This window comes from Botryobacter ruber, assembly GCF_003347595.2.
Classification (GTDB): Bacteria; Bacteroidota; Bacteroidia; order Cytophagales; family Hymenobacteraceae; genus Pontibacter; species Pontibacter ruber_A.
This window is the reverse complement of record NZ_QCZK02000035.1, coordinates 173,015-269,589: the sequence shown is the minus strand read 5'-3', so window position 1 is coordinate 269,589 and position 96,575 is coordinate 173,015. Positions and strand designations below refer to the sequence as shown.

The window sequence follows — 96,575 nt, the reverse complement described above, 5'->3', positions numbered from 1 at the left end:
CTCTATCTCTGCTTTTGAAAAAACACCTCTTAATCAACTACTTAACAACACACAAATACAAATGCCGGAAAATAACATTTGTAACCAATTGAAAATCTTTTAATTATACTTGGACACTAATGATAAATTACCTATGATGCTGGGTTAATTATCAATGTGTAGGTCGTGTAGTCAACTACTCAAGCAGCTCATACAACCAAACATTTGTAAGCCAAACGTACAACCATAACCACACTTACATAGGGGCCAGGAATACAAATGAAGGGGGGAAGCTTTCCAGCAGGCCCTTTGAATTTGTAATCCGTATTCAAAAAAGTAAATCCTGTGAAAAGCGCTCCACAGGATTTACCTCATTAATCAACCTCAACTTTTTCAGGAAAGGGCTGGTTTAGTTTCTGACAATTTTATAGTTACTCATCTCTCCGGACCCTCTTTTAACTTTTACAATATAGACACCAGATTCAAGCTTACTTAGATTAAGCTGATTGTGAGCCTCCGTCAATTGAACATCTATTAAAGTCCTGCCGGACAGGTCCATGATACTGACTTGTACTTTTTCCTTATTAAAGCTATTGAAGTTAATGTTCAGGACGTCACTTGCAGGATTCGGATAAATGTTGATGCCTTCCGAATCCTGTATAGCTATCGCACTGGTTGTACTTGCAGAAGGATTCGTACAGGTAATCTGGTTAGCCGCAGCGTCATACGTCAGTGAGGCATGGGTAACATTATCTACACAGAAATCAACAGTAGAAACAATTTTTGCCGTTGCTGTTGTTTGCAATGTTACCTTACCATCTGTGCCGGTCACCCCGGATACCGTTTCATTAAACGTTCCGCTGAAAGTACCTGCCACGGTTGCTCCAGCAGCAGCACTACCCAGGTTATCCTGGATAGCTACCTGAACCGTACCATACTTCGCACCTTTAGGCGCAGCTGCGGTTCCTGTCGTAATAGAGGCAACATGAGCAGACGAAGCTATTACTGCTGCCAGCTGCGCAACTTCGGTTGCTGACAAGGCATAGTTGTACACCCTGAAATCGTCGATACGGCCATTCAACAGCGGGTCAGGATATTGGCTGCGGCCGATGTAGTTCAGCACCGGTTTGAAGTCCAGGGGGCTGATGGTAACAGTATTAGACTCCGCTACCAATGTGCCATTTACATACAGGCGTCCACCGAATGCCCCCAGTGTTACCGCCACGTGCGACCATTGCCCTGTAGGCAATGCGGGAGCGTCCAGCATTTGTTCCCCGCCACCATTCTTAATGGCAAACCGCAAGGTTCCTGCTCCTGAGCCAGGGGTTAAAAACATGTTTTCGGCCGTGCTGTTGCCAAAATCGAAGATGCGTTGCCAGGCCCCACCCCCGTTCCAGTAAACCCACGTGGCAATTGTAATCTCCTGCTGGTTGGCTACATCGGCCGGCAGCTGTACGAAGGCATCCGTGCCGTTGAGCGCTATTGCTTTGGGACCAACCTTGCCTGCAACATATGATGTGCCGCCCAGCTTGGCGCTGTGGTTCAGGTTGACGGAGCCGTCCAGGAGGTTGTCCTCGAACTGGTAGTGGGCTACCAGCGCATTGGCACCAGTAGGTGTTGCCGATACTTCAGAGGAGTAAGCCGAGCGGTTCAGGGAGCCGTCCACTGCTTTGATTTTGTAAAAATACTGCACCCCTAACGTAGCCGAGTTGTCCACAAAAGAGGTGGTAGTTACATTGCGGGCGATGGTGTTGTACTCTCCTGAGGCTGACTCTTTACGGAAAATAGTGTAGCCTGCTACGTCCGCTTCCGGACTGGCAGTCCACTCCAGCCGTACAGACTCCGCATTCGCTGTGGCCACCAGGTTACCCGGTGCACTGGGCGCGGTAAACTCTATAGGCGCTCCTACAGGAAGCAGACGCCATTGCTGGTTCGGACTGCCATTCTTTTCCCACTGTATTACATTTCCGCTTCCATCGGCATTAACACAATAAGAGCTTTCCCTGCTTCGGATATAGAACCAGCCGTCCCCGGCATAGTCCAGGTACCACTGCTGATTACCGCCCCACCCACCTAAGGTCCACAGGCCGATGTTGGCCCCATTGTCCAGGGAGTAGTTATTCAGGTCTAATGACATCGTACTACTGAAGGCAGGCTTGATGCGGTAATAGCTGAAGTCACCTCCAACGCGTGCGTCAACAGGCGTCACATCCCATTGCTGGGTACTTGCGCCCGCGTAGCTGCCGAGCAGGGCATTGGCGCCGTCACCGGTTCCGTCCACCTGCAGTACCTGGCCGCTCACGCGATTTACTAATTTGTAGCGCCCGCTGATGGCGGGTTGAATGTCTTCGCCCCAGGTGATGTTGATTACCCTTTCGGCATTGGTCTGCCCGCTCTGGTAACCGGTACCGCCCGGCATTTCCAGTACAAACTCCCGCTGCGGACCGATTCCGTCGTAGTACACCACCCGGTCTTTGGATATGTAATTATAAGTGGTGGTGACCGCCTGCCGCTCGGAGGTGCCGCCGAAAGCCTGAATCTTCCCCTCAGGGGTACGGTAAACCGCTGCTGCCGTCCAGTTTGGCCGGTGCTCAGCATAGCCTAATCGCTGCCCGTCAAAGGCCTTCACCATCTCGCCCCGTGCCAGCTCTGCTGGTCCCCACCAGATACCGGTCTGCATCCCGTATTCATAGCCTACCAGGCCTTCCACTACATTATGCAGTTCATCGTCGGTAGCATGGTGGCCATTGGCCCTGACGGTTTGGAAGAAATTAGCAAAGCTATCAAAACTGCCTGCCAGTTGGTGGGTATTTCCCTCGTTCACTCCGGCAGGTTTAAGGAAGTTGTACCAATCCAATGCGGCATCGCAGTTCAGGGTATTGCCTCCGGAGAGGCGTATGTTGCTGAAAAACGGGTTGTTCTTCAGCAGGGCTGTAATATTATACATATCCTGCTGGGACCCCTGCCCCCATCCATAATCGGGCTCATTAAAGGCACCCACTGTTATCACACTGTGCCCGGCATCCAGATACCGTTGAGCCGATACCTGGATCAGCTTCTCCCAGCGATCAGGGTAACCCACGTACCAGGGATCCACCGAGGGGTGATCACAGTTCAGGGCCAGTTTTGTATTGGGGCCAACATAGGTATTAATCAGGTGGAGCCGCCAGTTGAGGTCGTTCAGCTGCTCCTGGGTCAGGTCCTGGCCGTTAACCAGCGGATAGGTGGGCTGAAAGGAAGCTCGTACAATATCTACCTGGTTGAGCCCCATGAAGCGGATGGCCCGCCGGAAATTCTGTTCGTCAGGCCAGGCAAGGTCTGCTCCGAAGCTTATTGTTTTGGATATACCGGGGGCTGTCAGGCTGAAAGGCACCACACGGTGCGGAATAGGATGGGCAACTATGGTGCTGCTCGTGCTGGTTGTTTGTGCATTAATTTTGGTGGTTCCAAATCCAAACAACAGCAACATTACTAAGGTAATATTTTTTCTCATTGAACTTTTTAGTTATACTGTGAAAAGTTGTTTTAGCAGCTACTTATTAAAATAGCTGTAACAGGCTAAAAGTCATGGGATGTCACACCCAAAGCAATAGAGAGAATTCCTTAAGCAATAGGTAAAGGTAAGTGAATAGTGTGTAGCCAGGCCTAACTACCAAACGTTTGTTAGACAAATTTATACTCTTGCTCTGATTCGTAAGGGGGGCCAGATTTCAAAAGACAGAGGGGTATTTTTTATTTATTAAAAACTGCTCCACTCCGGGCCCTCTGCAAACAGTAGACTTCCGCATACTGCGGCGTTACCTCAGAGCAGTGCTGGCAGTCATTGAGGGGAAGCAGGTTTAAAGGAGAGCTTACAAAGGTCTGCAACATCAACTCCTGCAAAAGAGCAGTGGCTTTGGTGGCGGGTGCAGAAGAACAAAACACCTTTAGCGGCCTTGCAGTGTAAGGCCGCTAAAGGTGTTTTGCAAAAAGTTGAGCAGAGAAGAGCCCACAATGCCGTCAACTAAAAAACAAAAAAACTGTCATTTCGACTGAAAGGAGAAATCTGTTGAAGCAAGATTAACCTATCAGATCTCTCACAACTACGCTGGCTCCCTTTGGCTCTCGCTTCGGGAAAAGTATCAATGACAACAAAAGAATTAAGTTGATGGTAGTGGGAGAAAACTTGTAGCGCTTCAGGTTAAATTACAACGGCCTACCCACTCTTAGCTTATCCCCTGAATCGTCCACTTCAAACAATGTCGGAATGCGGATGTAGCGCCCGTTCTTATCTTCTTTGTGGCTGTGCACCGACAGCAGCAGCTTACCTTTAAACGTACGGAACAACATGCCGTGTCCGTAATCGGGCGGTGTTATCGGGTCTTTTTCGTGTATCCAGGGACCATCGAGGGTGCCGCTCTCGGAATAGGCTATGCCTTGCGTGTATATGTTATGAATCCAGCTGGTCCACAGCATGCCGAGTTTCCCTGTTTTGGTGCGGAACAGCCAGGGCCCGTCGGTTACTTTATTCGGAATAATGTTACCGGCTTCGTCACGTTCCTTACTCCAGGGAGACTCGCTTGCCCGGAAAAGCAGTTTACCTTCGCCTACCGATCCGCTTAAGTCTGGTTTCAACTCTATTTTTTCGATGGTGCCGTCCCAGTTTTGCAGCCATTCGTAACAGTACACCATGTAAGGCTTTCCGTCTTTATCTACCCAAAAAGTACCATCTAAGGTAGGTTTGCCGGCAGGCAGGTAGGTTGGGTCCTGCATGGGCACATAAGGTCCGTCGGGTTTGTCACTGACCAAAATATGACTGGCCCGGCGCTCGATCACATTTCCCCGCACCGTATCAATTTTCACATCGCGGTTTGTGAAGGTAGCGAAATAGTAGTATTTGCCTTTGTACTGGTGCAGCTCTGCCGCCCAGATCATCGGGCTCTTCCCCATCCACGAGTCCGGGTCGGTCTTTACAACCTTGTAGGGGCCAGTCCATTTTTTCAGGTCCTTGCTTTTCCACAGCATTCCGCCTGTGCCGGTCATGTAGTACATACTTGTTTTTTTGTCAGCCAGGATTGCGGGGTCGCTCAGGCGGATAGAATCCAGGGGCACATCCGTTTTTAGCACCGGCTCCCGGTTTTGTGAAAATACGGGAGCCAGGCTGCTGGTGAAGAAGGCCAGTAGAAGTAAGACGCTTTTATAGCTCATAGTATGGTTAATAAGTCTGTAATAAGTACTTCCCATTCTGTATTAAATATGTTCGGAAGAAGAGGCTTAATGCTGTATCCCAAACCTCTCTTTCCGCTCGCTCCTTCCAAACTGTTCACGCCCGTTGCTGCTTACTTAACTGGTTTGGACACGTGCCACAATAGCAAGCTGTACCGCTGCCCATCAAGAGCAAGCACTAAATAAAGGAAAAGAAAAACAACAACAATTACAATTTATAATACAAAATTTCAAATCATAAAATGTGTAACTGCACCTGCCACCACAGCCTCTGCTGCCTCTACCTGGCACTCGTCATGTTGCCTTCTTTTTTATTCACTAGAACAACCCCGCCTTGCGGCTGGATGGTAATTTTCACTTCGCCCTTTTTATCTACTTTCAGCTTTTTCAGGTAACTTGTTCCACCGGGGTTGTCGCCATAGAACTGCAATTCCTTGCCTGCCAGCATCGGGAGTTTGACTTTTAACTGAACAGCTTCTTTCTGGGCATTGATGCCGGCCACGTACCACTCCCCCTCATGCTGCCTTGCCAACACACAATACTTTCCCGGATACCCGTCAATGAAAACTGTTTCGTCCCAGGTAGTAGGAACCTGTTTCATAAAATCAACGGCGAAACCAGGTGCATCCTGCAGGTTATTGGGCGTGAGGGCAAAAAACTGGACCGGGTTCTGGAAAAGCACGGCGGTTGCCAACTGAAAGGCATCCGTTGTTCTCCTGTGGTTACCCCCATCGTTGGTGCGGTTGTAGCGCTTGTTCAATACCACACCGCCAAACTCCATGCTGCCCACAGCATTCCGGATAAACGGATGTAGCGTGGCATGAAAAGCTTCCATGTCATTGGCACGCTGGGTGAACATCAGGTTTTCAGAAGCCAGCACGGCTTCGCTGCCTACATAGTTCGGGAACATACGCTCCCATCCTCTCGGCAGGGTTGTACCATGAAAAATTACCATCAGCTCATAATCATTTGCATCCGACAGAATATCTTCGTACAAGCGCATGGTTTCCTGCTTGTCGCCTCCAAAGAAATCCACCTTAATGCCTTTCACCCCGTTTTTCTTCATCCACTGCATTTCCTTTTTGCGGGCAATGGCGGTGTTCATTTTATTTTTCGGGGTTTGAGGCGCATCGTTGGCTACACCGTTGGAGTTGTACCAGAGGAAAACACCCACATCTTTTGACTTTGCATAGGCAATCAGTTCTTCCATGCGCTGGTAGCCAATCTGCTTGTCCCACAACGCATCTATCAAAATAAATTTATACTTGAGTTGCGCAGCCAGGTCAATGTATTTTACCTGGTCGTCGTAGTTCATGCTGTTGTCCTGCCACATGATCCAGCTCCAGGTGCCTTTGCCGTACGTATACTTGATGGAAGGCTCATACAACGGTTCTACCACATCAAAAGGAATGGTAGTTTCTACAACAGGCTTCAGGTTGTTGCCTACTGTAATGGTGCGCCAGGGGGTAGTGGCAGGAAGACCGATAGCGGCTCCGGTGCTTCCGAAGCCGTTGTTTTCCATTTCGTCCGGGAATGCGATGGTGTAAGTCCCGTCAGGAGTTGGGTCGCTTAAATGGGAGCCGCAATAAAGTCCCTGTACGCCTGTTTCCGAAATCAGTGCCCATTTTTCGCCAATCCGAAACAGACAGGGAAATGTATACCCCATCCCATCTGCAGAACGGGCAGCAATGTCCTGTTCAATCTGATACCCCTCCTCATAACTTGGCTTTGTCCGTGCATAACCAACCATGCTTTTCGACTGGGGTGTCAGGAATCCTTTAGCATGCTGCGGCAAATTAAAGCCGGTAGCTTCTTTTTCCACCACAAGTGCCAGCGGACCTTCAGACTCGGGAAGCTCATACCGGAAGGCGATATTGTTGTTACTAACCCGGAACTCAACTTTAAATAATTTGCCGTCTTTGTTCTTTAAGGAACAAACCAGTGTATTGGCCTGGTAACGGATTCTGGAACGCTTAATTTTTTCCAGGCTGTACTCCTGGTCGATGGCACCGCCCTCTGCGCCCACCCAGCTAAGCTCAGTGGCGTAATTCACCAGATTGGTGGTCAGACCAAGAGGAGAATTTTCCAGAACTGCCTCCCCGCCATAAGTCACATGATAGAATGGCTGACCATTTTGTACAAAAACATCAACTTGTAACTGCTTATTGGGGCTAGCAACATTTCCCTGCCGGGCCTGGGCCAGGACCGGAAGCATTATCAATAAGTTAAGAACGAACTTAAATAATCTGCTTGTGCTTTTAATTTTCATGAGTATGTTGTTGTACTACCTATGCCAAAGAACTGACTACAGCAAGTTTTAAATTTTTCCTGATATAAAATAGTAGTAATCTTTTATGCCGTGTAGCAGCCAGGCACTCCAGGTATGACCAGATGAACATATCAAACACTAAGTACTCTTACTTTTTTAAATGCACTGCACCTGCCACCACAGCCTCTGCTGCTCTTTTTTTGCTTTAAATATTTAGTCCCTAAACCCGCCGGGTTTTCATTTGTAACTCAAGCCTGTGGGAGATTTGCTTTTCCCGGTCCTGATGATGACCGTTTCTCGCTCCAAACCCGGCGAACTTACTTCCAGTCTGATCTCGCCGGCATTCTGCGTGCTTTTCAGGATAACCATGGCACGTCCTTTCCAGGCTTTGCGCTCGTTGCCTGCATAAGAATCGGCGTCTTTCAGATTGGCATTTCCAACTGCGGCAATCACGCCTTCTCCTGTCACGTTGAACTGGAGCAGGTTTTCGGCATTGGGTTCAATATTTCCTTCGGCATCGGTTACCTCAACCATTACATAAGCTAAATCCTGCCCGTCAGCCTGTAGTTCTGTCCGGTCGGCAACCAACTTTATCCTGCTTGCTTTTCCGGCGGTTTTTAATTTTCTCGACTCTACTTCCTTATCTCCGGCAACACCTACTGCTTTTAAAGTACCTGCCGCATAAGGCAACGTAAACACAGCTTTAAACTCCTGCTCTTTGGCCGTCTGCTTTTCCCCGATAAGTTTGTCGTTCAGGTAAAGTCTAACTTTCGGATGCCTGGAATATACTTCCACTTGTATCTCCTTGCCTTCGTGGCCGGGCCAGTTCCAGCTTTCCCAGGTGGGCCACACCGACCACATGGTTTCTTTTATTTCTCCAAAGTAACCGCTCGGCTCTTTTACAGCCATATACAGTTTTTTATCTTCATTGTACAGCAAATCCCGGTAGTGCGAAATTGGTTTTCGCCAGCCTATCAGGTCAATGTCGCCGCAGTATGCTCCATGCCACGGAAAGAAGTCCCCTTCCCAGTGTTGTCCTGCTTTTTCACCAGTATAATAGTAGCGGCCGATGCTTGATTCACCCAGGTAATCCATAGCCGTCCAGACGAAGTCGCCGATGATATACGGGTGCTCCTGCACCAGCTTCCAGTTAGCAAATGCATCTCTTGGGTACGATTCTGTCTGAACTATAATCCGGGCAGGCACACGCGCATGGTCGGAGGCAGCCCGGTGCAACTGGTAGTTATAGCCCCCGATATCATGTGCAGCAAATAATGGATCGAATATCTCCCAGTCATTGTCCCAGGTAGTCATGGCGGAGGTTACCGGGCGTGTCGGGTCAAGTTTGCGTACATGACTGGCCAGCATAGTAGCTGTTTCAACTGCTTCGGGCTTCTTTCGTTCGATAATCTCGTTGCCTGTGCTCCAGAAAACAATAGACGGATGGTTACGGTCGCGCAGGACCATCGCCTCAATGTCCTGCTGCCACCACTTATCAAAATGTTTGGCATAATCGTGTGGCGTTTTGCTTTCCCGCCAGCCGTCAAACGATTCGTCCATCACGATAAGTCCCAGCCTGTCGCAAGCGTCCAGAAATGCTTCCGATGGCGGATTGTGAGCAGTGCGAACAGCATTAAAACCTGCTGCTTTCAGCAGCTCCACTTTTTTATACTCTGCCCTGTCGTATGCAGCTGCTCCCAAAATGCCGTTGTCATGGTGCACACAGCCTCCGTTAAGAATGACCGTCTCCCCATTTAATTGAAAGCCCTTCTCGGTACTGAACGCAATGGAACGAATACCAAAAGAATTATTGACTTCGTCGAGCGTGGACCGGCCTTTCACCAGCTTTACCTGTGCCTCATACAGCACTGGCGTTTCAGGAGACCATAGCCCAGGCTTCTCTACTATGATGGACTGAACCACTTCTTTCTCGCCATTGGCTGGTACTGTAACTTCCGCATCCCCTTTGCCAGCACTTTTGCCACTTTTATCGGTCAGTTGTGTAGAGACAACAATGCGCTGCGACGATTTCTTATCATTTTTAACCAGCGTTTTTACCTGAACAGTTGCCTTCTCCCTGCTTACCCCGGGCGTTGAGATGGCTACGCCCCACTGGCCGATGTGAACAGGGTTGGTTACCGTAAGCCAAACATGGCGGTAAATACCGGAACCGCTGTACCACCTGCTATTCTTCTGCTGAGCATTATCAACACGGACAGCAATAACATTTTCCTTCCCGTACTGCAGGTATGGTGTAAGGTCGTAGAAGAAAGAGGAGTAGCCATAAGGACGCACCCCAAGTGATTTTCCGTTGATGAACACTTCGGAATTCATGTAAACGCCTTCGAAGTAAACCGAAACCTGCTTCCCCTTCCAGGCAGACGGGGCCTTGAACGTTTTGCGGTACCACCCGATCCCGGCCGGGAAATAACCGCCGTCGTTGCCCATCGGGTGCTTCGGGTCCAGCTTTCCTTCTATACTCCAGTCGTGTGGCAAATCGAGCGCCCGCCAGTTTTTATCGTCAAAAACCTTTTCACTTGCTTCGGGTTGGTCGCCCAGTGAGAATTTCCAGTTGTAGTCTAAAAGCTGTCGCCTGTTATTAGTGGCTAACTTCTGGGCACTCCCTTCGAAGCAGCAACACACCAGTAGCAGTGCAGCGGCGAGTAGTGTAAGATGTTTATTCATATCAGATATTTTGTTTCCTTTTCTATAGCCCGGATCTTTAGAACCAGCGGCAGTAAAAGCGCCTATGCAGCTATTTTAATTCTGCTGCACCTGCCACCATAGCCACTGCTGTTCACTCAGCCAGCACTTTTATGATTTTTTGTTTACTGATGTTACACAGAAGGTTATTCATCTCCCTTTTAAAAAACTAACTATTAAAAAAATGATCTGCTCATGCTACCATTGCCGTTACTCCTCAAAAAGAAAAAACTACTTTAGTTTCCCAGAAATGCTTCCGGACAGGTCAACTTGCACAGGTAGGCAAAACCGATCAACCACCCCGAATGCTTTCAGGGTGGTTGATCAGTTTTGCTACAGTTTAGCAAGCGAGGCCGTGTACAGGCAATCTCTGCACGCTACGCCTGCTCTTAATAAATCAGATGTGTGCATCAATTCACCCGCACCTTAAAGCTTCTTTACCTGGGTGTAATAGAATTCAGGCGATTTATCGGAACGAACTCCAATACGTGCAAATACAGTAGACAGACTGGCCAGGTTGGCAGGTAAGGTAGCACTAACCGTTACTTTCTCGCCGGAAGTTATGCCTGAGATATCGATGTTTTGTGCATAATCTTTAAAGTTTTCATCGAGCAGAACGCTCTTGTTTAGGTACAGTTTAACATCTCTCAGGGCAGCATCCTCAACTATTTTTTCAACTACAAACTCGGCAGTAACAGTATTGCCATTCCTCGTAATCGTTTCGTCCCGGATAATAAAATAGGGAGTCACCCCGATATTCTGAACTGTGTTTCCTTGTACATTTACCACAACAGTATCATTGGGCATATTTTGCCACGGGGCGCCGGCAAGCCGCACGAGTTTGTACTCTCCGTCGAACAAACGTGCTGAGAAAGTGCCGTCCTGCGCGACATGCACCGGTATCTTCTGGTTAAGTGCGTAACCATCCTGCCAAAGCTCCAGTTGCACTCCGTTTGTTCGAACACCTACCGGATTGCCATTGTAGGTGACTGTACCTGTCAGCATTGACTTTGGTGGTTCGTAGTTATCTTTTTCACAGCTGGTTAAAGCAAAGCTTACAAACGCTGCAAATAGTATCAATATTCTTTTCATTTTATATTCTGATTAATTTTTAGAATAGTACTTTATTTACTATCCGCAAATATCCATTCGTTCTTTTAAACAAGTATCTTATTTGCGAATAGTAAATTCAGCTACTTTATAATGCCTATTGGAAAGGGTTCGGTTTCAGCAAAGGATTGTTATCCAGTTCACCTTGTCCAATGGAAGAATAATAATTGGCTGGTCTAAAGAACCTGGCTTGCCGGAAACGGACAGGACGTACTCTTTCAAAGATAAATTTCCCATCGTCCGGATGCCCCTGCCTTACAATCTGGTAGGGGTACAGGCCATATACCACCGCATCGGGGTCATTCTGGCTTCCGTTCCAAACCTGGTCGGCAATTCTCCAGCGCTTCAGGTCCCAGTAACGGTGATCTTCAAAGGCCAGCTCCACACGGCGTTCGTGACGGATATCCTCCATTGTAAGCGATGTAAGGCTGTTGGCCGGAAATCCACCGTGTGCTTCTCTTACCTTGTTTATGTAATTTACGGCATCTGCATTACCCAGCTCAAAAGCGGCTTCCGCTGCATTCAGGTAAATTTCACCCAAACGAAATACAGGCCACCAGTTTTCGCCAAGTGTTGGCCGGATACCCGCATTGGGGTCCTCAGAAACAAATTTTCTAAGATAGAATCCGGTGTTACTTACAAACTGCGCATCGTTTATTGGTCCATCAAGACCAGTTAGTGTTCTGCCATTCTCCTGGCTTCCCAAGCCTCCGGTTCTTAGTTCGTACCCGTTACCATTCCAGACAGCAATTCCGGCCTGAATATCAACTTCTTCGCCACGGAATTCGCTACCCGGGTAAATTACGGTTGCCCGAAGGCGCTCATCCTTATTGGCAAAAATGTCTTCAGGCTTATTATAAACAATATAATTACCATTGGCATCTTTAACTCGCAGGGTTCCTTCACTTCCATCCAGGTACTCGAAACTTTCAACCAGATTGAGTGACGGCGAAACCATCGATGACCCTTCAATATCAGTTCGGAGGCTTCTGGTAACATTATCGTAGGTGAAAAAGTTAAGTTTTTCACCGCTTCTAGAAAAGTCTTTTGCAAATATTACCTCCGCTGAACTTTTGTCCATAAACAGGTTATAGAAGTCATTGCTAAGGCTATATTTTGTACTTTCTATAATTTCCTTCGAAGCAGCAAGAGACTTCTGGTAGTAATCGTTCGCTCTGCCGGCCGGGATGCCTACTTCCCCTCCCGGTAGGGTAACAGGCGCATTCATTAAGTTATTATACTTCGCCAGGGAACCTGCATAGAGCATTGCCCTGCTCTGAAGCGCCAGCGCAACATACTTGTTCGCACGAGTCTTACTATCCGCCGTCATTGTAAAATTATCCTTAATGGCCTGGAGCTCGTCGTATATAAAATCATATACCTCTGCTTCTTTTGCACGTGGCCTTTGCAGAGGAGTTGCATCACCACTACCGTCGTAAATCAACTGTTCGGTAATAATAGGTACGCCTCCCATTCGCTTAACCAGTTCAAAATACACCAGTGCTCTCATAAACCTGAGCTCTGCATTAAACTGCTTTTTCTGCTCTTCGGCTAAGGGCGATAATTTATCCAGGTTCTCGAGTGCCAGGTTAATATCCCGGATAAGGCGATAGTCCCAGTATCTGCCGTAATCATTTCCAAACTGGAAGTCGTTCAGCCAGTTCTGGTCCGTATGCCCCGACCACATGGCGTCGTCCAGCTGCGCCATTGCCTGGCTGTTAAACACGGCGCCAACCGGGATTCTGTCGTAATAATTGGAGAGCATACTTAAGATCAGGCCAGGGTCGCTCCAAAGCTGCTGATCGGTTATCCTGTTTTTGGGCTGTCGTTCCAGCCACTCATCGGTGTCGCAGCTTGCCAGCAGGATAAGAGCCGACAGCGCCAACCATGTTATTTTAGTGAATATCTTTGTTAACTTCATTGTGTTCATGTTTAGAATGTCAGATTGCAACCCACCATTACCGTTCTTTGCTGCGGATATACCACTGCGGCTTCAGCCTGTATCTCCGGATCTATTTGCAGGTGACTAACAGTGTCTATCGAAAATAAATTAGAGCCGCTTACATAAACCCGCGCATTGGATAACAGGGCTTTCTTAGCCCAGCTTGCAGGAATGTTGTAGCCAAACTCGGCATAATTCAAACGTACATACCGGATTGGATGCAACCAGAAATCAGAATTCCGGCCATTGTTCAGGCTGGTGTTGTTCCTGATGGCAGGATAGCGGCCGGGAATCCATTCGCTGTTCGGGTCATAAGGATCGGCGCGGTGCCACCTGTCTGTTAGCAGGTAAGCCGGGGAATTACCGCCTGCATGGAACGCGTTTCTAAGCTCATAATTCTGGAACCACGACTGCATACCCGCACCGGCAAAGTTCAGGTTTAAGTCGAATCCTTTCCACTTTAAGCTAATATTGGATCCAAAAGAAACCATAGGAGACCATCCACTAGGATACCCGATCGGAACTTCATCCAGCCAGTTGATAACGCCGTCTTCATTCACATCCTTATAGATGATATCGCCTGGAAGCTGCGTTCTGTTGTTTTGCCCGTCGTTGTCGATAGGGTGATTCCTGATTTGCTCTTCCGACTGAAACTGTCCATCAGATTGTAACCCCCACCAGATACCTCCCCAACGGTCCTGGCTCGAGGTGCGCCATTCGTTATAGGAGTTTCCAAAACGTGGTTTATACCTGTCCACCGTACGGAACCGGGAATAAGTAGCATTGGCGCTTATACTGTATTGTAGCTCACCAACATTATCCTGGAAAGTAATTATTCCATCAGCTCCCCGATACTCATCCTTATTCAGGTTTTCGGGTGGCAACGGATATCCTACTTCACTCGGAATAAGCACATCATAACGTCCTGCAGGACGGCCGGAAATCACTTTTCTGAAAATGTCGGCAGTTAAGGTCAGCTTGCTGTCGAAGAAGGCGGCATCAATACCAGCATTGTACATGGTGTGCTTTTCCCACGACAGGGTTGTTATAGGAGGATTGTTTGGCGACAGGCCGGTTACCAACGTTCCGTCCAGTACCGATCGTGGTACTACAGCATTGTTGTCAAACCTACCGAAGCTGTATCCGGCAAGGTACCCAAAAGGTGGAATACCGGCTTCCTGTCCTGTCTGGCCAACAGAAGCTCTTAATTTCAGATCGCTGACGGTATTTTTCAGCCCTTCAAAAAATCCTTCATCCGAAATTCGCCATCCTGCTGAAACCCCGGGAAAGAATCCCCAGCGGCTATCAGCGGGGAAAAGGTAAGAAGCATCGTAGCGCCCGAGCAGTTCGAGCATGTACTTATCCTTGTAAGAATAATTGATCCTGCCGAGGTAACCTGCCCGTGCCTGGTAAGTCCATTCGTCGCCATAGCCGGTAAGCAACTCCAAGGAGTTCAGGGGAATGTAGTTGTTTGTAGGAGCTGCTGCAAGCCAGGTCAGGTCTCTGTCCCAATCGTTTAATTCAAAACCTGCAACGGCAGAAAAATTATGATCCTGACCAACTGTTTTCGCATAATTTAACTGGAACTGATGATTGCGCGATTCCGATTTTGTCTTCGTCTGGAATCTCCATCTTGCGCTTTGTCCACCTGTTCTGAGGTAGGCGTTATTGGTTGCATCGTAATTGTAGAGATCGTAGGTGTACTGAAACCCGTTGAACAAGATATTCGTGTAGTTTTGCGAATAGGTGTATTTGGCAGTCAGGCCGAAGTCAAATACATATTCTGCAAACAGGTTCACATTTATGGCCTTCGAATGGCTGTCTTTATAACCTACAATATCACGGTCGAACAGTGCAGGGTTCAAATCAGGCCTGTTCGGTAAATTCCGGATATATTCCGGATTCCCATTGGCATAAGGCCCCACAGTCGGCCGGTTCGAAAACATGGCTAACATAGCGCTGAAATATCCGTCTCCGCCTTGCAAACCTACATCGCGCGTGTCCTCTAACTTAACAGAGGTTTGGGTGCCCAGGGTAAGTCCTTTGAAAATGTTACTCGACAGGTTAAGCTGGAGATTACTTCTGTCGTAATCAAAATCTTTCATCAGGGCTTCCTGTTTTAACCTGGAAAGCGAAAGGAAGTATTTTGTATTTTTTGAACCGCCGTCTACACTCGCATTGATATGATATTGCGGTACATTTTTCCTCGTAATCAGGTCATAATAATCATAGCTTTCGTATCCGGATTCAGCACCTGCACCTGCTTCCCACTTGGCAAGTTCTTCCCTGGTGTAAAGGGTACTCGGATCTATTCCTGCATTCTGCGCTGCTTCCACCTGGCCCCGCACATACTGCCCAGCATTTGCCAGCTCAGGGAAACGTGTCAGGTTTTGCCAGCCATAATAGCTATTGATATTTACCTTTGCTTTATCCTGATACTTCCCTTTTTTGGTGGTGATCAGTACAACGCCATTGGCAGCCCGTAAACCGTAAATGGCTGCTGACGCATCTTTCAGGATAGAAATGCTTTCGATGTTTTCCATGCCTATGGTATTAAAGACATCGTTTCCTGAAACCCTGGAAATACCCAGCCAGTCTCTGGATGCATCGCCACCATAAGGAATGCCGTCAACTACAAACAGGGGGTTACCCATATTGCGGACTTCCAGCTGGATACCCCGCCCCGGACGGGCATCCTTTGCTCTTGTGGTCACGCCGGGCACCTTACCGGTAAGTGCGGCGGCTGTGGTGGTAGCGGCTGTCTGGTTCAGCAACTCCGAGTCAATACTACTTACTGCAGCCGTTACCCTTCTTTTAGATTGCGTACCATAACCTACTACCACTACCTCATCGAGATTTCTGTTATCAGTACTCATGGACACATTAATTACGGTTTGTCCGCCCACTCTTTTTTGTTGGGTAAGCATACCTACAAATGAAAACACTAACGTATCGCTATCCTGAACTCCTGAAATCGTGTATTCCCCCTCGATACTGGTAACGGTTCCCTTAGAAGTTCCTTTTATAATAACACTTACACCCGGTAAAGACACTCCTGAATTATCTGTTACTGTTCCTGAAACAGATTTTTGCTGTTGATTTCCTGTTGTACCAGCTGTTCGGTTCCTGGTATAGGCGTGCGCCTCTGATAAAGACATCCCGAAAAAGGATATCATCAGGAGCATCACTGCAATTTTTTTGTCTTTATGCTTTTTTAGCAACCACGGACTAAATCCGAAGAGACATTTGTTGTTTTTCATAATGTTGTTTTAGACTAGAAAAATAGAAAATGTAACATTAATTAAATAAGAAGCACAAATCGTCTTTTCCTGCTACTTCTTCAGACGACAGGCCATAAAATTTTTAACTCATAGGCATTATATATTTATCTGTAAATTATACACTTATTTTTTCAACAAAAATTCCTCCTCCCTGCCAGCTGCACCCTCCAAAGTTTATTTACCTGCTTTCGAATGTTTGGAGCGAATGGCCATCCAATGTCACGTCCAGCAGCTACTTGGTGGCTATTTTAATTCTGCTGCACCTGCCACCATAGCCACTGCACATCACGAAGTGCTCTTATTCTTCGAGGTCAGCCTCGAGCTTTTTCACCTGTCCGGGCTTGAGTTGTAGGTCGATTATCTTATCGCCGTACCTTACTTTTGTCTCTGTGCCGTTTATGCTGCGGATTGTGGCTGAAACCAGTTTGTTCTCTTTCCACTCCATATCCACTTCTTGGAGCAGTAACTAGTTGTAACATATAGAAATAGTTGTTAAGTAGCTGTACTAAGATTCGTTCTCTGCTACAGGGGCATATTACTTAACTCCAGCTTACACTTGCTATCCATAACTGTATAGGCTGCTCCCCCTGCGTTTGTACAAACAACAGGTTTTTAATTTTACATTTTCTCATCCTCAGCCAAACCTAACGGAGGTTCAGCTGAGGATGAAAGATACTCTATCATGGTTATACTTCCCATATGCGCATTCCGCATCAGCGTGGCTACCCGCCGACAGAAAACCATAATTCCTTGTACACTTCATACAACAGCAATTCTGGGGCTACCCTAGCGACAGTTGCTCTTTACATCAGCTACTTCAGGAGATTTTAAAAACGACTGCAATATCATTAAAGGGAGCATCTTTAGGCAAAGCTATTTCCAGCGCATTTTCTTTTTGCTCGAACTCGACATCTCTTTTATGCCCCAGCATTTTCACTTTGCGAACACGCTTTGTTTTTCCGGCTTTTTTTGCCAGAGATTCAATGCTAATACTGTCCTTTTCCGGCTTGCCCATTACGATAGCATAAAGATCGTTCTTTTTAGTGGTGAACCTGATATCGTCGCTTGTAAAAGGCTTTCCTTTGCCCTCATTGAATCCTTGGGCATGCAGTACAGGTGCCTCTTTTTGTGCAGGTCCCTCACCGAACATATGCCAGGGCCTTGTTCCGATAATGGCTTCTCCGTTGGTCTCCATCCAGTCTGCTATTCCCTCCACCACTTTTCTTGCCTTGTCGTCTATCGACCCGTCGCCCCGCAAAGGAACGCTTAACAGCAGGTTCCCATTCTTGCTCACCACATCAGCTAACATATGTATTACTGTTTTAGCCGATTTATAGTGGTTTCTATCATAGACACGCCGGTCGTAGTGCCATGAACCAATACAGGTGCAGGTTTGCCACGGTTCAGGTTCAATTTTGTCACTTTGTCCTCTTTCAATATCCCACACCATGCACCTGCGCTGCTGCTCATCTAATATTTTGCCATTGATAACAGCCTCTAACTTTCCTTTATTCAGACTCATGCTGCGGTTATAGTAATCGGCGGCTATCTCCAGCCCCACATTGCTAATCGGCCATAGGGGTAACGCCGTATCATCGAAATAAACGATGTCCGGATTATAATTGGTAATGAGTTCCAGCGTCCTGTCGCGGAAGTTTTCGCAATAGGATTTTGAAGGAACACTAACACCCGTATCCACATCCCAGTGCCATTGCTGGTGTATCCTGTTATTATCTTCGCTGCCGCTGCTCAGCGGATGGTTTTGCGCATATAACTCCTGCGGGTCGTAACCTTCCCACCACTTTCCTGTACCATCCTCTTTTTTTAATTTCCCATCATATGGCACCCCCTTTTGCGGTCCGTTTTTATCGGAGCGCTGGGCTGTTTCGTACCAGGTCCAGGCATGGGCGGCATGAACGCTGACACCAAATCGCAACCCCCTTTTTTTAGCTGCTTTTTCCCATCCGGCAACAATATCTTTTTTGGGGCCTACATTCGTGCTGTTCCATTTTTGATGACTACTGGCATATAAATCCAGGTTATCATGATGGTTGGCCAATGCCATAAAATATTGCGCGCCTGTTCTTTTGTATAAATCCATCAGCGCCTCCGGATCCCACTTATCGGCTTTCCATTCGTGGATAACATCTTTAAAACCAAAGACAGACGGATGCCCATATTTCTCTACATGATATTTGTATTGGTCGGAGCCCTCCATATACATGCCGCGGGCATACCAATCGCCCCGTTCGGGTTGGCACTGGGGGCCCCAGTGCGCCCAGATGCCAAACTTGGCATCCCGAAACCACTGCGGCACCTTGTAGTTCTCCAAAGAAGACCAATCCGGCTTAAAAGTAACATCTTTGCGGTAATCAGCCCCCATTGCCAATTGGCTCAAATACATGGTAGGTATGGCTGCGCCCAAAACTTTAATTACTGTTCTTCTATCCATTATCGCTATACGTTCATTTATGAAAGTATTGATTTTTTGCTTTGCCTGAAACCTAGTTTAACCTGGTAATAAAAAATAATCCTGAGCGGCACGCCATTCTATAACCCTGCCCAAGCTGCTTTGCTTATTTACAGGATTACCGGTAGCCAATAGCAGGTGCGGCAAATAGGTGGCGGCTGCCCCTGCTGTCGCTAAAATTACCAGAAAGTTTCTCCTGGAGTCCTTGCGATGCTGCTTATTGTGATTCAACCGATATGTTTAAATGCATAAATAAGTTAATATAATTTCAACAACAATGGAAAAGTGGTAAGTAGTAAGCATCTCTGCACCTTGCTCACAAGTTCTTTCCAGGATGACAAAAAGAAAACAACTTAGACTAATCTAGTCCTGTTACTTAGCATCTTTCAATCTTTTGGTTGTTTTTGCCTTATGAGAAAATTACCGGAGTTCAAAAATCTTATTCATCAGCACCCACTTCTCCCCTGGCTTTGCCCAAGGCAAAGGCTGCTGAAACTTCCACATCAACTGCTCCCATTCCTGTACTGCTGTGTTGGCTGCATCCATGGCGGCTTTGCGCTCGAAACTGAAACGGTCGTCGGTTTCCATTATCATAAATAGACGGTTGCCAGTGCGGTAAATTTCCATGCCCGTAATGCCGCTGTCGAGAATACTCTTTCTGATTTCGGGCCAGCTGTTTTCGCTTTTGTGCCAGTGTTCGTATTCGGCTATCAGGTCCGGGTCGTCGATGAGGTCGAGGGCTAAACAATATTTATTCATGTGTAAAAGAAGCTAATTTCCAGGAGAAATGACTGCTGCACTCGTTGGTTAAAGACAGACGCTGTTACTTACAAAAAGAGCAATTAATCTGAACTCATCCGGTTGATGAACAATCGCACCTGCCACCATAGCCACTGCTGCTCTGTTTGACTGAGATCACCTCCGTCTACTACTATTTTATTTGCGCGACACTTTCATAGGCCTGGCATCAGTAGCAGGCTGCACCCCTTCTGACGTCATCAGGACACGTTTCATGCTGCCATCGGGGTTATAATAGAGGTAATCGATGCAAACGGAGCGCCTGTAACTACCACCGCCTGTCGGAATGCCGCCGTTGTGGTAGATGAAGTAGGACTTGCCTTTATAATCGATAATGGACTGGTGATTTGTGTTGGAGTTACCTGCTATTTCGTTCAGGATTCCCTTAAACTCCCAGGGGCCGTGGATGCTGCGGCTCATGGCATAGGCAATTTTTTCGGGGAACTGGTAGGCATACGACAGGTAATACCAGCCATTTCGCTTGTGTATCCAGGGGGCTTCTGTGTAATTGGGGAGCCCTTCAATCTTTTTGAAAGGACCGTCCATCTCAATCATGTTCTCTTTTAACTTCACATAATAAGGCACCGTGTTTCCCCAGAACATGTAGGCCTGCCCGTCATCATCAATAATAACAGAAGGGTCGATATCGTCCCAGTGTATTTGGGTATCTTTGGTCATATCGTTCGTTATTAAGGCTTTGCCAATAGCATCTTTAAAAGGACCTGTAGGTTTGTCTGCCACTGCTACACCAATTGATTTCCCGTGAATAGAACCGTGTTCCACGGTGGCAAACCAGTAAAACTTACCGTTTCGCTCAATCACCTGCGAAGCCCAGGCATCGCCTTTTGCCCAGGCAAAAGTTTTAGCCGTTAAGGGTACCGGGTGCTCCTTCCAGTTTACCATGTCGGTAGAAGAATACACCAGCCACTCATTCATATGGTAAAAATCACGGCCTTCATCGTGCCCCGCATATAGGTACACGGTGTCTTTATAAACCAGCGCCGCCGGGTCAGCTGTGTATTTATCCCAGATGATAGGATTGCCTGGTTTTTTGGCAGGGTCCGTAACTGGTGTGGTTACCTGCTGCTCTTCTGTTGCAACACTTCGGGCAGCCTGCGGTGCACAACCAGTAAGCAGGATACCCGACAACAAGCTGATTGCCGTACTTACGTTCGTTTTTACTTTGAAAAAATTATTTTTCATGTTCTTTAAAACTTAAAATACTTCATACATACAGAGCCAAAGCTTTTAAACAGGCGCTTCCCGCCGGTGTAGGTTGCTGAAGCCCGTTTAATTCACAACAACTGTCGTAACAGACCGTGGCGGAAGCCGAATGCCATCCTTTATTATCTGTACAGGCTGTGCCTTCAGGTTTTCGTCGGGTGCGGCAGTGGTAACGTAGCTGCTGAAAGTCTTTGCTTTGCTAAAACCCTGGCCATTCAGCTTCAGTTGCTGCTCCTGCGCCTGGTAATTGATGGCTACCACAACTGTTTTTCCATTGCCATCTGCAAAGGCCGAAACCATCAGCTTTTGTGCTGCTTCCTCAGCACCCAGGTTGTCGCTTCGCCGGATGTGGAGGCGGTGCATTCCGGGGCGGACAAACAAACTGTAATGGCCCAATGCCCAAAGGTTTTTAGTCGCGGCAAAATCCCCATCCGTAAAATCTTTATTAGGCTGAAGCGCAATCAGGTAGTAACGGGTATCAGATTCAGCCCTGCCCGGCTCGTAGGCATTCCAGAACTGCCAGGCAGCGGCATTGCCTGCCGTCAGGTCCTGGTGGATGAGTTTTGCAAGGAACAGCCCGCAATCCATAGCACTCCGCCTGCCCCTGGCTCGCTCCCGGAAGCCATCGCCTAACATCGAATACTCAGATTGCCAGAACTTAATGCCATGCTGCTGCACCGTTTCGGCCAGCTGCTTCCGCGTGGCAATAATGGCACTGTCTCCTGCGTCTGTAAAGTAGCTGTGCCCTGCCACTAGTTTAGGAACATGCTTCAGGTTACCCAGGTAGAGCTTGCTGCCGGCATCGTACAACGCCTGCACCTGCCGCGAAGCAGCGCCTGTATCGCCGTAGAGGTGTTTAAGTGTAGCGGCCTCCGTTGTGAGAATCCGGGACTTTAATTGCTTTTGCTCCAGCGACTTGTCCAGGGCAGTTATTACCTTGTAAATTTCCTCATTCTGCCAGGGAGTGCCCTCCTGCTTGGCTTCCCCAAACTTTCCGGTCCAGTCCCATTGCGGTTCATTTACAGGGCTGATGTAATTAAAGTGTATGCCTGTTTCATCAAAGTGTTTTATTACCTCTGTCAGGAAATCGGCATAAGCCTCGTATTTATCGGGCCGAAGGTTAGACCTGAAATCTTTAGTTGTTTTAAAACCCAGGCCGTTTTGTGTAAATTGAACCGGAGGGGTATTGGAGAAAGCAATCAGGTTTTCGACACCGTAGCTTTTTGCTTTTTGCAGAAACCACCTGTAGCCGGACTGCTTGCTCCAGTCGTAGGTGCCGTCGGGGTTCAGAAAGCATTCTACCCGGTGGTGTACACTTCTGATGCCGCTGCTGTCGCCCTGCTCGGCTGTGCCGCCGCCAATGTTAAACCGCCAGGCCGATAGCCCTATGCCTTTCGGATTGCCCTGCGCATCTGTCTCTTTACTGAAGAGCAGCTCCGCTATCCGTTCCTTCTTTTCCTGGGGCCAGTTTCTTCCTATAGCTTCTGAAAACCAGCAGCCTGCCGCGCCGAAATTATCTATTGCCTGTGCTCTGGCAGCAGCATCTATAGTTATTTCAACCGGCTTCAGGACCTTTTTATTTTCCTGGGCTTTGCCATTACCGATTACTCCCAAGAGTAAAAGCAAGCCAAGAATATTTATTTTTTTATAAAAAGCATTCATTGCCATTAAAACTTACTTACCCAACTTGTATAGCTTCTGAGGATGTAATTTCAGTAATCACGTTAACACCCTAACCGGTTTATTCAACAGTACCCGGTTGGGATAGCTACTGATGTTACAACATAAAACTAGCAGCCTCACAAACATCCATGTAATTTTTTGATTGAACCACTGTTCTACAAATGTACCCTTCTCCCAGGCATTACAGGGGGGGTGAGACAGCTAAAGAGGGGGGGGAAATTTCTAAAAAGCCTGCCTGGCACAAACTAATGTTTATTTCAGTGACAGCCGTTATCCCGGTAAATATCTGTTGGTAACGCTGATATTCAGCCACCTGCAGGCAAGTTGCCTACCTTGCTCCCGCTTCTGGCATAGTGAGAGGCAGTAAGAAAGACGGGAGTAAAAAAACGGAAGCGACTGTGGCAGCGCAGGCACGCTGCCGCCTTCTAAGAGAAGCAGTACAGCGGGCCTGTTGTGGGTGCCCGCAGAGCAGAGGCTGGCCGGATAACAGGTAGAGGCTGCACGCCGCCGGTACCGCAGCGCAGCCGATGGCAGGAAGGATGGATGACGTTGTTCAGTGGAAGTACTTCTTCCGTTTATCCGGGAGGGGGCTGCGGCATTAGGTGGCGGCAGTTACGGCGGGCCTGGTCTTTGGAGCAGGCTTAAAATTTCCACCTGGCAAACGCCTCTATCGCCTCGTACTCTGCCAGCCCCAGCTGGTTGTAGGCTTTTGCCATCTCGCTGGTACGGTCCTCGGCCCTTACCCAGAATTCCCTGGCATCATCTCCCGGGAAAACAGGCTTGTCCTTTTGCGACTGATGTTTAAAAATGGCCTGCCGCTTTCTTTCCACTTCCTGCGGCGAAAGCGGAACGGCCATGTCTATCTCGTGCATCTCAAACTCATACCAGGCGCCACGGTAGAGCCACAACCAGCAGTCGTTTATCCAATCTTCTGTGCTCCTGAGCCGCTGCAGGGCCTCCAGCACAATATCAAAGCAAACCTTGTGCGTGCCATGCGGGTCGGCAAAATCGCCTGCGGCAAACACCTGGTGGGGCTTTACCCTATTGAGCATGTCCATGGTCTGCTGAATGTCATCTTCAAAATCAAGCACTTTCTGCGTTTTAGCCCGGTCGTAGAACGGCAGGTCCAGGAAGTGAATGCGCTCATCGGGCAAACCGGCAAACCGCGCAGCCGCTCTTGCCTCTCCCTTCCTGATAAGCCCTTTTACTACCTGAACAGCTTTGATATCGGCCTGGTTGGGCAGCTTAACCGCCAGTGCATCCCGCATAACAGTATACAGTTCCTCCTGCGCGGTAGTATCCTGTTGCTGGTGCCTGGCAAAATCGATGCTGAACTCCACATAGCGCAACGCTTCTTCGTCCCACACGGCTGTGTTTCCGGATGTCTGGTAGGCCACGTGCACTTCATGCCCCTGGTCGGCTAAGCGAATAAAGGTACCGCCCATGGAAATAGCGTCATCATCGGGGTGTGGCGAAAACAATAATACCCTCTTCTTTTCCGGCAGCGCCCGCTCGGGCCGCTGGCAATCCGATGCGTTTGGTTTTCCGCCGGGCCAGCCGGTTATGGTATGCTGCAGCTTGTTAAACACCTGGATGTTGATGTTATAAACTGGACCTTGTTCTGTAGCCAGTTGCGCCATGCCATGGTTGTTGTAGTCTTCTTCGGTCAGCTTCAGAATTGGTTTTCTAACTGTCCGGGCCAGCCAGATCACAGCTTTCTTTACAAGTAACGGCGTCCACTGGCAGTCTTTCACCAGCCAGGGTGTATCGAAGCGGGTTAACTCTGAGGCCGCATCCGCATCCAGTACAAAATCCACGTTGTCCGACAGCTGCAGGTACGTGGCAGGTACCTCCGAAGTAATTTTGCCTTCCACTGCCTTTTTGATAATGGCAGCTTTCTTCTTATGCCAGGCCATCAGGATAATTTCCCGTGCTTTGAAGATTGTACCTACACCCATTGTTATAGCCTTTGCAGGCACATTGGCCTTTCCGCCAAAATCCCTGGAGGCATCCCGGCGGGTGAGGTCATTTAAGGTAACCAGGCGCGTGCCGGAGTTGGGAGCAGAACCAGGTTCGTTAAACCCGACGTGCCCCGTCCGGCCTATACCCAGGATTTGCAGGTCCAGCCCTCCGAAGGAGCTTATTTTCTGCTCGTATTCCAGGCAAAAAGCTTCAATCGCTTCCGGTACCAGTGTACCGTCCGGAATATGCACGTTGGTTTTATCAATATCGATGTGGTTAAACAGGTGCTCGTTCATGAAAGCCACATAGCTTTGCTCTGCCTCAGGTTGCATCGGGTAGTATTCATCCAGGTTAAACGTAACAACGTTCCGGAAACTCAGTTCTTCCTCCCGGTGCAGCCGTACCAGTTCCGCATACACCTGGATGGGGGTAACGCCCGTGGCAAGCCCCAACACGGCTGTTTCGTTTTTTGCCTGTTTTGTTCGGATCAGAGCGGCAATCCTGGCAGCCACAGCCCGGCTAGCGGTTGCTGCATCTTCGTACACGAGTACGGGTACCTTCTCAAACCTTGTTTCCTCTAACAAATTCAGCCTGGTTACATTCATAAGCTGCGGCTTTTATTTTTCTGTGTCGTCATTTGTAATGGTCTTCTGCACTTTCGGCGCTTTCTCCTTGAATTCCATTTTATTGAATCGGTAAGTCAGGCTTACGCGATATATGCGGTTATACGAGTAGCGCAAATTCGTGCTGGTAAACAGATCGGCATTGGTAATGTGCCGGGTCTGGTTACTCCTGCTCAGGAAATTCTCTATCGTAAAGCCCAGGGAGGTAGTCTTACCCCAGAAGTCTTTACGTAAGGATATGTTGTAACGGGGCAACATCGTGCTTTTTCCTTGTGCTTGTATACGAGGAGAACTGAAAGCGGTAGAAAACTGGGAAACAAGTTCTTTTGGAAACCGGTAGGTGCCATTCAGCTGCACATTGTACACCAGCCCACTCCTGGAAGTATGCTCGTTCTGTTTAAGAGACGAATTATAGGTAATGCCGTTAATCTGGCTGTAGTAGAGGCCAAGGGTACTTCCAATATTGCCGTTTTTGTTGATACGGCCCGAAAGACTCAGCGAAGTCCCGATTGTGTTGCTCCGCCCTACATTCATGAACGTGGTGGTTATGGCATCGATGGAGTCGTGTGGGGCTACCCGGCTCGGGCGCCTGTCGAAGGTTCTGTAACTGCTGATGTCGTTATTTGCCAGGCGCCAGTAAGCGGTGGCTCTGAGCGTGACGGTTTTAATGAACCTGCTGTAGCTGAGGGTGGTGCTGTGAGATACCTCCGGTGATAAGTCGGGGTTGCCAACGCGTATGTTACGTTCGTTTGTATCGTCGAAAAACGGATTGAGGTAGTTTATCTGCGGGCGCAGGATGCGGGTAGAATAGCTCAGCCCAAGCCGCTGCTCTTTCCTGAGTTTCAGGCTCAGGCTCAGGTTTGGCATAAAATTGCTGTACGGCTTGCTCAGCGTGGCTCCGCTCGAAACAAAGTCTGCAAAAATGGAGGTGTACTCATAGCGCCCGCCTGTCCGGAGGGTATACTTCTTCTTTACGGTTAGGGTGTGTGAAAAATAAGCCGAGTATATATTCTGGGTGTAGTTAAAGATGTTGGTGCGCCTGGCATCCGCTGTAAGCGGCTCCTCCCACGACGAAGCCGAAGAAACCAGGTAATTGCTGGTAGCATCCCGGAGCACGGCTTTTACCCCGGTTTCAACCCGTCCTATCTTTTTAAACGGATGTTCATAATCGGCCTGCAACGACAATTCACCGTTTTCACTGTTATTATTATTCTGTTGGATAAGGTTGATTACACTTGCGGCATTTTCGCGGGTGGTTAAATTGTCAAGCCGGCGGGTAGTGCCGCTGTACATCATCATCAGGCTGAGCGCCTGGTTTTTCTTTTTAAAATTGCGGGTATAATCCAGGTTTAGATCAATGCTGCCGTTTGCACTTTCTTTGCCGGTTAAGCGGCGGTTCCGGTCGAGCTCCCTCCCGAAATCAGCTTCTTTCGAGGATGTTTCCACGCTCCTGTTTTCCTGGTCCGTATCAGATGCCGTGTTTGCCAGTTTCAGGGAGGCCCTGAGGCTGTTCTTATCGTTCAGGTCCAGTTCACCAACCAGGTGTCCGTTTAGCCTGGTGCCAGACTCTCCGAAGGTGTTGTCCTGGTTCACAATCCGGCCCCTGTTGTATACCTGCTCTACTTCATTTTTACCAAAATCGCTGTTACGGCTACCGTTCAGACTGCTGCGGAGGTTCAGTTTACCTTTGCGGGTGCTCAGGCTGAGGCTTGCACCTTGCGTACGGTTGCCTCCTGTAATACCGGCACTACCATTGTAGCCCTGCATCGTTTTATTTTTCTTTGTAACGATATTAATTACGCCTCCAATACCCTCAGCGTCGTATTTAGCAGAGGGCGAGGTAATAACTTCTACTTTTGCTATAATATCTGCCGGAATCTGCCGCAGGGCTTCTGCCATGTCGCCTGCCATAATGGAAGAAGGCTTTCCATCCATCAGCACCTTTATTTTCGTTGTCCCCAGCATCTCCAGGTTGCCGTCCGGGTCTACGGTTAAACCGGGCACATTGCCAAGCAGGTCTGCCGCTGTACCGCCTACAGCATTTACATCTTTTTCAGCGTTATACACATAGCCGTCGTCGGTGTCTTCCACCATTGGCCGTTCGGCCGTTACCACCACTTCCTGCAAAGCCAGGTCTGCTGCCAGTAACTCTATGCTGCCCAGGCTGACACTGTTGCCGGCATCGGGCACGGAAATAGCTTTTGTTTTGGAAACGTAACCAACATAACTCAGCAACAGGCTGTAGTCGCCCGGCGCTACATTGGTAAGCACAAACTTTCCGGCTATGTCGCAGGCTGCTCCTGTCAGCACCTGCCCTGCTTTGTCTTTTAGCGCAACAGTGACAAACGCGACAGGTTGCTTTGTTCCGGCATCAATAATAGTACCCCAAACAGACTTATTCCCATCTGCAAAACCATTTACAGAAAACAACAGAACAAAAGCAGCAATTAAAAGCAGCAGACGTTTCTGCCAGTTTTGGTGGATATTCTGACGCATGGATGTACAGGGAATTAACTTACTTTCAAAATGTTTACAGGCAACACCTCCCGGCAGTTCCGGCAGCAAAACCGGCAACCAACCGCTCAAAACTGTCCACTGCACCCGCCTCCACAGCCTCTGCTCCACAATAGTTTATGCAAACGCAGCAAAACTATAACAAACCGCTCTTTAAAGTTGGCTGCACCAGCCTCCACAGCCTCTGCTCCTCTCCTGCTGCTTAGACACCGGCAATTCTGTTTCGTTTAAATTTCAACAGGATTATAATTAATTTTAAACCAGTTAAAGGTGGCAGCGGTACTGGCAGGGCCTTTGGCGCTCAGGCCAACCCGCACCCCTCTGTCCCAGGGCGGCAGAAAAGAGCCATCGACCGGCGCTCCGTTGTTTAGTTCATTCCAGCTGTAACCATCTCCGCTCCAGGCAAATGTCAGCTTGTGCCCCTGCTGCACCGTTAGCTTAAACTGAAGTGTTTCCTGTGGCGGAGCTGCAACACGGGCTAGTTCGCTGGCTTCTTTTCGCTTCACCTGCCAGAGCACAATACTGTCGTTCTGCAAGGCTATACCGATGGCATTGTTAGGGTCGCCGAAGGCAGAAAGCCCGGCCCGGGTCCCCCTGGGCAGCGAGCGGCAGTCCAGTGCGGCAGTGGCGGTGTAGTCACCGGCTTTGGTACGCTGGCCAAGCATGGTGCCAATCTGCGCTGCAGAGGCTTTGAGCAACAGTTGCCCGTTGTTCGTATCGCTTATCGTATACACCGGCGCCTGCGTAACGGACCATTGCCAGCTTTTAGCTAAGGTCGGGCTGTTAAACTCATCCTGCACATCCAGCTGCACCACCGCTTGCTGCTGGTAAGGGGCCGGCGCTGTTACACTTGGAGCAGATTCTTCAAAATAAGGCCAGCCGTCTTCACGCCATAAAATCTGGTCCAGTAGCCCCTGGCGGCCCGGGTAAACAAAAGTGTTGGTGGTGTAAGCGTGGTACAGGAAAAAGTCGCGGCCCTGCTGGTCGGTTACAATGGAGCCATGCCCGGCGCACTTCCAGGCTTCGTTCTGCTGCATGATCGGGTTACCGGAAAACTTAACCCAGGGGCCGGTTAATTTTTTAGCCCGGGCAACTCCAACGCCATACGTACAGGCGCGGCCGCAGCATTTATCACCAGCATAAAAGGTGTAAAAATAGCCGTTGCGCCTGATAATGGCCGGACCTTCTACCAGGCCGCCTTCCCAGGTATCGGCATCGTTGCGGAACAACTCAAACTTTTTGCCCAGCAGGGCTGTGCGCTCCTCGTTCATGCGCTGGCCCCAGAGCGGCGTGGGCAGCTTCCGGCTGTTGCCATCCTCTTTCCAGACCAGGTACAAATCGCCGTTTTCATCCCGGATAGGAAAACCGTCGATAGCACCGGCCTCCTGGCAAACTATAGGCCCATGGTCTTTGTAAGGACCCGTTGCGCTGGTAGCACTGGCTACTCCCACGCACAGGCTGCCGCCTTTTTTGCGGGCGGTGTAGTAGATGTAGAACCTGCCGTTGTCGTACGAAATTTCCGGAGCCCAGAAATTTGACTCAGCCCAGTCCGGCAGATTTTCCGGGAAAACATGACCGACTGTTTCCCAGTCTACCAGGTTCCTGGAGTGGAGCAACGGAAACAGCGGCGCCCATTCCGATGATGTAGCAGTTGCCCAATATTCCTCTCCCACCCGCACCACCGAGGGGTCTGCATAATCGCCGGGTAACACGGGATTGTTGTAAATGGCAGATTCATCGCCCGCCATTTCGGACTTAACCTGCGCCGCAGTGCCCTGCTGGTCGGGTTTTTCCTTTAAACTACAGGAGGAAGCAAATAAACAGCTAAGGCTTAACAGTATCAGTAATCGTTTCATAAATGTTATTTTTTATCCAGCCTGCAAAACCTGCTTCGGTTTTACAGCGGTACAACTATTCTTATATAAGATCATCTGCCGTGCCCGCTATCCGGCTCCTTTACAACAAGTGATGTACCGGAGCAGGAAGGGCTGAAGACCAGGAAACTTACTTTTGCACAGCGAATTTATAGACAGTGCTGGTACGGTAGGTTTCACCGGGTTTTAACACAGTGGAGGGGAACGAAGGCTGGTTCGGCGAATCCGGGAAGTGCTGGGTTTCCAGGCAGAAGGCAGTCCGGTAATCATCTTTACTGCCGCCTTTAAAGGTATTTTTACCCTTCATAAAGTTGCCGCTGTAGAACTGCAGCCCCGGCTCCAGGGTGTACACATCCATCACAATACCGCTTTTATCGCCTGTCACGCTGGCAGCCCTGGTCATGCCCGTGCTTTTCTCCTTGTTCAGCACATAATTGTGGTCGTAGCCTTTGCCATTGGTGAGCTGCTCATTTTCCGTTTCAATACTGGCACCGATCGGAGTAGGTTTGCGAAAATCGAAGGGAGTGCCCGCCACCGGCGCAAGCTTACCAGTAGGAATCAGGGTGGCATCTACGGGCGTGTAGGTGTCGGCATTGATCTGCAGCCGGTGCCCCAGAATGTCGCCGCTGCCTTCGCCGTTCAGGTTAAAGTAGGCGTGGTTCGTCAGGTTCACCACCGTTGGCTTGTCGGTAGTTGCCTCGTAGTCCATCCGCAGTTCGTTCTCATCCGTCAGGGTGTAGGTAACTTTTACGTGCAGGTTCCCGGGAAATCCCTCTTCCATGTCTTTGGCCAGGTACTGAAACACAACAGAGCGGGCATCGGGTTGCTGCGCCTCCCACATAACTTTCTGAAACCCTTTTTTGCCACCGTGCAGCGTGTTTGCCCCGTTGTTCACCGACAAGGTATATTCTTTCCCGTCCAATGTAAATTTACCATTGGCGATTCTGTTGCCGTAGCGCCCGATGGTAGCCCCGAAGTAAGCGTCGGTGTTGCTGGCGTAAGCGGCCACGCCGGACATACCGGCCACTACATCCGTCATTTTCCCGTTTTTATCCGGCACCTGCAAGCTTACTAACCGGCCGCCGTAATCGGTGAAGGTAGCCTGTGTGTTGTGCTTGTTGGTGAGGGTGTATAAGTACGCCTCTGTTCCATTTTTAAGCTTGCCGAATGGAAGCCTTTTTACTGCTGCTGCACCTTCAGCCGCAGTGGCTGCAGCATGTTCGCTCTTACCCTTTTCAGCTTTTGTCTCACAGCTTTGCAACAAGCCGGTTGCGCCTAAACCCAAGCATGCGGTAAAGAGCAGCAGGAATAATGTATGTTTTTTGGTCATGATGATATGAAAGTTTTAAAACAGCAAAACGAGTATTCCGGACCTGTCCGCCAGGCAACCTGGCAGGTCCCGGCATTATTAACTGCGGCCAGGGCGAGGCTACAAATGCTTAGTTCACTTTTGCCTTCTTGCCGGCAGCACTTCGGTTCTGGTCCTGGGCGGTGAGTTGTTTTATCAGATTTACTTCCTCCTGCCGGTAAGGCTGCCCGTTGGCACGCAGGATATCATGAAACCAGAGCTTAGGCTCACTGGCATAAGCGCTCGACCAGGAATCCCAGGGATAAATAGTATTTGATTTTCCGGCCACAAAGCCCCAGTTAAAGGCCGCCACTTTGTATTTTTTGGCAACAGGCATGGAGCCTTGAAAGGTGCTGTTATTTCCCCTGGACATATACTCGGTGCACAACAGCGGCCTGTTGTAGGGCAGCAGCCATTTCACCCGCTTCTCAAACTCTTCGGCGCCGTCATAATTGTGGAAAGAGATTACATCCGAGTTTTCGAGTTGTACTTTTTCCATGGCGCCCAGTTTCTCCCAGGATGACCAGTCGCCGCGCCAGATACCCGAGGTAAGGGGCTGGGTAGGCTGCGCTGCTCTGGCCCAGTCAAAAACCTGCGGCAGGAGTTTCAGTACCAGGTCCACTTTGTTTTTGGGTTCAAACTTGCCGTAGCTCGAGTCGTTTGTGTTATCCGGCTCATTCCAGACATCCCACGCCAGAATGCGGTCATCATTTTTAAAATGGCCCACAATGTCCTTTACATAGCGTTCGAGCACCGGGTACCGCGTAGGGTCCAGCAGTATTTCTGCTCCCGGACTCTGCACCCACCCGGAGTTGTGCAAGCCCTGGATGGGAGCCCGCTGCTTGCCTAACCGCGGAAAAGGATCCCAGCAGGAGTCGAACAACACAAACATGGGTTTGATGTTATGCCTGGCACAGATATCCAGGAACTGGTCCATGCGCTTCTTAAAGCCTGCTGCATCCTGCACCCAAAGCTGGTCCTGCAGGTACACCCGCATGGTGTTGAAGCCCAGTTGCGCAGCCCAGCCCAGTTCCATATCAATTGTTTTGGGGTCGAAGGTTTCTGCCTGCCACATTTCCAGCTGGTTAATGGCATTTTGTGGCAGGTAGTTGCACCCCGCCAGCCAGGGCTGCTTCGCATACCAGGCATTTGCTTTTTGAACGGTCCAGCGTTGCTGTGCCTGCAAGGCAGGCCCGAACAGAAGTGTGAACAGCAGCAGCGGCACCAGGATTTTAACGTGTTTTTTCATGGCAGATAACGAACAGTAGTGGTTTAGTTTGGTTTCCGGGGCAGGTGGACAGGCCAGGCAATATTTCTTTTCCTGTTAGCGGCCTCACCGTTCCGGCTGATTTTACTGCAGGCAATATTACATTTTGCTACTTACTCCGCGTGTCACATTTGTAGGAAAAGCTAGCAGGATTGTAGCCAGGAGGAGCAGTGGCTGTGGTGGCAGGAGCAGAACACTTTTTCACGACCGGAATAGTACACCTGCTGCCATGCCGGCGCCTGTTCCTGCCGGTGGAACAGCAAAAAAACCCTTGCCGCAGGCGTTTTCTGATAACGGCCCGCAACAAGGGAAAATCAACACGTAAGGCTTTGGCAGAACAGCTTCCGCTGCTGCTGTTTCTTATTTATCCGTTCTGAAAGAAGAAGCCGGCAGACCAGCTTTGTTATACAGGTTGGCGCCTTCGGGGTTATTGGCCCAGGCATACCTCACGGAAACGGGGTCTGGAACAGAGGCATGCCACACAATTACTTTATCGCCTTCGATCCTGGCGTTGGCCCACACGTACTTTTTATCGGGGCCTGCAATGGCAAATTGTTTCAGGTCGCCACCACCTTTAGCCACCAAACCTCCTCCTATATGATCAAAAGAGAGCACCAACCTGTTCTGCTCTGCCTTCACCGACTTTAAAGTCGGCCCGGAATAAACGACTTTACTGTCGCCGTAGGCCACTTTCCGGGCGGCTAACGCTAAGCGGAGCCCAACATCTTTTTTGTTTTTAGGATGAATATCCTTTGCTTCTCCTATGTCATGTATCACGGCCATGGCAGTATTAGGCAAGGCAAGTGTCATGGCCTGCGCTTCCCGTAGTTCAGCCCAGTCGCTTTCGGCAGGCATATCAGGTGCTTTCTGGAAATTTGCCAGCTGCACATACAGAAACGGGAAATCACCCTGCCCCCATTTTTCACGCCATTCTTTGATTAGTGCCGGGAACAGTTGCCTGTACTCCCTGCCTTTCTTTGCATTCGCTTCGCCCTGGTACCAGATTACGCCCTTTATACCATAAGGTATCAGCGGCGAAACCATTCCGTTGAACAGTACTGTTGGTTTGCGCCTTTCCTGCATGCTTGTCAGTTGTTCCCCTTCTGCGGGCTCGTCGGTATGTTGCAAATAATGCGGGAAATCCTGCAGGGTGCTGGCACTAACCCATGCTTCAGCGGGAGTTCCTCCGTAAGAGGTATGCAGCAAGCCAATCGGCACTTTATATTTACTGTAAAGCTCCCTGGCAAAAAAGTACCCTACAGCTGTAAAGCCCGACACATTTTCCGGGTTTGCCTGTTTCCATCCGCCGGATTTCACATCAACTGCCGGTTCGTACCGGACGGCAGGTTCTACCTTAAAATGCCTGATCTGGGGGTTAGCCGATGAAGCAATTTCAGCGCTGTATTTTTCCTTTACCTTGTCCAGGGTAAACTGCATGTTCGACTGGCCCGAACAGATCCACACATCCCCAATCAGAATATCCTCGATAACGATGGTGTTGTTACCTTTCACGGTCATGACAAACGGACCACCTGCTTTTGTTGCATCAACAGATACCTGCCACTTTTTATCGGTTCCGGTTTGTGCGTTGTACGTTTTTCCGTTGAAGCTAACGCTCACTTTCTCGCCCGGTTCCGCCCAGCCCCATACCGGAATGGGCCTGTCCCGCTGCAGTACCATGCTGTTGCTGATAAACCGTGGCAGCTTAACATCTGCCAGAGCCGCTGATGCGCAAAAAAGGATTACCAACAAAAAGCGTACGCTGAGAACTATTGAATTCATGATTTTGAAGAGTTGTAAAGGCTTGAATAAATATAAAGTTTTTGGGGAGCGGCCACGCAAAAGCGGCCACTCGTCAGAAGAGCGTAAGTGCGGTACCGAACAGCATTTTGCCATTCAGAACACAAACCTGGTGCAGCTGTTTTTATGCCGGTTTACACGCGTCCCATCACGCCGATGCCATTCCCTTTCCAATCCGGGAACAACACGTTTGCCTGCTCGATCTGCAGGTGCCGGCCGGCTACTTCGCTGAATACACTTCTGAAATCGGTGGTAACAGGTAAGTCGCGGCCATCTTCCAGGTTTTCGATGGCAAGGGTAGGCACCTGTCCGTGCACCAGGCCGCCATGTACATCGTTGCCCAGGACAAACATGCAGGAGCCGCGGCCATGGTCGGTGCCGTTGCTGCCGTTCTGCTTTACGGTGCGCCCGAACTCGGTCATGGTCATCAGCGTCACCTCATCCTGGTAGGCTTCCAGGTCGGTCCAGAAGGCCAGCACGCTCTGGCTCAGGTCGGTTACATTGCGGGCAAAAGTACCTTGTGCCGTTCCCTGGTTGTAGTGCGTATCCCAGCCTCCTGTTTCGGCAAATGCTACTTCCAGCCCCACATCCATCTTTATCAGCTGTGCAATCTGCTTGAGCGAGTTCCCCAGCGGGCTGTTGGGGTAACGGGCATTGTTGGCGGGTTTATAATTCTTTACATCCGTTTTCTGCAGCATCTTAAGCGCCTCAAAACTCTCCTTTCCGGTCCTGTTGAGCAGCGTGGAAGAGGTCTGGTCGTAGAGGTCCTCGAAGCTGTTTGCGGCGGCATTTGCTGCCCTGGCATTCCCCCGCATCTGTATCGCAAACTCCTGCAGGTTACTGATAGCCACGGCAGGATGGTCGCCATAAAAAGATTTGGGAAGCGAAGATGTCAGGCTCACCGCCTGAAACGGCGTGGCAGCTTCGTGCCCCAGCAACCCTACTGCCCGGTTCAGCCAGCCACTGCTGGTGCCTTTGCGGAAAGGCGTGCCGGCTTCCATATAATCCTGGGCATCGAAGTGGGAGCGGGTTTTATTCGGGGAGCCTACCCCATGCACAATGGCCAGTCGTTTTTCGCGGAACAGGGGTGCAAAGGCTTCCATGGCAGGATGCAGCCCGAACCGACCGTCCAGGTCAATCAAGGGATTTGCAGCACTTCGGGCAGCCGACATAAACAGGCCGGGACGCGCCTTCTGCAGGTATTCGTCTGTAAAAGGCGTTACCGCCATCAGGCCATCCATGGCGCCGCGCTGAAAAATGGTAACCAGCACCTTGTTTTTCTTGTAAGGCGACAGAATTTTACTGCTGCCGGCAGCCTGCGCCAGGAAGTTGGGTACTCCCCCGAGTCCGGCCGCAAACAGTGCCAGCGCCCCTGATTTAAGAAATCCCCTTCTGCTTGTCATAAGTTCCTTGATTAAAGGTAGATTGTTACTTTATAAACCCTGCGCTTATCTCCGCTGAAATTCCGGCGAGCCAATGATAATGCCCACCACCTGCGCCAGCATCATGTCCTGCCCGTTCGAGGCCTGCTCCTGCCTGGCGGCGGTCTTTTTCCGGGCTTGTCTTTCTTTTCCTTTCCGGTTCATGAGCATAACTTCTTCTTCTTCCATCAGCTGATCTTCCTGGTCCGGGGCTAATTTACTGGCTGCATTATTTACTTTGGTGCTGTATTCCGGGTCGTTGACAAGCGGCGTCAGCCGTTGCACCGTTTCGTCCAGGTTGCGCTCGGGCAGCAGGTAATTGCTGTAGATCCGGAGCGCATGTTCCGCACTTTCCGGTTCGCGGTTCTGGTGCAGGGCCGCCAGGTCCAGTTGCACCCCGGGTATGCGCCGCGATACCAGCGCCAGCCCAAAGTTCATGCGGGAGAGTAATGAGCCGGTATTAATCCAGAACTGCCCTTTATCGGGGAAGCCGGTGGGGGCCTGGTAGGCATACATTTTTTCACCCATTTTCGCTATCCAGAATGCTAACGGTGCCGGATTGGTTACCTCTGCATTCAGACTGCGCACCGAACTTATTGCCAGCTCAAACGGCGACTTTGTTTTTTCGCGCAAGGCTTCTTTGCTCCAGAATTCCGGCGACGAAACCATGGTAAGAAGCACCTGCCTGATGTCGCCATCTGTTTTGGTAAAGGTTTTGGCCATCTTATCGATCAAACTCTTTGACGGGTTATCGCTCACAAAACGAACCGCTAACTTGGAAGAAATAAAACGGGCAGTTGCCGGGTGCTTTGCCAGCATGTTAATCAGCTTTACCCCTTCTTCATAGCCCCCGCCTGCCGGAAAGCGTGTTCCCATTACTACTTTCTCTCCTTTATCGTGCCGGTTGGCAGCAAACAGGAAATCGCCTTCACGCACAAAGCCCTGCCTGGCAAAATAAGCACTGTTGCCGTTGCTGTTCGCCGCCTGCTCCTTCCTGTTGATCGTGTTGCCGTTTAAACCGGGGAAGATAGTCCAGCCGGTCAGGACGCGGGCGGCCTGGGTGACATCCTGCTGGGTATAGCCGCCATCTACGCCCAGGGTATGCAGCTCCATAATCTCCCGGGCATAATTCTCGTTTAGTCCCTGCTCTTTTCTGGCTTTCTGCACCCTTTCCATCACCTGCTTCTGCTGCACAGGGCTAAGGCCTGGCTGCTGCCGCCTTAACTGCTGGCGCATGCGTTGCTCCCGCCTTTCCTGTTCAGCAGACGAGGCATCGGTGGGAGCAGCACTCATAAAATTATCGAGGTAGGTAAGCATAGCCGGCGACTGGGCCGTTGCCAGCAGGATTGTTTCAAAATTGCCGAGCGCATTGGGCCTGATCACGTCGCGTTCGTAGGTAACTATAAAACGGGCGCAGTCGTTATCGCTGAGCGACACATTAAAGTGGTTGAACCAGAAACTGGTAAGTACCTCCTGCAGCTGGTTCTGCGAATACGTGGCCCGCAGTATTTTCTGGTTTTGCAGCTCCCGGTTCAGTTCATTCTGCAGCTTGTAGTTGTTCTGCAGCATGTAGGCCTGAAGCGCCTTCCGGTATTCTGCCCTGTTTTCTTTTTCTTTTTTTACAGCATCTTTCGCTATGGCTCCGTCACGGATCGCCATTTTCAGGAGTTGCCCGCCTTTGGGATAGGTGCGGGCAATCTGCTCGTTCGTCATCCGGAGGGAGTTGTAACCTGCCAGCAGTTGTTCTACCCGGTCCTCCGGCTGGTTAGCGGCCAGCTGTTGCGCAAACCAGTTTTCGAGTCCCATTTTCACCACCTCGTCTACCTGCCCGGGCTTTGCCCCGTAGGTAAAGCGGCTTAACAGGTGCGCTGCCGCCTGCCGTTCTGTAAGTCCTTCTTTCTTGTAAGGGAAAGCTTTTTTAACATAGCTAGTGGCGTTTTTAAACGAAACGAGCAACATACCACTCAGGAGCAGCACCAGCACGACAACGGGATAGGCAGACTTGTTTTTCATTTGCTGACAAAGGTAAAGTTGGGAATAAGGACCTGGCACCCTCCTCCGGGTGCCGCAACTGCAGGTTTTGGTTGCCGCTGCAACACCGAAGCCTGTACTACCCTGTTAGAGCGAAAAACAGCCCGAAGGTTAAATGGAACCGGAAAATTATTTCTTCCGCAGTTTTTTTCCGTTGTTGTTCTCTGATGGTGCCTCCATAGCCACTCCTGCTGTTACCGGTGTACCGAAAACAGGTTCGCCCTGCTTGTCCCAGGTAAACTTTTGTATCCTGATGTCCCTTTCCCAGCCAGGCTGGGTAGATACTTTGGCATGGTACACAATCCAGTCTTCGGTGCCGTCGGGGGAGGTAGTGAAGCTGGCATGCCCCACCCCATATACCGTATCGGTGCCCTGGAACACGGGTCCTTTTTTAACCCAGTTTGCAGGTTCCAAGGGGTTTAAGGTCGTATCCTGCAACATCAGCTGTCCCAGCCTGTACTCTTTCAGCCACGACTCGCGGCAGGAGTAAATAATAAAAGCTTTTCCGTTTTTGCGCAGCAGCTGCGGCCCTTCATTCAGGTCCAGGGGCCCTCCGGTTTCCCAACTTTCTTCAGGCGATGAAATCTTAACCCGGTTGCTGCTGATAGTCCAGGGGTTGCGCATGGCGGCGATGTACAAGTGCTGTTTGGTTTTATCGGTAGCTGCGTTCTTTTCCCAGCCGGACCATACGGCATACAGCTTTCCGTTCAGTTGCACAGGGGTTAAATCGATTGCCCAGACAGGCGCTGCGGAAGCATGCCCGATACTGTCGCCGGTATAGAGCATCCCCTTGTCGCGGTAAGGCCCGAAAGCATCATCGGAAACAGATTCCAGCACACCGGACCGCTGATGAATAAAGGGTTTTCCTTCTGCTTTGGCTGCCGCATAGTAGATATACCATTTGCCATCCAGGAAATGAAGTTCAGGCGCCCAGACGCTTGCCATGTTCCAGCCTGTTTCCGGTTTTTTCCAGACCACTTTCCGTTCGCCCAGGTCGGTAAGCTTGTCGGACCTGGACACCCAGATGCCCCCCTTCCCGGAGCCGCAGGCGTAGTAGTAGCCGTCTTTCCTGACCACCCACGGGTCGGCTCCCTTGCCAATTGGGTTGGTAAAATACCCTGCACCTGCACCCGTTTTTTCAGTTGTTTGTGTTGCGCTGTTTTGTACAGCAACGGTAGTACAGCCCCAGCCAAAGGCACAACAGGCTACCAGGAAAACAGTTTTTTTAATATTCATCCGGTCAAAATATGCTAAACTATATCACGCCATGCACAAGACTTGCCCATGAAAGGTTAAAAGCATTTGCTGCACCAGCCACCACAGCCACTGCTCATCGGGTAAGGGGTCAGGTAGCAGGCTGCTCCGCGTTCACCTCGGTTTTCCACTTGTTGAGCAACTGCTGGAGTTCTTTTACTTTGTCAGGCATTTTTGCTGCCAGGTTATGTTTTTCTGCTGCGTCTGTTTTCAGGTTATAAAGCTCCACCCTGTTATCGGCATAAAACTGGATCAGCTTAAAGTCGCCTTTACGAACTGCGCTGGACATGCGGTCTTTCCAGTTTCCGGTTTCGGCAGGATAGTGCCAGTATAACACATCACGGCTGAGGTCCTCCCCTTTGGTGATAAAAGGAGCAAGACTAACACCATCCAGCTGGTGCCCCACCGGTGGGGCAGCGTTGGCAAGTTCCAGGAAGGTCGGATAAAAATCGATACTGCTAACCGGAACCGCTGTCTCACTTCCAGCCTTAATTTTGCCTGGCATACGCATGATGAGCGGCTCCCTGATTCCTCCTTCATACAACCAGGTTTTGTGCATCCTGAAATCCCCGTTATTGCCTACATTGTTCGCACCACCGTTATCAGAGAAGAAAACCAGCAACGTGTTTTCTGCCAGCCCGTTTTTCTCCAGCTCCAGCATAATGTTTCCTACGCCTGTATCAATCCGTTCCAGCATGGCAGCCAGGTAAGGGTTATCGGCGTGCTTCGACTGGTGTTTTTTATTTTTTGGACCATCAAACAGTTTGTCGGCCTGGCCTTTTCCGTATTTGGCATCAAACTTTTGCTTGTACTTTGCTACCAGGTCCTCGGGCGCTTCCAGTTTGGTGTGTACACTGTAGTAAGAAAGGTACAGGAAAAACGGCTTGTTTTTATTCCGCCGGATAAATTCCATTCCCTCCTCGCTTTGCCGGTCAGTCAGGTATTCATCCTGCTTTCCGCTCGTAAATGTGCTTATTTTGTCATAGGGATAAAAGTAATCGCCATCGGCAATGTACTTGGTTTCGGTACCGATCACTTCATTAAAGCCATGCTTATCGGGGCCGCCTTTGTTTTCCTTGAAATCGGTATCCAGGTGCCACTTGCCTACCAACCCCGTATGATACCCGGCTGCCCCCAACGCTTCGTTAACGGTTATGTACTTCGCAGGGTCCAGCAGTCTACTGGTATGCGGGGCCAGGAAATCGGTAATACCAACACGGGCCGGATACTGGCCTGTTACAAAGCTGGCGCGCGTTGGCGAACAAACCGGCGCTGCCGCATAGGCACTTGTAAACTTTATACCTTGCGAAGCCAGTTTATCCAGGTTAGGCGTTTCGTTGAAGCTGTTCCCATAACAGCCTAACTCCCCCCATCCCAGGTCATCGGCCAGGATAAAAACAATGTTGGGCTGCTGCTGTTGCTGCTGTTGCTGCTGCTTCTCCGGAACCCCTGCAGCAGTCGCTGTAACAGAAGATGTTCCTGCTAATTTGTTCTGGCATGCCGGTACCTGCAGACAAGCGACGGCCAGAACATACAAAAGTGATTTTTTCATGTAGATAAAGTAAATATGCGCATGGCGGAATGTCCTGCCTGCTTAAAACCTAAGCTAAGGATACCGGGCAGCTGCCTTAACAGTGCGCCCGATAGCAGGAACAATATTACGCAGGTTCAGAAAAACAAACTATCACTTTTGTGGCTTACACTGGCAAAAATGTAGCAGCAGGCCGCTTTCCTGTTGCTGCACTACCAGTATCGCCCGAAACGCCTCCGGCAGAGTTTAAAAATCCTGCAAGGGTACTAAACTTAAGCATGTTATTAATGGACGTTATGCTCCCACTTTACGCTTATCCTGAACTCAAAAGCAGGGGCGCCAGGCTAACTGTTAATTAACATTAGTAAGCATTTTTTTCAACAATTTTTAAAAAACATCTTACCTTTACTTCTGCTTGCAAATTAGCCGTAATCAGCCCTAACTGCTATTGCCAGACAGTAGAATAAATTTTCCGCCTATGTTACCAACTAAAAAACTGTTTGCGTTTACGCTTATGCTGTTTCTGGCTGCCTTTTTTTCAGAAGCAGTCGCCAAAGACAGGATCCATTTCCGGAATTACACCGTTACCGACGGGTTAAGCTCCAATACCGTATGGGCTATTTCGCAGGACGAGCAGGGATATATGTGGTTTGGCACAAAAGACGGGTTGAGCCGGTTCGACGGCTACCAGTTCAAGTCTTTTAAATTCGACAAGAAAAACCCGGTTTCCATTGGCAACAACTTTATCAGGAAGATCTTTAAGTACGATGACAAAACGTATTGGGTAGGTACCGAAGAGGGTATTTACCTGCTGGATCTTGAAAAAGAATCTTTCCGGTATTTTGAAAAACTGGGGCCTCAGTTGGTGTTTGACATTATCCGGGATAAGCGCGGGAATTTATGGATTGCTACCGGCAGCAAAGGCTTGTTCCAGTATAATCCGAAGACAGAAGCGCTCCGGAATTTTGTTCACCGCCCCAATAACCCCCAATCCATCTCCATGAACCTCGTCCGCAACCTGACAGAGGACAACGACGGGAATATCTGGATTGCAACCGTGCGCGGCCTCGATGTGCTGGACCCCGTTAAAATGACTTTCAGACATTATTATGCTTCGCAGGAGCCTGGCAGTATTTCGCACAGCAACATTATTGAGTTGTACAAAGACCTAAGCGGCAATATCTGGGTGGGCACCCTTACCGGGGGGTTAAATTTGTACAATAAAAGCACAGACACATTTAAACAATACCTGAAGTCTGACAACAATTCTATTAACGATAACATTGTCCGGTCTATTTACCAACCCAACCCAAACAAGTTATACATTGGAACAGAGAAAGGCTTAAATATCCTGGATATTCCTACACAAACTTTTACGCATCACACAAACAAGAATAACGATCCCTTCAGTATCAGCGACGATGCCATTTACACTATTTTTGAAGACAAAGAAGGCGGTATCTGGCTCGGTACCTATTTTGGAGGTGTAAATTATTTTCACGGAAAAGACACCAACATCGAGTTATACTACCCTACCGGCGAACAACGGGCTTTATCAGGCAATGCCGTAAGTACTTTTTTAGAGGATGATGCCGGCAAAGTTTGGGTAGGAACCGAAGACGGCGGGCTCAACTTATTTGATGTACACTCCAAAACATTTAAGCAGTATCCTTTTGAGCCCTGGCAGGAGAACCTGTCTTACCACAACATCCATACGCTTTACAAAGACAAAAGCGGCAACATCTGGATCGGCACTTTTTCGGGCGGTTTAAATATTTACAACCCCAAAACAGGAAAAATAAAACGGTACCTCTCTAACCAGGACGATCCTACGACGATCAGCAACAACACCGTTTATACAATTAACGAAGACCGGAAAGGTAGAATCTGGGTCGGAACGGTTGCCGGTGTTTCGATCTACAACCCGGAGAAAGACAACTTTACCCGTATCAACGATCATAACCTGACAAGGGCCTGTATTTACGATATTTACGAAGATGACCGTGGCGTGATCTGGTTTGCCACCTACAACTTCGGGCTGATTGCCCATGACCAAAAAACAAACAAATGGCGGCAGTACTCCAAATCTGCCGACCCGAATTCGATCAGTACAAACAAGGTTATTTCCATTTTCTGCGATAAATCCGGGAACTTGTGGCTGGGAACAGAAGGCGGCGGTTTAAACTTTTTCGATCGCAGCAAAAACACCTTCAAGGTAATTGATGAACAATACGGCATCTCCAGTTCTATTGTATATGGAGTGCTGGAAGACCCTAAAGGACAGCTCTGGCTGTCGACCAATAATGGGATCTATAAGTTTGATCCTAAAACCTACCAGAGCAAACGGTACGGAAAATTTGACAAGCTCCAGAGCCGCCAGTTTAACTTTAAAGCTTACCTGAAGGCATCGGACGGAAACTTTTATTTTGGCGGCATCAATGGCTTTAACGTGTTTAAACCGGACAGCTTAAAAAGCATTAACTCCAAAAACGCAATCGCTCTTACCAACCTGCAGCTCTTTAACAAAGATGTTACCATCAGCAGCGAGAAAAGCCCTTTAAATAAGCTTCTCCATTATTCCAGGCACCTCACCCTTTCGCACGACCAGTCGGTTGTCAGTTTCGAATATGCCGCGCTTAGCTTTATATCGCCTCAAAAAACAAGCTATGCTTTTAAGATGGAAGGCTTTGACAAAGACTGGAACTATGTAGAGGACCAGCGCAAAGCAACCTACACAAACTTACCCGCAGGCGAATACACTTTCCGGGTAAAAGCCACCAACAACGACGGCACCTGGAACAAGCAGGCTGCCTCCATGAAAATAACGATTCTCCCGCCATTTTATAAAACCACCGTTGCCTATCTTTTCTACCTGGCACTTGCTGTCTTTGTTTTTGTTCTGGCCAGAAGAGCTGCCATACGCAATGTGAAGCGGAAAAATAAGATCCGCCTGGAAAGGCTGAAAAACAAAGAAGAAAAAGAGTTCTACAAGCAGAAGATGGACTTCTTCATCACCATGGCCCACGAAGTCCGGACGCCTTTGACCCTGATTACAGCACCGCTGGAAGACCTTATCGCCTCGGGCAAAGGTGGCCCCGAGGTGCAGGAGCAGCTCCGGGTAATGGACGATAACTCCAACCGTTTGCTCACGCTTGTAAACCAACTGCTCGATTTCAGGAGAATCGAAAGTAAAATTTATACCATTAACCTGGAGCAAATGGAGCTCGTGTCGATGGTACAGGCCTTGTATTCCAGGTTCTCGCCTATCGCCCAGAAGCAGGACATCCGGTTCTCGATGAACACGCACATAAACCGGTTCATTGTAGAAACAGACCCGGAGGCGCTTACCAAAATACTGAGCAACCTGCTGAGCAATGCCTTTAAGTTTACCCGCACCAGCGTTAAACTAAGCATTAATGCACCTGTTAACAACGAAAATGGCCGGCAGTTCTTCTCTATCAGCATCGAAGACGACGGCATCGGCATTCCGAAAGAGCAGCTCGACAGCATTTTCAAAAAGTTCTTTAAAATTACCTCCGGCAAGCACCACTACAGCAACCTGGGCGGTACCGGTATCGGGCTTGCACTGGCAAAGTCTTTATCCATAAAGCATGGCGGCGACCTGTTGGTGGAAAGCGAAGAAGGAGTAAAAACTACTTTCACGGTGCTGCTTCCGTTTAAGGAGTGCGACCAACCGGCAGCAATGCCCGAGCCGGTGGCTTTAGCTGCAGATGAAGACAATACCCCTGAACCAGATGCTGCAGCGGAAAACAGCGGAAAAACTACCATCCTGCTGGTGGAGGATGACGAGTCGTTGCGCGATTATATCTCTAAAGGCCTCGAAGGCGAAAACTACCGTTGCGTTACTGCCCAAAACGGGTTGGAAGCCCTGGAGTGCCTGGATAAGGACGAGGTTGACCTGATTATCTCTGATTTAATGATGCCTGAGATGGACGGCATTACATTGTGCCAGCAGGTGAAGAGCAACATTGCGTTCAGCCATCTTCCGTTTGTGTTGCTAACGGCACAATCTAATTCCGATGCAGAGATAGAGGGGATAGAAAGTGGTGCAGACTTTTACATTACCAAACCGTTTAAATGGCGCCACCTGAAGGTGGTAATCAAAAATCAGCTGGAGGCAAGGGCAACCCTGAAGCTAAAGTTCTCGCAGCAGCCGTTTGCCGACACCACCACCCTCACCACCAACACCCGCGACAATGCCTTCCTGAAAAAGATCGTGGAAACGATAGAAGAACGCATCACCGATCCGAAGCTGTCGGTAGAGGAGCTGAGCCGCGAAATGGCCATGAGCCGTTCGTCGCTGCACAAGAAGCTGAAGTCGCTCACGGGCCAGGTGCCAAACGAATTTATCCGCCTGGTAAGGCTCAAGCACGCAGCCAAGCTGCTGTTACAGAACGAGTACAACATTTCGGAAGTAGGCTACATGGTGGGCTTCAACTCCCACTCCTACTTCTCCAAGTGCTTTGTGCAACAGTTCAAAATTACACCAAGCGAATTCACCGAAAAGCACCTGCAGGAACTGGAGTCGACACAGGGATAGCGGGAGTTATACAAACAGCAAAGGCAGCGCTATGAAACGCTGCCTTTTTTGTTCTGCACCTGCCACCACTGCCTCTCCTGCTATGCAAATCATACCAGAAAGTATTTACTCAGTTCCACAAAACTATTCCTCCTTTGTCATCCCGGTAGGGGATCAATAGGGCCCCTACCCCAAACTGCAGTCAAGCTAGCTACTGGTGGTCATGTAATGGAAGGTCCTTTTTACTATTTGGTATCAATCTGTCTTGAGAGCCTGCTCCGGGAGCGGCTTCGACTTCTCTATCCGGTAGCTGATTTTGTCGGTAAAGGTTCTGCCGAACATGTCTTTTACCTTTACTTCAATCACATGCACGCCGGGCTCCAGGTTAGACGGGATAGAGGCGCGCCAGAGGTGGGTGCTGTTGCGGGCATTGCTGGGCCGGCGTACCGGTCCCGGGAACAGCTCTTCGGTGGTATCCCACTCATTTAGTTTGTTTAAAAACATCGGGTCAAAATCCGGGTAAAAAGCCATTCGCTTCCAGGGACCATCGTCTACGCGGTACTCCAGGATATCTTTTTCGCTGCCCATAAAGAAGTTGGCATACAGACTGGCAGTGGTGCTCTTCAGTTGGGGAACCACTTTAGGCGCATAGAGGGCCATGCGGTAGTCACGCGGCTTGGTGGTTACTTTGTAGTCTATCACGTACTGATTGCCGGTGATGGTGAGGAAGGCGTAGCCTTTGGGTGTGCCGTCGGGCATGGTAGCTTCCGGTGTGCCATTTGCATCCAGTTTGCCCGAGTACCAGTTACCGGAGGTGGTGCCGGCATTGTACTCGTGGTGCGGCCTGTCCTGCAGCCAGCCGTCTTCTTTTGTAAAGAAGTCCTGTTTCTGAATATGGGTGTGTGCCGAAAGCGACAGCGTGTGCGGGTAATCTTTCAGTAGTTCGAACAGCCGATTCAGGTCCTTCTGCCGGAAACCGGGCTTGAGCGGAATATGGAACGCCAGCACCACCAACCGGTCTTTGGGCACATGCTTCAGGTCGTTTTCGATAAAGTCCAGCTGGTCTTTCCGGAAGCCGGCCCAGTACTTGCTCTTGCCACGCGGGTCGGGGTACAGGATATCGTCCAGCACGATAAAGTGGGCTTTGCCATAGTTAAAGGCATAGTTGGCAGGGCCGAAATGGGCTTCGTAGGTTTCGTCGGAAAGCGAGTCGGCTTTTACATCGAAGTTCATGTCGTGGTTGCCCATCAGGTTGTACCACGGAATGCCCACTTTCTTCACCGCCTCGATGTAGGGGTTAAACAGGGCCAGGTCGTTGCCCACCAGGTCGCCCAGGCTCAGCCCGAAAACCACATTCTTTACTCCTTCTACTTCCGACACCACACCCCGGGCAAAGAAATCTACTTCCTCTTTGCTATAGGGCTGTGGATCGCCGAAAACAAGTGTTGTAAAGGCATCGGTCTCAGGGGAAGGCGATAAGGCAAAGTTTACCGATTTGGGAAGCGGACCGGTAGGCGCTACACCTTTATACTCAAGACCAGCAGGTGAACCACCCGGTTTATAAATGTAGTAAAACCGGGGCAGGTTATTGGCATCTGTCGGGGTTTTGTAGCCCGACGGTTTGATAACAGCAATAATATTGTCTTTACCGATTGGCAACGTGTACTTTCCCTTTTTATCGGTCAGCACCACCTCCAGCCCGTTGGTTACGGCTACCTGGGCTATTCCTTTTTCGCGGCCATCCATTTTACCGTTCCGGTTGGCGTCTTCAAACACATAGCCCTGTACCTTCGACTGCGCCTGCACCGACAGTGCCAGCAGCAGGCTGCCAGCCAGTAACGTAATTTTCTTTTGATTTATCATGGTTGAAATGGTTAATACTACCTGAAGCGCTCCAGGCATGCAGCAGAGACTGTGGTAACAGCTGCAGTTAATTATTCATGAGATATTTAGTAGTCTACTATTGCTTTTCCGGATGTTTTCATCCGGAAAATAACTGTTGGGGATCTCCAGATCCCCGTAGACCAATAGGAGCAGGAAGAGGACATGGATAGAGATTTCTGCTGGTTCACGGGGATCTGGAGATCCCCAACAGTTGACTTTCGGATGAAAACATCCGAAAGAGCCTTGGAGCCTTGTCAACGTATGTGCAACGGGGACACGGATGTCCCCCGGCAGAAAGCTTCCGGACGAGGACGTCCGGAAGAGCAATTGGGCAACTGGAGCAACTGGGAGCAACTGATTCCTGAAGCGCTACAGGCTTGCAGCAGAGGCTGTGGTGGCAGGTGCAGTTAGTTTTTCAGGGTATATCCTGTTGCTCCAACAGAGGTGCGCCAGCCGGACAGTTCTGCCTGTAGTTCTTTCACCTTCTCCGGGTACTGCTTTGCAAGATCGTTTTCTTCGCCGATATCCTCCTTCAGGTTATACAGCTGCACTTCGTTTTTATCGAAAAACTCGATCAGTTTCCAGTCGCCGTTGCGGATGCTGCCGCCGGACCTGCCCCCCAGGAAGTGGGGCTCGTCGAGCGGGTAGTGCCAGTAGAAACTGCGTTTTGGTAAAGTAGCCGAAGGTTCCGTCAGCACGCGGGCAAAGGATATGCCATCGAGCTGCTGCCCCTTGTGTTCTGCTCCTATGGTTTCTTCGAATGTCGGGTAAAAATCGAAATTGACTACGGGCTCGTTCACCACGGCTCCTTTGGCAAAACGGGAAGGATACCAGACAAGGAGCGGCTCCCGCACACCGCCTTCGTAAAGGGTGCTTTTACCGGCTCGCAGTGGTGCGTTGGTGGTAACATTGGTTTCGCCGCCGTTGTCGCTGGTAAATACGATGATGGTATTTTCGTCCAGCCCCAGGCTTTTGAGCTTCTCCATGATCATGCCCACCCCTTCGTCGATGGAGTAGAGCTGGGCGGCCAGGTGCGGGTTGTTCTTGGGTGCGCGGTAATCGGCCGGAAACTTTTTGTAAGGGTCATTCTGAGCATTTTCCCTGGATGGTTCGCTGGTACCGGCTCCGGCCTTATTCCGGAAGCGATCCACCAGCTCCGGCTTGCCGTGCAGCTGCGTATGCACCCCGTAATGGCTCAGGTACAGGAAGAAAGGCTTGTCCTTGTTCCGCTCGATAAACTCCACGGCCTCCACATTCTGCCGGTCGGTCAGGTATTCCTTCTCGTCGGGTAGCTTCTTTTCTATTTCGCGGTTGAAGTGGTACGGGTGGAAATAAGTGCCGTTGGCAATACCCCGGTTCTCGCTTACGATTACTTCATCAAAGCCATGCTTATCGGGCAGGGTTTCTTCGGGAGCATTGTGGTTGAGGTAACCGGAGAGGTGCCATTTGCCTACAATCCCGGTCCTGTAGCCATGCTGCTGCAGCATTTCGGCCATGGTAACATAAGCGGTATCCAGGTGACCGGCCGCATCCGGGCGCAGGTAATCGGTGATGCCAATGCGGGCGGGGTACTGGCCGGTCATCAGGGCGGCTCTGAACGGAGAACATACCGGTGCGGCAGCATACGCATTGGTGAAACGCACTCCTTCTGAAGCAAGCTTGTCGAGGTTCGGCGTTTCGTTAAAGGTGTTGCCATAAGCGCCCAGTTCCGAGTAGCCCAGGTCGTCGGCCAGGATAAAGATGATGTTGGGCTTACGGGCCTCCACCGCCTGCTGCTCCTGCTGCGACGTGGTAGATGAAGAACAGGACGTAGCCACAGCCGCCATAACAAGGGCTGCGCAAAGTTTCTTTAGCTGGTTATGCAAAATGTATCTCATGTTACAGTAACTTGGTTTTTAAACTGATATTTCCGGTCAGAAGTCAATGCCCGTCCCTTGCAGGAATCTCGCCTTTCATATACCGCTCGTAAAAGTTGCGGACTTTCGGGTTCATATTTTTGTATGCATCAAAAACAGCACCCTGCCCAAACATGCGGGGGTCCTGCTGCGCTTTCAGTTCCTGCTCCAGGATTGCTTTTAAGGCTGCTTTCGTTTTTGCATGCGCCAGCTCTCCTGCCACATTCTTCATCGAAAAAGGGTCTTTCTCCAGTTGATAGAGCTCTTCCGCTCCTCTTTTACCGAAGGAAGCAGCCCATAAATACTGTTGTGCCGGAGAATCCCGGGTAGCTAACACCGCTGTTTTGGTGGGGCTGCTGTCGGTGTCGAGGTAGCCGGTTTCGGGGTTGCCGCTGGGCCAGCGGTCGGGTTCGTAGTTGATGGAGTAAATGTAGTTGTCTTTCACAATGGCCCGTACCGGGTAGCCCCAGTCGTGCGGACGCCCGATATCCGTTCGTTCCCGGCCCAGCAACACATAGTTCCTGCTCTTATCTACCTGCCCTTCCTTAGCGGAGGTAAAAATGGGAAGCAGCGATTTTCCCTGCACGGGCTGCATGCCCCCCTGCTCCGGACTTACGCCTGCAGCTTCCAGAAAGGTAGGCGCAAAATCGATGAAGCTCACGTAATCTTCTATTTTTCTGCCGGTGCTTTTTATGCCATTCTTCCACATAACAGCCAGCGGCAGGTGGTTGGCTGCTTCGTACACGTGCCCCTTCACCCGCGGGAAAGGCATGCCGTTATCGGAAGTTACTACAATGATGGTGTTTTCCAGCTCGCCCCGCTTTTCGAGTATCGCCAGCATTTTACCCAGCTGCGCATCAAAGTATTCCACTTCGTAGCCATAGTCGAGCATATCGTTTCGTACCTCTTTGGTGTCGGGCCAGTAATCGGGCACCTTGTCGATGTCGGATAACTTCTTTTTCCCCTGTTCCACACCCGAGCCATATTTGTAGCCCCGGTGCGGCTCGTGCGAACCATACCAGAAACAGAAAGGCTCTTCTTTGGCTTTCCCGTCCAGGAACTTTTCAAAATTGGCAGCATAGTCTATGTTGGAGATACCGCCGGTAGGTGGCTTGGTTCTGGCAGCATTAAAAGCAGGTCCTGTTACTTCGCGCCGTTTGCCGTTTACCTCCCCCGGGTTACCGGGTCCCCAGCCTTTTCCGGTAAAACCAACCTGGTACCCGTTCTTGTCCAGCTCTTCCATAAAGGTGATGAATTTTGCAGGAAAAAAAGACCAGTGGTTGGCGGCTTCCTCCAGTTGCCAGGGGTTACGGCCCGTTAAAATACAGGCCCTGGAAGGAGAGCATTTGGCATTGGGTGTATAAGCGTTGGTAAACAGCAGGCCCTCTTTCGCCACCCGGTCGAAGGCAGGGGTTTTCACCCAGGTATTGCCATAAGCACTCATGTGCGCCAGAGAGGCATCATCTGCAACACAAAACAGGATGTTGGGCCTTTTGCTTTTCGTGCTTGCCTGCTTTTCCGGCAGGGGTTCCTGCCAGGCTAAAAGCGTTGTGAGCAACAGCAGAAAGGAAGTGTATTTAAATAAATATGTCGTCATACAATTGTGCTCAGATTAATCAGTAGTGGTAAAGCCCGAAATCGAATTCAGAATCTTCTGCTGCATTCTGCAGCTCCAGGCCAATTACATTCTTGCCCTCCTTCAGGTACCGGGCAAACTCACTGATGTTTATTTCATCGTAATGGCGTTTCGTCAGCGTATACCTGTCGTGTATCAGATGGCCGTTCAGGTAGATTTTCAGGTCGCCGCGGGCAAATACTTTCAGGGCCATTCTATCGGGCAGGTCGTTTTTTACAAAGCTGTTCACGGCCCAGAGTGTCTGGCCTTTGCTTACTTTCACGGGACCGGTCGTTTTTTTAAATGCCGGGCTAAAAGGGTTGTGGTTGTTCCATTCCCGGCCCGGATAGGTAAAGGAGGTCATCAGCGGGGAGGCCTCTTCCTCAGAATCTTTCAGGATGATTTCCTGCTTGTTGATGTGCTGATAATACAGCGGTTCGTGCAGGATACGCGCAGTGGCAACAGGTACTTTTATTATTTCACGGTCGTAGGTCATCAGGCCGTTTACCTCCCCTTCCACATCGGTTGTCTGGGTGTAAATGGCTGCAGCAAGGCCTCTTGCCGTAAGCGGGTACACATTATGAACGAGTTTGACGTATTCGTCTATCAGTTGCTGCGCTGTAAGATAGGTGCGGTAGCCCCAGTTGCGCTTTTCGGCGTTCCACAGGTGGTCTTTTACCGGAAACCCCAGCCCCCCGAATTCCCCTAACACCAGCGCCCGGCCCGGATTTTGGGCACTTGGCTCGATGGAGGGCCCCGGGTACTGATGGGCATCGTACATATGCCCAACGTTACGGTCTGTCCAGCCGCTGGTGCCGTCTACCAGGCGGGTAGGGTCGTACTGCCGCGTCCACTCCACCACCCGCTCCGTGTCGTACTGGCCCCAGCCTTCGTTAAAAGGCACCCACACGACAATGGAAGGAAAAAAGCGCAGATGATCGATAATGGACTTCCACTCATGCTCAAACTGCTGCGCCGATGCTTTCGGCCGCTCCCAGTCTTTCGGCGCGTCGTGGTTTACGTGCTGCTCCGGGTGGCCCAGTTTCAGAAAGCCCGAGGGCATGTCCTGCCACACCAGCAGGCCCATGGTATCGGCATGAAAATAAAAGCGTGCGGGCTCTACTTTAATATGCTTCCGTATCATGTTGTACCCCATCGACTTCACCACCTCCATGTCATATTTCATGGCTTCATCGGAAGGAGGCGTCAGCAGACCATCCGGCCACCACCCCTGGTCCAGCACGCCCCACTGAAAGTAAGGCTTGTTGTTCAGGAATAATTTTGTGTATCCGTTGTTATCCTGCCCCAGCGCAATCTTGCGCATCGCAAAATAGGAGGCCACTTTATCCAGCACTTTTCCACCCCGCACAATTTCCAGCTGGAACTGGTACAGGTTGGGGTACTCCGGGGTCCATAACTGCGGTTCCGGTACTGCTACCGCCAGATCTTCCTGGTAGGGCACTTCCTGCTCAGCAATTACATTGTCCTTGTAAGTTACTTTCAGGCGCACCCGCTCTTTACCGGTGTTTTTGTACAGGCTCGATTTAATTGTTACCAGCTTCCGGTCGATATCCGGCTCCGGCACCAGCGTACGGATACCGGACGGGCTTACCGGCTCCAGCCATACCGTCTGCCAGATACCAGACACAGCCGTGTACCAGAAACCATGCGGTTTAAGGATCTGCTTTCCACGCGGTTGTATATCCGAATCGGTCGGGTCCCACACCTTTACCACGAGCTCCTGCACCCCGGGCTTCAGGTATTTTGATACATCAAAAGAGAAGGCATCGCTGCCGCCTTTGTGTTCGCCCACCAGTTTGTTGTTCAGATAAACGGTAGCCTGCCAGTCTACGGCTTCGAAGTGGAGAATGGCATTTTGCTTACGCCATGATGCAGGCGTTTCAAACGTGGTTCTGTACCATAGCTCCTGGTCGGGCAGGAGCGGTTTGCCCACCCCCGACAAACTGGACTCTACCGCATAAGGCACCAGTATTTTACCGTCGAACTGTGCTGGCTGTGGCAATCCTTTCTTCCGGATGGCATATTCCCACAACCCGTTCAGGTTCTGCCAGTCGTCGCGCACCAGCTGCGGCCTCGGGTACTCCTGCCAGGCATTTGCGGGGCTTACATCTTTTGCCCACCTTGTTTTTAGCTTATCCCCCACCGGTTTCCAGCCTTGCGCTTTGGCCTTGCCTGCAACAAGCAGAAGTAATAAGAAAAAGATTGTTAACCTCTTCATAAAAAATCAATTAAAAAAATACAGCTATCCTACTGCCGTTGCGATAGCTTAATCACCACTTCCAACTCCGGTAAGCGACAGCTGACAGCAACAATGATAGCAAAAGAGGTTGACAGGGATTAGCACAATTGTAGGCAATGCTGCTATTTATGTAGCCGCTCCCAAATAAAGCGCCTGAGCAGGAATAATTGTAGCAGGAGGGCAGGATAACGACGCCACTGCAGCCTCCAGCAGTGGGTGTGGTGGCAGGTGCAGCTAAAAAAATAAAGGAGAAAAAACGTCTGTCCGGAAGTAAAAGCTTAAAAAAAACGTAAACTCGGGAATTATAAGTTTTACAACTTATAGTAACTGCTCATGCATTGCCTCTGAATTATCGTTCTATAGCTAACTTATGCGCTCCTCGGCCGCGCGGCCGCGTTTTCGCTTCCGTCGCTGTCTACATGAACCTGCCCTCGCTCCGCTGCGGGCTGCTGAGCAGAGCTCAGCACCGGAACATGTAGAAGGCTCCTCCTGCGAAAACTGGAAAGGTTTTATGCTTCGATCTTAGAACAATAGTGTGTCCTTGTTTTGATTCCCGAGTTCACGTTAAAAAAAAGCTGTCCACCTGTACCATTGCGTTTCCGGCAACAGGCAGGGAGCAGCATCATAAAAAAACTACTTTTTACAGCCGGCTTTCAGATCCTGCAAAAAAGTATGCTGCAGCTGCCACCACACCCGCTGCTGCACGCAAGCGGCAGTACATACAGGAGGAATGGCGTTTTATCCTGAAAAAGAAGGTTGCAAAACGAGCAGCGAAGGCAACGGCAGGTTTATCACCTGTTTGTCCGGATATACTCCTTCATCTGGAGCAGCTGTGGGTTATTAGGATAGTGTCCCAACAAACGTGCCAGGTGCTGTTCTGCTTTCTCGAAGCTGTTGTTTTGCAAATACAGGATGACCAGTGCGTTTCCGAAGTCATACGAATCAGGAAATCTCTGAAGCCCTTTCAGGTAAACTGCTTCTGCCGCTTCGGCCTGGTTTGCGCGCTGGTAGGCCAACCCCAGGTTATACAGCGCTCTTGTATTGGCTTTATCCAGTTGCGAAGCCTTTTTCAGGTTTTCGATAGCCAGCTCCATTTCATTCGTCTCGGCATATAAAAGACCTAGCGAGTAATAGCCTTCTGCATACCCGGGCTCCTGTTGCAGCACCACATTAAACAAGGCAATGGCTTCTTTTGTATTTCCCTGCCTGTTTTGCAGGTAAGCCAGGTTCAGGCGTGCCGGATTAAAGAAGGAATCGATGGAAAGGGACCGCTTATAGGCCACCTCGGCTTTCCGGACATCACCTTTTCTTTCGTAGTACTGCCCGGCTTCCATCTGGCCGCCCGGGAAATCGGCCCTTTCTTTTAAATTGATCTCGAGCTCTTTGGTTGCCTTCTTGTAAGGCGCCGCAAAACTTGCCGGAACGCTGCTTGCCGGCAACGTAGCCAGCGCATCGGCTGCCGCTATACGCACCGACCGGACAGGATCTTTGAGCATGGGCAACACGTGGTTCTGCGTCTGCTCCAGCGGATACGCATTCAGTTCCTTGAGGGCCGTGTACCGGATAATGGGTTCAGCATCGGATAATGCATTTACAAAAACAGCCAATGTGCCCGGATCGTTTTTCAGCTGCCCCAGGTACCATAAAGCCGTTGCCTTTACAATGGGCGGTTGCTTTTTATCGTTCAGCAACGTAACGAGCCCCGCTGCCGCTGCCGGGTTACGGGTGCTGGCAAAGGTGAGCGCATCCGAGAAGTGTGGCTTCCGCTCTTTCCCAAACCATTTTTCGATGGCATTGGCTGCCCACTGCGCCGTTTGATCGGTGTGGCACTTGTTACAGGCATTTGGCGTACCGTACACCACGCTCTGGTCTGGGCGCGGAACCCGTAAACTGTGGTCCCGCCTGAAGTCGTTGCCCATGTAGGTGGTGCCGGGCATGTGGCAGTTCACGCATTTTGCGCCCTCTGTGTTTACGGCATGAAACGTATGCGCCGGCACATCGAATTTTTTCTGGTCGTGGCACTGGCCGCACAAGGCATTGCCGATGGCTTTCAGTTCGAGGCTGTGCGGGTTATGGCAGTTGGCGCATTTCACGCCGTTCATGTACATTTTGCTTTGTGTAAAGGAAGCATATTCGTAATCTTCCTCTTTTATCTGCCCATCCGGATGATACAGGTCGTCTCGTAAAACGGCCGGAACATAGTGGTCCATAAAGCTTCCCTGGTGGTCAAAAGCTTCCGTTATCTGCTCGCGCCGGGCATGGCAGCGGGCGCATTGGTCTACCTGCTCCACCGACGTCAGGTTGGAGGTCTGGTGCAGGTGCTGTTCTGCCTGGTAGGGGTCGCCCTTTTTAATATTGTTTGACTTGATAAAATCGACGTGCGCTTTGCCCGGGCCATGGCACGACTCGCAGCTGACATTGATAATGGAGAAGGAAGTAGCAAACGAATCGGCTTCCGGGATGTAGTTTTTATGCACGTTGGTGGAGTGGCAGTCGGAGCACATGGTATTCCAGTTCAGGCCGCCTTTTGTCCAGTGCAGCCACTCCTTCGGGTGCACTTCAAGATCGGGATACAGGTCGAACCATTTATTTTTTTTACTGTCCCAGGCTGTGCGCAGGCACTGCAGCTTACCGCCCGGAAACTCCACGATGTACTGCTGCAGGGGCTTTACCCCATAGGTGTACTTAATTTCATAATCGGCGTACTTTCCGTCGGGGCCTTCTGTGTTTACCCAATATTTGTCGTCTTTCCGGAAAAATTTATTTGTTACACCCTGGCTTTCAAATACCTGATCCTCAAAATCGCCCAACACAAATTCGGAAGTGGCTTCCTGCATGGCCAGGTCATGATCCGATTTATTCCAGTCGCTGAATTCCTGCTCGTGGCATGACCTGCAAGACTCACTGCCGATGTAACTTGCAGCTATTACGTCTGCTGTCAGCAGCTCTTTTTTGCCTGCGTCTGCAGCCTCAGGTTTACCCTCCAGCCAGAAGTAAACAATTTGTACGCCAACAACTACGGCAAGAATTAACAGGACTATCTGCTTCCGGTTCACTTTGATATTGCTTTAGGTTTCAACAGCATCTTATCACTTGCCTAAGGTAGGCTTCCAGAGGAACAAAATCAAATTATTAACAGCCTATGTTATAGCATAACCGATCATCAGAACAAAGCCACCCGGGTAGTACCCGGCAAAGCACCGGCTTTGCCGGAAGCGGTAAACCTATCGTGCGCCCTGGGTATGCCCGCAGCTTAAAATTCTTTCTCCCCGAACTCGCTCTCGGTAAACTTCACTTTCTTACCCAGCTTGTTGAGGTTAAAGCTCAGGTTAACCATAACCACATCTACCTCATAAATGTAATTGGTGGTCGTAAAAAAGTCTCTGCCGCGGGTGGTGATGCGCTGCTCATTGGAGTTCAGCAGGCCCATATCCATGTTCTGCCACTGGAGCGTTGCCGCCAGCATACCATCCATAAACGTTTTCCGCAGGGCCAGGCTCGGGTTGTAGAAGCGGGAGTCTTCGCCCTGGGCGGTGGCTCGCTCCGAGATGTAGTTGAGGGTCCACTGCAGGTTCAGGGTATTCGACAGTTTGAAATTGGTGTTGGCATTGAGCGAGTATACCAGGCTGGAGTTGTTCACCTTTACCGTGTTGTTGAACAGGGCGCCTTTTATTTTGTAGTCATACACATTACCGCCCAGGTACAGTTTCCACCAGTTTACAGGCTGTATGTCCACACCTGCTTCCAGGCCAAGGCGGGAAGCCCTGCCGGCGTTGGTATAAATGCGGCCAAGCACGGTATCGGCATACACGTTGTTTACACGGTTAATCACGTTCTTGATGTCCTGGTGGTAGAGCGTGGCAAACGCAGAACCAATGTTAAAATTCTTCACCAGCCCCAGTTCCGTCAGGTTCACAAACTCAGGCAGCAGTTCCGGATCGCCCTGCTCCAGTGTTTCGGAGTGCTCGCGCTCGGGAAGCGGGTTCAGCTCAAAGCTGGAGCTGCGCTGCACCCGGCGGCTGTAGCCTGCTTTGGCTTTCAGATCGTCGTTGAAGGAATAGAGCACGCTGGCCGAAGGAAAGAAGTTGCTCAGGTTCAGGATGTGCTCTTTGTCGCGGATGATAAAGCTGCGGGCGGCATATTCGTAGCGCAGTCCGCCTACATACTCCAGCTTTTCCGTTTTACCCGAGTACTGGCTGTAGGCCGAATGGATCTGGTTGGTCAGGTTTACATTGCCGCTGAACTCGGGGTAGTAGATAAAGTCGGGCGAACCCTTGTCTTTTTGCTTGTACACAAACTCGCCATCGTCGTTGTGGTGCCGGAACTGGTAACCGCTTTCCAGCTTGCCTGCTCCCAGCGGAATTGCATAGTCTGCACGCAGGCGCAGGCCGTTGAGCGGACGCACGTTGGTGTTCTCGGTGTATTGCAGCGTATCGATCATTTCCTGGCTCTGCAGGTTCAGGTTTTTTGTAAACCCGGACAATTTATCGCGTTCTACTAATGCCGAGAGCGAGAGCGAGGAACTGTTCTGGAATTTGTGAGTGTAATCCAGGTTGGTAATCAGGAAATCGCCGCGTTTTTTTACCAGGTTGGAGTTAAAGTAGTTGCTCCTGCCAATCACTTCGCCTGTAGAAACGTTGCGGGTGGTGTTGGTGTAGTTAATGTCGGCCAGGCGGTATTCGGTACGGTTGCCGTAATAAAAGCCGGTTTGGAAAGTATTGTTTGCATTGGGCGTGAAACTGACAGCGGCACGGGCCGAGTGGTTGTATTTATCGAAACTGCGCTCGCCTACCGACGGAAAAGAGGTGAAGCGTTCGCCGATGGTGGTATTCACATCGCCTACCCGCCTGCCGGAAATATCGTTGCGCACATAGCTGCCGCCTACCGACACATCCCAATTCTTTTTCCGGAAGCTGAGGGTAGCATCGGCGCCATATCGTCGGGCAGGCGCTACGTTGTCGTAATTTTCGATGCTGGGTAAACCACCCTGCACGTTGGCCAGTACGGTTATGCCGTCGGTAGCGCCCTGTTTGGTCGTGATGTTGATAATACCGGCTTTCCCGTCGGGGTCGTATTTAGCAGAGGGCGCGGTAATTACTTCTACATTCTCGATGGCGTTGGCCGGAATCTGGCTCAGCAGCGAGGCGGCATCTGACTGCACCGGTTTGCCATTGAGGAACACCGTGAAGCCGGTGGTGCCGCGCATGCTTATCTCGCCCTGGGCATCAACCGAAACCGAAGGCATGTTCTTGAGTACGTCTACGCCCGTGCCGCCGGCAGCAGTCTGGAAATCTGCCGCCCGGAACACCTGCTTGTCTATCTGGTGCTGCACCACGGCCTTTTCGCCGACCACCTGCACTTCCTGCAGCATCAGCTGGTTAGGAGCTAAGGCAATAGTACCTAACTTGAGGGCCTGGTTTCTGGAAACCCGCAGGTTCTCCATCTTGGTCACTTCAAACCCCAGGAACTGCACCTGCAGGTGGTAATTTCCTTCTTTTATCTTACTCAGCTGGAACCGTCCCTGGGCATCGGTCAGGCCGCCGGAAATAAAATTATTATCTGGAGCACTTAAAAGCGTAACGGAGGCAAACTCAATTGGCTTGTTGTCGATTTTACTTACGATCTGCCCCTCTACAGCACCCGATTGCGCCAGCACCTGAAATGCCGACATACACATTAAAACAATGGCAAATAACTTTTTCATATAGTAACTAAAAACTGAACTACGAATGGAGCTAAAGGAGATAATTTTATAAAAGTGATCCTGACAACAAATGTAATGTCAGGGGCTCAACTGCATTAGCAAAATTGTAGCAGAATGTAACAACTATGTAGCACAACCCGATCAGGAGCGATAATCCGGGTACTGCACCATATGATTTCTGCAGAAACCCACGCCGGGGTGCCCTTATTAATTTTGCCCGGAGCACAGAAAATTACAATCTGCACACGGGGTGCAGGAGTAGCGACTGGAGAAAGAAAATGTGGAAGAAGTGCCGAAGCGGGTATGGTGGCCGGTACAGCAGAAAGCATTTGCTTTACCGGGCGGCAAAAGCGGCAGGACAGGAAGTGAAAATGTGCAGCGGGTATGGTGACAGGTGCTGTATGCAAAACGGAACGCACTAACATTCTGCTGCACCAGCCACCATACCTACTGCTGCTGTTTAGCCTATGCGGTAAACAAAAAAAAGTGTTCTGCTAAGGGAACGAAAGCAATACCTTTCCAACAAAGGTCATTTGACCTTTTCGGGGAAAACCCGAACCCAAACCAGCTGATTACTGATGGGATTCGGAGCTTTTAAGGAAATGAAAACTGTTCTCGTCGATGCTCAGTTTATCCGGGCCACCGTTGGCGTCTTTGGAGAAATTGAGTTTTACCACAGCTGTTTTTCGGGGTCCGACTTCAGTGGCAGACTGGTGTGTGTGGAATACATAAAACATGTTTCCTTTTTTATCCTGAACCACATCGCCATGCCCCGTTCCATTCTGCCCAATGTTGGCTTTGCTGATGATCGGGTTGCCCTCGTATTTTTTCCACGGACCGTACGGGCTTTTGCTGGTAGCATAACCAACGGCATAACTTGGCCACTTAAAATGGTTGGCGCTGTAGATAAAGTAGTAGGTGCCTTTGTGCTTGAGTACGGTTGGCCCCTCTGTTACAGACCAGGCATCATTTTCGGTGTTCTCCCAGGTGTCTGTGGCCCTGATACATTCCTTCAGGGTTTCCATTTTCATGGCGGAAAGATCGTCGGTCATTTCGGCTACAAACATCCTGTTGCCGCCATCGGCCACCCGCACATGGTACATGTATTTTTTGCCATCGTCATCTACAAACAGGAAAGGGTCTATCTGCCTGACGGGAGCCGCCAGGGCTTTTTTATCTTTTTGGGTAAAAGGGCCAAGCGGGCTGTCGCTCTCGGCTATGGCAATACTTTCGTTGGCCACATAAGCCATGTGGAATTTGTTGTTGTACTGAAATACCTGCGGCGCCCAGAACTTGGCATCTCCAAAGCCATCTCCTTTCTTAAAAGCAAAACCCGCTCTTTTTCCCGCCGGGCCTTCCCAGTTTTGCATATCCTTCGAAGTATACACCAGGAACCCCTGGCCGGTGTTGCCCCCGGTGCCATACAGGTAATAGGTACCCTTATGGAAGAACATGGTAGGGTCGGCCAGCAAAATATCATTTCCCTGGCTAACTGCAGTTTTCTGCTGTGCCTCAGCAGGTTTGCAGCTAACGGCACAGGAAAGAAGCACCAGGCAGAAAAAATAGTTACGTGCGTAAGTGAAGCTAAAAGCTGAAAATTTCATATTCAAAAAATGTATCTAAATTTGTTTGGCTAAAGAAAGAAAAGAAACGCTGAAAAACTACCGGAGCACGCACAGGAAAGCCTGAATGACCTAAAAAAGTTGTCTGCAGCTGCCTCCATACCCGCTGCTGCTAATGAGGTTTTTCGTACACTCTGTCCATGGCGGCGCCTTCGTCTCCCTGCTCTTTCATCCATTTCTGAAGCTCCAGGGTAAATGTTTTTATCGTAGCGGCATAAGCAGGATCATTGGCCAGGTTGTTCAGTTCCCAGGGGTCTTGCTGTGTATCGTAAAACTCGACGGCGGGCCTGTGTACAAGCCGGTTGGTGACAAATTTTGCTTTTTCAGATGTTTCTGCCTCCGCCTGCCAGCTATCCCACAGGACTGTATTTCTGCCGGGTGTCATCATGTACTTGATGCGATAATCTGCTTCAGGGGTAAGGTTCAAAATTAGTTTATACCTGTCGTTCCGGATGTTGCGGATAGGGTAAGCAGGCCCTTCCGGAATGTTGTTGTGCACCCCGTACGCGTATTGCCGGTGCTGCTTCGCTTTACCTGCAACTACAGGCAAAAAGCTGGTCCCGTCCAGGCCGGCAACGGCTTTTCCCCCGGCCAGCTCGATCAGGGTAGGCGCAATGTCTTCGTATTGCACCAGTGCATCGGTCTGGCTACCCGGTTTCACGTTACCCGGATAGCGCACAATCATGGCACTTTTAACCCCGTGGTCCCACAGGTTCCATTTGCCTCCGGGGAACTGTGGCCCCTGCTCTCCTAAAAAAATGACCATGGTGTTTTTATCCTGCCCGGTCTCTTTCAGCATTTTCATGACATCGCCTACTTCATTATCGAGCTGTCTTACCTCGGCCAGGTACCTGGTAAACAGCTGCCTTGTCTCCTTTGTATCTACCCAGTGAGGCGGCAAGGTTAGTTTAGCCGGATCGAACTCGGATGGGTCGCCTACGGTCCAGGGGGCATGCGGATTGGTGCTCATCACAAACAGGCAGTATGGCTTCCGGCTGTTGCTGACAAAGCTTCTGAGCTGATCCAGGTTGTAATCAGCCGTTCTGGCCACGCAATTCGGTTCAAACCCTTCTATAATTTCAAAAGGGAAAACACTGCGGGGCTTTGTGCTATGGTCTTTCCCGGTTAAAGCCACGCGGTACCCCAGGTCACCCAGGTAATGCCCGATGCTTTTCTGGTTAGGATGCACCTGTTTGTGGTTCTGAAAAGAACCATGTTTTACCGGGTATAAACCCGTAAACAACGATGCCCGGATAGGGATACACATGGCTTCCGATGCATATATCCTGTTAAACCGTAAACCTTCTTTTGCCAGCGCATCTATCTGTGGTGTTTTGATATTTTTACCGCCATAGCAGCTGAGCTCATTGCTGGCCAGGTCATCGGCCATAATAATCACAATGTTAGGCTGATTCTTTTTTGCTCCGGCACCGGCTTGCTTCTCCTGCGCATACAGCTTCCCGGAACACAGCAGCAGCAATAGCCCGAGCATTGCCTTTGCTGCCGTTTGCAAGTACATTCTATTCATCTGGTTCTATGTTATTTAACAGGTTATTTTTTCCCAACCAATATTAATGAAACACGAGCTGTACACCCCTTGTGGTACCTAATCCAGGAAAACATACGGCGCTACCGGCTTTGCTCCTTTTACAGGTGCTTTTGCCTCCGGTATTTCTTCGGGACCTGTTTCAGCATCGCCCTGCTTCTGCCGCCAGTCAGCCAGCTGTTTCCGGAAATCTTTCAGCATGCCGGCATATTTCGGGTTTGCAGCAAGGTTTTGCGTTTCGTGCGGGTCTGCTTCCAGGTCGTACAGTTCCTCCGCCGGGTGGTGGTGGTAGCGCTCCAGAATGGCAGCGGCCTGTTTGTCGGTCTTCGCTTTTTCTACCCAGGAGTCCCAGTACTCGCGGCCGCCGTCGTGGTCTTTGGCTTTATCCATGTGCGTGTGGTACACATTTTCAGGGGCCAGGTTCAGGATGTATTTGTAACGGGATGTACGCAACATGCGCGATGGCGAGCGGTTCATATGCCTGTCGCCGGTGTGGGAGGCAAACACTACTTTCCGGTGTTCGTCCTGCTTTCCCTGCAGCACCGGGAGCAGGCTCTGCCCGTCGATGTTTCCGGGCGCTTTTCCGCCGGCTATTTCCACAAACGTGGGCAACAAGTCTGCCTGCGACACCAGCGCATTGGTGCGTGTGCCTGCTTTTACCTGCCCGGGCCAACGGATGAGCAGAGGAGTCCGGATACCATAGTCGTAGAGGCTCCACTTGGCGAAAGGCCACTGCGGTCCCTGGTCGGCAGTAAAAACCACCATGGTATTCCCGGAAAGCCCGTGCTGCTCCAGGCTGTGCAGCAGCTTGCCCACGTTCCCGTCCATTTTGGTGATGTCTTCGTAATAACGGACCCGCGATTTACGGGTATCTTCGGTGTCGATGTGGATAGCCGGGATATCAACTTCCGCCGGAGCGTACGTTGATGTTTCAGGCCAGATCACATGCGGGCTGTGGTCGGCCACAATCAGCAGGAAAGGCTGGTCGTGCTGCTGGCGGGCTAACCACTTATCCACCGGGGCCATGTTCAGGTCGTAATTAAGGCCGGGCTTCTGCTCGTGGCCGGGCTCCGGCACATTGGTGCCGGAAACACGCTCAAAGTCGAACACCTCTTCGGGGCCTATGTGATACTTGCCGGCAATAACTACCCGGTAGCCCAACGGTTTCAGGTAATGGATAAGGGAGCGGGTGCCATCCTTTACGCCACTGTGGTTGCCGTGGGCGCCGTGCCGGAAGGGCATGAGCCCGGTAAACAGGGTACTGCGTGAAGGGCCGCAGGTGGGTGAACCGGCAAATGTTCGCGTAAACAGAAGAGACTCGTTGGCAAACCGGTCCAGGTTAGGCGTTTTCACGACCTTGTTACCATAAGGGCCTGTATCGGTGACGCCCAGGTCGTCGCCGATAAAAAGAACAATATTGGGTTTTGCCGCCTGCACTGCCTGCGACCTGTATAACTTATTGCTCCAGGCGGTTATCCCAATTGCCAGCGCCATCAATAAAAATACACCATACACTTTATACTTTTCTACTTCTGCCTTGCCAGTGCCAAGCGGGTTCCAACGTTTTTTCATGTTGTTCATCAATCCATACTACTTTTAGGTTGTGTAAACGCTGCTGCACCTGCCACCATAGCCTCTGCTGCCCGAAAACAGGAACCCAGCTTGCGACTGCTGCGCTTATTGATAGACCGGGCTTGGATACACATGCTGCTCCTTTGCCATCTTTTCCCAAAGCGCTGCCATTTCCTTTACCTTGTCAGGATATTGCGCGGCCAGGTTGTTAACTTCGGTTTTGTCTTCTAACATATTAAACAGCTCCCAGTTCGCCTTCGCCCCCAGCCGCACCAGCTTCCAGTTGCCCTGGCGTAAAGCGGCGGCGCCCAGGTGTTCCCAGAAGATCACCTCGTGGCCTTTCTGCTCTTTGCCCAGTATGGCGCCCAGAAAACTTTTTCCTTCCATCGGGGTAATCTGCCTGCCTTCATAAGTTTCAGGATAAGACGCTCCGGACACATCCAGGCAGGTGGCCATGATGTCCATTACGTGGGCCGGGTGCCTTGAAATGGCACCTTTGCTTTTTACTTTCTCCGGCCAGTGCACGATAAAGGGCGTAGCCATGCCGCCTTCGTATACTTTGGCTTTAAAATAACGGAAGGGGGTGTTGCCTACGCTTGCCCACTCAGGGCCAATACCCGAATGCACCATCTGTGAACCGGGCAGCGCCTCCTTGTCAACAGGAAACACCACGGGTACTCCCCTGCGGGTGCTGCCCGCCCGGTCGAACCCGGGACCGTATTTGGATGGCCTTTCGGAACTGGTACCGTTATCGGACAGGAAGAAAATAAGGGTGTTGTCCAGTTCGCCTTTTTCCTCCAGCTTCTTTACCAGTTTGGCGATGGTCTGGTCCATGCGGTCGATCATAGCGGCGTGTACAGCCATGGCGCGTGCATCAAAGACTTTATCCGGATTGCTTTCCCACTGCTTTTCGGGGAACATCCAGGGCGAGAGCGCAGCAGTTTCTTTATCAAACAACCCAAGCCGGAGCATTCTTTCGTAACGTGCTTTCCGGATAGCCTCCCAGCCTGGCTTGTAAGTATCTTCGTATTTCATGATATCCTGGTGCAGCGCCTGCAGCGGCCAGTGCGGCGCCGTGTGCGCAACATACAGGAAGAAAGGCTTGTCGTCTTTGGTAAAATCCTCGACATAAGCCACCGCAGAATCGCCGATGGCCGTGGTGTGGTAGTAGCCTTCGGGTACAGATTTAACCGGGGCCGTACCGTTTACCAGGCTGAAGGGATCAAAATAGTCTACCACTCCCCAGATATTGCCATAGTATTTGTCGAAGCCACGGCTGGTCGGATACTGCTCCAGGGGCCCGAACTGCGGCTTGTCCACCTGGTGTGCCAGCCACTTCAGCTGCTCTTCTTTCTCCAGCTCCTCGGTTTGCGAAATATGCCATTTGCCTACCATGCCCGTATGGTAACCTGCACTTTTAAGTAATTCAGCTATCGTAACTGTGTTTTCGGTCAGGTAGCCCCGGTAGCCGGGCGTATTTTTGTCATGCGTCATGGCGCCCACTCCTGCCTGGTGCGGGTAAAGCCCCGTCAGCAGAGAGGCACGGGTAGGGCAGCAACGGGAGCTGTTGTAAAACGACGTAAACCGCATCCCGTTTTCTGCCAGCCCGTCCAGCGCTGGTGTACTAACTTCGCCGCCATAACAGCCAATATCCGAGTACCCCAGGTCGTCGGCCATGATGATGACAATGTTGGGCCGCTTATCCTGACGCTCTTTCAGGCTGCCGGCCTGTGGGGTGCACCCGGCAAAGCAGGCAACACCCAACAGCAGCAAAAAAAAATTGTTTCTCATGGTATCTACTCTCTTACGCTGTTGCCTTATAAGCCTGTTGCTGCACCGGTGGCACAAGCTTTCACATAATATAACTTTACCAACACAAACAGAAAACACCTTATTTTGCAAAATTTAAACTATTTCAACAGCAGCACATCAGGCAAAAGCCATTTATACCTGTTACTGAAATGTGTATAATCCAAAATCAAACACAGAAGCGTTAACCACATTCGACAGCTCTACCACCAGGCTGTTCTCGCCTTTTTTCAGATACCCGTCGTACTCGCTCAGGTTAATCTCGTCGTAGTGGCGCTTGGTGTTGATAAACTTATTTACAACCAGCTGACCATTCAAGTAAACTTTCGTATCGCCGTGGCCCAGGATGCGCAGTTGCAGGTTTCTTGGAATATCATTTAAGTTAAAAGACTTCGCTGCCCAGCGGTTATCGCCTTTCTTTAACGTAACAGGACCTTTCGCCAGGGTAAAATCCGACTTATTCAGGCTCTTGAGACCGGGGATAAAAAGCGGCTTATCGGTAATGAGCATGTTTTGCGGGTTTATCTCCGAATCCTGGAAGAGGGCGACAGACTTACCGGGTGTATTGTAAAGCGGCTTGTGCAGGATACGAAGCAACTCCGGTTCTATCTTCACTTTCTTACGGTCATAGGTGATCAGGCCGTTCACTTCGCCTTCCACGTCGGTTGTCTGGGTATACACGGCAGCTGCCAGCCCCCTGTGAATCATGGGGTACATGTTGTGCATCAGCTTGGCGTACTCCTTGTGCAGCTCGTCGCTGGTTTGGTAGGTGCGGTAGCCCCAGTTGCGCATGTTCGGGTTCCATATTTTGCCTTCGATGGGCAGGCCAAGACCGCCAAACTCACCCAGCACAATAATTCTGCCCGGGTTTTCTTCGGCAGGCTCCATGCCAGGTCCCGGATAATGATGCGCATCGTTCATGTCGCCCACGCCACGGTCGGTCCAGCCGCTCACGCCGTTAATGATACGGGTCGGGTCGTACTGCTGCGTCCAGTCTACCAGGCGCTTGGTATCGTACTGTCCCCAGCCTTCGTTAAACACCACCCACACCACGATGGAAGGAAAGAAGCGCAGGTGATCGATAATAGACTTCCACTCCTGCTCAAACTGCTGCGCCGATGCTTTCGGTCTGCGCCAGTCTTCTTTCGCCTCGGCTTTGATATGCTGAATTTCCCTGTCTTCGGTCTTAAAACCGGTCACCATATCCTGCCACACCAGCAGCCCCACGGAGTCGGCATAGTAGTAGTAGCGGGATGGCTCTACCTTGATGTGCTTACGCAGCATGTTAAAGCCCATTTCTTTGAGCATATCCATATCGTAGCGCATTGCCTCTTCGGAAGGAGGCGTAAGCAAACCGTCAGGCCACCAGCCCTGGTCCAGGGTACCGTACTGAAACAAGGGCTGGTTGTTGAGCATCAGCCTTTCGTAGCCCATCGCGTCTTTGCCTTTGGCTATTTTGCGCATGGCAAAGTAAGACTTTACCTTATCGAGTGTTTTGCTGCCGTCCTTCAGCTGCACCTCCAGGCGGTACAACTCCGGGTAGTAAGGCGTCCAGAGTTCCGGGTCCGGGATAGCTATTTCAACAGGCTTGTTGGCAGCAGCTGTTTTTTCGGCAACTACTTTGTTATCTTTCAGCACTTTAATTACAAGCTGCTCGTTACCGCCTGCTCCGTTTACCTGGTGCTTAATAATTACTTTGTTCTGATCGATATCCGGCTCCGGGAGAATGGAAGCCACATATGCCTTCGCCACCGGCTCCAGCCACACTGTTTGCCAGATACCTGTTACAGGCGTGTACCAGATTCCTTTAGGCTCCAGCACTTGTTTGCCCCGGGCCTGCGTATCGGTATCGGTAGGATCCCAGACAGACACCACCAGTTGCTGCTGCCCTCCTTTTCTAAGGTACCTGGTAACATCAAATGAAAAAGGATCGCTGCCACCCTTGTGCTCACCCACCTTTTTACCGTTCAACCATACTGTTGTTTCCCAGTCTACAGCATCAAAGTGCAGCAGTACGCTTTTGCCTTTCCAGCCGGCAGGCACCACGAAAGTTCTGTTATACCACAGCTTCTGGTCGGGCTGCACAATTCTGCCAACACCCGAGAGGCTCGACTCGGCGCAGAACGGCACCAGTATTTTACCATCGAACTGCTTTGGCTCCTTCGCTTCCCGGGGCACGATTGCATAATCCCAGTATCCGTTCAGGTTCATCCACTCCGACCGCACCAGCTGTGGCCTCGGGTACTCACGCCAGGCATTTTCTGCTGTCACTTTCTCTCCCCACGAAGTCTTCATCCCCACCGGGTTCAGCTTCTGCTCCTGTGCTTTCGCCAGGAAACTGCAGAGGAAAGCCGCAACTAATAACACGCTTCTTCTCATCTCAATCTAATGTTATTTATCTGTTTTATCTTTGGTTTAATTTTCCGAATTGCTAGCGATACAATATTAGAAAGAGACTTGCAAAGGGTTTATCACAATTGTAGCAAATGCTAGGACATATGTCGCCCACACCTAATAGAAGCTATTTTTGAAAGGGAAAGCTACATTTTAGCTTAACAATGATTTGTTTGCGCGAAGCTATTCCCGAACGCACCAAGCCGCTCTTACCACAACCTTCCTGTTCACCCCCAACATCACGACCACACAGCTTATGCCAGGCAGCAGAGGAAATGGTGGCAGGTGCAGTTTACCAGAAACAAACCAGGAGCGGCAGGCGGAATATAACATATCCCACACAGGCTTTTTCTCGCCAGCCGGAGCGGCTGCACACACCCTGCTGCACGCACCAGGCGTTATGTTTTGCCGCTGCCGGCCCAACAGCACCAAACCGGTTTCCTGGGACTTAAAAGCAACAGCCGCATCTTAATAATTAACAAATATTAGTTTGTAAATACCAGAAAATATCTATCTTACACACCATATAATTATTCTTTACAACACCCTTTCCCATTACCTACTGTATTTTATAACTTTTACGTGTTATCACTTATGAAGCGCGGGCACCGCTACCTGGTAAAGAGAAGTTGTTTTCTCTTCTTGCATCTGCTACTCCTTGTGTTCTGCGCACAGGCCTGGGCGCAGAATACCTCTAACAAAGGGAAAGACTTCTGGATTGCCTACATGGGGCACATAGACGGGCAGAGCAACAGCAACGCCCAATCCAAACTGAGCCTCTATGTTACGTCTGACGTTACTACGACCGGCACCGTAGCGGTTCCCGGCATCGGGTTTGTGCAAAACTTTACGGTTACGGCTAACAATGTGACCATTATCAACATACCGCAGGCGGCTTACATCGGCAATTCGGAGGTGGTGGAGAACAAAGGGATTCATGTAACGGCAGAGGAACCGGTGGTGGTGTACTCCCACATCTACGCCAATGCCCGGTCTGCCGCCACGCTGGCCCTGCCCACCAACACCATGGGCCGCGAGTACTATGCCATGAGCATCGAGCAGAAAAACACGAACAACCTGATTGGCTACAGCGAGCTTGTGGTAGTGGGCGTGGAAGACGATACGGAAGTAGAAATAGAACTCACTGCAGAAAGCTTCGACAAAAAACAGCAGCCGGGTGTGCCCTTTACCGTAAAGCTCAACCAGGGCGAGGTGTACCAGGTAAGGGCCGATGCAGGCAAAGACCTGACCGGGAGCCGCATCAGGACGCTGGTTACTCCCACCGGCGGCTGTAAAAAAGTAGCCGTTTTTTCGGGCAGTTCCTTTACCGGCATTACCAGCAGCAGCATTCCCACCTGCCCCGCCAGCGGCTCCGGCGATAACCTGTACCAGCAGCTCTACCCGCTCAGCGCCTGGGGGAAAAACTACATCACGGCGCCTTTCAAAACCCGGACCGCCGGCGACATTTACCGGATTATGGCCGGTGCCCAGGCAACCCGTGTCAGCATCAATGGTAACACGGTGGTGCTGAACCCCGGGCAGGTGCATGAGTTTGTTAGCACCACCGGCAATTATATTTCCGCAGACCAACCTGTTACGGTGGCACAATACGCCACCACCCAGACCTGCGACCGCAACGGCGTGGTAGGCGACCCGGACATGGTGATTTTGAACCCGCTGGAACAGACGCTGACGAACATCACCCTCTACTCCTCCCCTTTCCAGAACATCACCGGGCAGTACATCAATGTGCTCATGAAAACCGCCAACACCGGTCTGCTCCGGCTGGATGGCCAGCCCGTTACCCAGTGGACGCCCATCCCCTCCAACCCCGCCTATTCTTACACCCAGGCCGATGTGGCTGCCGGTAACCACACGCTGGCAGCCGACAGCGGCTTTAGTGCCATTGCCTATGGGTTTGCCAATGTAGAATCATATGCCTACTCGGCAGGTGCCAACCTGAAAGACCTGACCAAATACATTGTTCCGCAGCCGGTGGCGGGACCACAGTACAGCACGGGCTGCGAAAACAAAGGCGCCATCTTTAAAGTAGTGGTTCCTTATACCCCCACATTCCTGCAATGGGATTTTGGCGACGATCCCGATGCCCCGCTTACCGACGGTGATCTAGCCACCCTCTCCAGCCCCGCGCATGTGTACACCACCAAAGGCAGCTACACCATAAAAGCCATCATCGGCAAACCCGTCTCCAACGACTGCGACACCCAGGACGAACTGACCTTTACCTTTGATGTGTTTCCGAACCCGGAAGCAGCCTTCGGCGCGGCAGAAGCATGCGCCCGGAACGAGATGCATTTTGAGGATAAATCGGTAGCGGCAATAGGTACTACCATTACCAAATGGGAATGGGAGTTTGAGCCGGGAAAAACAGCTACGGAAAGGCATCCGAAGCATACGTTTGAGCAGCCGGGCGTTTACCCGGTTACGTTGAAAGTTACCACCAGCGGCGGCTGTACGGCCACTAGTACGCAGGAGGTTACGGTGCGTCCCTTGCCAGTACCGGCCTTTACTGCCGAACCGGTTTGCGAAACGCTGGCTGCTGCTTTCACCAATGCCTCTGCTGTTGCGGAAGGAAGCATTTCCCGTTACGAATGGAATTTCGGCGACCCGGCATCTGCTGCCAATACCTCCACAGCCACCAATCCTTCGCACAACTTCACAAAAGCAGGAACTTTCCGCGTGATACTGAAAGCCTACTCCGACAAAGGCTGCGTGGACTCGGTTGCGCAAAATATCATCATTTATCCCAAACCGATACCTGCTTATACCTTACCCGAAATCTGCCTGCGCGACGAAGCGGCTTTTGTAAACGAGTCAACCATCGAGAGCGGCACCATGACCTACCTCTGGGACTTTGGCGACGGCACCACCTCTACGGAAAGAAATCCGAAGCACCGCTATTCGGAGGCGCGGCTATATAAAGTAAAGCTGACCGTTACCTCCGACAAAGGCTGCGTGGCCAGCAAAGAAACTGACTACGTGGTAAGCGGAGCCGAACCGGAAGCAAAGTTCTCAGCCAGCAGTTTCTGCCAGAAAGACGCTGTGACCTTTAAAGATGAATCCACGCTTTCGTTTGGCACCATCAAGCGGTGGGAATGGGACTTCGGAGACGGCAGCACCTCCGACGAGCAGCACCCTACGCACCTGTACACGACGCCAGGCCTGAAAACCGTAAAGCTTACTGTTTACTCGGGCGGCGTGTGCTTCAGCACCACCACCCAACAGCTAACCATTATCCCGAGCCCGACGGCCGCCTTTACCACCGCCAATGTCTGCCTGGAGGAACCAGCACTTATTACGCAGGCTTCGACCATGACCGGCGGCACCATCGCCTCCTACACCTGGGATTTTGGCGACGGAACATCTCCTGTAGCAGTTACCACCCCCACGCCACCCCGGCACGTGTACCAGGCAGCCGGTACCTACCAACTAAAACTGACGGTAACAGCCGGCAACGGCTGTACCGACATGGCCGCCGGCGAAATAACCGTTTATCCCAGACCGGCAGCGGCTTTTACCGCAGCCAACTTCTGCGAGAAAGACGTAACGGCCTTTACCGATGGCTCCACCCTTTCTTCCGGCGCCATCAGCAGCTGGTTGTGGGAGTTCGGCGACGGCAGCACCTCTACACAGCAGCACCCCCGGTACACCTACAAAAGCCCGGGCACCTTTATTGTTAAACTGACCGTCCGCTCCGACAACAACTGCACGGCCTCTGCGACCAGCACCGTTACCATCAGCGCCCAGCCCCGGGCCAAAGCAGGCCCCGACCAGCTGGACCAGTGCGGCAGCAGGAGCACTACCCTGCAGGCAGAAGCACCTGCCGTGGGGGCGGGTACCTGGAGCATGGTGAGCGGAAGCGGCGGCACCATCCACCAACCCGACCAGCACAACAGCAGCTTTTCGGGGCAACCGGGCGAGCAGTACACCCTGCGCTGGACCGTCCGCAACGGCACCTGCCCCGATGCTACCGATGAGGTGTTGATACGCTTCAACCCGCTCCCCTTCGTTTCGGCGGGCGCCGACCTGGAGGTACTGGAGGGCGAAAGCATTAGCCTGGAAGGCAGCGGCGACGGCACCTACCTCTGGGAACCGGCTGAAGGTTTAAGCAACCCCCGCGCTGCCAACCCTTCCGCCAGCCCAACTGAAACGACGGTTTACAAGCTTACCATGACTACAGCCGCAGGCTGCACTGCTTCTGACAAGATGCAGGTAACCGTGCTCCCGCGCCTGAAAATTCCGAACGCCTTTTCCCCGAACAACGACGGTATCAACGACACCTGGGTGCTCTACGGCATCTCCGCTTACCCGCAGGCCAGCATCCAGGTATTTGACCGGTGGGGCAGCCTGGTGTACGACGGCGGTTTCGACCAGGCATGGGATGGCAGGCACAACGGCCGGCAGCTGCCCATGGGCACCTACTTCTACATCATCAAACCCAACAGCAAGCACAAACCCATGAACGGGACCATTTCCATTGTTCGATAAGGAGGCAACGCCATGAAAAAACTTTACATCCTGCTTTTCGCTTGCATAGGCTTCGCATTACCCGGTCGGGCGCAGCAGAAGCCGCACTACGGGCAGTACATGCTGAACAGCTATTTGTTCAACCCATCGCTTACCGGTATCGAGAACTACACCGACGCCCGCATGAGCTACCGCAACCAGTGGACGAGCATGGAGGGGGCGCCTGTTTCGATGTACCTGTCGGCGCACGGCCCGCTGAACAAACGGGACCGGAGCAGCTCCATCCTGTCGTTGCCGGCACAGGGGCAGAACCAGATTATCAACAAAATCCGCTATAAAAAGGAAAACGACTTTGCGCAGCTCAGCTCCCATCATGGCCTTGGCGGCACGATCTTTATGGATAAAATCGGTATGGAAAAACGCTTCGGCATGACAGCCTCCTATGCCTACCACCTGCCTGTGCAGCGAAACATGAAACTGTCTTCGGGCATATCGGCCGGCTTTACCCGCTACAGCATGGACATGGACAAGCTCGACTTCGGTCCGCACGCCGACCCCGTTATCGGGCAGTACCAGAAAGCGCTGCTGCTACCGGAACTCAGCCTGGGCACCACCCTCTACGGCAAGAATTTTTACATTGGGGCCGCTGTAACACAGTTGCTCCAGGACCACATTAACAAGTACAGCCTGTCAGGCAACAAGCAAAAACGGTTTGTGAATCATTATTACCTAACGGGAGGAATTGAGCGCCGCCTGACACCGGAGATAGCCGTTACTCCTTCGGTGCTGGTGAAAAAAACAGATGCGAGTCCTGTGTTTATTGATTTGAACCTGCGGGTGTCGTACCTGCGCCAGGCCTGGTGCGGGGTGTCGTACCGGCACCAGAATGCCGTTGCAGCCCTGGTGGGGTATAACTTCAATACATTTATGACGGTGGGCTATGCCTACGAGGCTGTTTCCTCCAACATCAGCCAGTACAGCTCCGGCACGCATGAGCTTATGCTGGGTTTTGTACTGAGCAATTCATACCGGACGGTTAATCCGGGGGAGTATAAGTGAGGGATTTCTGCCATCAGACACTCGCAGGAGCTGCGCACACTGCGAGGTCTTTTGCAATTGTTATCGGTGCCGTAGGCAGAAATTTTATTCTTACCCATATTCAGTCCCCCCGACAAAATGCCTGTGTTCAGCCCTGACGGGGGCCACGGCATGGGTGAAGGCTCCCTGCTATTCTTACTTAAAATTGATACCTGTTTCTATGCAACCAGCCAGGCAATTATCAAAAAAGCAGACTCCCCGCCCTGGACAAGGCTAAGCTTGGAGGGTAAAAATGGTACTATTAAATAATTCCTGCCACCAGTTACAGCTTCGCTCAAAATGGCGGTATTATCGGCGCAACTGGCGCAAAAGCAATTGTTCTAAAGAGCAGAGGCTGTGGTGGCAGGTGCTGAGGACTTTTTTAGCTCCCTATTGCGCTATACTGGCATCCCGGGCAAAAGCAGCTGCCGGAACAGGTTGCTTCGTAATGCCAGGTCCTTCCCATTGCAGGTCCAGCGACTGTTTGCCGGTTGCTTTGTTGGTATAGTACAGCCGGAACGGGTGGAGGCCGGCTTTTAGCAGGACTTTCCCCTGGCGCTCCGTGCCCGGCTTGTAGCCGTAGTCGGCATCGATGATGGTGGCCTCGTGCAGGCGCAGCAGTACACCGGCGTCAGCTTTAAGGGAGAACGTGTAAGTGCCGTCTTCGGGCACGCGCAGGTAACCCTCGTAACAGAGCACTCCTGCTTTGCCCTTTCCTGCCACAACCGGGTCGGGTTGCGCAGCCTGTCCTTCGGCAGATGCCTGTAGCCCAGCTACTTCCGGGAGCCACAGGAAACTACCCGCATATGCTTTCCAGGTCAGGCCTGCTTTTGTGTTCCTGTCTCCTACAGCAGGCACCGGCTCGTTGTCATAAGGGCGTGGCGCTTCCGTATCCGGACGGCGCAGCTGAAGCACTTTTTCTTTCAGCTGCTGCTGCAGCGCTTCCATGCCCGGTGCTTTGGCCAGGTTCTTTTTCTCCTGCGGGTCCTGTACTACGTTGTAAATCTCAAAGTCGTCGGCGTGGGACTTCACATCGTAGCGCACGCCCACATGGTCGCCCAGGCGGAGCAGCTGCATCTGGTTGCGCCTGCGCTTGCGGTGGGCAGGTGCAAACTCCGGGAAAGCAGGTGTGGCGCCTCCGTTAAAATACTCCACATACACCAGGCTCTCCATTTGCTGTCCCTTGCCGGTTAGCGAAGGCAGCAGCGAAACCCCATCCGTATTGGCGGGTGCCGGATAACCGGCGGCATTGGTAAAAGTGGGGAGCCAGTCGTAAGCGGCATTGGGCGTCTGCACCATGCGGTTGGCTGGTATCTGACCGGGCCACCAGGCCAGCGCCGGCATGCGCACACCTCCTTCCCACACATCCCGCTTCACGCCATCAAACGGACCGAAGCTGTTAAAGAAGTCGGGGTTATTGTCCATTTTAGGCAGGTACGACTCCAGCGACGGGCCATTGTCGGAAGTAAATACCACCAATGTGTTGTCGTCTATTTTAAGGTCTCTGAGCAATTGCAGGATGTCGCCAACGGCATCGTCGATGCGGCGGACGGAGGCGGCGTAGCGTTTGTACACATCAGGCCAGGCTACTTCTGCTGTTGCCGGATTTTTGTCGTGGTCGTAGGTAGCGTTGGCGTAGTCGGGGTGCACCCAGGAGTCGATGGTGCCGGAGGCGGTGTTAATCATCTGCCCGGGCTTGCCCAGCCACTGCAGACCGCCCTTCAGTCCGCCGCCCGCAGGATAAGCCTGGGTGGGATACTGTAAGATGGCATGAGGCGTATCGTAAGCCAGGAATACAAAGAATGGCTTTTCAGATTTTTTGCCTTTTACCTGCTCCGTTATCCACTTTTTGGTGGCGGCGGTCCAGAGGTCGGCGGTGTAGCATTTGTCGAGTCCCGCTGAAATTTCCGTGCGGTTCTCCCACACTTCTTTGGGGCCTTTGTGCGGTCCTTCTTTCGGGTAATGCTCGTGCCCGTCGCCGTGGCGCATGTAGCCTAGGTAATAGTCGAAGCCCCGGTTAAGCGGGTGGGCGGGCCAGTCTGTTCCTTTCCCTTTGCCCTGCAGTCCCCATTTGCCGATAGCTGCCGTGGCGTAGCCTGCCGTCTTTAACACGGAAGCAACGGTATGGTTATCGGCAAGGGCTTTATCAAACTGGTTGTCGCGCACGTTGGCGTGGCCCTGGTTCTGGCCCAGCAGGAAGGAGGCCCGTGAGGGTGCACAAACCGGTGCGGCGCAGTAATGGTGCTGCAGCACGGCGCCCTGTTCCGCCATCTTATCGAGTTGCGGCGTGAAGTTCCAAGGCTCGCTTCGGTCGCTTGCTTTCTGCCGCTGCTGCTGGAACAGCACCCCCAGGTCGCCGTAGCCCAGGTCGTCGGTCAGGATAAAGATGATGTTCGGCTGCTTTTTCTGCTGCGCCAGTACAGGGGCGGCAAAAAAGCTTCCTGCCAGGAAAAGGCTGACTGCGAGGTGGTATATGATTGTCATGGGAGTTGGTGTACTTTGCTATTTAGCACTTCCGGAAAAGTCCCGGCTGCTTCTGTTATAAGATGCTGTTTTGTAAGGCCTGACTTATAAGCTTTGCCAGCTCCTGGTAACCTTCTTTGGTATAATGCACATCGTTGGGAGCCACCGCAAATTTTTGGTGGATTTTCCTGGAGTTCGAATAGATATCGTTTACCTTTATTCCATTTGCCTGCATTACCGCTTTGGCAACGGCATTATATTTTTCAGCGTCTTCCACAAATCTGCCCGGCTCATTTTCCGGAACGTAGGTTGTGGTAACATACACCAGCTTAGCGTTTGTTTTCTTCAACACCTTTACCAGCGCCTCCAGGTTAGCGCTGTACTGGTCCAGGTTAGTTGTTAATTTACCCTTCACCTTATCTCTGCCGGCTTCACCTTTTACCTCGGGCAGGCGGTAACACAAATCCCAGAGGCCCCAGTTAAACTGGATCACATCCCAGTCCTCCTTTCCCAGCCAGTCGTTTATGTTTTTAAGACCGGTGCCGGTGTGCTGTGCATTACCTTTGTTGTGCACCAGCAAAGCCTTTCCCGCCAGCTGTTCCTGTACAAAAGGGAAGTAACCGATAGAAATAGAATCTCCGATAATGAGCACTTTCTTTTTAGGCGGCGCCCAGCCGGAAAACAACATCACAAGGGCAAGGAGTATGGTTATTCTTCTCATGGCTAACGTAATGGCTATCGTTTTAGGTCGTCTGCACCTGCCACCACAGCCACTGCACAGCGTTTGGTTATAAGTTCTTCCGAAGATCATTTTCCAGGTTCATCAATACCTTGGCCGGATACACAACGCTGTTGAGCCACAGAGGCAAATTATGTTCTGTAAAAAACGTGGGATACTCCCCCTCATGGGCCTGCTGCACTACCGTAAAGGAATTGGCAATAGCTTTGGCTTTAGCCAGGTAGAGCGGTTTCCTGGTTTCTTTATAAGCATGCCAGTAAGTGTCAACCATTACACCGGCAGCGCGCCCTACCGGGTACCAGAACACGTACTGCTCCTGCACACTCGGCGTTATCCAGTCTTTAGAACTGCGGCCGGGGGTTTTGTTTGTGGCGGCATAGGCACGTGGCTGCTCCCACACAACAAACTGGTCTTCGGAGAACCGCACCAGTTCTTCGGCCAGCTGTACATGGCCCGGGTTATCCCTGCTGTTGTTGAACAGGTAGATGGCCAGGTCGCAGGCCTGTTCGCGGCTCAGGTTCCTGTAAGGCGGGCGGGCGTATACATCCTCAAACTGCCCCTGCCAGTCGAATGTTTTTACCGGATGCTCCATAATCCAGGCGAGCGCTTTCCGGGTGGCACTCTCTAAGCCGGCCACCTGGTAATCGTTTTTCAGGCGGTCGAAGTAATTGATAACTGCGGTTGGGATAACGATGTTATCGGCCACCGGTTTGTCGGTGGCATGATGCACAAACTGGTACCAGCTCCCTTCAGGCATCTGGTTTTTCAGGTACGTTTTTGCAATGTTCTTCGCCGCCTCCAGGTATTTGGCGTCTTTCGTGAGGTCATACAAATCCAGGAAGGCAACGCCGGCATCCACTCCCATCACGGTAAAGTTGTTCACGGGATTCATGTGCGACCTTTTCGCTTCAGCCGGAAACTTTGTCCCGTGGTAGGTAGGCACAAAAAACTCCCAGGCGGTGCCGGGCTTAAAGCGGATGCCGAGCATAAAATCTGCCACGATGCGGGCCAGCTCGGTAGCTTTCCGGGCTTCAGCGGTATTGGGTTTCAGGCGGGCGTAGGTAACGGCTCCTATTACCAGCGCACTCTGAATTTTGGCCGGGTAGCGGTAGTTCAGATAGCTGGGGTCCGGTTTTTTGTGGGTAAACCAGTACGTTACATAAGCTTCGTTCATGAGGCGCTCCAGGGCGAGCATGGCGCTTTTGTCGTAGGGCAACACAGCCTGGCGGTAATTTCCAGTAAACGGTGCGGCCCGGTAATGCTTTCCTGTACCGGCCAGCCCAAGGTTTTCGCCGGAGGCGGAGAGGCCGGTTACCCTGATCTCGAAATTGCCTACCGGTACTTTTGCCCACACCGGGCTCAGGGCTTCGTATGGCGCTTTGGCTTCGAAGCTGTAGGTCTGGTTTCCGGCTTCGGATATAACCTCGTAACGGTAGGTAACAGCATTGGCAACAGGCTTGAAATCGAAAGCCGGAGCATAGATAAACCGTTTGGCTGCTTCGTTCCAGAACGGCACTTTACCAGGTACACCCGGTCGCACCGGCACCGTCGACTCTTCCAGCGCCAGTTCCGCAAAAGACGTTTGAACTGTGCTTTCAGCTACCGGCGTGCCGGTGCTGCCTGCCACTGCTCCTGCCGGTTCCGCCGGTTTACAGGAATGCAGCCCGCCCGCCAGGGGCAGCAAAAAACAAAGCAGTAATTTTTTGTTCATCATATCATATAGCTCATGCTTTGCCGGGCTGCCAGCGAAAAGAGTTTAATTTTTTACAAGTGGTAATACTTTTGGTGTCGTACTGGGGCCTTCCACTACTAATTTTCCATCCGCCTGTATCTTCATCTTATCGATAAACACGACCCGTTCCTTGCCTGTTGCTTTGGTACGGCCGTGGTAAACACAGTACAGCTGTTTACCGTCGGGCGAGTAGGCAATGCTGTTATGGCCTGTACCGGTTACGTCGCCACCCTTATCTGTATTTTTCTCCAGTACCGGGTTGTTGTTGGCTTTCAGGAAAGGGCCCAGGGGATGCTTTGAGGTGGCATAGCCTACGGCATAGTTTTCGCCGCCAAAGTGATTGGCCGAGTACATCATGTAGTATGTATCGCCGTGCTTAAAGGTATAGGAGCCTTCGGTCCAGCGGCGGTTTACTTCTTTGGAGGTAACCGAACGGCTTTCCCACTCCGCCTGGGCATCGTTCATTTTAACGGGCGGACGCAGCAGCAGCACCGGTTCGCCTGTTACGCCGCTGAAATCAGGCTTAAGTTCGACCCCATAAATCCAGCTTTCCTCTATTTCATCAAACAGGTTTGTCTTCTTTGCCCAGGCGGCTACTTCGCTTTCCACCGGGTGCTTGTAGCAGCAGCGCGAGTAGTACAGGTACATTTTACCACCCGGTTCAAAATACACATTCGCATCTATAATTGGGTACCCCGGGTCGAAGAGCGGTTTGTCGCTGATGTTTTTAAAAGGGCCGGTTGGTTTATCTGCCACGGCTACACCAATCCTGAAGTTTTCGAGTTCATTGGTCGGATTGTGCCGCCAGTCGGCACTGTAAAACATGTAGTATTTGTCTTTTACCCGGTATACTTCCGGCGCCCAGAAGTTTTTTACATCCCAGGAGCCCGGGGTATTGCCGTAAAATACCTGTCCTTCGTTTTTCCAGTTCACCAGGTCCGGAGACGAGTAGGTGGCAAACCCTGCTTTTGCTCCTCCCCCCGTGCCGTACATGTAATACTGTTTGCTGGTCTCGTCATACATCACATACGGATCGCCGAACTTTACCTTTAACGGGTTTTGATACATAGCAGCTTCCGTTTCTTCCGGTAAAAACTGCCGGGCCAGGAGACTGATACCCGTCAGAAACAGGGCAATACCCAAAACAAAAAATACTGTTCTCTTAAGCATAAGTTAAATGTTATAATGATGATGACTAAAAAACAAAAAGGTGGATTTAAATAACCGCGAGGGCTGCAGGTTTACACTAAATTTTAAGTCAATATTAATATTCCTCCCGGCAATTCCAATTCAAACGACTATCGTAACAGCAATTTCAACAAAAGTGATAGCAGCTGCTCCCGGTATGGCTTTATTTTGAATAAAGAAACCTGGAACCGAAAATCAATAGATTTCATGCAGGATCTGCGGCACTTAGAGCAGCCACTTGCCTGCCAACCGAACTTAACTATACCCTTTTATGAACAAAACCTTAACAAGCTTTCTTGTACTTTTCCTGGCGCTGTCCGGTTTACACTGCGCCGCACAAAAGAGAACGGGCTCCCCTGCAACAGCCGGTAAACAGCCGAACATCCTCGTCATTTTCACCGACGACCATGCCCTCCGGGCCATCAGCGCCTATGGCTCCGACCTCACCAAAACCCCGAACATCGACCGGCTGGCTAAGGATGGCATGTTGTTCCGGCATGCCATGGTAACCAACTCCATCTGCGGTCCCAGCCGTGCCGTGCTGCTCACAGGCAAGTACAGCCACCTGAACGGCCTGGCTACCAACCAGCCAGGGGAAGTTTTTGACGGTTCCCAGACCACCTTTCCGAAACTGCTGCAGCAGGCAGGCTACCAGACTGCCATTGTTGGCAAATGGCACCTGCACTCCGACCCAACCGGGTTTGATTTCTGGAAAATCCTGCCTGGCCAGGGCGATTACTACAACCCCGATTTCCTGACAGCCAACGGACGTAAACGGGAGCAGGGGTATGTAACCGATGTTATTACCAACGAAACACTGAACTGGCTGGATAAAAAGCGTGACAAAAGCAAACCTTTCCTGATGATGTTCCAGCACAAGGCCCCACACCGCGAATGGCTTCCGGCTCCGGAACACCTCACCCTGTATAAAGACAAGAAATTCCCCGAGCCTGCCACGCTCTTCGACGATTACGCCAACCGCGCCAGCGGCGCCCGCAACCAGGAAATGGAGATCGGAAAGCATATGCGACTCATGTCAGACAACAAGTTGTTTGAGCCAAAACATGCCGCCAAAGCACCAGGCAACCCGAACAGCCCCTACGGGCGCATGCTCCCGGAGCAGTGGCAGCCTTTTTACATGGCTTACCAGGAAGAGAATGCAAAGTTCCTGGCCAGCAAACCAACCGGCAAAGACCTGGTACGCTGGAAATACCAGCGCTACCTGCAGGACTACCTCCGGACGGTAGCATCTGTTGACGAAAGTGTGGGCAAGGTACTGGATTACCTGAAGCAGGAAGGGCTGGAGGAAAACACCATCGTGGTTTACAGCTCCGACCAGGGCTTTTACCTGGGCGAGCACGGCTGGTTCGACAAGCGCTGGATGTACGAAGAATCGCTGCACACCCCACTGATCGTACGCTGGCCGGGCGTAACCAAACCTGGCTCCGAGAACAAAGAAATGGTACTGAACCTCGACCTGGCCGAAACGTTCCTGGAAGCCGCCGGCGTACCTGTTCCCCACGAAATGCAGGGCCGGAGCCTGGTGCCCCTGCTCAAAGGCCAGACGCCCAAAGACTGGCGCCAGGAGGTGTACTACCACTACTCCGAATACCCTAAGCCGCACCGGGTTCCGCAGCACTTCGGCATCCGCACCGATCAGCACAAACTCATTTACTACTATGTATTGAACGAGTGGGAGTTTTTCGACCTGAAAAAAGACCCGCAGGAACTGAAGAGCGAGTACAACAACCCGGCCTATGCTGCCAAAATCAAACAACTGAAAGAGCAGCTGCACAGCCTGCAGACAAAGTACCAGGATCCGGTTGCACGTAACATCAACTTTTAGAGCAACTTCCCGATGAATGCCAACACCTGGAGAAGTAAACTCCGGCGTATGCTGAAGCACTTAAGAGGCCTCCGCATACGCCCCAGGCAGGAGGATAAGGAGCTGCTGCTTTACCAGCACCAGGTCCTGCACCAGTACGATACCTAAACAAGGAGCAGTGGCTCTGGAGGCAGGAGCAGAAACACTTTTAGTCTTCTGCACCTGCCTCCAGAGCCACTGCTCTTCATTTTTAAGTTCTGGAGTTACACCTATCCCAGCTACTTCCACTCAATAGGCAATCCATTCATGCGAGGAAGAGCCGTCGGCGAAGAGGTCCAGAACAGCGAAGGCGGGTTTGAATTCATGGAAGTCGCCTTTCCACCAGTTGCCCGATACGGCTCCGTTTACCAGGTATTTCACGCCCAGGAAGTTCAGCTCCTCCTGCATGTGCAGGTGGCCTGCCAGGCATAGCTTTACGTTTTTGTGCTCGTTAAACAGGTTCTTTATCTCCCAGGCATCCTGGTGCATCAGTGCCCTGCGCTCCCACTCTAATTTAGCAGGCTCATCCTTTTTTAGGCCGTTAAAGAACTGGCTGCTGAAGGTGAGCAGCGGAATGTGCGAGAGCACCAGCACGGGCGTCTGCGACGGCACGTTTTGCAAATCGTTCTGGAGCCAGTCGAACTGCTGCTCGTCCAGTTTGGCCATGTAATTGAACTGGTCGGTATGATGGGTGCTGTCCAGCACCACAAAATGCCAGCCGCCTTTGTCGAAGCTGTAGAACCTGTTGTCCAGCCCGAACGACTCCACCGCCCACTGCTTCCCGTAGCGTTTGTCCTCGGTGACGGCTTTATCTTTCTTCCTCCCCCACCCCCACACGTCGTGGTTGCCGATGCAGCTGACCACCGGCAGGCTGTTTTCGCTTTTAAGCACGCGGTGCCACAGGTCCCACTGCTCCCTGGTTTTCGCCTTGTCTTTGTTCAGGGAATCGAAGATGGAATCGCCCCCGTTCAGGATGAGGTCCGGTTTCGGGTTGAGTGACTGGGCAGCATGCAGCGCTCTTTCAAAGCCTTTGGCGGAGGGGCCGCCGGGCTGCAGGTGCACATCGGTTAAGTGCACCACCCGCAGCGACCGCTTTTTAGCAGTTGCAGCAGAAGTTGAGGTTAAACCTGAAGGAGCACAAGCAGAAAGCGTCAGCGCCGCACCCGTCAGTTGCAGAAATGTTTTACGGTTCATGTTATGTTATCAGAAAGGTCCACCCGCAGTTACGCTTATCGCTTTCTCCCCGCCGGGCATGTTGCCGCGGACGCCTTTTGTTTCCAGTGCCTTTCCGGTTTCGCGGTCGTACCAGTCTTTGGTCAGGTTGCCGGGGTCGGTATCGGCGGTTTCGGTTTGCCATTGCTGCATCACTTTCCGGAGCTCTTCCAGTTTTTTGGCGTAAGCAGGCTGACCGGCCACGTTGTTCAACTGCAGGGGGTCCTTACGATGATCAAACAGCTCTTCCTGCGGCCTGGGCGCCAGGAAAATATCGGCCTGGGCGGCTGTTAGTTTACCGGCATCGCGCAGGTTCTGCAGGTCCTTGAGCGCCGGCGTGGTGCTCGTGCCCGGGTCTGAATTAGCCAAGTGCGGGCGCAGGTTCAGCACATACAGGAAATCTTTGGTCCGCACCATCCGCTCCATGGCCTCCAGGTCGTGCCAGTTGTGCTCGGAAAACACATAGTTCCGGAAAGGCTGCGAAGGGTTCTTGAGCAAAACCGAAAAGCTTTTCCCCTGAAAATTGGGGCCGCTCTTTACACCGGCCAGTTCTAAAAAGGTAGGCGCAATGTCGATGGCGCTCACCAGGCTTTCGCTCACGGCGCCTTTCTTCGTGATGCCTTTGTTCCACTTTATCACAAAAGGGGTGCGCATGCCACTGTCGTATACCCGCGTTTTGGCCCTCGGAAAAGGACGCCCGTTATCGCCCATCACCAGGATGATGGTATTGTCCAGCACGCCCTGCTTTTTCAGCTCCTCTTCTACCTTTCCGATAAAATGGTCGAAACGGGTTACTTCGTCGTAAAATTTGGCCATGTCTGCACGGGTAGGTGCGGCGTTGGCCATGTAGGGTGGCGGTGTTACCTGGTCCGGGGTATGGGTGCCGCTGAAAGGGTTCTCGCCCCAGGGACGGTGTGCATCGTCAGCGGCAAGCCACAGGAAGAAGGGCTTGTCCTTGGGTCTTTCCTGCAGTGTGGTCACCCACATGTCTTCGCCGCCGTTGCCGTTCTGCTTCTGGTTGAGGTGCAGCTTATGAAAAGCCCGCTTCGGAGGTTCGCCCAGGTGCCATTTTCCGGCCTGCGCGGTGTAGTACCCGGCCTGCTGCAGCAGCTCCGGGAATAGGGCAATTTCGTTTGGCATGACGGTATGCAGTTCTGCCGCGCCGGTATTGTGCGGGTACCGCCCCGAGATAATGCTGGCACGGCTTGGGGTACAGGAACTGGTGGCTACGTAGGCATTCGTAAAGCGCAATCCTTCTTTCGCCAGACGGTCGATGTTGGGTGTTTTTACTTCTTTGTTCCCATAGCAGGCAATGTCGTCGGCGCCGATGTCGTCACCGATTATCAGCACAAAATTGGGAGCGTCTTTGGCAGGCTTTTGCGCCCGGGCATTCTGCTGCAGCCAGGTGAGGCTAAGCAGAAAAACTATGGATATTAATACTAATCTCTTCACCAGATATAATTTAGTAGAGGTTAAGGTCATAAATTTTGTATTGTTCAGAAACTGCCTTTAAAGCTCTTTTTCCTGTAATAGAAGGTAATGATATTAAATAATCTGCCCCTTTGTGTTGGCAAGACGTCGATAATGGTAGGGACAGGTCGCGACCCAATGCCGTCAACTTAAGTATCTTGATAAGTAGATTGTCATTTCGACCACCGGGAGAAATCTGGTGTATAAACAGAATAAAACAAAATACCAGATCTCTCATTGCATTCGAGATGACAAATTCTTCTTAAGTTGACGGCATTGGGTCGCGATCTGTCCCTACGAAAACGGATTTGCCCTGCGAAGTAGCATCAGATCCACTGCACCGATCCCTCCTCCAGATTACCCACTTAAAACATAACTGCACTCCCCCTAATGGCTCACCATAATATGCTCTATCTCTTCGAGCTGTTTCCCTTTGGTTTCGGGAATGTATTTGTAGCTGAAGAGCAGGTGCAGCAGGCAACTGCCGGCAAAGATCCAGAAGGTGTTGGCGGTGCCGAAAGTTTCGAGCATCATCGGGAAGAACTGCCCCAGCAATCCTACTGCCAGCCACACGGCCAGTGTGCAGATGGTGACGCCCTGCACCCGGTATGCCGAAGGAAATATCTCGTTGATAAGTATCCAGGTAACAGGCCCTAACGACAAGGCAAAGCAGGCAATAAAAGCCAGCATACAGCACAGGAGAACATACCCGGGCACAGCAGCAGCATTAAATATCCACCCAATCAGGAATAAGCTGACAACCAGGCCGGTTAAGCCCCAGAGCAGCAAAGGCCTCCTGCCTGCTTTATCTGCTTTCCGGATAGCTACAAATGTAAACAGCACGTTTACGCCGCCAACAATGCTCTGGAAGAACAAGGCATTGTCGGAAGCCACACCTGCTTTTCTGAAAATTTCGGGGCCGTAGTAAATGATGGCGTTGATGCCGCTGAACTGCTGAAACAAAGCCAGCAGGATACCAACGAGCAGCGGGAAACGCATGCGCTTCCAGAAACCGGCTGTTGGTGCTGCTGCGCCGGTCCCCTGGTAAGCATGCAGCGCCTCCCACTCCTGCTCGGCCGATGCCTTGCTCCGGGTACGGAACAGGATGTTGCGTGCCTCGATGGTTTTGCCAACCTTGAGCAGGTAGCGTATGCTCTCGGGGATAAAAGCCAGGATAACAATGAACAGAACCGTGGGAACTGCCATCATCAGGAACATGCCGCGCCAGGTTTCCCGTGAAAACAACACTTCCTGCCAGCCGGTGGCTTCTGCATTTGCTTCTGCCGATGCTGCAATGCCCGCATTAACCAGGTAGGCCATAAAGATGCCCAGCGTAATTGCCAGCTGGTACAGGGCCACCAGCATCCCCCGCTTTGCTGCCGGCGCAAATTCCGAAATGTACATGGGCGCCACAACAGAAGCTATCCCTACTCCTATGCCCCCAATCATTCTGCCGAGCACCAGTATTTCTTTACTCTCTGCAAAGGCACAACCGATGGCTGAAAACAGGAACGTGATGCCGGCCAGCACCAGCACATTCTTTCTGCCCAATGTATTGCTCAGGAAGCCGGCCAGCAGCACCCCCATAATACAGCCCAGCAGGCCGCTGCTCACAAACCAGCCTTCGTAGACCGGTGTAAGGGCAAACTTGTTCCGGACCTGCTCGATGGTACCGGAGATAACCGCCGTATCGTACCCGAACAGAAAGCCACCAAGCGCAGGCGCCAGCGCAATAAGAAAAGGGGAAGCAGACAGTCCCATTTTCAGACGCCCCGATTTTTTAATCTCTCTGATAGTCGTCATCATAGCGCTCTATATCATCCTGTTGCCAATTCCCGAAGGCCACTTCCAATACCCGCACCGGCACCTCTCCCGGACAGCTTAACCGGTGTTTTTCATTGGCCGGTATCCAGATTTCGTCGCCTGCTTTGCATTCCATGAGCTTGTCGCCAACCTGCACGAGCGCCCCGTCGTCCAGCACAATCCAGAGTTCGGCGCGGCCGGTGTGCGACTGCAGGCTCAGGCGCTGGCCGGGCAGTGCCGTCATCAGGCTGACGGTGCAGTCTTCGTTGTTGGCGTATTGCTTAAAAGAGCCCCAGGGCCTTTCTACAAATTTCACGTCCGGTTTTTCAGCGGGAATAAATTTCGTTTCAAACATATCTTTTCCGGTTTAATGTCTTACATAAGCTTTGATGGTACCAATGGGCTGCCCTTTGCTTTCGCCGTAGGGACGAATGGTATAACAGCCCACCGAAGCGGGCACAATAAAGGTTTCGGCGTAATGGACCACGAATGGCTCGAAGGCGCCTACAGGACTCTCCACAATGGCTTCACGGCCTTCTACCAGGTTGAGCACGTTTACGCTTCCGTTTGTCTGGTGCAGCACCGGCTTGTAAAACCAGTGGCGGCGCGTTTCGATAAACTCCCGTTCGTGCAGACCTGTCCGCTCTTCCAGCCACCCGTTCCCTTCCGCTATTTTTTCTACCTGGTTGAGGAGCTGCTGCCTGGCAAATGTTTCGTTGCGGCTCCAGTCGATTACCTTTTTGCCATGTTCGATATTGATAGGCCGCGGCTTGCCGTCCAGCCCCAGGCGGCCCCAGTCCCAGAGCTTGAAGGTGAAGATGTAGGGGGTGGCGCTTATTTCGAGCACCATGCTGTTGGCGCCTGAACAGTGGATGGTACCAGCTGGTATGAGCACATGGTCGTGCTTCTTTACCGGTAGCTTCGCTACATACTCCTCAGCATCGAAGTGCCTGCCATCCTCCTGTGCTGCCTGCAGTTTTTCCAGGACGGTTTCAGGCGCTGCTCCATCCTTCAGGCCCAGGTATACAAAGGCATCTTTACCAGTATCGAGCATGTAATAGCTTTCATCCTGGGTGTAGTGCATGCCGAATTTCTCGCGGATGTATTCGGTGGTCGGGTGCACCTGCAGACTCAGGTTGCCCCCTTCCATGGTGTCGAGGAAGTCGAAGCGGATGGGGAATTCGTCGCCGAAGCGGGCCTGCACCGGCTCCCCCAGCAGCTGTCTGGATTGGTAAAAGACCAGGTTGATGGCAGGCGTTTCGAAGAGCACTTCGCCGAACTTCAGGAGCAGGCTGTTTTCTTCGGGCACGCAGTCGAAGCACCAGGCAAAGTTTACTTCCTCCCGGTCCAGGTCACAAACCTCCTTCATCCACTGTCCGCCCCAGGGGCCCGGGTCGTAGAACGGCACTACCCGGAACGGACGGCTGACGGTTTTTTCCAAGGCATACCGATACGCCTCGCCCGCCACCAGGTTTGGCTCCAGCGGGATGGTAGTGTCGAGTACATAATCCAGCCTGGTGAGCAGTTCTTTTTTATGCCGGTCGGCAACACGCCAGTCAACAAAGAAGCCGCGCTTGTATTGCAGCGATGCCTTCTCGCCTTTGTTCTGCAGGCCCAGGTTCGAAATTTCCTGGCGGCGGTAGCGCAACTGCAGTTCCCAGCGGGGCATGTCGGCGTAAATAAGCAGGTCAGGAGCGGTGGCCAGCAAAGCTGCGCCGTAGCCGTAGACGATTGTCAGTCCCTTCGCCTGGTGCAGCTCTTGCTTTGCTGCTGCCAGTGCGTCTGCATCAAAAAAATCGATGAGGTTCAGGCGCGTCATGTACCCAAAAACAGCGTCGTCGGTTACGTCGTTACAGGTCAGTTGCTCTATCTCCTGTTCCGGTTTGAACAGGTCACTGGTGCTGAAGTACGTGTCGGCGCAGAGTGGCTGCAGCAGCTGCTCCAGCAGTTCCTGCTCGTGCACACCCGGATAATAATCAACAGCCAACACAAAGGCTTCTTTGTTACGCGCCGGCAGTTGTTCCTGCAGCACCTTCAGCACCTTGTCCCAACCTGCTACCGCCTGTGCTGCTTTTTCGGGTACTTCCACATAAGGGTACTTGTCGTAATTAGGTAAGCGGTTTTTAAGATATTTATTCGGATTGTTCATCTTCGTAAGCTCCTGTTAAATTTTGTTCCTGTAACTGTAAACAGCCCCCATAATACCTGCGGCATCCTGCAGCTCGGTTACCTTAAAGCCTACCTTGCCCCAAGGCGTCCAGGCGTACTGGTGCACCTTTTCCTGCAGGTAAGGCAGAATTTCACGGGCGCTGTTCAGGATGCCGCCGCCCAGGATAATCACTTCCGGGTCGTAGGCGTGGATGTAGGTGATGATGGCGGCCGCCCAGATATCGAGGCTCTCCTCCTTCAGCTCCGTGGCCACCAGGTCGCCGTTGGCTGAGGCCTGGAACAGGGCCTGGTAGTCGATGCGCTGGCCCTGCAGCAGGCTGTCGGAGTAATTGGCATGTTCGGCTGCGCGTGCGGCCAGGTTCCAGGTAGCGGCTTCGGCTTCGGCACACCCGATGTTGCCGCAGGTGCACTGGCGGCCCTTGTAGTTCACCACAAAGTGCCCCCCCAAACAACCGGCCTGGAAATGCTTGCTGCGCATCAGCTGCCCGTTCATGATAACCGATGTGCCGATACCCGTGCCGATGGTCACCATCACCAGGTCGTCGTATGCTCTGCCTGCTCCGTATTTCCATTCGCCTACACTGGCCATGCGGGCGTCGTTGTCGATAAAGAAATCGGCGCTCCACCTTTCGCGGTAGTACGCCGCCAGGTTCAGCTGCGCAGCGTCGTCGTATTTCTGGTTCGTAGACAGCACCTTTCCCGCATAAGGGTTTACAATGCCCGGAAAAGCCATGGCCACCCCTTCCAGCGCCCGCACGTCATGCTGCTGCACCAGGTCTGCTATTGCTTCGTCTATCAGGGGCAGGTGCGGTTCGAGTCCTTTGATGGATTGCGCCGCAATCACCCGTGTATCCAGCAGCTCTTCGCCTGCTGTCAGCCCGATTTTGATGCGGGTGCCGCCGAGGTCTATGCCAATGCAATGCATAGCCTACAGGAGCACCGGCTCGTTATCACTGCTCTTCACTCTCCTGGAAAAGCCGTTTTTATCAATCACTTCATAATTGTGGCCTGCGTCGGAAGGCCAGCAGGCGCCAAAACGCAGCACGCTGTCGCCGGTGTTCACTACCCGGTGTGCGGTGTAGCCGGGGATGTAGTGCAGGCTGCCGGGGAACATACGCTCGGCACGCGTGTGGCGGTTACTATCCATGAGCAGCAGCAGGCCTTCGCCCTCCAGGCCCCAGTAGTATTCCGCCCTGTTCTCTACCGCATGCACATGGCCGCGGGTCATGAAGTATTCGTCTCCTACCGTACCGGGGTACAGGTGCGTCAGGCCAAAAAACAGCCCGCCTTCCGTGCCTTCTGCTACCGGAAGCCAGGCATCCACTTCGTAGACTACCTGGTCGCCGTCCATCTTTTCAAAAGCAGCTTCATCTTCAAATACTCCCTTTAGCTGGGATAATAATTTTACACTTCTTACTACTTCTGCACCGCTTAATAGCGCGTTCTGAAATATTGTTACCGGTGTTACTACTTCCATTACAGTTTACTTTAAATGCTGTTTATTTCCGGGCGCTGACACCGGTAAAGTTTTCGGGCAGCGGCGTTTCGTAAAATTTGTACTGGTCCTGTTTGCCTACTTTGAGGTAGCGGCGGCTGAGCAGCTTGTCCTGCCTGCCGTTTTCGGTGAAGGAAGTCTCGAGCAGGTAACCGTCCGCCGCTTTGGGCAGCTTAATGGTGTAAGGAATTTCAGTGCGGTCAGAGGCGGCAATGGTGACAGGTACAGTGTCCTTAAATACCGCTACCCCTTTTGAATTGAGCAGCCTGACGGTCACTTTACCGGCTTTCTGTTGTGCCACGTCGTTCACCGCCATCAGGGTAAAGTTCAGCTTTTCGCCCGGCGTGTGCGCGGGCTGTCCTTTGGCATAACGCTCGTCGGTGAGGTTGAGAAAGACGGTAGTCGGGGCGAAGCAGTGTTTGAGCCAGTAAAGGGCCGGCGACGGCGTAAGTTCTTTGATATCGCCGATAAACCAGTCGCCGGTATAGCCATAGTTGTTGGTGAGGTAGCAGAAAGCCAGCAGTCCGGCCACCTCTTTGTTGCTGCGCAGCAGTTCCGTTTCGCACTGCAGCCAGTAGGCCTGAAACGCCCTGCGCTGCTCCACGGTGCTGTTGCTGCCCATGTAGTGGTTGTACACCGGGATGGTAAGTTTGCTGGGGGTGCCGTCGCGCCAGAGCCATATCCAGCTGTATTCGTTTACCAGCTGCGCAGACGCTGACTTCTCCAGTTCCTGCACAATGTTGGGTTTGTAGTGCAGGTTGCCCAGCGGGTAAGGCGTGTCTTTTATTTCTTTGTCGTTGGGCCTGCCCAGGTACACGTGCGGCTCGTCCATTTCGTCATCAGTCAGCTGCGAGGCAGTCATGTAGCCGGCATCCCAGAAACGGGTGGGGTCCAGCTGCTTCAGTTCGGGTATCAGCACATTGCCCATATACTGGTGCGTGTTCTCGTTCAGGCCATCCCAGATGGCGATGCTGGGGTGCGAGCCGTCGGCCCAGACCCAGTCGGTGTACTCTTTTCGTATCTGGTCGTCCCAGCCGTGGTGTTGCCAGTAGAGCCATTCGTTCTGGAACAAAAGTCCATACTCATCGGCATAGTCATACCAGAAGTCCGGGGCAATGCTAACGCAGATGCGCATGCTGTTCCAGTCGAGGCTCTTGGGAATATCCACCAGCATTTTCTTCACCCACTCCTTATCCCAGACCAGGTTGCCGCAGTCCGGGTCTTCGAAGAAACGCTGCAGCGTAATATTGGAGCCGCGCAGGTAAATTTTCTCGCCATTAAGGTAGAAGGACTTGCCCCTGCGCTCAAAGTCGCGCATACCAAAGGCCCGCTCTACCCTGTCCGACTCCTTACCGCTGTGCTTCACCGTAACTTCGGCGGTGTACAGGAAGGGGTCATCGGGCGACCAGGCGTGCGGGTCCGGCAGCGGCATCTCCACGCTTATCTCGCCCAGCTGGTCGCGCAGAATATGCGAGGCACCCTGCGCACTAGCTACCTGTTTGCGGCTTTTCTTTTCATACACCTTTACCTCGTACTGCACGCGGTCGCCTTTGGGGTCTTTGGGTGTCTGAAAGATATTCAGGTTCCAGATTTTAGCCTTTACCGTTACCTTTTTCTCCTTCAGGTTTGGCAGGGCCAGCACCCGGCTTACCCACATTTTGTCGGTAAAGGAAAGCGACACGTCGTCCCAGATGCCGGGCAGGTAGTGTTCTTTTTCCTTATCGGTACCGCCTGCCGCATGGCTGGGCAGCCAGTAGCGGTCGGCTACTTTCAGCAGTATTTCGTTTTCCTGCCCGTATTTCAATGCCCGCGTCAGCACCACGTCGATGGGCGTGTAGCACTCCACGTAAGTGCCCAGGTCGATGCCGTTGACGAAAACCTGCGTAACGTACTGGCTTTTTTTGATGGTAAGCACCGCCTCGCGGCCCTCCTGCTCCTTGCCTACTTTTACCGTCCGGCGGTACCAGTTGTATTTAGGCGTGTAGTCAAGCTTGAGGATGTTGCGCGTGCCGCTGAACTCCGCCTTTTCCGGACGCTTGAAAAATTTGTCGTATTCCTCGATGCGCGGCGTGGCCAGGTGAATGAGCCCGGGCACCGGAATTTTACGGGTAAATTCCTTGGGCGGAAAAGCAGCCACCGTCTGCTCGAACTCCCAGGTCCCGTTCAGGTCGATGGTAGTCCGCGGCGCATTGGCCAGTGCCGGAAGAACCAGCAGCACTGCCATAAGAAAAGTCAGTAGTGGTTTATACATCATGCTACTTCTGAATATTTTTAACTTGTTTGATGCTTTGCAATTCCTTTTCACCTTTCCGCTACACACTTAGCCGAACTAATGACCTCTGGGGCTACCGTTTGGCAAATCCTTCCCTGAACCTGGTGATAATGTGCGTGGCCACCTGCACATCGTGCGCTGCAATGCTGCCTTTCTTTTTGCTTTCAGAAGACGCTGCAATCTGTTTGATGGCAGGCAAGGCGGGCTGGGCATCTTTTTCCATTGTCTCGAGCACCGTTAAGGCATGCACGCGCACAAAGTCGTTTTCACTGGTAAGGGATTGGGTAAGCACCTGCAGCACGTCCGTCTTTTCCCCCAGCCCATACAAAGCTTCGGCCGCCGCGATACGGACCGATGGTTCCGGGTCGTTCAGCAGTTTCGTCAGTTCAGGTTTGGCCGCTTGCGCCTGCCTGCCCAGGATAATACAGCCGTTTGCACTCCAGTACCGCACGATGGGGCTTTTGTCTGACAGCCGTTCGGTCAGCTGTTTCAGGTGCCCGGCATCACGGGTGGTAGCCATTTCAGCAGTTTCGAGTATTTTCTCCAGCGGATAAGCTGCGCTTCGCGCGTAATCATAACTGGTGCCTGTCTTGGAGATTTCCACCCGCATGGCCTCCGGAATAAAACCGGCATCCCTGCTTTGGAGCATCATATCGTGGGTGGCTTTGCGCATTTTTTCCAGCACTTCGCGGTACTTTTTGTCCCCGGCCAGGTTGTGGATGTTGTGCGGGTCAGCGGTTACGTCATACAACTCCTCGGTGGGCTTTGGCTGCCAGAACGCTGCTTGTATCGCATTTAAAGTTCCGGCCTTGTAGCTCTTTTCCCAGGACCCGATGGAAGGCGCCCGCCATAAATATTCGTTGCGCAACCCGTAAGGCTTATGCGGAAGGAAATTCCGTACGTAGCGGTATTTTTTGTCCCGGACAGAGCGAATCAGTTCGTCGCGCTCGTCTATTCTTCCCCGGAACGAGAAAGCAAATTCCTTTTCCGGGGCCTGTTGCTCTCCCAGGAAAGGCTTGCCCTGCATATGGCCGGGAACCCTGATGCCCGCCAGGCTGAAAATGGTTGGCGCAAAATCTATAAACGACACCACCCGGTCGGTTTCCGAACCGGGTTTACCGGGAGCCAGGTGGGCATATTTCTTCGGAAACCGGATGAGCAGCGGCACGCGTAGCCCGGAATCGTTCATGAACCGCTTGCTGCGCGCCAATACACCGCCGTGGTCGCTGTAGTAGAACACGATGGTATTCTCCGCCAGTCCTGCCTCTTCCAGCTCCCGGAGCAATTTGCCTACCTGCTGGTCCATGGCCTGTACTTTGTCGTAGTAGAGCGCCCAATCGTGCTTCATCTCGGGTGTAGCCGGGTGGTAAGGCGGAAGCTGCACTTTCTCCGGGTCGTGCTTCAGCGTGGCAGCCTGCCTGTGAATGCTGCTCTCATGTGACACGCTCAAATTAAATATGGCGAAAAACGGCTGCCCCGGCTGGCGGTTTTTATAGGTGGCCTTGTTACTGGATTCGTCCCATATCTTACGGTCCCAGAGGCCCGGCTTTTTGGCGATGTTATAATCTTCCTTGCCGTTGTTGGTGGTATAATAGCCCGCCTCCTGCAAATATTTGGGGTAGAATTTAATAAATGTCGGAATGGGATAGGTGCTGCGCATTTGTTCGGTGCCCATGCTAGTGGCATACATGCCCGTAATGAGGGTAGTGCGGGAGATGGCACAGGCCGGCCCCGACGCGAAAGCATTCCGGTACAGCACCCCCTCCTTTGCAAGTTTGTCCAGGTTGGGGGTGGTGGCGAATTTATCACCATAGCAACCCAGAAGCGGACTGTTGTCTTCACTCACAATCCAGAGGATATTGGGCCGGTCTTTGGTTTGCTGCGCCCACACACTCAGGAAGCATGCCATGCAAAAGAACAGAACAAACAAACTTCTAAGCATACCTTTCAGATTAATCGATTTTTTCTATTTCCTCTCTTTCGGATTTGTGCAGCATACCCCAAAAAAAGGTTCTGCACCTGCCACCATTGCCTCTGCTGCTTATTTATTGGCCAGGGGCTGGGGGTCTTTGTATTTCTGCTGCAGTTCCGCCAGCTCTGCTTTCAGTTTTGCTGCTACCTTTGCGTATTTCGGGTCGTTGTACAGGTTCTTCATCTCCTGCGGGTCCTTTGCCAGGTCATACAACTCCCAGGTGCTGATGGGGTCGTAAAAGCGAATGAGTTTGTACTGCGAAGTCCGGATGCCGTAGTGGGCCGTGAGCCCGAACGATTTGCCGTAGTAGTGGTAGTAGATTTTGTCGCGCCAGTTATTTACCGGCTGCCCGGTCAGTACCTGCTTCATCGATTCGCCCTGCATATCACCGGGTACCTGGATGCCTGCAAAATCGAGCAGCGTGGGACCGATGTCGAGGTTCAGCACGTACTCATTTACTTTTTGTGCCGGTTTAATGCCGGCCGGGTAGCGAATCATCATGGGCGTGCGCAACGATTCTTCGTACATAAAGCGTTTGTCGTAGAGGCCGTGCTCGCCCAGGTAAGCGCCCTGGTCGGAGGTGTAGATGATGATGGTGTTGTCGGCCAGGCCATTTGCTTCGAGGTATTGCAGCACCCGGCCCACGTTATCGTCCACGGACTTGATGCAGCGCAGGTAATCTTCCATGTACCGCTGGTACTGCCATTTCACCCGTTCTTCTGTGGTCTTGAGTTTGGCAAATTCCTCCTGTTCTTTCCGGTAGGCTTTGTTCCATACCTCCCGTTGCTGGGGCGTCATGCGGTTAATTTCCCGCATGTAATTCCTGGGCGCCCATTTTTCTCCCTTCTTCGGAGTGCAGCCATTGCAGGGCACTTTGGTGTCGTGGTCGATGTCCAGGTTGTTTCGCATACTGATCTGCTGCCGCTGCAGGGCCGGACGGTCCTTGTAATCGTCGTAGAAGCTGGCGGGCATCGGAAACTTGCGGTCGTTGAAGAGCTCCAGGTTCTCGAGCGGCGGCATCTGGTTGCGGTGCGGAGCCTTCTGGTGCAGCATCAGCATAAAGGGCTTCTGCTTGTGCGCATCTATCCAGCTTAATGCCAGGTCGGTGGTGACGTCGGTTACATAGCCGTTGTACACGGTGTCCTGGCCCATGTTGATGAAGCGGGGGTTGTAATAATCGCCTTGTCCGGGGAGGATATTCCAGTAGTCGAAGCCGTCGGGAGTGCTGTTGAGGTGCCATTTGCCCACAATAGCGGTGCTGTAGCCGTTTGCTTTCAGGAGATGCGGGAATGTCTGCTGTTTGCTGTTGAAACGGTCCTGGTTGTCGGTAAAGCCGTTGATGTGCGAATACTTGCCGGTCAGGATAACGGCCCTGCTGGGTCCGCAGATGGAGTTGGTCACAAAAGCATTCCGCAGCAGCGCTCCCTCCTGCGCAATCCGGTCGATGTTGGGCGTTTTAATCAGGTCCGGGCTGTAGGCGCTGATGGCCTGCAGGGCATGGTCGTCGGACATGATGAAGATGATATTTGGCTTTTGCTGTGTTTTCGCCTGCGCCTGTGCCGCCGGCACATGAAACAGAGAAGCTGCAACAGCGCCACCTATACAGGCCGCAACGGCACCTGCTTTTTTCAGAAAACGTAATCTCTTCATACTTCCGTTGTTTTAAAAAACTGAATTTTTTTGTCCCCCTTTGAAGCTAATCTTGTAGGGAAAAATTGTCTGTTTTGCAACCATTACCTTAGCTCGTTAACTGTGCAAGAACTGCTTCAAGTTTAGCGCAGCGTAACTTGGAGCTTTTCATCCGGCAAGTTTTCAACTTGCGTGTCTATAAAAGCTGGCATGCGCAGGCACGAAAGCTGAAAGCTTTCATAATAAAGAGCTCCAAGTTACGCTGCGCTAAACTTGAAGCAGTTTTTTTGCTTTTTTAGGAGCAAAGGCAATGGTCGCAGCTACAGATAAATTTCCCTACAAGATTAGCCTCCAAAGGGGGACACTGCTGCTAAAGCTAAAAGGTTTGCACTTTGTCGATTCGGTTAAATAAAGCAGCAGCAGATACCACCCGTAGTGCAAACCGCTGCTGCATTTAAAAGCTACTGCCTTTTAGCTGCGGCCGTGTTATTAGTGGGGAAAGAAACCTTCCGGAGAATCGTAGAACCCATCGGGTACAGCTTTTCGGTCTTCACTTCTCCGTTGGCCTCAAAGGTTGCCAGCAGGTAGTGGTGCGGCACATCCCAGGGGAAACTGGTGCTGGCAGAGCGGTTTTTAATTACTTTCAGACCGCTGTCTTTGGCTTTTGGGTTCACGACCAGTTTATAATCGCTGAAGATTTTTTCGGCTGCTGCTCTGTCTTTCGGAAACAGGTTGAAATGATAGAAGCCTTTGCGGAATGTCTTTACCGTGTCGCGCACCTCCTCGATAGGCAGGGCGTACAGCAGCGCCCCCTTGCGCAGGTAAGTATCGCCGTTTACAGCCCGCAGGGGCTTCACACTGCTCTCGAAGCTTACCGTAACCTTATCCCCTGATTTCCATTTTTTGGTGAAGATGTAGTAGCCGTCCCGGGTACTGGTGCTGGCGCCACCTGCCTTCACCTTCATATTATCGGCCCAACCCGGTTTGCGGCAGATGATGGAAAACTCGGCAGGTCTGTCTGTCTGTACCTTGAAAGTCACCTGGTTTTCGAAAGGGTAATTTGTTACTTCCTCTACTGTTACCTTAGCGCCATTCACGGTAGTAGTTACTTTAGACGGACCATAGGCTGTGGCCACCAGTCCTTTTTCGTCCTGGGTTTTCATCCAGAGGTTGCTCACAAAGTAAGGGTACAGTTTGCCGGCGTTCAGGTTGCAGCAGGCTGGGTTGTTGTTGGCCGAGTGCTGGTAGCGGTGGTTGTTGTGGAAAGCTTTTACCTCCAGCTTGTTGTCGGTAGAGAGATACGAGGTGCTGGACATATCGGCAAAGCGTGCGCCCTGTGCTGCATTAAACACAATATCCTCGATTTCATCGGCCAGGTCGGCCCTGCCCGATTTCTGCATACCGGAGAAGGTACTGATCACCCGTTCGGTCATGGTACAGAACTCATAGTAATTGTTCGGGTCGCCCGGGCGTTTCTTCACCAGTTCGTCACTCACCAGGGCACCGCTTGGCACCGTAGACCCGTTCAGCTTGTAAAAAATGTTGTCGAAGGCGGTCTTATAGCGTGGATCGTTTGTCTGGGTCGACAACCAGAGCACCGCCCGCATGTGCTCTACAATGTGGGCACCATGTTCTTCGAAAAGCAGGTCACGGTCGAGCAGTTTCTCCAGCTGGTTATCACGGTTGTTGGTAATTTTGCTGGTGGAATAGTCGTTGTAGAGCCAGAAGGCGAAGTCGGCATAGGCTTTATCGCCGGTAAGCGTGTGCAGCATTTCCATGGTTTCGATAAACATGAGGCCATGTGCTGTTCCGCCCCCGTTGTTTCCGGGAATCTGGAAGTAGGATTTACCCGGGCCATAGTGCGACATGGTC

Annotated in this window: 52 protein-coding genes (1 of these 52 cut by a window edge); 4 read left to right on the top strand and 48 right to left on the bottom strand. The window is 51.5% G+C overall.

What is annotated here, in order from left to right; all coding sequences use genetic code 11:
- Positions 1 to 388: 388 nt before the first annotated feature.
- The 22 genes from DCW36_RS10600 to DCW36_RS10500 all read right to left on the bottom strand — a co-directional run bounded on the left by DCW36_RS10600 (position 389) and on the right by DCW36_RS10500 (position 40,310).
- Positions 389 to 3,472: a LamG-like jellyroll fold domain-containing protein gene (locus DCW36_RS10600; RefSeq protein WP_114778603.1), complete on the bottom strand. Its 3,084-nt coding sequence runs from the start codon at positions 3,470 to 3,472 to the stop codon at positions 389 to 391.
- A 692-nt stretch (positions 3,473 to 4,164) separates the two neighbouring features.
- Positions 4,165 to 5,166, bottom strand: coding sequence for a glycoside hydrolase family 43 protein (locus DCW36_RS10595; protein WP_114778602.1), 1,002 nt, complete (start codon positions 5,164 to 5,166; stop codon positions 4,165 to 4,167).
- Between the two features lie 298 nt (positions 5,167 to 5,464).
- Positions 5,465 to 7,399, bottom strand: coding sequence for a glycoside hydrolase family 97 protein (locus DCW36_RS10590; protein WP_240676125.1), 1,935 nt, complete (start codon positions 7,397 to 7,399; stop codon positions 5,465 to 5,467).
- A gap of 291 nt (positions 7,400 to 7,690) precedes the next feature.
- Positions 7,691 to 10,138, bottom strand: a complete 2,448-nt coding sequence (locus DCW36_RS10585; RefSeq protein WP_114778600.1) for a sugar-binding domain-containing protein — start codon at positions 10,136 to 10,138, stop codon at positions 7,691 to 7,693.
- A gap of 444 nt (positions 10,139 to 10,582) precedes the next feature.
- Entirely contained in the window at positions 10,583 to 11,248 is a 666-nt protein-coding gene (locus tag DCW36_RS10580) for a DUF3823 domain-containing protein (RefSeq protein WP_114778599.1), read from the bottom strand.
- Between the two features lie 115 nt (positions 11,249 to 11,363).
- Positions 11,364 to 13,187: a RagB/SusD family nutrient uptake outer membrane protein gene (locus DCW36_RS10575; RefSeq protein WP_114778616.1), complete on the bottom strand. Its 1,824-nt coding sequence runs from the start codon at positions 13,185 to 13,187 to the stop codon at positions 11,364 to 11,366.
- An 11-nt stretch (positions 13,188 to 13,198) separates the two neighbouring features.
- Positions 13,199 to 16,366 carry a SusC/RagA family TonB-linked outer membrane protein gene (locus DCW36_RS10570; protein ID WP_114778615.1) on the bottom strand — a complete coding sequence of 1,056 codons (3,168 nt, stop codon included), beginning with the start codon at positions 16,364 to 16,366 and terminating at the stop codon, positions 13,199 to 13,201.
- Between the two features lie 421 nt (positions 16,367 to 16,787).
- Positions 16,788 to 16,934, bottom strand: a complete 147-nt coding sequence (locus DCW36_RS22575; protein WP_164891100.1) for a hypothetical protein — start codon at positions 16,932 to 16,934, stop codon at positions 16,788 to 16,790.
- 372 nt (positions 16,935 to 17,306) lie between these two features.
- Positions 17,307 to 18,941 (bottom strand): alpha-L-fucosidase, encoded by a 1,635-nt coding sequence (locus tag DCW36_RS10565; protein ID WP_114778598.1) that lies wholly within the window; start codon positions 18,939 to 18,941, stop codon positions 17,307 to 17,309.
- A 438-nt stretch (positions 18,942 to 19,379) separates the two neighbouring features.
- Positions 19,380 to 19,718, bottom strand: a complete 339-nt coding sequence (locus tag DCW36_RS10560; RefSeq protein ID WP_114778597.1) for an L-rhamnose mutarotase — start codon at positions 19,716 to 19,718, stop codon at positions 19,380 to 19,382.
- Positions 19,719 to 19,895: 177 nt separating this feature from the next.
- Positions 19,896 to 20,960, bottom strand: a complete 1,065-nt coding sequence (locus tag DCW36_RS10555; protein ID WP_114778596.1) for a glycoside hydrolase family 43 protein — start codon at positions 20,958 to 20,960, stop codon at positions 19,896 to 19,898.
- An 87-nt stretch (positions 20,961 to 21,047) separates the two neighbouring features.
- Positions 21,048 to 22,607 carry a glycoside hydrolase gene (locus tag DCW36_RS10550; RefSeq protein WP_240676124.1) on the bottom strand — a complete coding sequence of 520 codons (1,560 nt, stop codon included), beginning with the start codon at positions 22,605 to 22,607 and terminating at the stop codon, positions 21,048 to 21,050.
- Between the two features lie 698 nt (positions 22,608 to 23,305).
- Positions 23,306 to 25,231, bottom strand: coding sequence for a glucosamine-6-phosphate deaminase (nagB, locus tag DCW36_RS10545; protein ID WP_114778595.1), 1,926 nt, complete (start codon positions 25,229 to 25,231; stop codon positions 23,306 to 23,308).
- A gap of 12 nt (positions 25,232 to 25,243) precedes the next feature.
- Positions 25,244 to 27,745 (bottom strand): TonB-dependent receptor domain-containing protein, encoded by a 2,502-nt coding sequence (locus tag DCW36_RS10540; protein ID WP_114778594.1) that lies wholly within the window; start codon positions 27,743 to 27,745, stop codon positions 25,244 to 25,246.
- A gap of 245 nt (positions 27,746 to 27,990) precedes the next feature.
- Complete coding sequence (locus DCW36_RS10535) at positions 27,991 to 29,619, bottom strand: family 43 glycosylhydrolase (protein ID WP_114778593.1); 1,629 nt, start codon at positions 29,617 to 29,619, stop codon at positions 27,991 to 27,993.
- 148 nt (positions 29,620 to 29,767) lie between these two features.
- Positions 29,768 to 30,967, bottom strand: a complete 1,200-nt coding sequence (locus DCW36_RS10530; RefSeq protein WP_114778592.1) for an aldose epimerase family protein — start codon at positions 30,965 to 30,967, stop codon at positions 29,768 to 29,770.
- A gap of 109 nt (positions 30,968 to 31,076) precedes the next feature.
- Positions 31,077 to 32,234 carry a glycoside hydrolase 5 family protein gene (locus DCW36_RS10525; RefSeq protein ID WP_114778591.1) on the bottom strand — a complete coding sequence of 386 codons (1,158 nt, stop codon included), beginning with the start codon at positions 32,232 to 32,234 and terminating at the stop codon, positions 31,077 to 31,079.
- A gap of 378 nt (positions 32,235 to 32,612) precedes the next feature.
- Positions 32,613 to 34,034 carry a sialate O-acetylesterase gene (locus DCW36_RS10520; RefSeq protein WP_114778613.1) on the bottom strand — a complete coding sequence of 474 codons (1,422 nt, stop codon included), beginning with the start codon at positions 34,032 to 34,034 and terminating at the stop codon, positions 32,613 to 32,615.
- 152 nt (positions 34,035 to 34,186) lie between these two features.
- Positions 34,187 to 35,455, bottom strand: a complete 1,269-nt coding sequence (locus DCW36_RS10515) for a DUF1501 domain-containing protein (RefSeq protein ID WP_114778590.1) — start codon at positions 35,453 to 35,455, stop codon at positions 34,187 to 34,189.
- 45 nt (positions 35,456 to 35,500) lie between these two features.
- Positions 35,501 to 37,486 (bottom strand): DUF1800 domain-containing protein, encoded by a 1,986-nt coding sequence (locus tag DCW36_RS10510; RefSeq protein ID WP_114778589.1) that lies wholly within the window; start codon positions 37,484 to 37,486, stop codon positions 35,501 to 35,503.
- Between the two features lie 147 nt (positions 37,487 to 37,633).
- On the bottom strand, positions 37,634 to 38,740 hold the full coding sequence (locus DCW36_RS10505) for a glycoside hydrolase family 43 protein (protein ID WP_114778588.1): 1,107 nt from the start codon (positions 38,738 to 38,740) through the stop codon (positions 37,634 to 37,636).
- A 109-nt stretch (positions 38,741 to 38,849) separates the two neighbouring features.
- On the bottom strand, positions 38,850 to 40,310 hold the full coding sequence (locus tag DCW36_RS10500) for a sulfatase (RefSeq protein WP_114778587.1): 1,461 nt from the start codon (positions 40,308 to 40,310) through the stop codon (positions 38,850 to 38,852).
- 457 nt (positions 40,311 to 40,767) lie between these two features.
- On the opposite strand from DCW36_RS10500, the gene DCW36_RS10495 reads away from it, so the two are divergent.
- Positions 40,768 to 44,850, top strand: a complete 4,083-nt coding sequence (locus tag DCW36_RS10495; protein ID WP_114778586.1) for a hybrid sensor histidine kinase/response regulator transcription factor — start codon at positions 40,768 to 40,770, stop codon at positions 44,848 to 44,850.
- 234 nt (positions 44,851 to 45,084) lie between these two features.
- On the opposite strand, the gene DCW36_RS10490 is transcribed toward DCW36_RS10495, so the two are convergent.
- From DCW36_RS10490 to DCW36_RS10440, 11 genes are all read right to left on the bottom strand, one after another.
- Positions 45,085 to 46,692, bottom strand: a complete 1,608-nt coding sequence (locus tag DCW36_RS10490; RefSeq protein ID WP_114778585.1) for a calcineurin-like phosphoesterase C-terminal domain-containing protein — start codon at positions 46,690 to 46,692, stop codon at positions 45,085 to 45,087.
- Positions 46,693 to 47,120: 428 nt separating this feature from the next.
- On the bottom strand, positions 47,121 to 48,590 hold the full coding sequence (locus DCW36_RS10485) for a sulfatase (protein ID WP_205702916.1): 1,470 nt from the start codon (positions 48,588 to 48,590) through the stop codon (positions 47,121 to 47,123).
- A gap of 43 nt (positions 48,591 to 48,633) precedes the next feature.
- Positions 48,634 to 50,205 carry a sulfatase family protein gene (locus tag DCW36_RS10480; RefSeq protein WP_114778583.1) on the bottom strand — a complete coding sequence of 524 codons (1,572 nt, stop codon included), beginning with the start codon at positions 50,203 to 50,205 and terminating at the stop codon, positions 48,634 to 48,636.
- 19 nt (positions 50,206 to 50,224) lie between these two features.
- The gene (locus DCW36_RS10475; RefSeq protein WP_114778582.1) at positions 50,225 to 52,462 is read right to left on the bottom strand and encodes a glycoside hydrolase family 2 protein; all 2,238 of its coding nucleotides are present in this window, start codon (positions 52,460 to 52,462) and stop codon (positions 50,225 to 50,227) included.
- A gap of 812 nt (positions 52,463 to 53,274) precedes the next feature.
- Positions 53,275 to 55,539, bottom strand: coding sequence for a tetratricopeptide repeat protein (locus DCW36_RS10470; protein ID WP_114778581.1), 2,265 nt, complete (start codon positions 55,537 to 55,539; stop codon positions 53,275 to 53,277).
- 197 nt (positions 55,540 to 55,736) lie between these two features.
- Positions 55,737 to 58,187, bottom strand: a complete 2,451-nt coding sequence (locus tag DCW36_RS10465; protein ID WP_114778580.1) for a TonB-dependent receptor domain-containing protein — start codon at positions 58,185 to 58,187, stop codon at positions 55,737 to 55,739.
- Positions 58,188 to 58,759: 572 nt separating this feature from the next.
- On the bottom strand, positions 58,760 to 59,791 hold the full coding sequence (locus tag DCW36_RS10460; protein WP_114778579.1) for a glycoside hydrolase family 43 protein: 1,032 nt from the start codon (positions 59,789 to 59,791) through the stop codon (positions 58,760 to 58,762).
- A gap of 130 nt (positions 59,792 to 59,921) precedes the next feature.
- On the bottom strand, positions 59,922 to 61,337 hold the full coding sequence (locus DCW36_RS10455; RefSeq protein WP_240676123.1) for a sulfatase family protein: 1,416 nt from the start codon (positions 61,335 to 61,337) through the stop codon (positions 59,922 to 59,924).
- A 78-nt stretch (positions 61,338 to 61,415) separates the two neighbouring features.
- Entirely contained in the window at positions 61,416 to 62,927 is a 1,512-nt protein-coding gene (locus DCW36_RS10450; RefSeq protein WP_164891099.1) for a sulfatase family protein, read from the bottom strand.
- A gap of 105 nt (positions 62,928 to 63,032) precedes the next feature.
- On the bottom strand, positions 63,033 to 64,718 hold the full coding sequence (locus DCW36_RS10445) for an arylsulfatase (RefSeq protein ID WP_114778576.1): 1,686 nt from the start codon (positions 64,716 to 64,718) through the stop codon (positions 63,033 to 63,035).
- A 162-nt stretch (positions 64,719 to 64,880) separates the two neighbouring features.
- A complete protein-coding gene (locus DCW36_RS10440) occupies positions 64,881 to 67,115 on the bottom strand; it encodes a glycoside hydrolase family 2 protein (RefSeq protein WP_114778575.1) in 2,235 nt (744 codons plus the stop codon).
- Between the two features lie 657 nt (positions 67,116 to 67,772).
- Here DCW36_RS10440 and DCW36_RS10435 point away from each other — a divergent pair.
- The gene (locus DCW36_RS10435; protein ID WP_164891098.1) at positions 67,773 to 71,639 is read left to right on the top strand and encodes a PKD domain-containing protein; all 3,867 of its coding nucleotides are present in this window, start codon (positions 67,773 to 67,775) and stop codon (positions 71,637 to 71,639) included.
- A gap of 12 nt (positions 71,640 to 71,651) precedes the next feature.
- On the top strand, positions 71,652 to 72,677 hold the full coding sequence (locus tag DCW36_RS10430; protein ID WP_114778573.1) for a PorP/SprF family type IX secretion system membrane protein: 1,026 nt from the start codon (positions 71,652 to 71,654) through the stop codon (positions 72,675 to 72,677).
- Positions 72,678 to 73,085: 408 nt separating this feature from the next.
- Here DCW36_RS10430 and DCW36_RS10425 read toward each other — a convergent pair whose 3' ends face one another.
- The 4 genes from DCW36_RS10425 to DCW36_RS10410 all read right to left on the bottom strand — a co-directional run bounded on the left by DCW36_RS10425 (position 73,086) and on the right by DCW36_RS10410 (position 78,799).
- A complete protein-coding gene (locus tag DCW36_RS10425) occupies positions 73,086 to 75,179 on the bottom strand; it encodes a sulfatase-like hydrolase/transferase (RefSeq protein ID WP_114778572.1) in 2,094 nt (697 codons plus the stop codon).
- 55 nt (positions 75,180 to 75,234) lie between these two features.
- Positions 75,235 to 75,879, bottom strand: coding sequence for an SGNH/GDSL hydrolase family protein (locus tag DCW36_RS10420; protein ID WP_114778571.1), 645 nt, complete (start codon positions 75,877 to 75,879; stop codon positions 75,235 to 75,237).
- 67 nt (positions 75,880 to 75,946) lie between these two features.
- Positions 75,947 to 77,611: a hypothetical protein gene (locus tag DCW36_RS10415; RefSeq protein WP_114778570.1), complete on the bottom strand. Its 1,665-nt coding sequence runs from the start codon at positions 77,609 to 77,611 to the stop codon at positions 75,947 to 75,949.
- 42 nt (positions 77,612 to 77,653) lie between these two features.
- Positions 77,654 to 78,799 (bottom strand): glycoside hydrolase family 43 protein, encoded by a 1,146-nt coding sequence (locus DCW36_RS10410; protein WP_114778569.1) that lies wholly within the window; start codon positions 78,797 to 78,799, stop codon positions 77,654 to 77,656.
- 289 nt (positions 78,800 to 79,088) lie between these two features.
- Between DCW36_RS10410 and DCW36_RS10405 the strand changes: the two genes are divergently transcribed.
- Positions 79,089 to 80,663, top strand: a complete 1,575-nt coding sequence (locus DCW36_RS10405; protein ID WP_114778568.1) for a sulfatase family protein — start codon at positions 79,089 to 79,091, stop codon at positions 80,661 to 80,663.
- A gap of 267 nt (positions 80,664 to 80,930) precedes the next feature.
- On the opposite strand, the gene DCW36_RS10400 is transcribed toward DCW36_RS10405, so the two are convergent.
- The 11 genes from DCW36_RS10400 to DCW36_RS10350 all read right to left on the bottom strand — a co-directional run.
- Positions 80,931 to 81,875: a metallophosphoesterase family protein gene (locus tag DCW36_RS10400; RefSeq protein ID WP_114778567.1), complete on the bottom strand. Its 945-nt coding sequence runs from the start codon at positions 81,873 to 81,875 to the stop codon at positions 80,931 to 80,933.
- A gap of 9 nt (positions 81,876 to 81,884) precedes the next feature.
- Entirely contained in the window at positions 81,885 to 83,345 is a 1,461-nt protein-coding gene (locus DCW36_RS10395) for a sulfatase family protein (RefSeq protein WP_240676122.1), read from the bottom strand.
- A 405-nt stretch (positions 83,346 to 83,750) separates the two neighbouring features.
- Positions 83,751 to 85,169: a sugar porter family MFS transporter gene (locus DCW36_RS10390; RefSeq protein WP_114778565.1), complete on the bottom strand. Its 1,419-nt coding sequence runs from the start codon at positions 85,167 to 85,169 to the stop codon at positions 83,751 to 83,753.
- A complete protein-coding gene (locus DCW36_RS10385) occupies positions 85,144 to 85,521 on the bottom strand; it encodes a phosphomannose isomerase type II C-terminal cupin domain (protein ID WP_114778564.1) in 378 nt (125 codons plus the stop codon). Before DCW36_RS10385 ends, DCW36_RS10390 begins: the two co-directional genes overlap by 26 nt.
- A 12-nt stretch (positions 85,522 to 85,533) precedes the next feature.
- A complete protein-coding gene (locus tag DCW36_RS10380; protein ID WP_205702915.1) occupies positions 85,534 to 87,315 on the bottom strand; it encodes a class I mannose-6-phosphate isomerase in 1,782 nt (593 codons plus the stop codon).
- 15 nt (positions 87,316 to 87,330) lie between these two features.
- Complete coding sequence (locus DCW36_RS10375) at positions 87,331 to 88,260, bottom strand: ROK family protein (RefSeq protein ID WP_114778563.1); 930 nt, start codon at positions 88,258 to 88,260, stop codon at positions 87,331 to 87,333.
- 3 nt (positions 88,261 to 88,263) lie between these two features.
- Entirely contained in the window at positions 88,264 to 88,812 is a 549-nt protein-coding gene (locus DCW36_RS10370; RefSeq protein ID WP_114778562.1) for a glucose-6-phosphate isomerase family protein, read from the bottom strand.
- A gap of 22 nt (positions 88,813 to 88,834) precedes the next feature.
- Positions 88,835 to 91,054: a glycoside hydrolase family 2 protein gene (locus DCW36_RS10365; protein ID WP_114778561.1), complete on the bottom strand. Its 2,220-nt coding sequence runs from the start codon at positions 91,052 to 91,054 to the stop codon at positions 88,835 to 88,837.
- A 121-nt stretch (positions 91,055 to 91,175) separates the two neighbouring features.
- Positions 91,176 to 93,011 carry a sulfatase-like hydrolase/transferase gene (locus tag DCW36_RS10360; RefSeq protein ID WP_114778560.1) on the bottom strand — a complete coding sequence of 612 codons (1,836 nt, stop codon included), beginning with the start codon at positions 93,009 to 93,011 and terminating at the stop codon, positions 91,176 to 91,178.
- Between the two features lie 132 nt (positions 93,012 to 93,143).
- Entirely contained in the window at positions 93,144 to 94,724 is a 1,581-nt protein-coding gene (locus DCW36_RS10355) for a sulfatase family protein (RefSeq protein WP_114778559.1), read from the bottom strand.
- Positions 94,725 to 95,164: 440 nt separating this feature from the next.
- Positions 95,165 to 96,575: the 3' portion of a beta-L-arabinofuranosidase domain-containing protein gene (locus tag DCW36_RS10350; RefSeq protein ID WP_114778558.1), read on the bottom strand. The gene runs 575 nt beyond the window's last position; the window shows 1,411 of its 1,986 coding nt (coding positions 576-1,986); the start codon falls outside the window, past its right edge; it ends in the stop codon at positions 95,165 to 95,167.

What these genes read in the sequence shown, in the direction of transcription:
- DCW36_RS10600 (WP_114778603.1), bottom strand. Translation starts at nt 3,472, where the DNA reads ATGAGAAAAAATATTACCTTAGTAATGTTGCTGTTGTTTGGATTTGGA.
- DCW36_RS10595 (WP_114778602.1), bottom strand. Translation starts at nt 5,166, where the DNA reads ATGAGCTATAAAAGCGTCTTACTTCTACTGGCCTTCTTCACCAGCAGC.
- DCW36_RS10590 (WP_240676125.1), bottom strand. Translation starts at nt 7,399, where the DNA reads ATGCTTCCGGTCCTGGCCCAGGCCCGGCAGGGAAATGTTGCTAGCCCC.
- DCW36_RS10585 (WP_114778600.1), bottom strand. Translation starts at nt 10,138, where the DNA reads ATGAATAAACATCTTACACTACTCGCCGCTGCACTGCTACTGGTGTGT.
- DCW36_RS10580 (WP_114778599.1), bottom strand. Translation starts at nt 11,248, where the DNA reads ATGAAAAGAATATTGATACTATTTGCAGCGTTTGTAAGCTTTGCTTTA.
- DCW36_RS10575 (WP_114778616.1), bottom strand. Translation starts at nt 13,187, where the DNA reads ATGAAGTTAACAAAGATATTCACTAAAATAACATGGTTGGCGCTGTCG.
- DCW36_RS10570 (WP_114778615.1), bottom strand. Translation starts at nt 16,366, where the DNA reads ATGTCTTTATCAGAGGCGCACGCCTATACCAGGAACCGAACAGCTGGT.
- DCW36_RS22575 (WP_164891100.1), bottom strand. Translation starts at nt 16,934, where the DNA reads ATGGAGTGGAAAGAGAACAAACTGGTTTCAGCCACAATCCGCAGCATA.
- DCW36_RS10565 (WP_114778598.1), bottom strand. Translation starts at nt 18,941, where the DNA reads ATGGATAGAAGAACAGTAATTAAAGTTTTGGGCGCAGCCATACCTACC.
- DCW36_RS10560 (WP_114778597.1), bottom strand. Translation starts at nt 19,718, where the DNA reads ATGAATAAATATTGTTTAGCCCTCGACCTCATCGACGACCCGGACCTG.
- DCW36_RS10555 (WP_114778596.1), bottom strand. Translation starts at nt 20,960, where the DNA reads ATGAAAAATAATTTTTTCAAAGTAAAAACGAACGTAAGTACGGCAATC.
- nagB (WP_114778595.1), bottom strand. Translation starts at nt 25,231, where the DNA reads ATGAATGTAACCAGGCTGAATTTGTTAGAGGAAACAAGGTTTGAGAAG.
- DCW36_RS10540 (WP_114778594.1), bottom strand. Translation starts at nt 27,745, where the DNA reads ATGCGTCAGAATATCCACCAAAACTGGCAGAAACGTCTGCTGCTTTTA.
- DCW36_RS10535 (WP_114778593.1), bottom strand. Translation starts at nt 29,619, where the DNA reads ATGAAACGATTACTGATACTGTTAAGCCTTAGCTGTTTATTTGCTTCC.
- DCW36_RS10530 (WP_114778592.1), bottom strand. Translation starts at nt 30,967, where the DNA reads ATGACCAAAAAACATACATTATTCCTGCTGCTCTTTACCGCATGCTTG.
- DCW36_RS10525 (WP_114778591.1), bottom strand. Translation starts at nt 32,234, where the DNA reads ATGAAAAAACACGTTAAAATCCTGGTGCCGCTGCTGCTGTTCACACTT.
- DCW36_RS10520 (WP_114778613.1), bottom strand. Translation starts at nt 34,034, where the DNA reads ATGAATTCAATAGTTCTCAGCGTACGCTTTTTGTTGGTAATCCTTTTT.
- DCW36_RS10515 (WP_114778590.1), bottom strand. Translation starts at nt 35,455, where the DNA reads ATGACAAGCAGAAGGGGATTTCTTAAATCAGGGGCGCTGGCACTGTTT.
- DCW36_RS10510 (WP_114778589.1), bottom strand. Translation starts at nt 37,486, where the DNA reads ATGAAAAACAAGTCTGCCTATCCCGTTGTCGTGCTGGTGCTGCTCCTG.
- DCW36_RS10505 (WP_114778588.1), bottom strand. Translation starts at nt 38,740, where the DNA reads ATGAATATTAAAAAAACTGTTTTCCTGGTAGCCTGTTGTGCCTTTGGC.
- DCW36_RS10500 (WP_114778587.1), bottom strand. Translation starts at nt 40,310, where the DNA reads ATGAAAAAATCACTTTTGTATGTTCTGGCCGTCGCTTGTCTGCAGGTA.
- DCW36_RS10495 (WP_114778586.1), top strand. Translation starts at nt 40,768, where the DNA reads ATGTTACCAACTAAAAAACTGTTTGCGTTTACGCTTATGCTGTTTCTG.
- DCW36_RS10490 (WP_114778585.1), bottom strand. Translation starts at nt 46,692, where the DNA reads ATGATAAATCAAAAGAAAATTACGTTACTGGCTGGCAGCCTGCTGCTG.
- DCW36_RS10485 (WP_205702916.1), bottom strand. Translation starts at nt 48,590, where the DNA reads ATGAGATACATTTTGCATAACCAGCTAAAGAAACTTTGCGCAGCCCTT.
- DCW36_RS10480 (WP_114778583.1), bottom strand. Translation starts at nt 50,205, where the DNA reads ATGACGACATATTTATTTAAATACACTTCCTTTCTGCTGTTGCTCACA.
- DCW36_RS10475 (WP_114778582.1), bottom strand. Translation starts at nt 52,462, where the DNA reads ATGAAGAGGTTAACAATCTTTTTCTTATTACTTCTGCTTGTTGCAGGC.
- DCW36_RS10465 (WP_114778580.1), bottom strand. Translation starts at nt 58,187, where the DNA reads ATGAAAAAGTTATTTGCCATTGTTTTAATGTGTATGTCGGCATTTCAG.
- DCW36_RS10460 (WP_114778579.1), bottom strand. Translation starts at nt 59,791, where the DNA reads ATGAAATTTTCAGCTTTTAGCTTCACTTACGCACGTAACTATTTTTTC.
- DCW36_RS10455 (WP_240676123.1), bottom strand. Translation starts at nt 61,337, where the DNA reads ATGAATAGAATGTACTTGCAAACGGCAGCAAAGGCAATGCTCGGGCTA.
- DCW36_RS10450 (WP_164891099.1), bottom strand. Translation starts at nt 62,927, where the DNA reads ATGAAAAAACGTTGGAACCCGCTTGGCACTGGCAAGGCAGAAGTAGAA.
- DCW36_RS10445 (WP_114778576.1), bottom strand. Translation starts at nt 64,718, where the DNA reads ATGAGAAACAATTTTTTTTTGCTGCTGTTGGGTGTTGCCTGCTTTGCC.
- DCW36_RS10440 (WP_114778575.1), bottom strand. Translation starts at nt 67,115, where the DNA reads ATGAGAAGAAGCGTGTTATTAGTTGCGGCTTTCCTCTGCAGTTTCCTG.
- DCW36_RS10430 (WP_114778573.1), top strand. Translation starts at nt 71,652, where the DNA reads ATGAAAAAACTTTACATCCTGCTTTTCGCTTGCATAGGCTTCGCATTA.
- DCW36_RS10425 (WP_114778572.1), bottom strand. Translation starts at nt 75,179, where the DNA reads ATGACAATCATATACCACCTCGCAGTCAGCCTTTTCCTGGCAGGAAGC.
- DCW36_RS10420 (WP_114778571.1), bottom strand. Translation starts at nt 75,879, where the DNA reads ATGAGAAGAATAACCATACTCCTTGCCCTTGTGATGTTGTTTTCCGGC.
- DCW36_RS10415 (WP_114778570.1), bottom strand. Translation starts at nt 77,611, where the DNA reads ATGATGAACAAAAAATTACTGCTTTGTTTTTTGCTGCCCCTGGCGGGC.
- DCW36_RS10410 (WP_114778569.1), bottom strand. Translation starts at nt 78,799, where the DNA reads ATGCTTAAGAGAACAGTATTTTTTGTTTTGGGTATTGCCCTGTTTCTG.
- DCW36_RS10405 (WP_114778568.1), top strand. Translation starts at nt 79,089, where the DNA reads ATGAACAAAACCTTAACAAGCTTTCTTGTACTTTTCCTGGCGCTGTCC.
- DCW36_RS10400 (WP_114778567.1), bottom strand. Translation starts at nt 81,875, where the DNA reads ATGAACCGTAAAACATTTCTGCAACTGACGGGTGCGGCGCTGACGCTT.
- DCW36_RS10390 (WP_114778565.1), bottom strand. Translation starts at nt 85,169, where the DNA reads ATGATGACGACTATCAGAGAGATTAAAAAATCGGGGCGTCTGAAAATG.
- DCW36_RS10385 (WP_114778564.1), bottom strand. Translation starts at nt 85,521, where the DNA reads ATGTTTGAAACGAAATTTATTCCCGCTGAAAAACCGGACGTGAAATTT.
- DCW36_RS10380 (WP_205702915.1), bottom strand. Translation starts at nt 87,315, where the DNA reads ATGAACAATCCGAATAAATATCTTAAAAACCGCTTACCTAATTACGAC.
- DCW36_RS10375 (WP_114778563.1), bottom strand. Translation starts at nt 88,260, where the DNA reads ATGCATTGCATTGGCATAGACCTCGGCGGCACCCGCATCAAAATCGGG.
- DCW36_RS10370 (WP_114778562.1), bottom strand. Translation starts at nt 88,812, where the DNA reads ATGGAAGTAGTAACACCGGTAACAATATTTCAGAACGCGCTATTAAGC.
- DCW36_RS10365 (WP_114778561.1), bottom strand. Translation starts at nt 91,054, where the DNA reads ATGGCAGTGCTGCTGGTTCTTCCGGCACTGGCCAATGCGCCGCGGACT.
- DCW36_RS10360 (WP_114778560.1), bottom strand. Translation starts at nt 93,011, where the DNA reads ATGGCATGCTTCCTGAGTGTGTGGGCGCAGCAAACCAAAGACCGGCCC.
- DCW36_RS10355 (WP_114778559.1), bottom strand. Translation starts at nt 94,724, where the DNA reads ATGAAGAGATTACGTTTTCTGAAAAAAGCAGGTGCCGTTGCGGCCTGT.